Consider the following 102,356-nt stretch of genomic DNA (forward strand, 5'->3'; position numbering starts at 1 on the left):
CAATTCGGTCATTTCGGACCCCCTAAATCGGACGGAAAGTATGCGGAGGATTACATTCCGGTTCTCCTGTCCAAGGTACCCAAGCGGAAGGAAGTCGTCCACTAGGCGTCGCTACCCGATCGAGGAGGCAGTGCGTGGCCTGGTGGCCATGCGAGAATCACCCCGCGCGATTCAGCGGAAGGCGAACGGCATGACGGCAGACCCCGAGACCACCCTGCGGGCGGACGCGCGGCGCAACCGCGACCAGATCCTGGCCGCCGCGAAGAGCATCTTCGCCGTTTCCGGTCCCGAGGTGCCGATGGAGGAGATCGCCCGCGCGGCCGGCGTCGGCGTCGGCACGCTGTACCGGCGCTTCCCGGACCGTGACGCGCTGGTCCGCGCGGTCGCCATGGACAACTTCGAGCGGGTGCTGATCGACGCGCGCGTGATCGCGGCCGAGGAGACGTCGTCGTGGCAGGCGCTGGAGCGGCTGTTGCGGCACTCGGTGGAACTGCAGCTGAGCGTGCAGCTGGCGATGGTGTCGCACCGGGCGCTGGTGATCCTCAAGAGCGACCCGGAGGTCCGCCGGCTGCGCGACGAGATCCTGGCGGTCCTCGACGGCTTCGTCGAGGGCGCCAAGGCCGAGGGCAGGCTCCGCGACGACGTCGGCGCCGGCGACATCGCGATCCTGTTCGCGACGCTGCTCCGCCAGGCGCGCGCGAAGTCGCCGGAGGTGGCCGAGATGGCGGCCCGCCGCTGCGTCGGCATCATGATCGACGGGCTCAGCGCGCGGCCGGGTTCGGCGCTGCCGGGCCGGCCGATCACGTCGCAGGACCTCGATCCCGAGCTCGAGTGATTTCGCTGATTTCCGTGTTAAGGTTCCGCCTCGTTCTGCCGGAATTGCAGCTGCGGGCGGGAAAATGCGACGAAGAACGCTGGCCGTGTTGTTGGCGATTTCCTTTCCGGTGCTCGCCGGGTGCGGCGGCCCGCCCGTCGACGGCGTAGCGGCGGCCGCCGCCCCGGCGTCGCTGCCGGCTCCGGTGCCGTCGTCGTCGGCCGCCGCCTCTTCCGCCACACCGGCCACCTCGGCGCCCCCGACGTCCCGACCTGCGCCTCCATCGACCCCACCGCCGCCGTCGACTGCTCCGGTGCGAAACTGCCGAAGCCCGGAGTTCACGACGAGTGACCCCGACGGCGGCTGGTCGGACGGCGGCTACTACGTCCACAACAACATGTGGAACACCGAGGAAGCGGGCCCGGAAACACTGCGGGCGTGCGCGTACGACAACTGGTACGTCGAATCCACCCAACCCGATTCGACGTCGGTGAAAACCTACCCGAACGTGCACAAGGACATCAACAACCTGAACGGAAAACCGTTCAACGACTATTCGGTGATCAAATCCACCTTCGCCGGCCGCGGCCCGGGCACGGGGATCTACGACGTGGCGTACGACCTGTGGCTGAACGGCGTGGGCAACGGCCCGGGCGTCACCGAGGTGATGGTCTGGACGGAGAACCACAAGCAGGTCCCGGCGGGCGAGAAGCTGACGACGTACACAGCGGCCGGCTTCACGTACGACGTCTGGGCGGACGACGAGGGGTACGTGGCATTCGTGTCCCGCTCGACGCAGTACGCGGGAACGCTGGACCTGAAGGCGATGATCGCCTGGGCGATCGGCAAGGGCCTGATCCCGCCGAACCCCACGGTGAACCAGATCGGCTACGGCATCGAGTTCTGTTCGACGGGTGGGGGCAAGGCGCGCTTCACGCTGTCGGACTTCTCGGTGACGATGAGCTAGACGAGTAATGCGTAACTCGGTCAGTGGTCGTAGGCGGTCAGTGATCGGGTGGTGGGTTGGCTGGTGGCGCGGTTGTGCCAGATGGCGGCGGTGAGGGCCAGAAGGCGTTGGGCGATGCGGACGCCGACGCCTTCGATGGTGCGTCCGCCGTGCTGTTCCAGATCCAGTTGGCCTTTGAGGGTGTCGTTGACCGACTCGATGAGCTGGCGGATGGACTTGAGCAGCGGTTCGCCGGGATGCGGCCGGCGGTTGCGGTAGGACGGCCGGATCAGCCGGACCCCGCGCTCGTCGAGGAAGTTGTCGAGCTCGCGGGAGACGTAGCCTTTGTCGGCGATGATCAGCAGGCCGGGGCGTTCGGTGAGCAGGTGGGGTTCGTGGTCGCAGATGGCCATGAGCACCTGCCGCTCGTCGACCTTCGGATCGGCCAGCGCCCAAGCGATGGGGAGTCCGGCCGGGGTGCAGACCAGGTGCAGTCGCAGGCCCCAGAACCAGCGGGAGTGGGAGCGGCAGTAGCCGTATTGGGCCCAGCCGGCCAGCTCTGAGCGTTTCACTGTGGGCCGGGATCGGCCGCATTCGACCGGGGTGGAGTCGACGATCCAGGTCGTGTCGGTCCACAGGCCGGTATCGGCTGCCAGCCAGCGCATCACCTGCTTGACCAGCGGCAACGCGGCACGCAGCCGGCGGTTGTAGCCGGACTGGCTGGGCAGGTAGCGGAACGCGCCGGGCATCCGGGCCGGCAGGAACCGCAGCCAGCGGGCCTCAGAGGTGAACCCCAGCAAAGCTTGGGCCACGGCCTGGGTCACCAGCTCGGCGTCGGTCAGCTTCGGTGGTCTGCCCGGTCGGCGCCGGCCTGCGAGGTGGTCATTGATCTTGACGTAGAGTGCGGTGAGAAGGGTGTTCAGGTCTGTCGTCACAAACGGATCTTGGACACCCTTCGTCCGTCTCCGGTCACCACCCAGACTTACGCATTACTCGTCTAGGGCCGGCTGTAGCGCTGGCGGGTCTGCGGGGAGGGGCCGCCACCCAGCGGCGGCGGCCCACTCGCGATCCTCAGACGCCCAGCGGGTGCCAGACCGTCTTCGCCTCCAGGTACCGCCGCAGGCGCGTGAGGTCCGGCGCCGTCGTCCAGTCCGGCTCCGCCTCCGGGACCGTCAGTACCCGCTTCACCGTGTTCGCCGCTTCGCGCGCCAACCCCGGGCGGTCCGCCGGGGCGGCTCCCGTCGGGTCCAGGGCGTTGACGTCTCCGTGGGACGCCAGCCATGGGCCCAGTTCCGCGGCTCGCCCGGTGAGGATGTTCGCCACCCCGCCCGGGACGTCGGACGTCGCCAGGACCTCCGACAGCGTGATCGCCGGCAGGGGCCGCTCCGCGCTCGACACCACCACCGCCGTCGAGCCCGTGGCCAGCACCGGGGCGAGGACCTCGACCAGGCCCAGCAACGACGAGCTCTGGGGCGCCAGGACGCCCACCACGCCCGTCGGCTCCGGGACCGTGAACGAGAAGTACGGGCCCGCCACCGGGTTCGCCGCGCCGAGGACCGTGGCGATCTTGTCCGTCCAGCCCGCGTACCAGACCCAGCGGTCGATCGCCGCGTCCACAATGGACTCGGCCTTTTTGCCGCCGAGGCCTTCCGAGGCCGAGACCTCGGCCGCGAACTGGTCGCGGCGGCCCTCCAGGACCTCGGCCACCCGGTAGAGCACCTGGCCGCGGTTGTACGCCGTGGCCGCCGACCAGCCCGGGAACGCCTTGCGCGCGGCCACCACGGCGTCGCGGACGTCCTTGCGCGACGCGTGGGCCGCGTTCGCCAGGAACTTGCCCTTCGCGTCGGTCACCGGGTACACCCGGCCGGACTCCGAGCGCGGGAACTTGCCGCCGATGTACAGCTTGTACGTCTTGGCGACGGAGATGCGGTCAGACATTCAGGTACGCCTCCAGCCCGGTGCGGCCGCCTTCGCGCCCGAAGCCGGATTCCTGGTAGCCGCCGAACGGGGCGGCGGGGTCGAAGCGGTTGAAGGTGTTGGCCCAGACCACGCCCGCGCGCAGCTGGTTCGCCATCCACAGGATCCGGGAGCCCTTTTCGGTCCAGATGCCCGCCGAAAGCCCGTACGGTGTGTTGTTCGCCTTCGCCACGGCCTCGTCCGGCGTGCGGAACGTCAGCACCGACAGCACCGGGCCGAAGATCTCCTCGCGCGCGATCCGCATCGACTGGTGGACGTTCGCGAACACCGTCGGGGCGAAGAAGAACCCGCGGTCCGGGACCGGGCACGGGCTGGTCCAGCGCTGCGCGCCCTCGGCGTCACCCGACTCGACGAGCCCGCGGATCTTGGCCAGCTGCTCGGCCGAGTTGATCGCGCCGATGTCGGTGTTCTTGTCCAGCGGGTCGCCGATGCGCAGCGTCGAGACGCGGTAGCGCAATTTTTCGAGGACCTCTTCGGCGATGGACTCCTGCACCAGCAGGCGCGAGCCCGCGCAGCAGACGTGCCCCTGGTTGAAGAAGATGCCGTTGACGATGCCTTCGACGGCCTGGTCGAGCGGGGCGTCCTCGAACACGATGTTCGCCGCCTTGCCACCCAGTTCGAGGGTCAGCTTCTTCGGCGTGCCCGCGACCTGGCGCTGGATCGCCTTGCCGACCTCGGTCGAGCCGGTGAAGGCGATCTTGTCGATGTCGCCGTGCTCCACAAGGGACGCGCCGATGTCGCCGGCGCCCGGCAGGATGTTCACCACGCCCGGCGGCAGCTCGGCCTGCTGGCAGATCTCCGCGAACACCAGCGCGGTCAGCGGCGTCGTCTCGGCCGGCTTGAGGACGACGGTGTTGCCGGTGGCCAGTGCCGGGGCGATCTTCCAGGCCAGCATCAGCAGCGGGAAGTTCCACGGGATGATCTGCCCCGCGACACCCAGCGGCCGCGGCGAAGGCCCGTAGCCCGCGTACTCCAGCTTGTCGGCCCAGCCCGCGTGGTAGAAGAAGTGCGCGGCCGCCGTCGGGACGTCGGAGTCGCGCGACTCCTTGATCGGCTTGCCGTTGTCGAGGCTTTCCAGCACCGCCAGCTCGCGCGAGCGCTCCTGGATGAGCCGCGCGATGCGGAAGAGGTACTTCGCGCGCTCGGTGCCCGGCATCTTCGACCAGACGCTCGTGTAGGCCTTGCGCGCGGCCTTCACCGCGATGTCCACATCGGACTTCGACGCGGTGCCGACCTCGGCGAGCACCTCTTCGGTGGCCGGGTTGACCGTCTTCAGCGGCTCACCCGAGCCGTCGACGAATTCGCCGTTGACGAACGGCTTGTAGGAGTCCTTGAGGTTCGCGATGGCCCGGGATTCCGGCGCCGGCGCGTATTCGAAAACGGGCATCAGTCCACCGTCACGTAGTCGGGGCCGCTGTAGTGGCCGTCCACCTGGGTGCGGCGCTGCAGCAGCAGGTCGTTGAGCAGGCTGGACGCGCCGAAGCGGAACAGGTCCGGGGTCAGCCACTGCTCGCCGGCGACCTCGTGCACGGCGACCAGGTACTTGATCGCGTCCTTCGTCGTCCGGATGCCGCCCGCGGGCTTGACCCCGCGCAGCTCGCCGGTCAGCCGGTGCCAGTCGTGCACGGCCTGCAGCATGATGTGGGTGACCGGCAGCGTCGCGGCGGGGGAGACCTTGCCGGTGGAGGTCTTGATGAAGTCGCCGCCGGCCAGCAGCGCCAGCCACGACGCGCGCCGCACGTTGTCGTAGGTCGCCAGCTCGCCGGTCTCGAGAATGACCTTCAGGTGGGCATCACCGCAGGCGGCTTTGACGGCCTGGATCTCTTCGAAGACCGCCATGTAGCGGCCTTCGAGGAAGGCACCGCGGTCGATCACCATGTCGACTTCGTGCGCGTCCGCGTCGACGGCGATCTTGGTGTCGGCCAGCTTGATCTCGCGGCTGGTCCGTCCGGCGGGGAAGCCGGTGGCGACGCTCGCGACGTGGACGCCGCTGCCCTTGAGCGCTTCGACGGCGGTGGCGACCAGGTCGGGGTAGACGCAGACGGCGGCGACGCGCGGGGTGTCCTGGCGTTCCGGGTCGGGCCGCACGGCCTTCGCGGCGAGCGCCCGGACCTTGCCCTGGGTGTCGGCGCCCTCCAGGGTGGTCAGGTCGACCATGGAGATGGCGGTGTCGATGGCCCACCGCTTGGCGTCCTTCTTGATGCTGCGCGTGCCGAGCCCCGCCGCGCGCTGCTCGACGCCGACCTGGTCGACACCGGGCAGCCCGAGCAGGAAGCGGCGCAGGCTCGCGTCGTCGCGAGTCGCGTCCACCAGCGGCGCCGGGGTGTCCGGCGCCGCTGACGTGCTGGTCGTGGCTGTCATGCGCCTGAGTCTAGGCGGCGGGTCCGACAGTTCGCGGCGGCCGGAGGCGGGTCACCCGGTGTGACGCCCCAGGCTTCTTGTGTCACCTGCGTCAAGCGCCCCAATGTGGCCTTGGTTGCGTTGAACGCACCGAAGGCCACATTGGGTGCGTTGAACGCACCGAAGGCCACATTGGGGCGCTCGAGGCCGGGCCGGTCCGGGTCAGGCCGGTCAGGACTCGATTTGCGGCGGTTCGGCCCGCTTCGCCGGCTTCCGGTACACGACGACCCCGCCCCAGAACGCCAGGCCGTTGATCTTCACCGTCGGGGCCGTGGGCGGTGCCGGCGGTGCTCCCGACTTGTCCTCCAGCACGAACCCGCCCATCAGGCCCAGGCCCGTCACGTCCACGTTGATGTCGTCCGGGACCGTGATCTGGATGCCGCCCATGATGGCCACCGCGGTGATCGTGCAGTGCCGGTCCGCGAAGCGCGCCTGCCGCAGGTCGATCTCCGTGCCGCCCCAGAACGCGAAGCTGTTGTGCTGCGGGGGCAGGACCCAGCTGCCCTTGCGGACCGCGCCCGACAGCACGCCGATCGACACTGGGCTGCCCGGGTGGCCGCCGACGCGCTGGTCGGGGTAGCCCAGCGCGCGGGTGGTCGCCGGCTCGACGGCCGCCGAGGTGACCGGCAGGTCCGCCGTCACCGGCTTCAGCTCGCCGAGCGTTTTCGCCGCGTAGACCGTCGAGAGCCGCTCTTCCAGCTCGTTCACCGTGATCCGCCCTTCGGAGAGGGCGTTGTGCAGCACCTGGGCGACGCGTTCGCGGTCCGCGTCGGAAGCCCGCATCTGGTCGGGCGTCAGTTCGCTCACCCGGCGTAGCTTATCGGCGAAAACCACCCAGCGTGTCCATCTTCCGTAGGACACTGGGCCCATGGTCGAGTTTCCCGATGGCACCCGCGTACACGGACGCGGGCTGCGGCGCCCCCGCCCCGACGGACCCACGCCCGATTTCGGGCTCTACCTGGGGACGAGCCGGCTGCGGCGCAAGCACGGCGGTGGCATCAGCTGGCCGCACGAGTGGGTCACCTGGCCCGACTTCCTGCTGCCCACCCAGCCTGCCGACGCCCGCGAAAAGATCAAAGCGCTCCACGAACGGGCGAAGACCGAGACCGTCGAAGTCGCCTGCTACGGCGGCGCGGGAAGGACCGGCACCGTGATGGCCTGCCTGGCGGTCCTCTCCGGCGTCCCCGCCGGCCAGGCCGTCGCGTGGACAAGGGAGCACTACCACGAGCGAGCCGTCGAAACGCCCTGGCAGCGCGGCTGGGTGAAGAGCTTCGCGAAACAGCTAGATTGACCCGCATGGATGTGCACGTCGTCGACCACCCCCTCGCGAAGGCCCGGCTCTCCACGATGCGCGACGCGCGCACCGACAGCGCCGCGTTCCGGGCCGCGCTGCACGAGCTCACCGTCATGCTGGTCTACGAAGCCACGCGCGACGTGCCGGTGAAGATCGAGAAGATCCACACGCCGGTGGCGCGCACCGACGGCTACAAGCTCGCCAAGCCGCCGCTGCTGGTCCCGGTGCTGCGCGCCGGGCTGGGCATGGCCGACCAGGCGCACAAGCTGATCCCGGACGCGCAGATGGGCTTCGTCGGCCTGGCGCGCGACGAGGAGACGCTCAAGCCGACGCCGTACCTGGAGTCGCTGCCGGAGTCGCTCGCCGACCGGCCGGTGCTGGTGCTCGACCCGATGCTCGCCACCGGCGGCTCGATGGAGTACACGATCCGCCTGCTCACCGACCGCGGCGCCGACGACGTCACGGCGATCTGCGCGCTGGCGGCCCCGGAGGGCCTGGCCCACCTGGAGAAGACGGGCCTGCCGGTCCGGGTGGTCACGGCGAGCATCGACGAGCGCCTGAACGACTCGGGCTTCATCGTCCCGGGCCTCGGCGACGCGGGTGACCGGCAGTACGGCGCCGTCTGAGCCGGTGCCGGTGCTGAAGTGGCGGTGGATCGCCGTGACCGCCGTCGCGGTCGCGGCGCTCACCGCCGGGCTGCTGTGGCTGTTCCTGACCTGGTCCGGACAGCCGAACGCGCCGGTGCGCATCGACGCGGTCAAGACGGCCTTCGGCGTCGGCGCGGGCGCCGGCGGCGTGTTCGCGCTCTGGCTCGCGACGCGCCGCCAGCGCACGCTCGAGCTGCAGCTGGCCGAGACGACCCGCGTCGCGTCGGTGACCGAGCGCGACCTGGAGGAGCGGCGCGTCACCGAGCTGTACACGAAGGCGGTCGAACAGCTCGGCAACGACAAGGCGCCGGTCCGGCTCGGCGGGCTGTACGCGCTGGAGCGGCTCGGGCAGGACAACCCGAAGCAGCGTCAGACGATCGTGAACGTGCTGTGCGCCTACCTGCGGATGCCCTTCGAAGGCCCGCAAAAGGGCATCCGCGGTGCGGACGCGGTGCAGCAGGAGGAGAAGACGGTCGACTACGACGCGGCCGAGCTGCAGGTCCGCCTCGCCGCGCAGGAACTGCTGAAGACCCACCTCGCGGCGGACCACCCGGCGTTCTGGCCGGGCATGTCCATCGACCTGCAACGCGCGACCCTGGTCGACTTCCGGTTCAGCGGCTGCGAGGTGCAGGCCGCGGACTTCAGTCACGCCCGGTTCGTCGGCGCGGTGCACATGCAGAAGACCACCTTCCACCAGCGCGTGGGTTTCTACGGCACGGAGTTCACCGCGCTGGCGAACTTCGACCGGTCGGACTTCGACGGGGGTGCCTTCTTCTCCTGGGCACAGTTCCGCGGTGTCGCCCGCTTCGCGCGGACGTCCTCGATCGGTGGCCTGCGGTTCCACCACACGACATTCGCCGCGGAGGCGGTGTTCGAGCGGAGCAAGCACGAGTTCGACCTGGAAGGCGCGACGTTCGCGGTCGAGCCGGAGCTTCCTCAGGCCGGCGCCAGGTAGCGCTCCCGCTCCCACGTAGGCGTCGTTCAGCGGCGACCAGGTCGCAGCCAGCCGGAGGCGTTCGCGCGCAGGGCCGCTTCGTACGAGGTCGTGACGTCGAACTCCTCCGGCAGGTTGCCGGTCAGCTCCAGTGACACCAGGCCGTGCACGATCGCCCAGCAGCCGACCGCGACGGTCTCCGGGGGGACGTCGAGGAAGACGCCGTCGGCGATGGCCTTGCGGATGACGTGTTCCAGGGGCTTGAGCGTTTCGCGGGCGAGCTTCTCGGCGTCTTCGTTGGGCTCGAAGCCCGGGATCGACCTGGTGAACATGATCCCGTACAGGTGCGGGTCGGCCAGTGCGCTCGTGCGGTAGGCACTGCCCAGCGCGACGAGGTCCTCGACGGCGTCGCCGGTCAGCGTCGTCCCGGCCATCCGGGCGCCGAAGCGGCGGAAACCCTCGGTGAAGAGGGCGTTCACCAGGTCGGGTTTGCTGCCGAAGAGCGAGTACACGGCGGTGGTCGACGTCCCGGCGTCGGCGGCCAGCTTGCGCAGGGAAAGCGCCTTCGGCCCGTCGGCGGCGATGAGCTCGCCGGCCCGGTCGAGCAGCTTGAGCCGGAGCGCTTCGTCGTGCGTGCGGGGTCGCGCCATGCACAGAGCGTATCGGAACGGTGTTATGGAAAGCGAGCGCCAAGATTTGACCTGGAGTGCACTCCAGGTCGTACTGTCGGGCGCATGAGCTACTCGATAGCGGAAGCCGCGCGACGTAGCGGACTGTCGATCGACACTCTCCGGTACTACGAGCGCATCAAACTGCTCGACCCGCCCGCGCGGGACACCGCGGGCCGCCGGGCCTACTCCGACGAAGACCTCAACTGGCTGGGGTTCCTGACCAAGCTGCGCACCACCGGGATGCCCATCAAGAGCATGCGCGAGTACGCGTCGCTGCGCCGCCACGGCGTCGCGAGCGCGGGCCGCCGCAAGGCCCTGCTGGTGGAGCAGCGGCGGTCGGTCGCCGAGCGGATCGCCGAGCTGCAGGGCTGTCTCGACATCCTCGACTACAAGATCGAGAACTACGACCGGATCGAGCAGAAGGCGCTCGGCATCGAACCCGGCATGGAGGGAATTTCCGCGTGAAGAACAGGAAACTGGGCGGCCTGGAAGTCGGCGCCCAGGGGCTCGGCTGCATGGGGATGAGCCAGGCCTACGGCGTCCGCGACAACGACGACGAGTCGATCGCGACCATCCACCGCGCGCTCGAACTCGGCGTGACGCTGCTGGACACCGCGAACGTCTACGCGAACGGCGTCAACGAAGAACTGGTCGGCCGCGCGATCGCCGGCCGCCGCGACGACGTCGTGCTCGCGACGAAGTTCGGCATCGTGTGGAACGACGGCGCCATGGGCGCCCGCGGTGACGCCGCGTACGTCAAGCAGTCGTGCGACGAGTCGCTGCGCCGGCTCGGCGTCGACCACATCGACCTCTACTACCAGCACCGCGTCGACCCGGACACGCCGATCGAGGAGACCTGGGGTGCGCTGGCTTCCCTCGTCGACGCCGGAAAGATCCGGTACGCCGGGATTTCCGAGGCGAGCGCGGTGACGATCCGGGCCGCCCACGCGGTGCACCCGGTGACGGCGCTGCAGAGCGAGTGGTCGCTGTGGACCCGTGGTATCGAGGGCGAGGTCCTGGACACCTGCCGCGAGCTCGGCATCGGGATCGTCCCGTTTTCCCCGCTGGGCCGCGGGTTCCTGACGGGCGCGGTGACGTCGGTCGCCGACCTGCCGGAAGACGACATGCGCCGCGGCCTGCCGCGGTTCGCCGAGGGCAACTTCGAGCGCAACATGGCGATCGTCGAAGCCCTGCGCGAGCTGGCCTCGGCCAAGGGCGTCACCGCCGGGCAGCTGGCGCTGGCGTGGGTCCAGTCCCAGGGCGAGGACGTCGTCCCGATCCCCGGGACCAAGCGCCGCAAGTACCTCGAGGAGAACGTGGCGGCGGCTTCCCTGGAGCTGACGGCGGACGACCTGGCGGCCATCGAAGCGGCCGCGCCCGCCGAAGCGATCGCGGGAGAGCGCTATCCGGAACGGCTCGCCCGCGCGGCCGGGAGGTAACTTACTTCTGAGGCTTTTCTGAGATCTCCGGAGCAGGCTCGGCGCCGATCACGCGGTCGGTGCCGAGCCTCAGGAGGTCGTCGTGGCGGAGGAAGTGCTCGATTATCTGGTCGTCGGGGCCGGGCCGGCCGGGGTGCAGCTCGCGCAGTTCCTCGGCCGGGCCGGGCGCCGGTACCTCGTGCTGGAGGCCGGTTCCGCGCCCGGGCACTTCTTCGAGACCTTCCCGCGGCACCGGACCCTCATCTCCATCAACAAGAAGCACACCGGGTACACCGACCCGGAGCTGAACCTCCGGATGGACTGGAACTCGATCCTCGCCGACGGCGACGACGACCCGATCCTCTTCACGGACTACAGTGAAAAGCTCTTCCCGGACGCCGAAGACCTCCTTCGCTACCTCGCCGACTACGTGGCGAAGCACCAACTCGACGTCCGCTACGGCACCCGGGTGACGCGCATCCGCCGTGACGGCGAAGCTTTCGTCCTCACCGCCGGCGCAGAAGAATTCCGCGCCACCAGGCTGATCATGGCCACCGGCGTCACCAAGCCGTACATCCCGGACTTTCCCGGCGCCGACCTGATCGACCAGTACGTGGACGTCGACGTCGACCCGGCGAGCTTCACCGACCAGCGCGTTCTCGTGCTCGGCAAGGGGAACTCCGCCTTCGAGACCGCCGACAACCTGATCGAGCGGGCCGCCGTCGTGCACGTCGGCGGGCCGCGGCCGGTGAAGCTGGCCTGGCGCACGCACTTCGTCGGCCACCTGCGCGCCTACAACGCGGGCATCCTCGACATGTACCAGCTCAAGCTCCAGCACGCGATCCTCGACGGCGACGTCCGCGAAGTCCGCAAGGACGCCGACGGCTACCACGTCAAGTTCGCCTTCGCCCGGGCCGACGAAGTCATCAAGGAAATCCGCTACGACCGGGTGATCTGCTGCACCGGCTTCCGCTTCGACGCTGCACTGTTCGACGAGGACTGCCGTCCGGAACTGACCATCGACGACCGCTTCCCCGCGCAGACCCCGGACTGGGAGTCGGTCAACGTGCCCGGCCTCCACTTCGCCGGCACGATCACGCAGGTCCGCGACTTCAAGAAGGCCACCAGCGCGTTCATCCACGGCTTCCGCTACGGCGCCCGCGCGCTGGTGAAGGTGCTGAACGAGCGCTACCACGACGTCCCGTGGCCGCACACCGAGCTGCCCGCCAAGCCGGACGCGCTGACCGGCGCCGTCATCACCCGGATCAACCGGACTTCCGGGCTCTACCAGCAGTTCGGCTTCCTCGGCGACGTCGTGGTCGTGGACGGCGACACCGCCCGCCACCTCGAAGAGGTGCCGGTCGACCGGGTCCTGGCGAACCCGCCGGACGACGCCTACGTCGTCACCCTCGACTACGGCCCGGACCACGACAAGGTCGACCCGTTCGACTTCGTCGCCCGCGCCGCCCAGGACAAGGCGAACGACCACGGCGAAGGCCACTACCTGCACCCGATCGTCCGGCACTACCGCCGCGGCGAGCTGGTCGCGACCCACCACGTCACCGAGAACCTCGAAAACGAGTGGGACAAAGAGGTGCACGTCGAGCCGCTGACCGCGTTCTTCACGCGGGAGCTCTGATGACGACGATCGCGGAGTTCGAAGCCACCGCCCGCGAGCGCCTCGATCCGGCGCACTACGACTACTTCGCGGGCGGCGCGCAGGACGAGATCACCCTGCGGGAGAACGCAACGGCGTTCCAGCGGCTGCGGCTGATCCCGCGCGTGCTGCGCGGCAGCGACAAGCGGGACCTGAGCATCGAGCTGCTCGGGACGCCGTCCTCGATGCCGATCCTCGTCGCGCCCACGGCGTTCCACCGGCTCGCGCATCCCGACGGCGAGCTCGCCACCGCGCGGGCGGCCGCGCGGGCGGGCACGATCATGATCGTCAGCATGGCCTCGAACACGGCGATCGAGGACATCGCCGCGGCCGCCCGCGAGGTCGCGCCGGACCCGGGCCTGTGGTTCCAGCTCTACCTGCAGCCGGACCTGGAGTTCAGTGAGGCGATCGTGCGGCGCGCGGAGAGCGCGGGGGTGAAGGCGTTCGTCGTCACCGTCGACTCACCCGTGCTCGGCCGCCGCGAGCGCGACGACCGCAACGCCTTCCACGACCTGCCGGCCGGGTTGTTCGTCGAGAACCTGCGCGACATCGGCGAAAACCGCAGCGGCGGCAACGCCAGCCACTCCATCCATGCCCCCGCCACCACCCTCAACGGAGGCGCTTCGCGCCGCAGCCATGTTCGTGAGATCGTCATGACGGCCGGGCTGAACTGGGACCACATCGCGTGGCTGCGGAGCAAGACCAAGCTGCCCGTGCTGATCAAGGGCGTGCTGCACGCCGAGGACGCGCGGCTGGCCGTGCACCACGGCGTCGCCGGGATCGTCGTGTCCAACCACGGCGGCCGCCAGCTCGACACCGTGCCCGCCACCATCGACGTGCTGCCCGAGATCGCGGCCGCCGTCGGGGGCGCGGTGCCGGTGCTGCTGGACGGCGGGATCCGCCGCGGCACCGACGTCGTCAAGGCACTGGCCCTGGGCGCGGACGCGGTCGGCGTCGGCCGCCCGGTGGTGTGGGGGCTGGCCGCGGGCGGCCGCGAAGGCGTCTCGGCGGTGCTCGACCTGCTGCGGGCCGACTTCGACCAGGCCCTCGCGCTGTGCGGCGGACGCCACCCGGCCGACCTCACCCCGGACCAGGTGCGGCGGTGACCGGCTGGCTGCCCGGGCGGGTCGTCGCGCTGCGGATGCGGATCTTCGCGCTGGTCAACGGCCAGGAAGCGGTGACGATCCCGGGGCCGAAGGTCGGTGCCGGAGACTTCAAGCGCGTCTACGCCGACCCCGCGGCGAACGGCCGCAGCCGCGGCGCCGCGCTGTCCGACCTGTTCTGGTACTGGCTCTCGCCGGGGCCGCAGGTGCACCAGGAACACCTCGAAGCCGGGCCGCGCTACGACGAGGTCGCCAAGTGCACCCGCCACATCCTCGTCAAGTCCAAAAAGGACACCGAGGAGCTGACCCGGCGGGTGGCCGCGCACGTGCTGGACGGCGTCCGCCCGGGCCTCGTGCGGCTGCGCGACGAGATGATGCCGATCTGGGCCGAGCTGTACTACGAGCTGGTGTTCGGCGAGCCGTGCCCGCCGCAAGCGCGCGACCTCATCGTGGCGCACGCCGACGACGTCGTCTCGGCGCTGAAGTGCGTGCGGCCGCGGAACATGCGCCGCCGGGCACGGCTGACGAAGTACCTCCGGCAGCGCCTCGCCGACGTCCCGCACCCGCTGCCCGAATCCCTGACCGCGGAGGAGTGGGCCTACTACCTGCAGGGCACGTTCTTCACCACCGCCGTCGTGCAGATGTCGGAGGCGATGGCACACCTGCTGATGATCATCGCGCAGGACGACGGACTCCAGCGGCGGCTCGCCGGCCACCCGGAGGACATCGACGGCGTCATCGACGACGGGTTGCGCCAGTACCCGCTCTTCGGCATCGCGCACCGGATCTCCACGGCGGACATCGAGCTGGACCAGCTCACCATCCCGGCCGGCACGGTGCTGTGCTTCAGCTACCCCGATTTCGCCGAGCAGTCCGCCAAGGAGGAGTTCGTCCCGTTCGGCGTCGCGCAGAACCGGGCCTGCCCGGCGCGCGGGCTGGCGCCGCCGACCATGCGGGTGGTGGCGCAGGAGGTACTGCGCCGCTTCAGCCTGGCCTCGACGGCCGCGCATACGCGCTCGATCCCCAACCGCGGTCCGGCGCTGCTCACCCCACGCGGGACCCGGCCCCGGCGCGCACCGCTGGCGTGGCTCGCGGTCCGCGACCGCTGGGAAGACGTCTGGCGCAGCTTCGCCCAGCTCGTGTTCGGCACGTACATGGTCCTCGACGCCCGTCGCCAGGCCCTTTGCTCGACCTACTTCGCCGGAGGCAACCGATGAGCCCGTCCGAAGCGGCACCGGTCTTCTTCCTCGCCGTCGTGGTGATCCTCGTGGTGGTCCGGCTGGTCTGCCTGGCCGCGGTCAAGCTCGGCCAGCCGCCGGTGGTCGGGGAGATGATCGCCGGGGTGCTGCTCGGCCCGTCGCTGTTCGGGCTGCTGCTGCCGGACGCGCAGGCGGCGCTGTTCCCCGACGGCATCCGCTCGCTGCTCTACGTCGGTGGCCAGATCGGCCTGGTCATCTACATGTTCGGCGCCGGCTACGAGTTCAACCTGCGCAGCATCGCGAAGTCGCGGAAGTCGGTCGCGGCCATCTCCTCCGCCGGGACGCTCGTGCCGCTCGCGCTCGGTATCGGGGTCGCGGTCGTGGGCATGTCGTGGGTCGGCATCGGCAAGGACGGTGTCGCACCGGTGACGTCCGCGGCTTTCGTCGGCGTCGCGCTGGCGATCACGGCGTTCCCGATGCTGGCGCGGATCATCACCGAACGCGGGATCGCCGGGACGAAGTTCGGTTCCCTGGCGCTGGCCTGCGGCGCGCTCGACGACGTGCTCGCGTGGCTCCTGCTGGCGGTCGTGCTGGGGATGCACGCCGGGTCGGCCGGGCCGGTGGCGCTCGCGCTGGGTGGCGGCGTCCTGTTCGCCGGGCTGGTGTTCATCGTCGGGCGACGGCTGCTGGCGAAGGCGATGCGCAGCGAACGCATGGGGCTCGACCAGCGGGTGCTCGTCACCGCGATGACATTGTTCGCCGCCGCCTGGTTCACCGACGTGATCGGCCTGTACGCGGTGTTCGGCGCGTTCTGCGTCGGGATCGCGTTCCCCCGCACGCCCGCCGCCGACGCCGTGCTCGCGAAGATCATGCCGATCGGCCGGATCGTGTTCCTGCCGCTGTTCTTCACCTACTCCGGCCTGAACACGCGGTTCGCCCTGCTCGCCGACCCGAAGCTGCTCGCGTTCGCGGTGCTGTGCGTGGTGGTCGCGATCGTCGGCAAGCTGGGCGCGTCCTGGGGCGCGGCCCGGCTGGCGGGGGAGCCACCGTCGATCGCGACGCGCGTCGGCGTGCTCGTCAACGCGCGTGGCCTGATGCAGCTCATCGCGCTCAACATCGGGCTGGCCGCCGGGATCGTCTCGCCGGCGTTGTTCACGGTGCTGGTGCTGGTCGCGCTGGTCACCACGATCATGACCGCGCCGCTGCTGAGCCGGCTCGACCGGCGCGACGCCCGCAAGGGGAGCATCGACGTACTCCTGACGGCCGAACCCGTTCCGGTGACCGGGAAAAGTTGATTCTTCAAGTTCGGAAATAACTGTCAAGATGGATCCGTGCGCGAGGCGGCGGCGAAACCGAGAGTGCTGCTGGTCGAAGACGACCGGGAGCTGGCGGGCATGCTGGGGGAGCTGCTCGCGGACGAAGGCTACGAAACCGAGGCGGCGCACGATGGTCAGCGCGCCCTGCACCTCGGGCTCACCGGGCACTACGACGTGCTGGTCATCGACCGGCGGCTCCCGGTGCTCGACGGGCTCGAGCTGCTCCGGCGGCTGCGGGCCCGGGCGGTGACCACGCGGGTCCTGGTGCTCTCGGCGCTGGGCGAGGTGGCCGACCGCGTGGCGGGGCTCGACGCCGGCGCGGACGACTACCTCGTCAAGCCGTTCGAGGCCGAGGAACTGCTGGCGCGGCTGCGCGCGCTGGGCCGCCGCGACCTCGAAGGCGCCGAGTGCCTGCCGCTCGGCACGGCGGCCCTCGACCTGCAGCGCCACGAAGTCGTGCTGCCGCGCGGCGAGCGGATCACGCTGTCCGGGCGGGAGTTCGAGCTGCTGCGGACGCTGGCGCAGCGGCCCAAGGCGATCCACCCGCGGGCGGCGTTGCGCACGCGCGTGTTCGCCGACTCGACCGGCGAGTCCATTGTGGATACGTACGTGTACTACCTGCGGCGCAAGCTCGGCCGGGACGTGGTGCGGACCGTGCACGGCCTGGGGTACCAGATCGGCGCGGTATGAGCCCCGACCCCGAGGAGCGGGCCCTGCGGCGGGCGCGGTGGGTGATCACCGCGCAGATCTCCGTCGTGGTGTCGCTGCTCGTGGCCGTCGCGGGCGCGATCGCGTACGGCATCATGCTGTCCGGCCAGCACGCCGACGCCGACCGGCTGCTGGCCAGGACGATCCAGCTCGGCCCCGGCGCGACCCCGCCGGGCTGCGTCTGGCTGTTCACACCGAGCGCGCACGCGCCGGCCGGGCCACCGCCGGCGGGCATGCCGATCCCCGAGCTGAACGCGTTCGTGCCGTCGCCCGGCGACGTCCACACCGAACGGCGGGCGATCGACGGGATGACGTACACGTTCCGGGTGGAGAACCGCGGCGGTGTCGTCTCGCAGGCGTTCTTCGAGGAGCGGTACCAGATCCAGGACCGCGCGTCGCTGGTGTCCGGGCTCGGCGTCGCCGAGGTGCTCGCCCTGCTGGCGGCCCTGGGCAGCGGGCGGGTGCTGGCCCGCCGGGCGATCCGGCCGCTGGAGGACGCCCTGCGGCGGCAGCGGACGTTCGTCGCGGACGCGTCCCACGAGCTGCGGGCCCCGCTGACCCGGCTGCACACGCGCGCGCAGCTGCTGGCCCGGCGGGCGTCCGGCCGCGACGCGGCGGAGCTCGACCACCTGGTCCGCGGCACGCGGGAGCTCGGCGAGGTCGTCGAGGACCTGCTGCTGTCGGCGCAGGCGTGCGGCGAACGGCCGTCGCTGGAGCTGGTCGAGCTGGGCGTGCTGGCCGAGGAGGCGGTGGCGGCGGAGGCGGTGCGCGCCTCGGCGGGCCAGGTCAGCTTGGCGGTGACCCGGGAGCGGCGGCCGTACGTCGTCCAGGGCGTCCCGACGGCGTTGCGCCGGGTGCTGTCGGCGTTGCTGGACAACGCGCTCGGGCACACGCCGCCCGGCGGCTCGATCGAGGTCTGGCTCGGCGTCCCGGACGAGCGGCACGTCGAACTGCGGGTCCGCGACACGGGAGCCGGCTTCCCGGCCGCCGACGCGGACCGCATCTTCGAGCGTTTCGCCCGCGGCTCCGACGGCGACGGCCGCCGCTTCGGCATCGGCCTGGCGTTGGTCCGCGAAGTGGTGACGGGCCACGGCGGAACGATCGCGGCCGCGGCCCGCCCCGGAGCCGGAGCCACGTTCACCCTCCGCCTCCTCCGCGCCGACCCCACGTGACCCAGCGGGCATCACCCGTGATCAGGCGGGCATCACGTGTGATTGAAGGGGCATCAGCGCGATGCCTCCCCAATCACGCGTGATGCCCCTCTGATCACGCGTGATGCCTCTCCAGACACACGTGATGCCCGGCTGATCACGGGCGTTGCGGGAGGGCGAAGCGGATTTCGCGGGCCAGGGGTGGGTCGAGGGCCGTGCAGAGCGTGTCGATTTCGGCCGCCAGGGGCGGGGGTGGGGTGGTGTAGGTGGCCGCCGAGTGGGCCAGCCAGGCGTGGATGTCCTGGTGGGCGTCGGGGGCCAGGTCCGGGTCGCGCAGCAGGGTGAGGTCGGTGTGGAGGCGCAGCCAGGTGTCGCGGTCGCGGAGGAGGGCGACGGCCGCGCGTCGCGTGTGGATCGGGTGGCCGGGGGACAGGAGGGCGCGCAGCGTCGGGACGTCGACCAGGGTGGGCTTGCCGCGCAGGAACGTCACCACCTGCCTGACCACCGACGGCGACGGGTCCGTCAGCAACGGCGGTACCGAAGCCGACTCCGGGGCGATCCGGCGCAGGCCGCGGACCGCCGCCCGGCGGATCCGGGGGCGGTCGTCGGCGAGGTGCCCCTCCAGGAACGCAGCGTCGGCGGCGGTCCCCGTTTCGCCGAGCCCGGCGACCGCGCCGAACGAGACCGGCGAACCGCGGTAGTGCGCCGCCGGGTCCGGGACGAGTACCTGGGCCATCGTGCGCACGGCCGACGACCGGTCCGCGAGGTGGGCCACGGCGGCTTCGGGACCGAGCAGCGTCAACGCCCGCACCCGGACCTTCGGTGCCCCGGCCGCCAGCAGCTCCTCGACGCACTCGCCGCGGTCGAGCAGCGCGTTGCCGCAGATCGCACGCACCACGAAGTCGGGGTGCGTGGCAGCGATCTCCAGCAGCCGCTCGCGCGACAGCAGCCCGAGCGCCTCGCGGTGGACCCAGCGACGGCTTTCCCGGTCGTCCGACGCCAAGGCGGAGTCGAGCACACTCGGCAGTGCGTCGCGCAGCAGCGTGGTCATCCAGTCGTCGACCTGACGTCGTCGCAGGACACTGATCAGCGGCAGCATCGCGCGCAGTACCGAATCGTCCAGTTCGGACGGAACAACCGACCGGGCGAGCTCCCGTACCGGCCGCACCCAGTCGACGCACCGGATCAGCAGCAGCGGCAGCGCTTCGGGGTCGGTGCTGACCGCGAGCCGCCGGACCGCCGCCTCGCGCTCGTGACCGTCCGGCGAGCAAGCAGCGATCGCCAGTGCTTCCCGTGCGGTACGGCGCCCGCCGCGGTACCGCCACTCCCGCCGCACGGCGAGGTCGAACTCGACCCACTGCCGCACGTCCTCGAAAACGATCATCGGTCCACCCCCTCCGGGGCCCAGGATGCCCCGGGCCCCGGAGGGGAGGCGAACCGATTTACGCCAGCAGCGCCCGCACCGCCGCGGCGGCGTCGGCGATCGCGACCGGGTTCTGCTCCCGCGTCGCCAGGCTCCGGACCGTCACGTTCCCCGCCGCCCAGTCCTCCTGGCCGACGATCACCACCGCGACCGCGCCCGCCTTGTCCGCACGGGTCAGCTCCTTGCCGAGCTTGCGGTGCTCGATCGGCGTCGACGTCCGCAGCCCGGCGGCCCGCAGCGACGCCGCCACCGAACGAGCCTCGTCCGAGAGGTCCTCGGTCACCGGGATCACCATGACGTCGACCTCGCTGCGCGGGGCCGGCGTCAGGCCGTGCGTGTCGAGGAAGTCGATCAGCGTCACGTCGCCCATGCCGAACCCGATGCCCGGGATCTGCTGCGGCGTGAACATCGACGCGAGGTCGCTGTAGCGGCCGCCGCCGAAGAGGGCGCGGCGGTTCTCCGGCGAGGTGTCGAAGACCTCGAACACGGTCGACGTGTAGTACGCCAGCCCGCGCACGATCATCGGCTCGTACTTCACCAGCGATCCGGCGCTGCTCCGCAGCACGCGGACCAGGTTGGACTGTTCCCGCACCTCGGACGGCAGCTCGTCGAGCAGCGCCTCGCCCGCGTCGAGCGTCTCGGCCAGCTTCTCGAACTGCTTGTCCGACAACCCGATCTCGCCCGCGTTCTCCGCCAGCTTCTCGCGCGGGTACTTCTCCCAGCGGTCGACGAGCGCGAACACCTGGGCCAGGTGGTCGGCCGACACCCCGGCGACGTCGGTGAGCGCCGACGTCAGCAGGTTCCGGTCGTTGACGCGCAGCACGAACATGTCCGGCGTCGCGCCCAGCGCGGCCATCATGTCGTGCACCAGCTCGAAGATCTCGATCTCGCAGTTGGCGCTGTCCGAGCCGAAGATGTCCGCGTTGATCTGCCAGTGCTCGCGCACGCGGCCGCGCTGCGGGGCCTCGTACCGGTGGCAGTTCGGGTGGCTGTACCAGCGGACCGGGAACGACAGCGACTTCGCGCTCCCGGCGATCATCCGCGCCACCGTCGGCGTCATCTCCGGGCGCAGCGCCAGCCGCCGCCCGCTCTTGTCGGTGAGCGTGTACAGCTGCTTGTCCGCGATCTCCTGACCGGACTTCCGCTCGTAGATCTCGGCCGGCTCGAGGATCGGGCCGTCGTAGCGGAGGAAACCGCGGCGCTCGAGGACGTCGTAGAGATGACCGAACACCTGGGTACGCACGGACATTTCGGCGGGCAGGAAGTCCCGGAGCCCCTTGGAGGGCGCGGTCGGCAGGTATTCAGGCACGTCACCAGCTTAACGACCGGCACTCAGGCGAAAGCGACCCCGTACGCCGTGAGCAGCGTGGCCGCGCCCAGGAGCACCGCGCCGGCGGATGTCATGCGCCCGCCGAGTTTGCCTCTGCCGGGGATCAGGTGCAGGAAGAAGCCACCCGACTGGGCGAGGATGCCGAACAGCAGCAGGAAGCAGCCGATCCACAACGTCGTGTCCGGCAGCGTCGTGCGGCTCAGGATCTGCAGCGCGACCAGGGCGAGGATCAGCAGGACGCCGGCGTGCGCGTGGCCGGCGCGGAACATCGCGCGCTGGTGCTCGGTCAGCTTGCGGTCGCGCATCACACCCATCAGCGCGTAGCCGCCGTACATCACGGTCGGCAGCGACACCAGCGCGATCACCGTGAACAGCTGGGTGGGTCCGTGCATCGGGGAGCTCCTTCGAGGTGGGGTGGCGTAACGGTAACACTGTTTTAAAACGCTGTCACCAAACGGGGCATTCCCCGATCGGGGACCTAGGCGGGCCGGCCCTGGGCCAGCACCAGCAGCGGGTTGCGGAGCGCGGCGAGCGACGCGAGCGGGTCGCCTTCGACGACCAGGACGTCCGCCGCGAGCCCGGCTTCGAGCCGTCCGGTGACGGCACCCAGCCCCAGCCCGGCCGCGCTGTCCTCGGTCGCGATCTCCAGGATCCGGCGCCGGGGGAAGCCGAGCCATTCGTAGAGCTCCAGCGCGCCGACCGGGTCGTCGAACACCGAGCCCGGCAGGCCCGCGTCGGTCCCGGCCAGCAGCCGGACGCCGTGCTCTTCCAGCCACGGCAGCCGCCCGTACATCGCCTGCGCGACGTCGTCGCCGAGCTTCTCGACGATCGTCCGCCAGTTGCGGCTGCTCGTCGAGCACGCCGAGATGCCGTCGGCCGCCATCCGCTCGGCCACGTGCGTGCGGCGGTCGAAGGAGCGCGGCCCGGTCAGGAAGCTGCAGTGCTCGACCGTCGACACCCCGGCCTCGACGGCGGCCTCGATCGCGTCGGCGCCGTGGGCGTGCGCGGCCACCGGCAACCCGTGCGACGCCGCGTGCGCGACGATCAGCGACAGCTGCCGCGCGTCGAACTGCGACTCCCACATGTCGGCGCCGCCCTCGGTGATCTGGCCGCCGCTGGCCATCACCTTGATCACGTCCGCGCCCGCGGCCGCGTTTGAGTCGATCAGGGCGCGGATTTCGCCGTCGGACGCCGTTTCGCCGCCGAAAAAGTGACAATGCCCGCCCGGCACGGTGATCGGCGGGCCCGACACGAGCAGCCGCGGTGCCGCGGAACCCTCGAACGAGCGCCGGACGGCCGCGCCGAGGTGCCCGCGGTCGCCGAGGTCCCGCACGGTGGTGACGCCGCTGCGCAGCATCGCCGTCAGCCGCGAGCGCGCGCCGTCCAGCGGGTCGCCGCCTTCGGAGAAGTGGGCCAGCATCTCGCGGGACGCGTCGAACGCCAGGTGCACGTGGACGTTGAAGAGCCCGGCCAGCGCGGTCCCGGTGGGGAAGTCGTGCCGGGTCGCGCCGGGCGCGGCCCGCGCGACGACGTCCGCGCGCGGGCCGGCCGCGACGAGCACGCCGTCGCGCACCAGCACGGCGCCGTCGCGCACCGGCGCGGAAGGCCGCGGCAGCACCCGGCCGGCGGTGATCAGGGTGTCCACGTCACTTCCCGTTCGCCATCGCGGCCGACAGCGCCAGCAGCGGCCGGACGTCGGATTCGATGTCGTCCGCCCCGGCGGGCAGGACCTGCTTGGCGCGGCCGTCGCTGGCCTCGCCGGCCGCGTGCCGCCGCAGCGCCGCCCGCAACACCGCCGCCGCGGCAGCGGGGTCTTCGGCGACGACCGCGCCGAAGTTCGCGTCCAGGTACGGCGACAGCTGCACCAGGCCGTCCCGGATCTCGATCACCCGGCGGTAGCGGACCCGGTTGACGCCACCGCGCCGTCGCGGCGGGGTCCGCAGCACGATGCTGGGGAACGCCTCGACCAGGACCGTCCACAAGGGAGCGAGAGCCGCGTGTTCCCGCCGGTGCTGACGGCGGCGGCGCAGCGCCGAAACCCGCGCCCGCACCCCGGGGTAGGTGACGCCGGCGAGGAAGAGCATCCCGCCGGCGATCACGAACGGGACGCCGAGCAGCAGCAGGATCTTCACGACGGGGCCGAACACCCACGCCACCACGATGTACAGCGCGCGGCAGATGCTGCCGACGGCCGCGCCGGCCAGGCCGATCGCGCTCAGCCGCAGCCCGATCCGCAGATTCCGGTCCGCCACCCGCAGATACCGCAGGATCCAGGCCGCGCAGGCGATGAGGCCGTAGATCAGGTACAGCCCGGCGCCGAGGTAGAAGACCGCGACCCCGCTGTCGTGGATGGTCGACGGCCCCAGCGGCAGCCCGCGCAGCTCCGGCCGCGTCAGGTCCATCGCGACGATCATCAGGGTGATCGCCGCCGCCAGCGGGATCAGCTCGACGACCACCCGGCGGTACCGGCGCGGGCCGATCGCCGAGCCGAGGAAGAAGATCACCAGCGCGCAGAGGCCGCACGCCAGCAGCGCGTTGTTCGCCACCCGGGCCGCGCCCCGGCCCAGCAGTGCGTCGACTTCGTCGGACAACACCGGTTGCTGCAACAGGAACGCCGCCGCGAACCCGGCCACGCACGCGGTGACGGCCCAGTTCGGCACGGTCGGCGCGCGCGTCACCTGGTAGATCCGCCACGCCAAGGCGGCGGCGAACAGCACCATCGCGATCAGGTTGACGGGACTGAAAAGCGTGCTCACAACCACCCTTGGTGATCGCCGAGCGCCCCCTGGATCCGGCGGAGATCCCGGTCCGCGGCGCGCCGGGGGATCGTGTAGTTCAGGACCGACGCCCATTCGAGGATGATCGTCGCGACCGTTTCGGCTTCCCACTCGTGCGCGTCATCGTAGGACGAACGGCGCAGGGCGCGGTGTACGGCATCCGGGTCAAGATCGGGAGCGGGCCCGCGCAGGAAGTCCGACGGCTCGGCGTCGCCGTGCGGGTGGTGATCGGCCAGCATGTGCCCGAGCTCGTGCAGGATGATGTGGTCCTGGTGCGATTTCGTCGTCTCGGCCTGGTAGAAGATGTAGTCCGCGGCCGACGTCGCGATCCAGCAGCCGAACGGCCCCGGCACTTCGAGCGGGTACGCCAGCAGCCGGATCGGCTTCCCGCGCCGCTCGCCCAGCCGCGCGCACAGCACCTCGACGTCCAGCGGCGGCCCGATGTCCAGTTCCTTGAGCAGCTTCCGGCAGCGGCGGCGCAGCTCGCGCTCCTTCATCGCCCGGGTTCCCCCGGGCCCTCCGGACTCCGGCCCTCGCGTTCGGCCCGCTCGTAGCGTTCGACGAGCTCCAGCAGGTCCATCACCTGCCGGCGGCCCCGCGGGGACAGTTCCTGCGCCCGCATCGCCATCAGCTGGGCCTCACCCGCCGGTGCCGCCGCCTCTTCGTCGAAGAAGTACGTCACCGGCACGCCGAACAGCCTCGCCAGCGCCTCGACGTAGTGGATCTTCGGGTTGACCCGCTTGCCGGTGGCGAGCTGCTGCAAGTAGGCGGGCGACATCGCCGGCCCGCCCGCCCGCTCGACGGCGGCCGAGATCTCGCGATAGCTGTGCGGTGCCCGGCCGTCGACGCGGGCAGCCTCGATCAGGGCGCTCAGGCGCTCCGCGAAGGTGCGTTCCCGTGCCATCTCCACCCCCTGGGAATCCAGCCGCGGAAAACTATAGCCACAAGCCACTGTACGCACATGTTGACAGCCGTCGTATGCAGTGGTTTACAGTTGGCTCGCCTCTCGCCTGGCTCTCCGTGCCCTGGGGGTGCACGGAAGGGCTCAGGCGAGAGGTTGTCGCGCCTTCGACTCGTCATGATCGGCCGTCTGTAGTACGCTTCACACGTCAAGGTTGATCGCCCTCGGGCGAACCCTTGACCACGGCCTGTTGCCGGAGGTCGACCCCCAGGGCTTCCGGTGACAGGCCCCCTTATTTCCCCTGCTGGTCAGTTCATCAGCGTCGCGGCCAGCGTGCCGCCCAATTCGGCGCATGCCTCGAAAGTTCTTTTGTCCGGTTCGCCCGTTGTGATGACCGGTTCCGCCGCTTTGGTCCAGGCCAACCCCGTCGTGATGGCCAGCAACTGCCGTTCCGTGCCCGAAGTGTCGCTGTTCCCGTGGATCCAGTACCCGAACGGGCGACCTCGCGTCTCGTCCAGGCACGGGTAGTAGATCGTGTCGAAGAAGTGCTTGAGCGCGCCGCTCATGCTGCCCAGGTTCGCCGGCGTGCCCAGCAGGTAGCCGTCGGCCGCCAGGACGTCGGTGACCGTGGCCGCCAGCGCCGCGCGGCGGACCACCTCCACCCCTTCGATGTCCGGGTGCGTCGCGCCCGCCACCACCGCCTCGAACAGCGCCTGCGTCGACGGCGACGGCGTGTGGTGCACGATCAGCAACCTCGGCATCAGGCCAGCAGCTCCTCGACGTCCGCCCGCAACGCCGTCAGCCGCTCCTGCGCGTCGGCGCGAACACTCGCGACCACCTGCAGGTACGCCTTCAGCTTCGGTTCGGTCCCCGACGGCCGCACGACCACGCGCACCCCCTCACCGGTCAGCCGCACGACGTCGGCGTCCGGCAGCAGGTCCTCGAGGGTGACCTCGACGCCGCCGAGCCGGGCCGGCGGAGTGGTCCGCACCTTCGCCATCAGCTGCCCGCGGACGGCGAGATCGGTGACCCGCAGCGAAACCTGGTCGGTCAGGTGGACGCCGTGTCGCCGCGCCAGCTCGTCGAGCACGTCCAGCGGCGTGCGGCCCTGCGCCTTGAGCTGTGCGGCGAGCCCCGCGGCCAGCGTCGCGGCGGCGACGCCGTCCTTGTCGCGCACGAAGCCCGGGTTCACGCACAGCCCGAGCGCCTCTTCGTAGGCGAACACCAGGCCTTCGCCGGCGCGCACCAGCCACTTGAAGCCGGTCAGCGTCTCGGCGTACCGGGCGCCCTCGGCCTTGGCGATTTCGCCGAGCATCGACGACGACACGATCGTGGTGGCCACCAGCGGGTCCGGCAGCACCGTGCGGTCCACAGTGGACAGGACGTACGAGCCGAGCAGCACGCCGGTCTCGTCGCCGCGCAGCATCCGCCACCGCCCGTCCCGCTCGCGGACGCCGAGCGCGCACCGGTCGGCGTCCGGGTCGAGCGCGATCGCCAGGTCGGCGTCCACATCGGACGCCAGCGCGAGCAGCAGGTCGGTCGCGCCCGGCTCCTCGGGGTTCGGAAAGGACACGGTCGGGAAGTCCGGGTCGGGCGCGGCCTGGGCCTCGACCAGGTGCAGGTCGGTGAACCCGGCTCGCTCGAACGCCGCCCGCAGGGTGGCCGCCCCGACGCCGTGCAACGCCGTGGCGGCCACCCGCACCGCGCGGTCGTGGCCCAGCGGCAGGGTCGCGACCTCGTCGAGGTAGCGGTCCAGCAGGTCGACGACCTCGGCGCCGGGCGCGCGCGGCACCTCCGTCGCCCGCGGCGCGGCCTCGATGGCGCGCTCGATCTCGCCGTCGGACGGCGGGACGATCTGGCCGCCGGTCGCGTCGTAGAGCTTGTACCCGTTGTCCGCCGGGGGATTGTGCGACGCGGTGATCTGGATCCCGGCCACCGCGCCGAGCCGGCCGACGGCGAACGCGAGCACCGGTGTCGGCAGCGGGCGGGCGAACACTTTGACGTCGAAACCGGCCGCCGTCAGCACCTCGGCGGCGGCGGTCGCGAAGGCTTCCGAGCCGTGCCGCGCGTCGCGGCCGACGACGACCAGCGCGCCGGCGTGCCCGTGGGCCTTCAGCCACTCCGCGACCCCGGCCGTCGTGCGGGTGACGACGGCGACGTTCATCCCGTTGGGCCCGGCGCGCACCGGGCCGCGCAGGCCGGCGGTGCCGAACTCCAGGGGCCCGGCCAGCCGGTCGGCCAGGTCCGCCGCGGCCGCGGGGTCGCTCTCCGCCCGGGCCAGGACGGTTTCCAGCTCGGCACGGGTGGCGGGGTCCGGATCGGCGGCGATCCAGCGGGAAGCGGCGTCACGCAGGGTGGAAATCGATGTCACCGCGTCAGCCTACGGGCTATGGTCGGGTAGGTGCGCTTACTCTTCACCTCACTGGGGTCCTTCGGCCACACTTTCCCGCTCGTCCCGCTGGCGGTCGCCGCGCGCGAGGCGGGCCACGACGTCGTCTTCGCCACCTCGGAAGACTTCCTGCCACAGGTGACGAAAGCCGGGCTCGACACCGCGGCCGCCGGGCTCGCCATCAAAGACGCGTTCGGGCAGGCGTTCGCCGAGACGTTCGGCGAAGCGGGCCTGCCCGGCCCGCCGGGGGACATCCCGCGGGAGGTGCTCTTCCCGGTCGTCGCGAAGGTGTTCGGCGAGGTGATGCCCAAGCGGTTCGTCGCCGACCTGCTGCCGCTGTTGGAGCACGTCCGCCCCGACCTGGTGGTCAGCGAGGCGGGCAATTCGGGCGGCGCGTTCGCCGCACTGAAGGCCGGGATCCCGGTGGTGTCGCACGGGTTCGGCCGGGTGTCGACCGACGACCCGTTGACCGGGAAGATCCGGGACGCGATCCGCTCGAACGCCGCTTCGCTGGGCATCGAGATCGACGACGACCTGGCGTTCGGCGGGCCGTTCGTCGACATCTGCCCGGAGTCGGTGCAGGACGCGGGCTTCCTGGCCCGCGCCCGCCGGGTGCCGCTGCGCCCGGTTGGCTGGAGCGAGCCGGGCGAGCTGCCGCCGGGCGTGCTCGGCAAGCGGCGGCCGCTGGTCTACCTGACACTGGGCACGGCGATGGGGCACGCGGGCGTGCTCACCGAGGCGATCGCCGGACTGTCCGGTTTGGACGTCGATGTCCTGGTCGCCACCGGCCCGTCGCTGCCGGACGACGCGCTGGGCGAGGTCCCGGCGAACGTCCGGCTCGAGGCGTGGGTCCCGCAGGCGGCGCTGCTCCCGCACGTCGACCTGGTGGTCCACCACGGCGGCAGCGGCACGACGCTCGGCGCGTTCGGCGAGGCCCTCCCGCAGCTGCTGCTCCCGCAGGGCGCGGACCAGTTCACCAACGCGGAAGCGGTGGTCGCGGCCGGAGTGGGCGACCGCCTGCTCGGCGCCGAGGTCACGGCCGAGGCCGTGGCCACCAAGGCCCGTCACCTCCTCACGGACACGTCGGTCCGCGACGCGGCCCGTGTCCTGGCGGACGAAGTCGCGGCCATGCCGTCCCCGGCCGACGTCGCCGCCCAGCTCCCCACCCTGGCCTGAAGCGCCCCAATGTGGCCTTCGGTGCGTTGAACGCACCGAAGGCCACATTGGGTGCGTTCAACGCAACCAAGGCCCCATTGGGGCGCTCGAACGCAACCAAGGCCACATTGGGGCGCTCGGGTCAGGCGCGGGTGACCAGTTCGCGCAGCAGGGAGCCCATCCTGGTGGCCGCCGCGCGGCCGGCTTCCAGGACTTCCTGGTGGTTCAGCGGCTCGCCGGTCATGCCCGCCGCCAGGTTCGTCACCAGGGACAGGCCGAAGACCTCGACGCCGGCCGCGCGGGCGGCGATCGCCTCCAGCACCGTCGACATGCCGACCAGGTCCGCGCCCAGCGTGCGCAGCATCCGGATCTCGGCCGGCGTCTCGAAGTGCGGCCCGGTCAGGCCCGCGTAGACGCCTTCCTCGAGCGACGGGTCGATCTCCCGCGCGATCTTCCGCAGCCGCGCGGAGTACAGGTCCGTCAGGTCGACGAAGTTCGCGCCGACGATCGGCGAGCGCGCGGTCAGGTTCAGGTGGTCGGCGATCAGCACCGGCTGACCCACCTGGAAGCCCTCGCGCAGGCCACCGGCCGCGTTCGTCAGCAGCACCGTCCGGACGCCGGCCGCCGCCGCGGTGCGCACGTTGTGCACCACCGGGTCGATGCCCTTGCCCTCGTAGAAGTGGGTCCGGCCCAGCATCACCAGGACGTTCTTGTCACCGATCTTCAGCGAGCGGATGGTGCCGCCGTGGCCCACCGCGCCGGGCGTGGTGAAGCCGGGCAGCTCGGCGAACGGGATCTCCGTCTCGCACTCCCCGATGACGTCCGCCGCCGGGCGCCAGCCCGACCCCAGGACCACCGCGATGTCGTGCGCGTCAACGCCGGTGCGCTTGGCGATGGCGCTCGCGGCTTCTTGTTCACTCATGCGAGGGAGCGTATCCGGACGGCCCTCACCACGAGGAACGCCACCAGCCCGAACGGCGAGAGGAAGATCGTCAGCGCCAGGATCGGGCTCACGATCCACGGCGAGATCTCCCGCGCACGCCCCTCGAAGTACATCCACCGCGCGATGAACAGGTCGAACGCGATGAGGTGCGCCCAGACGAGCCCGGCACCCCACGGCGTGGCCAGGAGCGCCTGCAGGACGCCGAGGTCGGGCCGCAGCATTGCCCGCCCCCACTCGCCGAGGTGCGGCAGCACGAGCCCGAAGTAGCACACCAGCGGCAGCAGCGGCACCCACGGCGACGTCATGATCCGCGCGGTCCAGCGCCACTTCGGCGCGAAGATCATCAGCGCCCAGAACGGCGCCGCCAGCGGGAACGCCAGGTCGAAGAGGGTCATCGGACGCGCACCGTAGCCCACGCGCCCAGCCCGGCCGCCGCGACCAGCAGCGCGAAGGCGCCCAGCGTCGTCGCGTCCGGGTGCACGATCGACTGCGCCCGCAGCGCCTGCCAGGTGACCAGCGCGGTCAGGCCCGCGTACCCGGCCGCGCCGATCAGGACGAGCCGCGCGCGGACGACGTCGTCGCGCAGCCGGGCGAACCGCGGGGCGAGGGCCGCCAGCGCGATGGCGAGCAGCGGCAGCACCTGCAGCGCGTGCATCCCGACGAAGTGCGGGATCCGCAGGTCGCCGCCGACCGTGCTCCAGCCGAGGATCGGCAGGCCGGGACCGCCGTCTTCGAGCCCGACCGTGTGCGCGCCGACCATGTCCGGCCGGCCGCCGGTCCGCCACTGCGCGAGCTGCTGCGCGGTCGGCGACGTCATCAGCTGGCCGAGCGTGATCCCCACCAGCGAGAGCGCGGCCCCGGTCCGCACCGCCCAGTACGACGCGCGGTCGGGCACCTTCGTGAACAGCACCAGCACGGTGAGCGCCAGGGTGGCGACCCAGAGCACGGCGATCATCACGGCCATCGCGCCGAAGATGGCGGCGTCCTGCGGGGTCGCGACGTTGAAGTGGCTTGCCCGGCCGCGCGCGGCCTGGAACACCAGCAGGACGTACTCGGCGGCGAAGATGAGGACCAGGAGGTTCGTGAGCAGGCCCGCCGTGCGCCGGAACTTCGGCAGCAGCGAGATGAGCCAGCTCCAGGTGGCGAAGTAGAGCGCCCCGGACACCGCGAACTTGAACGGCTTCGCCCAGATCGGCGCGCCGGCCAAGGTTCGCTGGTCGAGGAGCATGGCCGCGACGCACAGCACCGCCACCACCCCCAGCGTGCCGGCCGCGAGCGCGGACGGCCGGTGCCACGTGTTCGTTCTGCTCCGCAGATCGGCAAGGATGGTCATGGTTCCTCCCAGAACGGATAGTCAAGCTCTCCGTTTTGGAAAGTTAAACTATCCATACTGAGAAGTCTTCAGGGTTGTCCCCGAGAGGGACCCCGGGATCGGAGCGGAAACGCATGCGGATGGCCGAGCTGAGCGCCGAGTCCGGGGTGCCGGTCGCGACCGTCAAGTACTACCTGCGCGAGGGCCTGCTCCCGCCCGGCGAGCGCACCAGCCCGAACCAGGCGCGGTACTCCGCGGCCCACGTCCAGCGGCTGCGGCTGATCAAGGCGCTCACCGAGGTCGGCGGGCTGCCGCTGGCCTCGGTCGGCGTCGTGCTGAGCGCGATCGACGACCACGAGACCCCGCACCGGACGATGGGTGTCGTCCAGCAGGAGCTGGCCGGGACCCCGCCGAAGGTGTCCGACGAGGCCGCCGAGTGGGCGTCCGGGCTGATGGCGGACCTCGTGCGCCGCCGCGGCTGGAAGGAGCACCCGCCGGCGCACCGCACGATCGGGAACCTCGTCGCGGCGCTGGCGACGGCCAAGGAGCTGGGGCAGGAGAAGCTGATCGAACGGCTCGAGGAGTACGCCGAACTGGCGATGCGCGTCGCGGAACTCGACGTCGAGGTGGTGGTCGGCCTGACATCGGTGGACAAGATCATCGAGACCGGGCTGATCGCGAGCGTCCTCGGCGACCGGATCTTCGCCGGCCTGCGCCACCTCGCCCAGGAGCAGGTGTCCCGCGAGGTGCTCGGCCGTTAGTCCGAGACACTCAGCGTGGACGCGACCCGGTCGAAGACGTCCTGGCGGCCCGAGTTCTCCTGCTCGGCCGGCACGGTGACGGAGAGGATCCACAGGCTGGTGCTCGCCCGGACCAGGTTCATGAACGTCACGCGGGTGCCGCCACCGCCGTTGCCCTCGGGGAGGGTGCCGCCCTCGGCCAGGCGGTAGGTCAGCGTCGAGCCCTTGCCGCCCGGCAGCGGCGTCGGCCCGTCGAGCACGAACGCGTTGCCCGGGTAGGACTCCCTCAGCCAGCCGATGTACTCGCTGTCGTCGGGGTACTGGGTGAAGTACTTCGCCAGCCGCTCCACCCGCAGCGACCGGCGCCCGTCGGGGGAGACGTACTGGACCGCCGTGCTCGCCCCGAACTTCGACGTCGTGTGCGGGGCGACGAACTTCTGCCAGCCCTCGGGAACCTGCAGGCCGAACTGCCCGCCGTTGCCGGTCGCGTAGCTCGCGTCGCCGGACTGCTGCACCAGCGACGGCGCCGGCACGTCGGTGACGCCGTTCGACGGGGTGCGCGGGGCCGCGTCCGGCGGCAGCAGCGACTGCCCGCCGACCGCCCTGGCCAGCGCGAACCCGCCACCCGCGGCGAGCAGGAAGAGCAGGATCGCCACCGCGACGAGTACCGCGGTGGCCGTGGAGCTGCGCCGGGCCGGCCGCGGCGGCGCCGGCACGAACACCGTCGGCGGCCCCGAGGACGGCGGCGGGGCAGGCGGGCGCAGGAACGGCAGCGGGCCCGGGTCGGCGGCCAGCTCGCTGCTCGACGCCTCGGCCTTCTTCTCCGGCTTGGCCGTGTCCTTCTCGGGCAGGACGGTCTTGATGATCTGGGTGTCGGTCGCGTCCGGCTGCGCCGACGTCTTCTTGCCGTCGGGCGTGCGGAAAAGCTCGGGCCCGAACAGGTCGAGCGGCGTTTTCGTCTGCAGCGGGTAGAGCCGGTGCCGGACCTCCCGCAGCGTGATCCGCCGGCCCGGCTCCTTCTTCATCAACGCGCCGATGACCTCGGCGAGCGGGCCGGCCTTCGGCTTGGGCACCTTCCCGTTGACGACCTTGCCGACCGTCTCCAGGGGATCGCCGTCGGCGTCGTACGGCGGCGCGCCCTCGACCGCCGCGAACAGCGTCGCGCCGAGGCCCCACAGGTCCGCGGCCGGCGTGACGGCGCCGCCGGAGGCGACTTCCGGCGCGATGTAGGCGGGCGAGCCGAGCATGATCCCGGTGCGGGTCATGGTCGCCTCGGAGACGTTGCGGGCGATGCCGAAGTCGGTCAGCTTGATCCGGCCGTCGCTGGCGACCAGGACGTTGCCCGGCTTGACGTCGCGGTGGGTGATCCCGGCGGCGTGCGCGGCCTCCAGCGCGGACGCCACGGCGATGCCGACCGCGGCGGCCTGCCCGACGGTCAGCGGCCCGTGGTCGCGCAGGATGTGCGCCAGGCTGCGCGAGGGCAGCAGCTCCATCACCACGAACGGCTGGTCGTCCTCGCGGGCGACGTCGTGCAGGATGATCACGTTCGGGTGGGAGAGCACGGCGATCGCGCGGGCCTCGCGCAGCGTGCGCTCCCGCAGCTCGTCCGCCTGCGACGCCGGGATGCCCGGCGGCACCTTCATCTCCTTGACGGCCACCTGCCGGTGCAGGAACTCGTCGTAGGCCGACCAGACGGTGCCCATCGACCCGGAGCCGAGCACCGAACGCAGCCGGTAGCGACCGGCGACCACTCGTGTCTCTTCGCTGGAGGGGGGCACCCGCCAATTGTGGCGTACCCGGGCACCGGCCCCTAACCTGCCCGGCCCGGCCCCAGCGCGACCAGACTCACAGGTCGGAGACGGCGAGTGCCTCTACCATCACAGGTTATGACTGATGTGGCCGGTCCGGAGTCAGTGCCGATCTCCGAACTCGACCTCGCGGCCGAGTTCCCGCAGGCAACGCGCGAGCAGTGGCAGGAGCTGGTCGCGGGCGTGCTGCGCAAGAGCGGGAAGCTGCCGGAGGACTTCGCGGGTGCCCCGGAGAGCAAGCTCGTCACGCGGACCTACGACGGGATCGAGATCCAGCCGCTGTACACGGCCGAGGACGTCCCCGGCGACATCGGCTTCCCCGGCCTGCCGCCGTACGTGCGCGGCGCGCGTCCGGACGGCCAGGTCAGCACGGGCTGGGACGTCCGTTCCCGGTTCACCGGCGACGACGGCCGCGCGGTCAACAAGGCGATCCTCGCCGACCTCGAAGGCGGCGTGACGTCGATCTGGCTCTCGGTGCCGCCGTCCGCCCTGGCCGACGCGCTCAACGAGGTCTACCTGGATCTGGCGCCCGTCGTGCTGGACGCGGGTGCGTCGTACGAAGCCGCGGCGGACGCGCTGTTCGAGCTGTTCTCCGAGCGCGAGATCCCGGCGAGCGAAGCGACCGCCGTGCTGGGTGCCGACCCGATCGGGCTGGCCGCCCGGTCCGGGGCCGCCGTCGCGCTGGAACCGGCCGCCGCGCTCGCGGCGCGTGTCGCCGGGAAGTACCCGAACGTGCGGACGATCGTCGCCGACGGCCTGCCGTTCCACGAAGCGGGCGGATCGGACGCGCAGGAGCTGGGCGCGCTCGTCGCCGCCGGCGTCACCTACCTGCGTTCGCTGACGGACGCGGGGCTCGACGTCGAAGCCGCGGCCGGCCAGCTGGAGTTCCGGCTCGCCGCGACCGCCGACCAGTTCTCCACCATCGCGAAGCTGCGGGCGGCCCGCCGCCTGTGGGCGCGCGTCGCCGAGGTCTGCGGCTTCACCGCGCCCATGCGCCAGCACGCCGTGACGTCGCCGGCCATGCTGACCCGGCGCGACCCGTGGGTGAACATGCTGCGCACGACCGTGGCCTGCTTCGGCGCGGGCGTCGGCGGCGCGGACGCGGTCACCGTGCTGCCGTTCGACGCGGCGATCGGCAAGCCCGACGCGTTCTCCGCGCGGATCGCCCGCAACACCCACGCCGTGCTGCTGGAGGAGTCCAAGCTCGCCGGCGTGGCCGACCCGGCGGGCGGCTCCTGGTACGTCGAGAAGCTCACCGACGACCTCGCGCACGCGGCCTGGGCCGAGTTCACCGCCATCGAAGGCGCGGGTGGCCTGGCCGCCGAGCTGTCCTCCGGTGCCCTCGCCGAGCGGCTCGCCGCGACGTGGGAGAAGCGCTCCAAGCGGATCGCGACGCGGCGCGACCCGCTCACCGGCGTCAGCGAGTTCCCGAACCTGGCCGAGAAGCCGGTGGTCCGGACGCCCTTCGAGGCCACGGTGGAAGGTGGCCTGCCGCGGCACCGGTACGCCGAGGGCTTCGAAGCCCTGCGGGACGCTTCGGACGCGTACCTCGCCTCGCACGGTTCGCGGCCCAAGATCTTCCTGGCCACGCTGGGTCCGGTCGCCGCCCACACCGCACGGGCCGGGTTCGCCGCCAACCTGTTCCAGGCGGGCGGGATCGAAGCCGTCAACCCTGGCGCGACCGACGACCTGCCGGGCGCGTTCCGCGCGTCCGGCGCCCGCATCGCCTGTATCTGCGGCACCGACTCCGCGTATGAAGCACAGGCGGCCGACGTCGCCGCGTCGCTCGGCGCCGAGTACGTCCTGCTGGCGGGGAAGGGCACCTACGACGGCGTCGACGCCAACGTCTTCGCCGGCTGCGACGCCCTCGACGTCCTCAACGGCCTGCACGCCAAGCTGGGAGTTGCGCGATGACCATCCCGAACTTCGCCGGTCTGGACCTCGGCACGCCGGCGCCGGGCGACCGCGACACGTGGGCGCGCGCGGTGGAGAGCGCGACCGGCAAGGGCCCGGACGCCCTGGCCTGGGAGACGCCCGAGGGCATCGGCGTCAAGCCCGTCTACACCGCCGCCGATCTGTCCGATGTGGACTTCCTGGGCACGTACCCCGGCATCGCGCCGTTCCTGCGCGGCCCGTACCCGACGATGTACGTCAACCAGCCGTGGACCATCCGCCAGTACGCCGGGTTCTCCACCGCCGAGGAGTCCAACGCCTTCTACCGGCGCAACCTCGCCGCCGGGCAGAAAGGGCTTTCGGTCGCCTTCGACCTGGCCACCCACCGCGGCTACGACTCCGACCACCCGCGCGTCTCGGGTGACGTCGGCATGGCGGGTGTGGCCATCGACTCCATCTACGACATGCGCCAGCTCTTCGATGGGATTCCCCTCGACAAGATGTCGGTGTCGATGACGATGAACGGCGCGGTGCTGCCGGTGCTCGCGCTGTACGTCGTCGCGGCCGAGGAGCAGGGGGTGAAGCCGGAGCAGCTCGCGGGGACCATCCAGAACGACATCCTCAAGGAGTTCATGGTCCGCAACACCTACATCTACCCGCCGCAGCCGTCGATGCGGATCATCTCCGACATCTTCTCCTTCACTTCGCAGCACATGCCGAAGTACAACTCGATCTCCATCTCCGGCTACCACATGCAGGAAGCCGGCGCGACCGCCGACCTGGAGCTGGCCTACACGCTCGCCGACGGCGTCGAGTACATCCGCTCGGGCGTCGACGCCGGGCTCGGCGTCGACAAGTTCGCGCCACGGCTGTCCTTCTTCTGGGCGATCGGCATGAACTTCTTCATGGAGGTCGCGAAGCTGCGCGCGGCGCGTCTCCTGTGGGCGAAGCTCGTGAAGGGCTTCAACCCGCAGTCGTCGAAGTCGCTGTCGCTGCGGACGCACTCCCAGACGTCGGGCTGGTCGCTGACCGCGCAGGACGTCTACAACAACGTCGTCCGCACCTGCGTCGAGGCGATGGCCGCGACCCAGGGGCACACGCAGTCGCTGCACACGAACGCCCTCGACGAGGCCCTCGCGCTGCCGACGGACTTCTCCGCGCGGATCGCCCGCAACACCCAGCTGCTGCTGCAGCAGGAGTCCGGCACCACGCGCGTGATCGACCCGTGGGGCGGGTCTGCTTTCGTCGAGAAGCTGACCTACGACCTCGCGCGCAAGGCCTGGGGGCACATCACCGAGGTCGAGCAGGCCGGCGGCATGGCGAAGGCGATCGACGCGGGCATCCCCAAGCTGCGCATCGAGGAGGCCGCCGCGCGCACCCAGGCGCGCATCGACTCCGGGCGGCAGCCGGTCATCGGGGTGAACAAGTACCAGGTCACCGACGACGAAGAGATCGACGTCCTCAAGGTCGACAACGCCGGCGTCCGCGCCCAGCAGCTGGAGAAGCTGCGGCGGCTGCGCGCCGAGCGGGACTCCGCGGCCACCGAGGACGCCCTGCGTCGGCTCACCGAGGGCGCTCAACAGGGCGGCAACCTCCTGGAACTGGCCATCGAAGCGGCCCGGGCGAAGGCCACGGTCGGCGAGATCTCGGACGCCTTGGAGAAGATCTGGGGCCGGCACTCCGGCCAGATCCGGACCATCTCGGGGGTGTACCGCGAGGAGGTGGGGAAGACGCAGAACGTCGAGAAGGCCCGTCAGCTGGTCGACGAGTTCGCCGCGGAGGAGGGGCGGCGTCCCCGCATCCTCGTCGCGAAGATGGGCCAGGACGGCCACGACCGCGGCCAGAAGGTGATCGCCACCGGCTTCGCCGACCTCGGCTTCGACGTCGACGTCGGCCCGCTGTTCTCCACCCCGGCCGAGGTGGCGCGGCAGGCGATCGAGGCGGACGTGCACGTCGTCGGCGTCTCGTCGCTGGCCGCCGGGCACCTGTCGCTGGTGCCCGCGCTGCGGCACGAGCTGGCCGAGCTGGGCCGCGAGGACATCATGGTCGTCGTCGGCGGCGTCATCCCGCCGCAGGACTACCCGGCGCTGCGCGAGGCCGGGGCGGCGGCGATCTTCGGCCCCGGCACGGTGCTCGCGGACGCGGCCATCGACCTGCTCGGCCAGCTGTCGGCGCAGGAGTCCTGACCCTTGCCGCGCAAGATCGACGTCACCGCCTACGCCAAGGGGGTGCTCGCGGGTGACCGCGGGACGCTGTCGAAGGCGATCACGCTGGTCGAGTCGCAGCGGGAGGACCACCGGGCGCTGGCGCAGGAGCTGCTGGTCGAGCTGCTGCCGTCGGCCGGTGGCGCCCGGCGCGTCGGCATCACCGGCGTCCCGGGTGTCGGCAAGTCGACATTCATCGACCAGCTGGGCACCGACCTGACCGCGGCCGGGCACCGCGTCGCCGTGCTGGCGGTGGACCCGTCGTCGACGCGGACCGGCGGGTCGATCCTCGGCGACAAGACCCGGATGGCGCGGCTGGCGGTCGACCCGCGGGCCTTCATCCGGCCGTCGCCGACGTCCGGGACCTTGGGCGGGGTCGCGCGGGCCACGCGCGAGACGATCGTGCTGATGGAGGCCGCCGGCTACGACGTCGTGCTGGTCGAGACGGTCGGCGTCGGGCAGTCCGAGGTGACCGTGGCGAACATGGTCGACTGCTTCCTGTTCCTGACCCTCGCCCGCACCGGTGACCAGCTCCAGGGCATCAAGAAGGGCGTGCTGGAGCTCGCCGACGTCATCGCCGTCAACAAGGCCGACGGCGACCACGAGCGGGACGCCCGGCGGGCCGCGCGGGAGCTGGCGGGCGCGCTGCGGATGATCTACGGGCCCGAGGCGTCGTGGACCCCGCCGGTGCTGACGTGCAGCGGCCTGCACAACCTGCGGCTCGACGAGGTCTGGGGCGCGATCGAGCAGCACCGCGAGACGCTGACGGCGTCCGGCGAGCTCGACGCCCGGCGGCGGCAGCAGCAGGTCGACTGGACGTGGGCGATGGTGCGCGAGCAGCTGCTCGGTCGGCTGGCGGTGCATCCGGACGTGCGAACGGTCGTTCCCGACGTCGAGCGGGCGGTGCGGGACGGTGAACTGACAGCTACCCTCGGTGCACAGCGGATCCTCGACGCGTTCGGTGGCTGACGGGCGCCGGGGTTCGCGGGCAGAATGCCTGGTCGTGGCGAAAGGATGACATGGCGAAACTGCGGGGTCTGGTCCTGGTCGGACTGCTGGGCGCGGTGCTGTTCACCGCGTCGCCGGCGCTGGCCGCGCCGGTGCGTCCGGCCGCTGTCACGGTGAGCGTGGCGCACGCAGCTCCCGTTCTGGTCCCGGCGCAGACCCAGCCACCGGGCCCGGTCCTCGACCCGGCCCAGACGGACAAGGCGAACAGCGAGAAGACCCGGAACAAGCTGGTCGCGGGCCTGATCGCGGTCGTCCTGCTCGGCATCGTGATCTGGGGGCGCAAGATCCGTTCGAAGCGGGCCAAGGGGTCCTGAGGCGTTCGGCTTTGCCGAACTGGTGCACGCCGTTCAACGCAGATCCGGTACCGGCCGTCTAGGACGGCCGTTTTCGAGGCGCGGCTTGCCGCCTGCATGGTGCACGATCGTCTGCAAATGCGTACGACAGATCGATCGGCACGACGCGTGACCCCAGCCGCTGCGCGGGTTGCCCGTGTTGCGGGAGGAGGTGCGGCGTGACGGTGCTCGACTCACGACCGGACGTTCCAGGCGACCCCCAAGGGCGCATCATCAACCCCATGGAGGGGTCCGAGGCGCTCATTTCCGAAGCCGGCGTAAGCATGGCTCCCGTGGAGGACCTTGGTGCGGGCCGCGGCCCGTTCTGGCTGGACGACTGGCTCCGCGCCAACGCGACCGACGTGCTCGCCTGGCGGCGGCACATCCACGCCCACCCGGAGCTGTCGCGGCACGAGTTCGCGACCACGGAACTGGTCGTCACGCTGCTGCGCTCGGTCGGGCTCAAGCCGTGGGTGCTGCCCGGCGGCACCGGCGTCGTCTGCGACATCGGCAGTGGTGAGCGGTGCGTGGCGCTGCGCGCGGACATGGACGCGCTGCCGCTGACGGAGGCGACCGGGCTGCCGTACGCGTCGACCGTGGAGGGCGCGGCGCACATGTGCGGCCACGACGCCCACACGGCGATCCTGCTCGGCGCGGCCCGCGCGCTGGCCGGCGCGCCGGAGCTGCCCGGCCGGGTGCGGCTGATCTTCCAGCCGGCCGAGGAGGTCATGCCCGGGGGAGCCCTGGACATGATCGCGGCGGGCGCGCTGGACGGCGTCGAGCGGATCTACGGCCTGCACGTCGACCCGCGGCTCGAGGTGGGCCGCGTCGGCCTGCGCGTCGGCGCGTTGACGTCGGCGGCGGACCTGATCGAGCTGCGCCTGACGTCGCCGGGCGGCCACACGTCCCGCCCCCACCTGACGGCCGACCTGGTGCACGCGCTGGGCACGGTGATCACGTCGCTGCCGGCGCTGCTTTCGCGGCGCGTCGATCCGCGTTCCGGCACGGTCCTGGTCTGGGGAGCGGTCCACGCGGGCCAGGCGGCCAACGCCGTCCCCCAGGACGGCGTCCTGCGCGGCACCCTGCGGACCGCGGACCACGAGGTCTGGACGGCCCTGGAACCGCTGGTCGCCTCGTCGGTGGAGTCCCTGCTGGCCCCCACCGGCGTCGGCTTCCAGCTGGACTACCGCCGTGGCGTGCCCCCAGTGGTCTCGGACCCGGACTCGACGGCGCTGATGCGCGCGGGCACCGAAGCGGCCCTCGGCGAGGGCGCGGTCGCCCCGACGGAGCAGTCCTCGGGCGGCGAGGACTTCGGCTGGTACCTGGAGCACGTCCAGGGAGCCTTCGCCCGCCTCGGCGTCTGGTCCGGCCCGCCCACCCCCCAGTCCGACATCCACCGCCCCACGTTCATCCTCGACGAGCGTGCCCTCCTCTGCGGAGTCCGAACCCTGGTCCACACAGCCCTAACAACCCTCGCGTGAGATGCCCCTCCAATCACGCGTGATGCCCGTCCAGTCACGCGTGATGCCTCTTTCCGCACAGAGTTATCCACAGGCATAGCGAGTTGTCCACAGGTCACGAGTAAGGCCCTTCCCTTCTTCGCAGGAAGGGCCGATTCTCGATTACGTGATCGATTGGGGAGGACCGCACGGCGCGGTTTCACGCGCCGAGGCGGACGGAATTCTGGGCCGCCGAGCGGTGCTCAAGGGGCTGGCGACGGGCGTGCTCGCGCAGCCCTGGCGTGGCGTGCTCATCCATGCTGCCGACTCGCTGAACCTGCCGACGCTGGCCCAAGCGGCGTTGATCCACGTCGGACCGCCTGCGGTGCTGTCGGGCGCGACTTCTCTTGCCCTGCATGGGATTTCGGCGATAACAGACACGGTGATCCACCTCTCGGTGCTCCCTTCCAAACGGGCCCGGTCGAAGCCGGGACTCGTTGTGCACCGGGCCGAATACCAGCCCACCGACGTGCTCCAGCTCGAGGGTCTTCCGGTGTTCTCCCTCGACCTCGCCCTCGCTGACTACCTGTGCTCGGGCGACGAGCGAACGGCGTTCGCCGCGATCGATCAGGCGATGGCGGGACTGCCGGATGACCACCGCCAGACCCTGCGGAAGAACGTCCGAGACCGCCTCATCGACCGCCGGGACCGGCGAGGTATCCACAGGGCGCAGATGCTGCTGGCCCTGGCGACCGGGAAGGCCGAATCGCCCCCGGAGAGCATCCTCCGGCTGATCGTGGTCAAGGCCGGGTTCCCGGTCCCGGAGGCACAGTTCGAGATCACCACTGTCGACGGCCGCCGTCTCTACGTCCTCGACATCGCGTGGCCCGAGTTGCGGATCGCGCTCGAGTACGACGGGTTCGCCGCGCACGAGGAGCGGCACGAGCGCGACGCCGAGCGGGACGAGCGGATGGCCGGACGAGGCTGGGTCACCATCCGGGCGACTGCCGTCGACCTGCGAGAACCGGGACGCGTCCTCGCCGAGCTGCGGGACGCCTTCAAGTTACGTTCGGGGCATCACGCGTGACTGAAGGGGCATCACGCGTGATCAGACGGGCATCACGCGTGTCTGGAGGGGCATCAGCCGGTTATGCCGGAGCAGGGGCGGGTTCTGAGGTCGTCGACGTAGTCGGCGGGGGCGCCGGCCGCCTCGGCGGCGTCGGCCAGGACGCCGAGGTAGCGGGCCGACGGGAGGCCGCCTTCGTAGGCGTCCAGGACGTACAGCCAGGCCAGGACCGAGCCGTCCATCGTCTGGACGCGCAGGCGGATCTTCGAGTGGATGCCCAGCTCGCCGCCTTCCCAGCGGTCCAGGCCCGTCTCGTCCAGCGGCGTCACGTCGTACAACACGACGAAGACCCGGGACCCCGGGTCCTCGACGATCGTGGCCAGGGCACCTTCCCAGCCGAGGTCCTCGCCGCCGAAGGTCAGGCGCCACCCCTCCAGCCAGCCGGTGCCGGCCATCGGCGAGTGCGGCGCGCGCTCCAGCATCTGGGCGGGCTCCATGTTCGATCCGTACGCGGCATACAACGGCACGCCGACAGCGTAGCGACACCTCGCTCACCCGAGTGGACGCACTCGCCGTGTTCGCCCACTTCGGTGTCCGGTCACCTTCGCCGCGTACGGTGAGAGCACCGCACGGACTGCCTTGAGGAGGACCCAGGTGACCAGGATCGTGATCATGGGCGGGGGCCCGGCCGGCTACGAAGCGGCGCTGGTCGCGGCCCAGCACGGGGCCGACGTCACGATCGTCGAGCGTGACGGCCTCGGCGGCGCCTGCGTCCTCTACGACTGCGTCCCGTCGAAGACGTTCATCGCGAGCTCGGGCGCGCTGGCGAAGATGCACGACCTCAGCGAGCTCGGCGTCAACACCGACCTGGCCGACACCAGCATCGACCTGCCGACCGTCCACGGCCGCGTGAAGGGCCTCGCGCTCGCCCAGTCGGCCGACATCCGCGCCCGCGTCCAGCGCGAAGGCGTCCGCGTCATCGCGGGCGAGGCGCGCTTCTGCGACGAAGAGCCCGGCCTCGCGACGCACAAGGTCGCCGTCACCACGAAGGACGGCACCGAGAAGCTGCCCGCCGACGTCGTCCTCATCGCGACCGGCGCCACCCCGCGGGTGCTGCCCGGCGCGGTGCCCGACGGCGAGCGCATCCTCGACTGGCGCCAGCTCTACGAGCTCCAGGAGCTGCCGGAACACCTCGCCGTGATCGGCTCCGGCGTCACCGGCGCCGAGTTCGCCTCCGCCTACACCGAGATGGGCGTCAAGGTCACCGTCGTCTCCAGCCGCGACCGCGTCCTCCCGCACGAGGACGCCGACGCCGCCGCGGTGCTCGAAGAGGTCTTCTCCCAGCGCGGCACGACCGTCGCGAAGCAGGCGCGCGCCGACCGCGTCGAGCGCACCGAAAAGGGCGTCGAGATCCACCTCGCCGACGGCCGCGTGATCGAAGCCAGCCACGCGCTGATGACCGTCGGGTCGGTCCCCAACACCAAGGACATCGGCCTGGAGAAGGTCGGCATCGAGCCCGGCCCCGGCGGATTCATCACCGTCGACCGCGTTTCGCGCACCTCCGTTCCCGGGATCTACGCCGCCGGCGACTGCACCGGCGTGCTCATGCTGGCCTCGGTGGCGAGCATGCAGGGCCGCATCGCGATGTGGCACGCGCTCGGCGAAGGCGTCGCGCCGATCAAGCTCAAGACCGTCGCCGCCAACGTGTTCACCCACCCGGAGATCGCCACCGTCGGCATCAGCCAGCAGGCGATCGACTCCGGCGAGGTGCCTGCGCGCACCATCATGCTGCCCCTGGCCACCAACGCGCGCGCGAAGATGGAGGGCCTCCGCCGAGGCTTCGTGAAGCTGTTCTGCCGCCCCGCCACCGGCGTGGTCGTCGGTGGTGTCGTCGTGGCGCCGCAGGCGAGCGAGCTCATCCTTCCCATCGCGCTCGCCGTCCAGAACCAGCTCACAGTGGACCACCTGGCACTGACATTTTCGGTGTACCCGTCGCTTTCGGGCTCGATCACCGAGGCCGGGCGCCAGCTCATGCGCCACGACGATCTCGACTGACGAAAGCAAGCAACCCCGGCGCACCCCTCGCGTCTTGTCGGTTGTAAGGCTGAAGGACGCGAAGGGTGCGAAAGTGCGCAAGACGGTGGTTTTCGTTGCGGCAGCGGTGATCGGGGCGACGGCGCTGGCGGGACCGGCGATGGCGCAGAGCACCGGTCCGGCACCGAGCACGAGCGCCGCGCCGAAAGCGGGCAGCGTTCAGCTCAACGTGAACACCGCGATCAACACGACGCTGGTGGACAAGTACGTCCGCGACGCGCCGAACGTCGCGCTGGCGAAGTGCGAAGGCGCTTCGCCGGCGTTCTCCTCGCCGGCGCTGACGTTCTCCAACTACACGCCCGGCCCGTTCATGGGCGTCGACGCGAACATCAGCGCCGACGCCGAGCTGAAGCCCGGCACCGCGGCGGGGTCGTACCCGCTGACCGTGACCTGCGGCGGCCAGACCTACACCACGCAGTTCACGGTGCCCGCCGCCCAGGTCGCGAAGGTGCCGTCCGGTGCCGCGAAGGCGGGCGACGGCAGCATGGCCGGCTGAATTCCCGGAACCGCCACGACCGCCCCGGAGCCACGCTCCGGGGCGGTTTTTCGTGCCCCCGAGGCAACCTCTCCGCAGGTGGAGCGTCTTTCGAGGCAGAACTCCCGGGGGAGGGAAAAGGGGTTGGAAATGAAAAAGGTGCTGGCCGTCGCCGCCGTTTCGGGCGGATTGCTGCTCTCGGCTCCGGCGGCCTTCGCGGCCACGCCCGCCGAGCACGCGGGGAACCCGAAGGCCTACCTCCGCGTCATGCCGAACGCGGCCCGCCCGGGCGCGGAGGTGCAGATCCGGCTCGGGTGCGAAGCCGCGAGCACGCGCGACCTGGCGTCCCCGGTCCTGGCTATCGGCGCGCTGCGGCGCGTCGGCCCGCAGAGCGACCCGGCCAAGGCGCCCGCCGCGGCCGCGGCGGCGACCGTGCAGGCCGTGAAACCCGGCGTCTACCGGATGTCGTTCTCCTGCGGCGGCGCGGATCTGACCACGAAGTTCACCGTCCTGGGTGAACGTCGTCAGGTGGCGAAGGTACCGTCGGGGGCACCGCAGACCGGTGGTGGCTCGGCCGGCCACGGCCCGCTCGCCGCCGCGGCCGCCATGGGTGTGCTGGCCGTCGGCGGTGGCGGTCTCGTGCTGGCCCGGCGGTCCTGGCGGCGCTGACCACGGCCCGGCTCAACCGAAGGAACCACCTGGACGTGTGAACTTGCAGGCGCCAGTCAGGGGGAGAGCATGAGCACGAGGAGCACGGGCAGCAGACGGGGTTTCCTGATCGCCCTCATCGTGGCTCTGCTCGCCGCGCTGGTGGTGCTGGTGGCGACCCTCGGCGGCGGCCGCGACCCCGGCACCGCGCAGCCACCGCCCGCCCAGCCGGTCGCGGTGCTCCCGGAGCCGCAGGCGAGCAGCCAGGACGCCGTCGCCGCGTTGCCCAGGTCCGAGCCCGTCTCGATCGACATCCCGAAGATCGGCGCACACTCGTCGCTGGTCCCGCTGGGGCTCAACCCGGACAACACCATCGAGGTGCCGCCGGTGACCACGCCGCTGCAGGCCGGCTGGTACACCTACGCGCCGACGCCGGGCGAGGTCGGCCCGGCCATCGTTCTCGGGCACGTCGACGGCAACCACCAGAAGGGCATCTTCTTCCGGCTCAAGGAGCTGGCCGCCGGCGACCGGGTCTCGATCGCCCGCGAGGACGGCACCACGGCCCTGTTCGAAGTGACGAAGGTGCACCAGGTCCCGAAGAAGGACTTCGAAGGCGAAGGCGTCTACGACGACACGGCCGGCCCCGAGCTCCGGCTGATCACCTGCGGCGGCGTCTTCGACCGGAGCGCGCGCAACTACGTCGACAACATCGTCGTCTACGCCCGGCTGGTCCAGGCCTGATTTCCGGTTTTTGTCGGTGCCCGGTGCCACACTGTGCCGGCCGTCACCAGAGGCGGCGCAGACGAGGGTAGGGAGCCGACATGGTGTTCCGGGACGAAAGATGGCCCGAAGGCACGCCCAGCTGGGTGGACCTGATGGTGTCCGACCAGGAGAAGGCGATGGCCTTCTACAGCGGGCTGTTCGGCTGGACCGTGCATCCGGGCGATGCGGAGTCCGGCTTCTACGGCATGGCGGAGCTGCGAGGACGCTCGGTTGCCGGCATCGGCCGGACCCCACCGGGCCAGGACGTTCCCGCGGTCTGGACGACGTACCTCGCGGTGTCCGATGTGGACCGCACGGCCGCGGCGATCACCGAGGCGGGCGGGCAGATCGTTATGCCGGTGCTCGAGGTGATGAAGGCGGGCTGGATGGCCGTCGCGGCCGATCCGGCGGGCGCGGTCTTCGGGCTCTGGGAGGCCGGCGACCACATCGGTACGCAGGTCACGGCGGCCCCGGGCGCCCTGGCGTGGAACGAGTGCCTGAGCCGCGACTACGCGGTCGCGAAGCCGTTCTACGAGCAGGTCTTCGGTTTCGGCTTCCAGGACATCTCCGGCGACGGCTTCGACTACTCGGTCCTGTTGCTCGACGGGCGTCCGGTCGGCGGGGTCGGCACGCTGCCGGAATCGGCGCCACCACAGGTGCCGTCGTACTGGGCGGCGTACTTCTGGGTGGCGGACGCCGACGCGAGCGCGGCCAAGGTGATCGAACTAGGCGGCACGGTCGACGGAAAGCCCTTCGACACGCCATTCGGGCGGCAAGCGCGGGTCACCGACGACCAGGGCGTGTCGTTCATGATCATCGCCCCGAACGAGCAGTCGGGCGAGCCGGAGGGCTGGGAGGCGTGAACGAGCCGGCGGGCTGGGAAGCGTAACGAGCGGGCGGGCCGGGAGCGCCTGGACGCGGCACCCCCGGCCCTCGCCGGTCAGTCCTCTTCGGAGACCCAGTCGAAGGTCTTGGTGACGGCCTTCTTCCAGTTGCGGTACTCGCGCTCGCGGCGGGAGTCGTCCATGGCCGGGTCCCACTGCTTGTCCTGGGCCCAGTTGGTGCGGATGTCGTCCTCGGACTTCCAGAACCCGACGGCGAGGCCGGCGGCGTACGCGGCACCCAGCGCGGTGGTCTCGTTGACCACCGGGCGGATCACCGGCACGCCGAGGATGTCGGCCTGGAACTGCATGAGCAGCTCGTTGACGACCATGCCGCCGTCGACCTTGAGGGACTTCAGCGGCACTCCGGAGTCGGCGTTCATCGCGTCGATGACCTCGCGCGACTGGAAGGCGGTCGCCTCCAGCACCGCGCGGGCGAGGTGACCCTTGTTGACGAACCGGGTGAGCCCGACGATCGCGCCGCGAGCGTCGGAGCGCCAGTAAGGAGCGAACAGACCCGAGAACGCCGGGACGAAGTACGCGCCGCCGTTGTCCTCGACGCTGCGCGCGTGCTCCTCGATCTCGGCCGCGGTCGTGATCAGGCCGAGGTTGTCGCGCAGCCACTGCACCAGCGAACCGGTGACGGCGACGGACCCTTCCAGCGCGTAGACCGTGTCGTTCGAGCCGATCTTGTAGCAGACCGTGGTGAGCAGCCCGTTCTGCGACATCACCTTCTCGGTGCCGGTGTTGAGCAGCATGAAGTTGCCGGTGCCGTAGGTGTTCTTGGCCTCGCCGGGCGAAAGGCAGGCCTGGCCGAACGTCGCGGCCTGCTGGTCGCCCAGGATGCCCGCGATCGGGACGCCCGCCAGCGCGCCCTTCTCGCGGACCTTGCCGTACTCCTCGGACGAGGAGCGAATCTCCGGCAGCATCGAAAGGGGGATGCCCATCTCGCCGGCGATCTCGGCGTCCCACTGCAGGGTGTCGAGGTCCATCAGCATGGTGCGGGAGGCGTTGGTCGGGTCGGTGACGTGCACGCCGCCGTCCGGGCCGCCGGTCATGTTCCACAGCACCCAGGTGTCCATGTTGCCGAAGATCAGGTCACCGGCCTCGGCCTTCTCGCGCGCGCCCTCGACGTTGTCCAGGATCCACTTGACCTTGGGCCCGGAGAAGTAGGTCGCGAGCGGGAGGCCGACCTTGTCGCGGTAGCGCTCCTGGCCGCCGCCGAGGTTGCCGAGCTCGGTGACGATCTTGTCGGTGCGGGTGTCCTGCCAGACGATCGCGTTGTACACCGGCTTGCCGGTCGTCTTGTCCCAGACGAGCGCGGTCTCGCGCTGGTTGGTGATGCCGACGGCGGCGATGTCCTTGGCGGTCAGGTCGGCCTTGGCCAGCGCGCCGGCGGCGACCCGGCGCGTGTTCTCCCAGATCTCTTCCGCGTTGTGCTCCACCCAGCCGGCGCGGGGGAAGATCTGCTCGTGCTCGCGCTGGTCGACGGAGACCACGCGGCCCTCGTGGTTGAAGATCATGCACCGGGTCGAGGTGGTGCCCTGGTCGATCGCGGCTACGTACGAAGTCATCTGTGCTCCAGGAATCCGAGAGGGAGGGCGATCAGGACAGGTTGTGGACGGCGAGGTAGACCAGCGCGGCGATGGCCCCGCCGACCAGCGGGCCGACGACCGGGATCCACGAGTAGCCCCAGTTCGCGTTCGCCTTGTTGCGGATGGGCAGCAGGAACGCGTAGGCGATGCGCGGGCCGAGGTCGCGGGCCGGGTTGATGGCGTAGCCCGTCGGACCACCGAGCGAGGCGCCGATCACGAGCACCACGAACGACACGCCCGCGTAGCCCAGTGCGGAGTTGCCGAAGTTCGGCGTCCCGCCGTCGCCGGCGGCGTAGACCGGGCTGAGCAGGATCCACGCGACCAGCACGAAGGTGCCGATGATCTCGGTGACGAGGTTCCACGCGGTGTTCTGGATCTGCGGTCCGGTGGAGAAGATGCCGAGCGTGTTCTCGGGCTCCGGGTGGTCGTCGAACTGGAGCTTGTAGGTGGCCCAGCAGAGCACCGCGCCGAGGATGGCGCCTGCCATCTGCCCGATGAAGTAGAACGGCACGTCGGCCCACGACGTCTTGTCGGCGATGGCGAGCCCGAGTGTCACCGCCGGGTTGAGGTGCGCGCCGCTGGGCGCGGCGATGCTGGCGCCGGTGAACACGGCGAAGGCCCAGCCGAGGTTGATGAACAGGAAGCCCGCGTTGTGACCGTTGTTCTTGCGCAGCACGTGGTTGGCCACCACGCCGTTGCCGAGCAGGATCAGCGTCGCTGTTCCCAGTAGTTCCCAGACGATTATTGCCCCAGCACTCACCGCTGCACCTCCACACTGGACACTCTGCGCAGGGTCGATCACGGCGTGCCACGGCACCGTTGCCGACCCACGTCCGCGCGACGTTACCGGGGCGTAGAAGCTACTTCCAAGCACCGGGCAGCCGAATCTTTTCAAGATCGCGGAGGGTTACGCCACAAGTGTCATCCGTGGACGGGCGAATGATCACCAGGTCGTGCGATGCTGGAAGCCTCGCCAGCACGAGGAGGAGTGTCACGTGGCGCAGCACGCAGCGGAGACCAGCCCGGCTCGACTGGGCCCGGTGAAGCGGGAAGAGACCTGGCAGCGGCTCGGCAGCGAAACGTTCGACCTCGTCGTCATCGGCGGCGGTGTGGTCGGGGCGGGCACGGCGCTGGACGCCGCGACGCGCGGGCTGAGGGTCGCGCTCGTCGAGGCCCGCGACCTCGCCTCCGGGACGTCGAGCCGGTCGAGCAAGCTCTTCCACGGCGGCCTGCGCTACCTGGAGCAGCTCGAATTCGGCCTGGTGCGGGAGGCCCTGCGCGAACGCGAGCTGATGCTGACGACCATCGCGCCCCACCTGGTGAAGCCGGTCAGCTTCCTCTACCCGCTGACGCACCGCGTGTGGGAGCGGCCGTACACCGCGGCGGGTCTCCTGATGTACGACACGATGGGCGGCGCCCGAAGCGTCCCGGGGCAGAAGCACCTGACCCGCGCCGGCGCGCTGCGGATGGTGCCGGCGCTCAAGCGGTCGGCGCTGATCGGCGGGATCCGCTACTACGACGCCCAGTCCGACGACGCCCGCCACACGATGACGGTGGCGCGGACGGCGGCGCACTACGGCGCGGTCGTGCGGACGTCGACTCAGGTCGTCGGGTTCCTGCGGGAAGCGGACCGGGTGTCGGGCGTCCGCGTGCGCGACGTCGAGGACGGGCGCGAAACGGAGATTTCGGCGGCCGCGGTGATCAACTGCACCGGCGTGTGGACTGACGAGCTGCAGCGGCTCTCGGGCGGCCGCGGCCGGTTCCGCGTCCGCGCGAGCAAGGGTGTGCACATCGTCGTCCCGCGCGACCGGATCGTCTCGGAGTCGGGGATGATCCTGCGCACGGAGAAGTCGGTGCTGTTCGTGATCCCGTGGCGCAACCACTGGATCGTCGGCACGACGGACACGGACTGGAACCTCGACCTGGCCCACCCGGCGGCGACGAAGCACGACATCGACTACATCCTCGAGCACGTCAACACGGTCTTGGCGACGCCGCTCGGGCACGACGACATCGAAGGCGTGTACGCCGGTCTTCGCCCGCTGCTGGCGGGGGAGAGCGAAGAGACGTCGAAGCTTTCCCGCGAGCACGCGGTGGCGCGGGTGGCCCCGGGCCTGGTGGCGATCGCGGGCGGCAAGTACACGACGTACCGGGTGATGGCGGCGGACGCCGTCGACGCCGCGGCGGTGGACCTGCCGGGCCGTTCCCAGCCGTCGATCACGGACAAGGTCCCCCTGCTGGGCGCGGACGGCTACCACGCGCTGGTCAACCAGGCCGACCACCTGGCCGCCGAGCACGGTCTGCACCCCTACCGGGTACGGCACCTGCTCGACCGCTACGGCTCGCTGGTCCACGAGGTCCTGGCCTCGGCGGAGGGCCGCCCGGAGCTGCTGAAGCCGATCGAGCACGCGCCGGACTACCTGGGCGTCGAGGTGGTGTACGCGGCTTCGCACGAAGGGGCGCTGCACCTGGAGGACGTCCTGGCCCGCCGCACGCGCATCTCGATCGAGTACGCGCACCGGGGCGTGGACTGCGCCGAGCAGGTGGCGACGCTGGTGGGCGAGGTCCTCGGCTGGTCGCCCGAAACGGTGAAGCGCGAGATCGAGGTCTACCGGGCGCGGGTGGAGGCGGAACGCGAGTCCCAGTCCCAGCCCAGCGACGAAGCGGCGGACGCCTTGCGGTCGGCGGCCCCGGAGGCCCGGGCGGGGATCGTCGAGCCGGTGAGCTGAGGACGGCGCCGGGCCGGCACCACGACCGGCCCGGCAGCGGTCAGGACGTGCGGTGCCAGCGGATCAGCCGCTCACCCGTCGGCGCGCGCTCGGCCTCCGGGCCGACCAGGGTGAACCCGCAACGCTCCGCGACCACGGCCGAAGCCGCGTTGCTCTCCTCGTACCGGTAGCTCACTTCGGTCAGCCCCAGCCCGCCGAAGCCGAAGCGCAGGGCCGCGTTCAGGGCCGTCGTCGCGATGCCCTTGCCGCGCTCGGCCGGGTGGACCCAGATCGTCGCCTCCGCGTACGACGCGTCCAGGTGCAGCTCGCGCAGGCCCACCTCGCCCAGGAGCCGGCCCGACGTCGGCTCCGCGATCGCCCACGAACAGCGCTCGTCGCCCGCCCACTGGGCTGCCCGCAACGCCACGTACTCCGTGGCCTCGTCGAGCGTGCGCAAGCGGTAGTTCAGCACGTACTTGCGGTGCGTCGGGTCGGCGAACGCCTCCATCAGCGCCGGGCGGTCGTCGATGTGCCGGTCGGCACGCAGCTGGCGCAGGTAGTACGTGCCCGCGTTGATCTCCACCGGTTCCACTCCGCCCAGCCTAGCCAGGCCGGGAGCACGCCGCCCCCGGCCTGGCGATCAAGGCCGGTTCAGCCCGCCAGGCGCCAGACCACGGGCACGCCGCCCTCGTCGAGCGGACGGTTCGACGCGACACCGGCGAACGTTCCGTCGTCGGTCACCTGGCTCGCCTGGTAGTTCGGATAACTGCCGGGCTGCCGCAGGTCGCCGGCCGGGGTGGTGCCGAACCACGTGGTCGGCTTCCCCCGGAACGAGCCCGGTACCGGGGCCGTCCCGTAAGTCAGCCCCGCGCGGTTCAGCGCAAACGCGTCCTCGCCGCCGGGCAGGACGGTGGGCACCCCCGCGGAGTTCCAGCGCATGGCCCGGGAGCCCGCGACGGTGCCGTCCGAGGCCGAGCCGACGACGACGCCGTTGCGGATCGCCGAGCCGCTCGTGTACCGGAATCCCGGTGCGGTGAGCTTCCGGTAGACGCCGTCCTTCCACAACAGACCCGACCCGTAGGCGGAGAACAGGACGGTCCCGTCGTCGTCGATGTCCATCGGGATCTCGTACTCGTGCGTCGCCGGGATGATCACCGGTGCGCTGCCGTCCGCCGGCCACACGACTGCGCCGTTCCGCGCCGGGTCCTCGTGGAAGACCTGTCCCAGCACGTCGCCGCGGGCGTTGACGGCTCTGGTCTGGGCTTCCCGATAGCCGGCCGGGGTTTCGCGGAGGTGGAAGCCGGCCGCGTCCAGCACGAACGGCCGGCCGCCGGGGCTCGCGTCGTAGTCGATCGCCGTGCCGACGACGGTGCCGGCGCCGTTCTCGTCTTCGGCCATCGCCCATTCGTAGCCGTCCGGAACGCCGCGCAGCACCGGCTTGCCGCCGCGCCAGCTCACGACCTGCAGCTTGCCCCCGACGATGAAGGACCCCGTGTACTCGCCGCGGCCGTTCGAAGCCGTCAGATAACCGCGCCCGGCGGGATCGGCCCCCGCGGGCAACGGCAGCAGCGTCGGCCGCCAGCTCAACTGCGCGGCTTGCGCCGGTCCCGCCGCCAAGGCCGCGACAGCGATCGCCACGGTGGCGAGCACCCCCGAGCGCGCCCACATCTTTCTCATGGATTCCTCCCTTTCCCCCGACCTGCGTGATCACCACGCCTGAACGCGGCAGCAGGTTGCCCGGCAAAAGGAGCAATCAGGAGCAATCAGGAGCGGCGGCGGCGCATCCCCGTGATCGCCGCCACCACCAGCGGCAGCGCCACCGCGATGATCAGCAGCCGGCCCCGCGACAGGATGAACACGACGATCGCCAGCACGATCGCGATCGGCACCGCGCTCCGGGTCAGGAACCTGGTCAGCGGGCTCTCGCCGGACATCACCGGCACCTGGGGTGCGGCCGCGCCGTTGAGCAACGCGCTCGGGCGGGGTGACGGCAGGTCGTCGAACAGCGGGACGAGGTCGCTGACCCGCCTGGCCGCGGTGACCTTCGCGGACCGGGTCCCGTACTCGTCGATGTCCAGCCGCCCGGTGCGGACGTGCTCTTCGAGAACGTCCAGGGCGTCCTGGCGTTCCGCGTCGCTCAAGCGCATGTCGCCCACGGCGGGATCAGTGGCCCAGGTCGCGGCGGTAGGAGTCACGGAGCTCGCGACGACGCTCCCGGTCGCGCAGGTGCCGCTCGTGGCGGCGGCGGTGCTCCGCGTCGTGGTTCCAGCCGTGGCCCCACATCGCCTTGCCGAAGACACCCACGCCGATCGGCACGAAGATGATCGGCCACGCGAGCGTGCCGGTGGCGATCAACGCGATCGCCGCGATGAGGGTCAGCGGGAAGATCGCGGCGAGGAACCGCTGGGGCGGCGACCAGTTCTCGGGAGTCCCCGACGGCCGTGGCTCGGGTGCGGCTGCCGGTTCGGGAGCCGCGACAGCCTGCGGGACGTCCTCGTACCGCGGGTGCGGGGCCGGCAGGTCCGCGAAGATCTCGCCGAGCTCGCCCCGCGTCTTCGCCGCGGTGATCCGGGCCGAGCGTTCGCCGTATTCGTCGATGTCGAGCCGCCCCGCGGTCATGTGCTCGCCGAGAGCGGACAGCGCTGACTCGCGGTTCTGGTCGCTGATCCGCAGCTGCGGAGACGGGACTTCGGTCACGTAGTCGATGGTAGGCCGCCCCGGGGGCGGCCCACCACGACATCTGTAACGAACAGCGCTACTTGATCTCGAGCAGCTGTGTGCCCTGCGTCACGGCGGCGCCGACCTCGACCGAAAGCCCGGTGACGGTGCCCGCTTTGTGCGCGGTGACCGGGTTTTCCATCTTCATCGCCTCGAGGACGACGATCAGCTCACCGGCTTCGACCGTCTGGCCCTCTTCGACGGCCACCTTCACGATGGTGCCCTGCATCGGCGCCGTGACGGCGTCGCCGCTGACCGCGGCCTTGGTGCCGCCGGCGCGCTTGCGCGGCTTCGCCTTGACGGCGGTGCCGCCCCCGCCGCTGCCTTCGAGCGCGAACCCGCCCGGCAGCGACACCTCGAGGCGCCGCCCGCCGACCTCGACCACGACGTTCTGCCGCGGTTCCTCTTCGGCGGCCTCGACGTCCGGCGCCACGAACGGCTCGATCTTGTTGTCGAACTCCGTCTCGATCCAGCGCGTGTGCACGCTGAAGCCGTTCTCGTCGCCGACGAACGCGGGGTCGTTCACGATCACGCGGTCGAACGGCAGCACCGTCGCCATGCCCTCGACGACCATCTCGTCGAGCGCGCGACGGCTGCGCTCCAGCGCGTTGTTGCGGTCCGAGCCGGTGACGATCAGCTTGGCCAGCATCGAGTCGAACTGCCCGCCGATGACGCTGCCGGACTCGACGCCGGAGTCGACGCGCACGCCAGGGCCGCTCGGCGCGACGAACTTCGTCACCGTGCCCGGCGCGGGCAGGAAGCCGCGGCCGGCGTCCTCGCCGTTGATGCGGAACTCGATGGAGTGCCCGCGCGGCTCGGGGTCGGACGTGATCCGCAGCGGCTCGCCGCGCGCGATGCGGAACATCTCGCGGACGAGGTCGAGCCCGGTGGTTTCCTCCGACACCGGGTGCTCGACCTGCAGCCGGGTGTTGACCTCGAGGAAGGAGATCGTGCCGTCGACGGCGACGAGGTACTCGACCGTGCCGGCCCCGTAGTAGCCGGCTTCCTTGCAGATCGCCTTCGCGGACTCGTGGATGCGCTTGCGCTGCTCGTCGCTCAAGAACGGCGCCGGCGCCTCCTCGACGAGCTTCTGGTGCCGCCGCTGCAGCGAGCAGTCACGGGTGCCGACGACGATGGCGTTGCCGTGCATGTCGGCCAGCACCTGCGCCTCGACGTGCCGCGGCTTGTCCAGGTACCGCTCGACGAAGCACTCGCCGCGGCCGAACGCGGCGACCGCCTCGCGGGTGGCCGACTCGAACAGCTCGGGGATCTCTTCGCGGGTGCGGGCGACCTTGAGGCCGCGGCCACCACCGCCGAAAGCGGCCTTGATGGCCACCGGCAGGCCGTGCTCGTCGGCGAACGCGACGATCTCGGCGGCGTCCTTGACCGGCTCCTTCGTGCCCGGCACCAGCGGCGCGCCCGCGCGCATGGCGATGTGCCGCGCGGTGACCTTGTCGCCGAGGTCGCGGATGGCCTGCGGGCTCGGCCCGATCCAGGTGAGCCCGGCGTCGAGGACGGCCTGGGCGAAGTCCGCGTTCTCGGAGAGGAAGCCGTAGCCCGGGTGCACCGAGTCGGCGCCCGACCGCTTGGCGGCGTCGAGGATCTTGTCGAAGTTGAGGTAGCTCTCGGCGGCGGTGGTGCCGCCCAGCGCGAAAGCCTCGTCGGCCAGGCGGACGTGTGGCGCGTCGCGGTCCGGGTCGGCGTACACCGCGACGCTGGCCAGGCCCGCGTCCTTGGCGGCTCTGATGACGCGTACCGCGATTTCGCCACGGTTGGCGACCAGGATCTTGGTCACCGGACCACCCGTGGATTCGCCGACCTGCTCGGCCACCCCGCACCTCCTGCGTCCGACAGCTGCATTGCTGACCGCCCACGCGGCATCAGGGAAGTCTACGGATATGACGTCGCGAGTCTCCTGAGTGAGAGGTGAACCACGCTCAGATGTGGTGACGCAGCTCCTCGGGCAGCGGCGAATCGAGCACGATCACGTCGTAGGGGTTCGCGGAGTGCACCTTCGGCAGGTGCTCGGTGTTCACCAGCACCCACGGCTGGTGCTCGCCGCAGCAGTCGATCAGCCGGTCCAGCGCGGTGAAGGCGACCAGCGCGGTGCGGCCGTCCGGCGTGCGGCGCAGCTCGATCGACGCGCCTTCGGTCTCGGCGCTGACCGGGCCGGTCGGGAGGTACAGGGCGGGCGGGAGGTTCGGGTTCGTCACCCGGACAACATAGACGGACACGTTCTGCTACTCGTGACCCCGTCGGGTTGAACCGGCCACATCGCGACGGGGCGCTGCCGACGGACGGCCGCGAAGCGGCTTACGCTCTGTCTCATGCGGACTACGGCAGCGCGGACGCCCCGGTCGGCGCTGCTCACCGCGGTGCTGGCCGCGGTGGTGACCGTCGGCGCGATCGGCGCGGTGTTCGTGCTGCGGCCGCGACCCGAGGCGGCCCCCGGACTGGCCGAACCGGCCGCCACGCCGGCGTCACCCGTGGTGAGCTGCGGCGGCGGCCCGTGCCGCCAGCTCGCGGCGGTGACGGTCGGGGGAACGCCGGTGGTGCTGCTCACCGACACGGCGGGCGGTTCGGCCCGCCTGCGCGTCGGGCCCGAGCCGGGCACGGTGTTCGAGCTGTCGATCGCCCAGCTGGGCGTGCGGCTGGACCAGAACTCCCTGCGCTGCATCGACGGCCCGGCCCCGGCGTGCCTGGTCCGCGGAGACGTCGGCGACGACGGCACGGCCGCGTACGGCGAACTGCTCGTCAGCAGCGGGGGAGTGTGGCGCGACCCGGGCAAGCCGTTCTACGCCGACGCCGGGACGCTGTCGCTCTACGACGTCACGGCCGACGCCAGCCCCGACGTGATCGTGGTCCGCCACGACTGCCCGGATTCCGCGTCCGGCACCCCGAAGTGCGCGGCGGCGCCGGTGCTCGGCGAGGTGTACGACCTGGCGGGCCGGTCGGTCGGCTGCACCCGCCGGTTCACCTCGCCCTCGGACCTGCGCGGCTGGCCGGACATCCGCCTGACCCGTGCCGACCTCCGCGCCTGCCCCTCCTGAGTCCCAAGCGGTCAGGCGGGGGCGGGTTCGGTGTGGCGGGCTGCCGAGCCGTCGTCGGTGGTCTGCGGGGTGTCGGTGGGGGCGTTCAGGACATCGTCGTCGAGGAGGCCTTCACTGCGCGCCACGATCACCGGCACCGTGATCTGGCCTGCCACGTTCGTCGCCGTGCGCATCATGTCCATGATCGGGTTGACCGAGTAGATCAGCGCCAGGCCCAGCGCCACCTGCTTGGCGTCGAGGCCGATGAATGACGTCGTCAGCGTGAACGCCGTCAGCCAGCCCGTGGTCCCGGCGGTCGCCAGCGCGCCGACCACGGCCACCACCACGATGCCCGCGTACTGCCAGAAGTTCAGCGACACCCCGGCCAGGTTCGCCACGAAGATCGCCGCGATCGCCGGGAACACCGCCGCGCAGCCGTCCATCTTGGTCGCGCTGCCGAGCGGGGTCGCGAAGGCCGCGTACGCCGGCTGGACACCGAGGTTGACCGCGGACTGGCGGGTCAGCGGCAGCGTCGCGGCCGACGACTGCGAAGCGAACGCGAACTGGATCGCCGTGCCCGCCTTCGCGAAGAACTTCAGCGGGCTGACCTTGCCCACGAACCGCAGCAGGATCGGGTAGACGACGAACAGCACGAGCAGGCAGCCGACGTACACCGCGAGCGTGGTGGAGAACAGCGGCCGGAACAGCGCGTCGCCGTAGTTCGACACCGCCGCGCCGATCAGGCCGATGATGCCGATCGGGGCCAGCCGGACGATCCAGCCGAGGTAGCGCTGGATGATCTCGAACACGCTGGTCGTGAAGTCGACGAACGGCTTCGCGCGATCACCCAGGCTGTAGGCGGCGGCGCCGATGACCAGCGCGAGGAACAGCACCTGCAGCGTTTCGCCGTCGGCAAACGCTTTCACGAAGTTCTCCGGCAGCAGCCCCTTGACGAAGGCGTCCCACGAGCCCCAGTGGTCGACGCTCTGCGCGGCGCGGTCGGCGTTCTTGGCGGTCGCTTCGACGCCGCCGAGCCCGCCGGCGCCCGGGTTGAAGATCCGGCCGACCGCGATGCCGATCAGCGACGCGATGAACGACGTGATCGCGAACCACAGCACCGTCTTGCCGCCGAGGCGGGCGGCGGTGCGGCCGCCGCCGAGGCCGCGGAGGCTGTTGATGCCGACCACGATCGCCGTGAAGACCAGCGGGATCACCGCGATCTGCAGCAGCGTCGTGAAGATGGTGCCGATCTGGTCGAGGAGATCGGTCAGCCAGCCGGCCTCGGTCTGCCGCGCGACGACACCGACCAGGGCGCCGACGACGAGCGAGCCGAGAACCGCGGCCGCGAACACCCGCGGCTTGGTGTACGTCCGGACGAAAGACACGGGGCGACTCCGGTGCTCGAAAGTTTCTGGTCTTGCCGGGTGAAGAGAACGTTAGGCAAGAGCGGACTCTTCCGGATCACCCGAAGGTGTGGTCCCTTTCTCAGGATGCGGGAGGCTGCCAGAGGTCCACGACACTCACGCCGACTTCGGCGAGGAGCCGTCGCGTCAGCGGCAGGCTGATGCCGATGACGCTCGTGTGGCCGCCGTCGAGCCCTTCGACGAACCAGCCGCCCAGGCCGTCGATCGTGAAGCCGCCGGCGACGTTGAGCGGCTCGCCGCTGGCGACGTAGGCGTCGATCTCCTCGGGGGTCGGCGTGCCGAACCGGACGGTGGTCGCTTCCCAGCCGGACGTCTCCTTCGCGCGCGTCCCGCCGTCGAGCCGGACGACCGCGTGGCCGGTGAGGAGTTCACCGGATGTCCCGGCCATCGCGGCCCAGCGCTGCCGCGCGACGTCCGGCGAACCCGGCTTCCCGACCATCTGACCGTGGATCGAAAGCATCGAATCGCAGGCGACGACGACGGCGTCCGGGTGGGCCGCGGCGACCTGGTCGACGACCGCTTCGGCCTTGGCCGCGGCGAGGGCCATGACCAGCTCGGACGGCGTCGGATCGGGGAGCGACGCGGCGACGGCGTCCTCGTCGACGCCGGAGACGAACACGGCGGGATCGAGGCCCGCGGAACGCAGGAGGGCGAGCCGGGCGGGGGACTGGGAGGCGAGGACGAACTGCACGCCTGAAACTTACTTGACCAGGGGGACGTGACCGAATTGTGACCGGCGTCACGACGCGGGCGCGTTAATTTGTTTTGGCTCGCAACTTATGGATCGACGGATTGTCACGGAGAGAACCAATGCCGCTCCTCCGCACCACGAGATCATTGCGAACCGCAGTTCTGGCCGGCCTGCTCCTCGCGGGAACGGCCGTCGTCCCGATGGCGTCCGCCACCGCGACACCGCTGTACAAGAACTCGAGCGCCTCGGTCGCCGACCGCGTCACGGACCTGATGGCGCGGATGACCCTCGACGACAAGGTCGGGCAGATGACCCAGGGCGAGCGGGGCTCCGCGACGCCCGCCCAGGCCGTCGCCGCCCGGCTCGGCTCCATCCTCTCCGGTGGCGGTTCGACGCCGACGCCGAACACCCCGCAGGCGTGGGCGGACATGATCGACGCCTACCAGCGGGCGGCGACGTCGACCGGTCTCGGCATCCCGATCATCTACGGCTCGGACGCCGTGCACGGCCACAACAACGTCCACGGCGCCACGGTCTTCCCGCACAACATCGGCCTGGGCGCGGCGAACGACCCGCGGCTGGTCGAGCAGATCGGCGCGATCACCGCCCGGGAAACCGCGGCCACCGGCGTCAAGTGGGCGTTCGCGCCCTGTCTGTGCGTCGCCCGCGACGACCGCTGGGGCCGCACGTACGAGTCCTTCGGCGAGGTCCCCGCCAACGCCGTCGCGAATTCCGTGGTCATCAAGGGCCTGCAGGGAAGCGCGCTCGGCGACACGACGTCCGTGCTGGCCTCCGCCAAGCACTTCATCGGCGACGGCGGCACCACCGGCGGCGTCGACCAGGGCAACACCCAGATCACCCTGGACGAGCTGCGGCGCGTCCACCTGCCGCCGTTCCAGGCCGCGATCGCCCACGGCACCGGCACGGTGATGATCAGCTTCAACAGCTGGAACGGCGTCAAGGACCACGGCAACAAGTTCCTGATCACCGACCTGCTCAAGGGCGAGCTGGGCTACTCCGGGTTCGTGGTCTCGGACTGGAACGGCATCGACCAGATCGACGGCCAGACCGGGTTCACCGCCGCCGAGGTCAAGCAGGCCGTCAACGCCGGGATCGACATGGTCATGGTCCCGTACGACTACCAGAAGTTCGTCGGCACGCTGAAGGCCGAAGTCCTGAACGGGAACATCCCGATGTCGCGCATCGACGACGCGAACCGGCGGATCCTCACGAAGAAGTTCGAACTCGGCCTGTTCGAGCGCCCCTACACCGACCGCTCACTGCAGCAGGACTTCGGCAGCGCGGCGCACCACGCCGTCGCGCGGCAGGCGGTGCGCGAGTCGCAGGTACTGCTGAAGAACGACGGCGTGCTGCCGCTGGCCAAGCAGGACAACAAGATCTTCGTGGCCGGGAAGAACGCCAACGACATGGGCAACCAGGCGGGTGGCTGGACGCTGACCTGGCAGGGCCAGAGCGGCGCGCGGGTCATCCCCGGCACGACGATCCTCGACGGCATCAGGTCCGGTGCCGGGAAAGGCACGGTGGTGACCTATGACCGTGCGGGTGGCGGAATCGACCGCAGCTACAAGGTCGCGGTCGCCGTGGTGGGCGAAACGCCGTACGCCGAAGGACAGGGAGACCGGCCGGGCGGAGTCGTCCTCGACGCCGAAGACGTCGCCCTCATCGGCAAGCTGAGGGCCTCGGGCGTCCCGCTGGTCGTGGTGACGGTTTCCGGGCGGCCGGTGGATCTCACCGCGCAGCTGCCGTCGATCCGCGGCCTGGTCGCGGCGTGGCTGCCCGGCTCCGAGGGCGCGGGCGTCGCGGACGTCCTCTACGGCGACTACAACCCGACCGGGAAGCTGAGCTTCACCTGGCCGAGGAGCACTTCCCAGCAGCCGATCAACGCCGGTGACGGCAAGCAGGGCCTGTTCCCGTACGGGTACGGCCTGTCCTACCGCTAGACCACCGCTCCCGCGGTCCGGGCGAGCCTCCGGTTCCCGACACCGGAGGCTCGCCCGGTTTTCAGACCGCGGCGGCCTCGGGCGCCGGGGTTTCCCAGCGCGGCTTGACCCGCCGCAGGACCGCCGCGGAAATCACCCCGAGCAGGAGCACGCCCATCGGCAGCAGCATCGTCACGCGGGCCGCGTCGGTCAGTCCACTGTGGACCGCCTCGGTCGCCAGCTTCCCCGCCTGCGCGGCGATCTCCGGGGGCAGCCCGGGCAGCGGCGCCGGGCCGCCCGCCGAGCCGAACTCCCCGGTGCTCGCCGCCGCGTGCGCGATCCCCTCGGCGAACGGGGCCCGGTACTGCGCCGGCAGCTGAGCCGCCGCCTTCGTCGCTTCGTCCGCGATGGACGCGCTGATCCGCGCCTGCAGCAGCACGCCGATCGCCGCGCTGCCGAGCACGCCGCCGACCTGGCGCGCGGTGTTGAAGATGCCGGACGCCGTCCCGGCCAGCCGCGGCTCGACCGACCCCATCGTCAGGTTGCTCATCGGCGAGAAGATGCAGCCGATGCCGAGGCCGCACACCAGCAGTGCCGGGACGAGCGCCCACGGGTTGGTGTCCGGTGTCGCCTGCCACGCGATGATCCCGAGCCCGGCCGCGAGCGCCGCCAGGCCGAACATCACCAGGTACTTGCCGTTGAACTTGTCCGACGCGCGCCCGACGAACGGCGCGATGATCCCCGACAGCAGCGACATCGGCGCGGTGAGCAGGCCGCCCATGGTCGGGGTCAGCCCGAGCACCGACTGGATGTAGATGACCAGCGGCAGGAACATGCCGGTCATCGCGAAGCCGACGGTGGTCGCGGTGAGCGTCCCGGCCGAGAAGTTCCGGTTCGAGAACACCTGCAGCGGCAGCAGCGGCTCCCGCTTGTTGACGCGCTGCCACACGAGGAAGGCGACCATCAGCACCACGCCGGCCCCGATGATCTCGAACACCGTGATCCCGCCGAAGACCGTGCCCCAGTCGTACTGCTGGCCGTTCTGCACGCCGAAGACGATGCAGAGCAGCGCCGCGCTCGAGAGCACGATCCCCAGCAGGTCGAACGAGTGCGAGTGCTTCGGCTGCCAGTCCGGGACCAGCAGCACCGCCAGCACGATGGCGATCACGCCGATCGGCACGTTGACGAAGAAGATCCACTCCCAGCCGAAGTGGTCGACCAGCACGCCGCCGAGCAGCGGCCCGGCGATGGTCGCCAGCCCGGCGACCCCGCCCCACATGCCCATGGCCGGGCCGCGCTTGGCCGGCGGGAACAGGTGCGTGATGAACGCCAGCGTCTGCGGGGTCATCAGCGCGGCGCCGAGCCCCTGCACGGCCCGCGCGGCGATGAGCATCTCGGCGTTGCCGGACAGGCCGCACCACAGCGACGCGCCGGTGAACACGACGAGCCCGGCGAGGAACACGCGCTTCGGGCCGAAGCGGTCGCCGAGCCGGCTGGTGAACAGCATCGGCACGGCGTAGGTGAGCAGGTAGACGCTGATCACCCAGACGATCGAGTTCAGCCCGGCGTCCAGTTCCCGCAGCATGGTCGGGATCGCGATCGACACGATCGTCGTGTCGAGCAGGATCATGAAGAAGCCGAGGCACAGCGCGCCCAGCGCGGCCCACGGGTTAGCTTGTCTTGCGTTCATCGTCGTCTTCCCTGGTGATGAGCGTGAGCTTGGGTTGTCCGTCGTCCACGAAGGGGATCCGCCCGGAGCGCAGGTCGTCGAGGAGCCGTTCGGTCCACTCGAGCTCGAACTTCCGGTGGTCGCACTGGTAGCGCCAGTCGAGCCAGTAGATCTCCGGCACCTTGTCCTCGGTGAGGCGCTGCAGCACGGCCTGGTCGGCGGCCACCGAGGCACGCAGCCGCATGAGCCGGGTTTCGAGCTCGTTCAGGGCCGCTTCGCGCCCCAGTTCGTCGATCACGGCGAGCCCCGACAGGTAGGCGGGGAACTCCGTGGCGACGTCCCCCAGGAGTTCGCGGCCGCGCCGGTTGAACTCGTCCAGCCCCGCCTGTGTCATGCCGTAGACGGTCCGTTCGGGCCGCCTGCCGTCGCGCTGGGTGTCGACGACCTCGATGAAACCGCTGCGGTGCAGGCGTTCCACGGTGTGGTAAAGGGAGCCTGCCTTCACGTTGACCCGGGTGTCGACGTACCGCTCGCGCATGAGCGTGGCCATCTCGTACGGGTGCAGGGGCTTCTCGTGCAGCAGCTCCAGCACGGCGATGCCGAGCGGGGTCAGCTTGGGCGAGGCCATGACCAGGTTCCTCCATGTCGTTTATTCCACGTGGACTATACGGCGAGGACTACTGCTCGGTCCATAGTCATTCCCGTGACGGTCCGTACACAGCGTGAAGGCCCCCATGATGTCGTCATGAGGGCCTTCACGGCGTCTTCGCCGGCGTCTCTCAGAAGGGCCAGTCGGCGTTCCGGCCGCGTTCGAGCAGCGGGATCATCCGGAAAGCCTGGTCGGTGAGGCCGCCGAACGTGTGCCGGTGCGCCCCGCCGGACGGCGCGTGGCCGGCCCGGTACCCCGCCAGGTTCCAGGTGTACAGCGGCACGTGCGCGGGCAGCGCCCGGCCGACGTCGCCGTACGCGGCCTGCTCGTCGGTGAGGATCACGACGCGGTCGTGGTTCGCGAAGTGCTTCTTCACCGCGCCCGCCGTGTCGGTGCCGCCGCCGATGAAGTACCCGCCGGACTTCCAGCGCTCGACGTCACCGAGCAGTGAGCCACCTCGGCGCAGCTTGAACACCTTGGTGCCCTGGCCGCGGTCCCAGTAGCCGTCGGAGAACGAGACGACGTCGGCCTTCGCGCACCGCCGGCCGAGCGCGAGGCCGAACACCGCGGCGGCGTCCCAGCGCATCAGGCTGCCGTCCCTGCTGAACCGGTCGTTCATCGACGCCGACGTGTCGACGAGGACGAGCGTCCGGCCGCCCAGCGCGGGCACGTTCACCAGCGCGTGCGCGATCGCCCGCTCGAGCGCCCAGCCCCACCGCAGCGACGGCGCCGCGCGGTACGCGGCCAGGAACCGCATCGGCAGCTGCCGCGACTTCGCCACCTGCACCGGGCTGGCGAGCCGCTCGGCGACCCGCTGCGCGACGGCGTCCGAGACGCCGGCCTCGTCGAAGTTGCGGAGGTTCCGCAAGAGCGCCATGTAGCCCATCGCCGGGATCAGCGCCTCCCAGACGCGCGCGTCCAGCGGACCCTGCAGCCACCCGGCGACGGACTCCCACGTCATGCCCGCGGCCCACAGCACGTCCGCGGCGTCCGGCCGCCCGAACAGCTCGCGCCGGCGGCCGGTGTCCCAGGACAGCAGCTCGGCGCGTGCCTTGAGTGTCCGCAGGGAGCCGGGAATCGCGTTGCCGCGGCCGTGCCGCTCGTCGAGGATGTGCCGGAACAGCTCACCCCCGCCTGCCGGGTGGGTCAGCTCGAGGACGTCGGCGAACCGGAACGCCCGCGCGGCGGAGTCCCACTTGACGAAGGACCGTTCGTCGTAGAGCCGCACGGCGGCGTCGGCGACCCCGCGCTTGACCGGCTTCGGCACGGCGCGGCCGTGCACGGACATCCAGTAGGCGAGCAGCTCACCGGGCTCGTCGGCCCGCTGCAGCACATCGGCGACGACCTGGCGGCTCAGCCCGTCGAGGCCGGCGTCCCGCCGCGCCTTGGCGAACTCGGCCGCGCCGACGAGCGCCGCCGTCCGCAGGTGCGCGCCGGAGCGCAGCCAGCGCAGGAACCGCGCGGTCCACTGTGGATCGTCCAACGTGGACTGCCGGATCAGCTCGGCGTACCGGGTGTCGCGCGTGTCCGCGGACTCGTAGAAGGTGTACTCGCCGACCATGTTCGTGACGGCGAGCAGGAAGAGCGCGGACTTGGTGTCGCGCGCGTACCCGGCACCACCCTGATGGGTGACGGTGGACGGCGTGGCCTCGCCGCGGACCGGAGAGGTCGCGGCGGGCGCTCGTGCGGTGTTGAACTTGCTCATTTCTCCCCCTCGCGGGGAGCCGCGGCCACAGCGATGCCCGAGATCGAAGTCGGTGAAGGTACGTTGCTGCTCTGCCACTGAGCTACCGGACCGTGTTGTGGTCCGGGAGGGAATCGAACCCCCGACCTGCCCATGAGGAGTGGAAGTAACCCTCGCCTGCGCACCGGGCATCGGTGAAGCCGCGGCTCCCCTGACGAAGTCCACGGTAGCAAGCGATCGGCGGCGGTTCGAACAGTTTTCTTGTAACAGCCGGTCGCGTCCGATCGACTCTGGATTCTGTGACGATCGGTGGAGTCGACCTCTCCCAGCAGTTGCTGCCGTTCGGCCTCGTCGTGCTCGTTGCCGCGGTCGTGGTCGCCTGGGTGTCGAAGCAGTTCTTCGGCGAGTATTTCAAGAAGTCGGGCGCGAAGGCGTTCGACCGGTCGGCGGCCTTGTTCTCCCGGAAGACGAAGCTGCGGAAGCGCCTGATCCGCCGCTACGCCGAAGTGGTGTCGCGGGACTATTCACAACACGCGGTCGGGTTCGTGACCGACCGCGCGATCGACATCGGCAGCGTCTACGTCCCCCTCCAGTACGAGCGGGAGGGGTGCCGGGAGGACATCTACGAGAAGATCCGCGAGCAGCCTCGGTCGGTCATCATCGGCCCGGCCGGTGCGGGCAAGTCACTGTTGCTGAAGAACTCGATGCTGATGTGGGTACGCCGCGTCCGCGCCGGGGCGGCGGAGCGGATGCCCGTCCTCATCGAGCTGCACCGGTGCAACGACGGCTCGGCGTCGCTGGTCGACCTCGTCGTGTCCGAGCTGGCCAGGGCGTACCCCGCCCGGTCCCGCCACCGGGACGCGGCGCGAGAGATGACGGCTCTGGCGTTGCGGGAGGGGCGGCTGACGTTGCTGTTCGACGGTCTCGACGAAGTCGGCCGCGCCCAGCAGAACCGCGTGTTCGGGACGCTTCGCGACTTCGCGCGGGACTACCCGGACTGCCAGGTCATCGTGACCTGCCGGGACGTCGTCTACCAGGGCCAGCCGCTCGGCTCCGAGTTCACCCACGTCGTCCGGGTGGCGGAGTTCGACGACGCGGCCATCATCCGGTTCCTGGGCAAGTGGGAAGGACTCGCCGGCACCTCGGCGGCGGCCGAAGTTTTCGCCGGTCTGCAGAAGAACCCCGCGTTGATGCGGCTCGCGCGCAGCCCGCTGTTGCTGACGATGATCGCGTACCTGCAGACCGAGGTGTTCGCCAAGACCGGCCGTCGGCTGCCGACCTCGCGGCCGGCCTTCTACCAGGAGGCGATCACCCATCTGCTGGGCCGGGACACGGACCTGGGCCGGGCCGATTCGCTGACGGTGTACGAGGTCGGCGAGAAGCTGGCGGTGCTGCAGCGCGTCGCCCTGGTCACCATGGAAAGCGCGACCGAGGTCGACGACCGCCTGACCATCACGAAGAAGCTCCTGGAGTCGACGGCTCGGGAGCTGCTGCCCGACCTGAACCTCGACCAGACGCACATCAAGCCGTTGCTCGACGAGATCATCGACCGGAGCCAGCTCTTGGTCTCGATCACGAAGAATCGGACCGACTTCGTCTTCCGCCACCTCACGCTGCAGGAGTACCTGGCGGCGACCGAACTGGCGGACGACCCGGCCGGCCTGCTGCGGCGGTACCGGGCGGACCCGCTGGCGTGGCGGGAGACCGTGAAGCTGTGGTGCGGCGCGAGCAACCGGGACAGCACCAACGTGATCTACCGGATCTTCGGTTCGCCGGAGATGCACCACAAGATCCTCGCCCTGGAGTGCCTGGCCGAGGCGAAACGGGTCGACAGCGCGTTCGCCCGGACGGTCGTCGACTACTTCCTCGGCCGGCTGGGCAAGCCGGGCCTGGATCGGCCGGCGATCGTCGCCGCGGTCGGTTCGGTGGCCGCGGACAGCCGGCCGCGGGGGCAGGAAGTCCTGCGCCGGTTGATCGCCATCGTCAATGCCGACGGTGACGCCAAAGTGGACGCGATGCAGGCGCTGTCGGCATCCGGACGGGTGGAGGCCGCGGAAGCACTGGTGCCACGAACCGCCGCAGACGAAGATCGCCGAGCGGCGTTGCGCGGCATGGGCGAGCTGGCGTTGCCGGTCCTCAGCGCGCGGGCGGCCAAGGGTTTTCGGTGGGCGGTGGACGATCTGGCCATCGTGGGCACTCCAGCCGCGGCGGCGGCCCTCGCACGGCTCATCTGGGACGACACCAGGGCTGCCCGCCGGTCCGCATGGCGCCTCGCGGTGATGCTCAGTGATCCCAACGTGGAGGAAGAACTGAAACGTCAGCCGGAGCCGCCGGAGGCGGTGCCGATCGATCGGTGGATCTGGCAACCCTTCGTCGAGGCGTCGGACGGCCCGCTGGGTGTGATCATCGGCCGCATCGGCCGGTTGCTCGGGAGTTCGCGCGATGTCGACGTCCCGGACGACATCGACAGCATCGATTCTCGTCTGGGTATCCCGCTGGCGCTAGGGCAACTGAAGAGTGTCTATCTCCCCGACACCGCGCTCAACGGTCCGATCAAAGCGCTGCTCGGGATGGGCAGAGGAGTGACGTCGGCTGGCGTGCGGTTGCAGCTCAAGAACTACTTCCACGATGCCGGCAGGCAATCGGCACCCACCGCGGACGACGAGGAGCTGATCGCGGTGATCTCGGCCGAGACGGAGCTGAAACCGTTCACCCGCCGGCTGATCGGGCTCTTGAGCTGGCCGGTGCGCGCGGTGATCTACGGCGTTGTCATCCCCGAATGGGCGTTGAGCCCGATTCGCGGCGACGATTGGCCGACGGTCTTGAGGCCGCGTCGGAACACCCATGCTCTTTGGGTGACTTTCGGTGCGGTCCTGGGGGTGGTGGGCGGAGGTGTCTTGTTGGCCGGGATCATCCGATCGATCCTCGTGCTGACCGGCACCTGGCCGCTCGGACCGATCTGGCTGAGCTGGGTGCTCCAGCTCTTGATCCCGCTGGTCATCGTCTTCGTCGTCTTCATCGATGACGACGTCGCGGGCGCGATCGCGATAGCGCTGATCGCGATCCTCGCGACCCTGCTGGTCTTCGGCGTCCTCACCCTCGGCTCGTGGCTCACCTGGTACACCGTGGGCGTGCTGGTGCCGATCGTGCTGGCAGCCGGCGCCTGTGGCCGGCGGGCGCATCGCCTCGACCGGATCAACGACAACCCCTTCCGTCGTTGCCTGGAGGCCGACGCCGTCCGGGTCGACGACCGAACCTCCGTGATCGCCAGTTAGTTCGTACCAAGAACTACCTGTGCTATGTTCGTAGTGCGAACTAACTGGGAGGAATTCATGGTGCACTTCGGTATCGGCGTCTCGACAGCGGTCTCCGCCACGGCCGGCACCGTCCGGCGGGCCGTCCAGGCCGACCGCGGCGGGCTCGACCTCATCACCGTCTCCGATCACCCCTACCACGCCGACCGGCTCGACGCGTACGCCGAAATCGGCGTCCTACTGGGGAAGACCGAACGGGTCTCCGGGCTGGTCAGCGTCACGAACCTGCCGACGCGCCCGGCGGCGATGCTCGCTCGCACCGTCACCTCGCTCTCCGCGCTGACCGGCGGCCGGATCGTGCTCGGCATGGGGGTCGGCGGGCTGTGGGACGACATCGCGCGGCTCGGCTTCCCCAAGCTCACGCCCGGGCAGGCCGTGCGCGCCTTCGAGGAAGGCATCCGGCTCGTCAAGATGCTCGGCGGGGGCGGCGACCCCGTCACCTTCGACGGCGAGTTCCACCAGGTCACGGACCTCGCGCCCGCCGAGGAAGCCGTGCCGCCCGTGTGGACCGGGTCCGTCGGGCCGAAATCCCTGGCCGTCACCGGGCGGGTGGCCGACGGGTGGCTGCCCGGGCACGCCGCCGACTGGCTCAGCGAGCGCTACCGCAGTTCGCGACCGCTGATCGACAAGGCCGCCGTCGACGCCGGCCGCGATCCCGCCGAGATCGCCACCGTCTACAACTTCCCGGGCCGCATCACGGCCGAGCCGCTGGCCAGGACCCGCACCGACGACGGACGCTGGATCGGTGGCTCACCCGCCCAGTGGATCGAGGAACTGACCGGCGCGGTGCTGGAGCACGACGCCGCCGGGTTCGTGCTCTTCGGCCCCGGCGGCAGCGCGCCCGACGAGGTCGCCGTCGCGCGCTGGGCCGGGGAAATCGTGCCCGCCGTGCGCGAGGCCGTCGCGAAGTAGGCTGGCGGGATGGGGAAGAGCGGGGTGGACCTCGGTGTGGTGGCCGGGCTCGTGCGGGCGTCGTTCCTGGTGAACGCCGTCTACGCCGAGTCCGCGCGCGAGTACGGCCTCACCGTGCAGCAGGGGCAGCTGCTGTGCGTGCTGATGGGCCGGCCGTACGGCATGGGCGACCTGGGCGCGACACTCGGCCTCGAAAAGTCGAGCCTCACCGGCCTGGTCGACCGCGCGGTCCGGCGCGGGCTCGTCCGCCGCGAACCCGACCCCGGCGACCGCCGGGCCGTCCAGGTCCTGCTCACCGCGGAAGGCCACGAGCTCGCCGAGGACTTCTTCGCGGCGACGTGCCGCAGGGTCGACGAGCTGGCCGCACACCTGAGCAGCCAGGACCGCGACCGGCTCGCGGCCCTGCTCGGCACGATCGTGCGGGAGAACGAAGCCCCGACGGTCTTCCTCGACGCCTATCAGCCCTGAGGCAAAGCCGAAGCGCGCCAAGCACCTTCGTCGGGGTGAAGCGGCCGACGCAGCGAAACAGCGTGATCGCCCCACCACGACGTACGCGGCTTCGGCTTCTCCGGCGCCTTCGCGGCCGACGCCGCGGCGACGACCGCCGTCAGCGCCGCCAGCTCGGCGTCGCTCGGGTTTCCGCGGACCACCCTCAGCAGGGGACGGCTCTCCTCGCTCACAGCGGGATGTTCCCATGTTTCTTGGGCGGCAGCGACTCTCGCTTGTTCCGCAGCAGGGACAACGCCCGCGCGACGTGCCCGCGGGTGTGCGCCGGCACGATCACCGAGTCGACGTAGCCGCGCTCGGCCGCCGCGTACGGGTTCAGCAGCGTGTCCTCGTACTCCTGGATCAGGTCGGCGCGGAGGGCGTCGACGTCCTGTCCTTCGGACGCTGCCTTCGCGAGGGTCTTGCGGTGGACGATGTTCGCGGCGCCCTGGGCACCCATCACCGCGACCTGCGCGGTCGGCCAGGCCAGGTTGATGTCGGCGCCGAGGTGCTTCGACCCCATGACGTCGTACGCGCCGCCGTAGGCCTTGCGGGTGATCACCGTGACCAGCGGGACCGTGGCTTCGGCGTAGGCGTAGATGAGCTTCGCGCCGCGGCGGATGATGCCGTTCCACTCCTGGTCGGTGCCCGGCAGGAAGCCCGGGACGTCGACGAAGGTGAGCACCGGGATGTTGAACGCGTCGCAGGTGCGGACGAACCGCGCGGCCTTCTCGGACGCGTCGATGTCGAGGCAGCCGGCGAACTGCGTCGGCTGGTTGGCCACCACGCCGACGCTGTGGCCGTCGACGCGGCCGAAGCCGACGATGATGTTCGGCGCGAACAGCTCGTGGACCTCGAGGAAGTCGCCGTCGTCGACGACGCGGGTGATCACCTCGTGCATGTCGTACGGGGTGTTCGGCGAGTCCGGGATGATCGTGTCGAGCTCGCGGTCGGCGTCGGTGACGTCGTCGAAGAACCCGGGCCGGTCAGCCGGTGGCTCGAACACCGGCGCGTCGGACAGGTTGTTCTGCGGCAGGTAGGAGAGCAGTTCCTTGACGTAGGCGATGGCGTCCTCGTCGTCGGAGCCGAGGTAGTGCGCGACGCCGGACTTCGTGTTGTGGGTGCGGCCGCCGCCGAGTTCTTCGAAGGTGACGTCCTCGCCGGTGACCGTCTTGACGACGTCCGGGCCGGTGATGAACATCTGCGACGTCTCGTCGACCATCACGACGAAGTCGGTCAGCGCGGGGGAGTAGACGTGGCCGCCCGCGTTCGCGCCCATGATCAGCGAGATCTGCGGGATGACGCCGGACGCCTTGACGTTCCGGTTGAAGATCTCGCCGTACAGGCCGAGCGAGACGACGCCCTCCTGGATGCGCGCGCCGCCGCCTTCGTTGATGCCGATGATCGGGCGGCCGGTCTTGATCGCCAGGTCCATGACCTTGACGATCTTCTCGCCGTAGACCTCGCCGAGGCTGCCGCCGAAGACGGTGACGTCCTGGCTGAACACGCACACCGGCCGGCCGTCGACGGTGCCGTAGCCGGTGACGACCCCGTCGCCGTAGGGGCGGTTCTTCTCCTGGCCGAAGTTGGTCGAGCGGTGCCGGGCCAGCTCGTCGAGTTCGACGAAGGAGTTCTCGTCCAGGAGCAGTTCGATGCGCTCGCGTGCGGTTTTCTTGCCCTTGGCGTGCTGTTTCTCCACCGCGCGGGCCGAGCCCGCGTGCACGGCCTCGTCGTACCGGCGGTACAGGTCGGCCAGCTTGCCGGCCGTGGTGTGGATGTCCGGTTCGTCCTCGGGCGGCGTCCCGAGCGGCTCCGTCGCACTGCTCATGCCACGGGAGCTTAGCTACTTGCGGGTCACTTCGCGTGTGGCGTAGGCAACGTCTCCCCGGTCGCCGCGTCCAGGTACGTCACCCGCAGGTAGGTGATCTTCGAGCCCGGGATGACCACCCGGCGCCACTCCTCGCCGATGACCTTCGTCTCCTCGTCCTTCTCGCAGGTCAGGGCCTCGCCCTCCAGGACCAGCTCGCGTTCGGCCAACGGGCCCGATGGGGTGTACGACCGTACGTAGCCATAGAACGATGTGCCGTTCTCCAGCTCGGCGTGGGCCCATGCCCGGCTTCCCGGTGGCCGGTCCGCTCGCAGTGCCTGGGCCCATGCCGACCGCTGCTGGACCGTTGCCGCCTCTCCGCGGCGGCGGGCCAGGACCGCTTCCCACCCGGTTGCCAGTGCGCAGGCCAGTGCCAGCTCGACCGCGATACTCACCACGATCAGCGTCAAATGCTCGCGCGCGTACGCCTCGCCGCGGGTCAGCCACGCCGCCGGGCTCACGAACAAGCGCGCGCCCGCCGCCTGCACCGCCGTCATGAGCAGCACTGCCGTCAGCGTGAAGACCAAGCTGCCCAGGGCTACGCGGGAGGCTTCGCGGAACGCCGTCTCCTGGTGGCGGCCTCGGCGGCGTTCGCGGCGCAACTCGAACACGATTCCCGGCGCCACCAGGGCCAGGAAGCCGGCCAGAGCGCCCAGGGTCTGGGGGATCACCTCGCGTCAGCCGGTCGGGCCGCCGCGGCGGGGTGGGGGGCCGTCCTCGGAGTCGAGGTCCGGGAGCGGGTTGCCCGGGGCCGGGCGGTGCTTCGGCGGGATCGGGCTCCCGGCACCGGAGCCCCAGTCGTCCTCCTCGGGGCGGGGTTCCGGCTCCGGCGGGTACTCGGGATGTTCGGTGCTCATCAGGCTCCCCCTGCGATCGGCCGCCTCACCCTACTCACGACATTGTCGGGCGGACCAGCCCGGACTCGTACGCCGCGATCACCAGCTGGGCCCGGTCGCGGGCCGCCAGCTTGTGCAGCAACCGGCCGATGTGGGTCTTCACCGTGGCTATGCCCAGGTGCAGCCGTGCCGCGATCTCGTCGTTCGACAACCCCCTCGCGATCAGCGTCAGGACCTCTTGTTCTCTCGCCGTCACGCCGTCCAGGCGCGTTACCGGGCCCGTCGGCAGCCGGGCGAACTCCGCCACCAGGCGGCGCGTCACCGAGGGAGCCAACAGGGCGTCGCCGGCCGCCACCACCTCGATCGCCGACAGGAGGTCGGCCGGGCGGGTGTCCTTCAGGAGGAAGCCGCTCGCTCCCGCGCGCAGGGCCGAATAGACGTACTCGTCGAGGTCGAACGTGGTCAGCATCAGCACCCGGACGTCGGTCTCCGCGCAGATCCTGCGGGTTGCCTCGATGCCGTCCATCTCCGGCATGCGGACGTCCATGAGCACGACGTCCGGCCGCTCGACGCGGGTCAGGGCCACCGCCTCGGCGCCGTCGGACGCCTCGGCCACCACCTCGAGACCCGGTGCGCTGTCGACCAGCACCCGGAAGCTTCCGCGCAGCAGCGCCTGGTCGTCCGCGATCAGGACGCGGGTCATCGGACCACCGCCGTTTCTTCGTAGGGGAGCCGCGCGAAGACGCGGAAGCCGGTTTCGGTGGGCGCCGCGGAGAATTCGCCGTCGTAGACCGCGACGCGCTCGCGCATGCCGATCAGCCCGTGGCCGGGGACGGCCTCGCCGCCGCGGCCGTCGTCGAGGACCTCGATCGTCACCTCGCCGCTGCCGCCGGTGACGCTGATCCGGCACGTTGTGGCGCTCGCGTGCTTGACCACATTGGTCAGTGCCTCCTGCACGATCCGGTACACCGACTGGCCGACGCCGCCCGGCAGCTCGGTGAGGCCCTCGATGACGAGGTCGACCGCGGGACCCGCCTGCTGCGCGCGCTCGGCGAGGGCCCGCAGCTCGTCGAGCGACGGGGCGGGTGCCAGCGCCGGGACGCCGGTGCCGTCGCGCAGCACGCCGAGCATGCGCCGCAGCTCCGCCAGCGTCTCGCGGCTGGTGTCTTCGATGACGCGCAGCGCGTCGCGGGCCTGGTCGGGTTGTTCGAGGGCCACGTGGTTGCCGACCGCCGCCTTCACCGCGATCAGGCTCATGCTGTGCGCGACGACGTCGTGCATCTCCCGCGCGATCCGCAGCCGCTCCGCCGAAACCGCTTGCTGGGCATGGGTTTCCCGCTCGATCGCGGCGTGTTCGCGGCGGCCGTGGACGGCGATGCCGAGCGCGAACCCGACGATCAGCGCCGACGCACCGAAGTTCACCGTGGTCGCCGTGCTCGGGTTCGGCACCGCGATGGCGAGCACGCCGATGCCGACCAGCCCGGCCGCGAAGCCGATGCGGGCGGCCCGGCTGCCCCGGTCGACCACGAAGCTGTACACCGCGCAGCCCGCCGCCACGACGGCGATCGCCAGCACCGGCCCGCCGATCGGCACCGCCGCCGCCACCAGCACCAGCGACAGGATGTAGGCGGGGCGCGGCCGCCAGCGCCGGAGCACGATCGGCACGACGCTCAGCACGAGAATGACCCAGCCGAGCCAGGTGGGCAGCCACGGCGGCAACGACCAGGCGCCGGCGGCGAGGTTACCGCCGGCCCCCAGGGCCAGCACCAGGACGGCCAGGACGTCCAAGACGACGCGAATGCGCATGAACCGAACGTAACGCCGAACCGGCGGCCGCGCGTCAGCCTTCGGTCGGACCCGCGGCGTAATGCTTCCGCACGGCTTCGACGCGCTCGGGCGTCCACTCGGGCAGGTCGAGGCCGTGGGTGGCGGCGAACAGCTTGTCGAGCTGCTCGTGCCGCCGGGCCAGCTGCGCCGGCACGTCGTCCCCGGCCGCTTCGGTGAACTCCACGCGGGTGCCTTCGAGGGGGTCGTGGACCAGGTCCCAGCCGGGCTCGTCCGGCAGCAGCGGCCGGATCTCCGCCAGGGGTTTCCAGCCGAGGTCACGGCGGAAGCGGATCCTGCCGCCGGGGAGGAGCTCGCCCTCGTCCAGGCCGAATTCCTCCACATAGGACGCCATCCGCTCGTGCCACCCTTGCGGCTCCTCGAAGTCCGCCCCGGCCAAGCGCGCGGCGAGGGCGTCGAGGCAGACGTCCCAGCCGGCGGCGGTGCGGCCCGCGGCGAGCTTCGCGATCGCGGGATCGCCGCGGCCGAAGGTGTGGGTGAACTCCAGGATGCTGCCGTCGCCGTCGGGGGAGATCAGCCAGCGCAGCGTGTCGTCGTGCCAGACGAAGGTGAACTCGCGCGGCGGATCGGCGGTGACGACCTGGCCGGTCGTCGAGCTGTCCTCGCCGGGGAAGGTGAACCGGATCGCGCCACCGGCCCGCAGTTCGACGTCGACCTTCGCGGGGAACCAGTGGGCGAGCTCGGCCGGGTCCGTGATCGCCCGCCAGACCCGCTCGGGCGCGTGCTTCAGGCGGCGTTCCAACCGGAGCGCCGGGCGTTCGCCGGCGGTCTGCAGCTTCGCTCGTCCGGACACGCGTCCTCCCGTGGGTTGCCTGTGCCCGTATATAACCACTGAGGAATATGCGGGTCAAGCGCCGCGGACGGCGGAGACCGCGGCGGCGAGCTCCGGATCGCTCGCGGCCTTGTCGAGCGCGGTCCGCAGCACCGCGCAGTACGTCGGCTCGGTTTCGGCGTAGCGCTTGCGGCCGGCGTCGGTGATCACCGAGTAGACGCCGCGGCGGTCGTCTTCGCACAGGTCGCGGATGGTCAGCCCGGCGTCTTCGAGGCGGGCGCACATCCGGCTGACCGAGCTCTGGTTGAGGCCGATCGCGTCGGCGAGCTCCTGCATCCGCAGGCCGCCGCGCGGGCCCGCGACCAGCTTGCCGAGCGCGCGGTACTCGGACAGGCCGAGCCCGTGCCGCCGCTGCAGGGCCTTGGCGAGTTCCTGCTCGATCCGGGCGTGCAGCACGAGCACGCGGCCCCAGGCCTGTTCGTCGACGGTCATCTTCCGGCCTCCTCTTGACGCCAGGATAGTCCAGGGACAGTATTTATATGTACATGCAAGTACATCGAGAGGGTGGACATGAGCGATCGCAGCTTCCTGTTCCTGGTGGGCGCCGCGCGGGCCGGGGGCAACACCGAAATGCTGGCCCGGCGGGCGGCGAAGGAGCTGCCGCGAGACGTCGAGCAGCGGTGGATCCGGCTGCCGGAGGTGCCGCTGCCGCCGTTCGAAGACCGCCGGCACGGCGCCGGTGAGCACCCGCCGCCGGGAGCGAACGAACAGCTGCTGATGGACGCGACCTTCGCCGCGACCGACATCGTGGTCGTGTCGCCGGTGTACTGGTACTCGGTGGCGGCGAGCGTGAAGCTCTACCTCGACTACTGGTCGGGCTGGATGCGGCTGCCGGTGGAGTTCAAGCCGCGGATGCGCGGCAAGACGCTGTGGGGCGTGAGCGTGCTGAGCGAGACGGCACGGGAAGCCCAGCCGCTGATCGGCACGCTGGAACTCTGCGCCGAGTACCTGGGCATGAACTGGGGCGGGGTGCTGCTCGGCAACGGCAGCCGCCCCGGCGACGTGCTCCTGGACGCCGACGCGATGTCCGCCGCGCAGACGTTCTTCGCCGGCGCGGACCTGGTCACCGCCTGAGGGAGGCGGGCGGTACGGGCACCGGCGGCGCTCAGCCGGCGTTCTCTTCGGGGGCGCCGAGCAGCCGGCCGCCGGTGCCCACCTCCGCCCCGTCCGGCCGCCAGGTCGCCGCACCACCGGACGCCGACCTCGTAGCCGACGCCGCGGGTGCCGTAGGAGCCCAGGCTTTTCGCTTCGCCGGGAGCCGGGCCGGTCACCGAGATACTGCCCCCCACGAGCTCCACCGGCGTCTCGTGGTCGTTCTTCAGGATGAACCGCACTTCTCCGACCGTACGCAATCCGCCTCAGGCCGAGGTGGCGTGCGGCGGCGCCGGCGTGACGCCGCGGCGCTTCGCGATGCCGGCCATGTTCTCGTCGCCCCAGTCGCCCAGCGGCAGCAACGCCGTGTTCAGCCGCTGACCGAGTCCGGTCAGCGAGTACTCGACCTTCGGCGGGATCTCGTGGAACACCTCGCGGTGCACGATCTCGTCCGCCTCCAGCTCCCGCAGGGCCTGGATCAGCATCTTTTCGCTGATCCCCGCGACCTTCCGCTTCAGCTCGCCGAACCGCAGCGGCTCGGCGTGCAGTGCCCAGAGGATGAGGGCCTTCCAGCGGCCACCGATCACGTCGACGGCGGCGTCCAATCCGCAGCGGTACGTTCGAGGCAGCATGCAGGATCCTTACGTTTTGGTGGGTACCTGACTTATTAGTCGGTACTTGTCCAGCATAAAGCGGACATCCAGCATGGAACCCATGGGAGAAAGCAAAAAACACGTGGGCGTGCTCGGCCTGGGCCGGATGGGTGCCGCCCTCGCCGGGACGCTCCTGGGGGCGGGACACGACGTCTCGGTGTGGAACCGGTCGCCGCTCAAGGCGGGACCGTTGCTCGACCGCGGCGCCCGGCTCGCGGCCACGCCGGCGGAAGCGGCTTCGGCGGACGTCGTCCTCAGTTGTCTGTCCACATACGACACTCAGCAGCCGGTGCTGGAAGCGGCCGCGCTGCCCGGCCGGACGCTGGTCAACCTCACGTCCGGGACGCCGGAGCAGGCCCGCGCCGCCGCGAAGTGGGCTGTTTCGGAAGGTGTCGACTACGTGGACGGCGTGATCATGGCCGTGCCGCAGGGCATCGGGACGCCGGCCGCGCAGATTCTCTACGGCGGCTCCGAAACGGCGTTCGCGGCGCAGCGCGAAGTGCTGGAAGTGCTGGGAAAGCCGATATTCCTCGGCGAGGACGCCGGGCTCGCGGCGCTGTACGACCTGGCGCTGCTCGGCATCATGTGGTCGACCATGGCCGGGTACCTGCACGCGCTCGCGCTGGTCGGGACCGAGGGCGTCACGCCGGAACAGTTCACGCCGATGGCGTTGGCGTGGCACTCGGCCGTCGGCGGGCTCCTGCCGGGCATCGGCGAGCAGGTCGCCAGCGGCGACTACGCCACGGACGTGTCCGCTTTGGACATCAACGCGGCCGGGCTCGCCATGCTGGTCGAGACGAGCCGCGAGCAGGGGATCGGCACGGCGGTGCCCGCGGTGCTGCGGGAGTTGTTCGACCGAGCGGTCGCCGCGGGCCACGGCTCGCACGCGATCGCCAGCGTCATCGAGGAGATCCGGTGAAGTACCTGGGGAAGAAGGCCGTCGTCACCGGCGGCACGCACGGCATGGGCCTGGCGGTGGTCCGCGCCCTGCTCGACGGCGGCGCGGAGGTCCTGCTGACCGGCCGCGACGTGTCACCGCTGGAAGGGACGTTGCCGGGCAAGGCGCACCTGCTGTCCTCGGACGCGGCCCGCCTGGACGACGTCGCCGAGCTGGGCGCGGTCGCCGCGGACACGCTCGGCGAGCTGGACCTGGTGTTCGTCAACGTCGGATTCTCGACGCTGACACCGTACGAGGACGCGACACCCGAGCTCTACGACCGCACGTTCGACGTCAACACCAAGGGCGCGTACTTCACGGCCCGGCGGCTGGCCCCGCTGGTTCGCGCCGGCGGGTCGTTCGTGTTCACGACGTCGGTCGCGGCCGAGGCGGGGATAGCCGGGATGGGCCTGTATTCGGCGGCGAAGGCGGCGGTGCGTTCGTTCGCCCGCACATACGCGGCCGAGCTGGCACCGCGCGGAATCCGGGTGAACGTGGTCAGCCCGGGCTACACCGACACGCCGACGATGGGTGTGTCGGGCGTGCCGGAGTCCGTACTGGCGGAGTTCAAGGCAATCGGCGACGAGATCACGCCGCTGAAGCGCCACGCAACGGCCGAGGAGGTCGCGGCGGCGGTGTTGTTCCTGGCCTTCGAGGCGACCTTCACCACCGGCGCGGACCTGCCGGTGGACGGCGGTCTGGGGCAGCGGCTCACGTTGCCCGCGTGAGGTGAGCTGCCAGGCCGGTGGTGCCGGGGGCGCGGTCGGGGTGCAGGACGAGGTCGTCGTCGTAGTCGCCGCCGTTCTGGGTGCGGAACGGGATCGGCTCGTCCGTCTCGAGCGTCCGGAGGCGTTCGCGCAGCAGGTCTCGCGCTTCGGTGAACTCCTCGTCCGGCACGCGGTCGGCGCCGTAGACCGCTACCGGTGGCAGGACCGACATCCCGGCGTAGAAGAGCGTCCCGTGGTGCAGCGGGAACAGGACGTCGTCCAGCGCTCCGTTCACTCCGCGCGGTCCCATGGACGGCTCGCGGGCACCCGCGGTGAGCACCACCATCGCGCGCTTGCCCGCGAGCCGTCCTTCGCCGTAGCGCAGGGTGCGGCCGTCTTCGGCCTGGACGCCGTAGCCGAAACCCTTCACGAACACGCGGTCGAACCAGCCCTTGAGGATGGCCGGCGGGCTGTACCACCACAGCGGGAACTGCACGACGACCGCGTCCGCCCAGTCCAGTTTTTCCTGCTCCGCCACGATGTCCGCGCTCAGCTCGCCGCGCGCGTGCGCCCGGGCCGACGTCGCCCCGACGACCAGCCGCCCGTCTCCGGCTTCGGCGCCGAAGTCGGCGGCGTCGACCACCGGGTTCCACTTCATGGCGTACAGATCCGACTCCCGGACGTCGTGCCCGAGCGCGCGGAGCGTCCGGAGCCCGTCGTCGCGGAGGGCCCCGCTCAGCGAGCGCGGCTCGGGATGCGCGAAAACCCACAACACGTTCATGTCCTCGATGATCACGCGGCCGGCCGGCTCGATCGAGTGGCCTGATAGCCATCATGTGCAAGAATCGAGCCATGGCCGCATTCGCGCACCCGAACCGTCACCACGTCGCCGTCCTCGTCCGCCACGGCATGCTGGTGATGGAACTCGGCATCGTCCACCGGCTGTTCGGCCAGGCGCGGTCGGCAGCCGGCGAGCCGCTGTACGAGGTCGTGACCTGCACGCTCGAGCCCGGCCCGGTGCGCACCGACGCGGACGTCACCATCCCGGTCGACCGCGGCCCCGAGGTGCTGGCCGAGGCCGACACGGTGATCGTCCCGGCGTCCCTGGCCGAGTACGAGCCGATGGCGCGCGTGCTGACCCCGCCGCTCAAGGCCGCGCTCGACCGCATCCCCGCGGACGCGCGCATCGCGTCGATCTGCACCGGCGCGTTCGTGCTCGCCGCGGCCGGCCTGCTCGACGGCCGTCCGGCCACCACCCACTGGCGCTCCGCCGAGGAGCTGCAGGACCGCTTCCCCGAGGTCGACGTCGATCCGTGCGTGCTCTACACCGACGACGGCGACGTGCTGACCTCGGCGGGCGTCGCCGCCGGGATCGATCTGGTGCTGCACATGATCCGCCGTGACCACGGCGCGGCGGTGGCCAACGAAGTCGCCCGCGGGACGGTCGTGTCCCCGCACCGCGAAGGCGGCCAAGCCCAGTTCGTCCGCCGGCCGGTACCCGAGCCCCGCACGTCGTCGACCAAGGCGGCCCGGGCCTGGGCGCTGGAGAACCTGCACCGGCCGCTGAGCTTGCGCGAGCTCGCCGCCCGCGAGGCGATGAGCACGCGGACGTTCACCCGCCGCTTCCGGGAGGAGGTCGGCATTTCGGCGCTGCAGTGGCTGACCCAGCAACGGGTCGAGCGCGCCCGCCAGCTCCTCGAGGAGACGGACCTGCCGGTAGACCGCGTCGCCACGGAAGCCGGGTTCGGCACGGCAGCCTCCCTGCGCCAGCACTTCCAGGCGGCGCTCGGGGTGTCGCCGAGCGCGTACCGGTCGACGTTCCGCGGGGAACTGGCTGTTCAATCGGCCTAAAATTCCGCTAGCTTCCCGGCATGGACGACTTTTTCGTCAGCCACAGCCGCTTCAGCGACCCGGGCCCGCACGCGGACTGGCTCGACGCCACCCCGAACGACCTCGCGGCGCTTCGCGAGGCAGCGTCCCAGCTCGTGTTCCACTACTGGGGTTCCGGCCCCATCACGGACCACGGGTTCCCCGCGGGGCGCAACGACGAGATCACCCTGCGGTACGCCGCAGACATGTGGGCCCGCCTGCGCGAGCTGAACCCGGCACCACCCGGCGCGCCACGGCCGCCGCTGCACCGGATCGTCGGCTGCTGCCGCGATTTCACCCTCCTGTTCGTCTCGATGGCGCGCCACCATGGCATCCCGGCCCGCGCCCGCGTCGGCTTCGCGAGCTACCTGGTACCCGGCTGGTACCTCGATCACGTCGTCGCCGAGGTCCGCACCGCCGACGGCTGGCGCCTGGTCGAGGCGCAAATGGCACCCGGCTTCCGCGACCCGGTCGACGACGTCGAATTCGACCTCCTCGACGTCCCCCGCGATCGCTTCCTGACCGGCCCGGACGCGTGGATCGCGGCCCGCGCGGGCGAAATCGACCCGGCCCGCGTGGTCGTCAACCCGGACCTCGACGTGCCGTTCCTGCGTGGGTTCCCGTACGCGTGGCACAACGTCGTGCTCGACCTCGCCGCGCTCAACAAGCACGAGATGCTCCTGTGGGACATCTGGGGCGCGCTCGACGACACCGTGGACCTCGCCCCGGCCACCCTGGCCCGCGCCGACGAGCTGGCCGAGCTGATGACCGGCGCCGACGTCGAGCAGTTGCGGGCCGCCTTCGAGGCCGACGACGTCCGGGTGCCGCCGGTGATCCGCACGGTCACCCCGCCGGGACAGCTCCTTGCTGAGGTAGTGCTCCGCTGACCTCGGTGGCGGTCCGCACGAACTGCGCGATCCGCGGATCCCGCGCCCCGGCCGGCCAGGCGAGGGCCAGCGAGTACGGCGTCGCGTCCACGACCGGCCGGTAGACGACGTCGTCCCGCGCCCGCAGCTCGGCGACCGACGCCGGCAGCAGCGCGACCGCCTGTCCGAGCGCGACGGTCTCCAGCAGTTGGGCGCTGTCGTGCACGATCGGCCCCGGCGTCACCGGGCCGCCCGTCACGTCCTGCCCGGACCAGTACGCCCGGTCCGCGGCCGAGGAGAGCGGCCAGCACGGCGTCGGCCGCCCGGCGAAGTCGGCACAGGTCAGCACGGCCCGGCCGGCGAGCTCGTGCCCCGAAGGCAGCGCGGCCACCCGCGGCTCGCTGAACAGCACTTCGACGTCCAGGCCGTGGTGACTGCTGCCCTGGCACCCGAGCACCGCCACGTCGGCCCGGCCGTCCCGCAGCATTTCCGCCTGTTCGCCGAACCCGCTGACCCGGACATCGACCAGGTCCGGGTGCGCATCGGCGATCCGCCGCAGCAGATCGGTGGCGACGCCGGGTTTCGCGGTGACGACGAGCGCCGGCGTCCGCTGCGCCGCCCGCCGCGTGCGCCGCACCGCCGCGGTGACGGCGTCCAGTGCCTTCGCCGACTCCGCGAGCAGGACGGCTCCGGCCGGTGTCAGCGAGACGTGCCGGCTGGTGCGTTCGAAGAGCTGCACGCCGAGCCGCCGCTCCAGCAGCCGGATCGCGCGGGACAGCGGTGGCTGCGCCATCCCGAGCCGCTCGGCGGCGCGGGAGAAGTTCAGCTCTTCGGCGACCGCGCGGAAATACCGCAGCTCACGGACCTCGACATCGTCCATACCGGGAGAGTATCGCGGCAGAGTCCACAGGTCTTTCCCTTTCTCTTTCGCGGATGGTGGGCTTGGTGTCGATAACTCCACAAAGGACGGACACCGGGTGTGGCCGCGGAGGTGGTGCGGGTGCGGGATGGCCGGATTGTCGAGTGCGGGGATGCGGTGCTGAGTTCCGGGAGCGACGGTGAGTGGAATCCGATGGTCTAGGCCGCCGGGACCTCACGCCTCGGTGGCCTGGCCCGGCTCGTCTGGTGATGGTTCGGGGTCCGTCGGGGCGATGCCGTGCAGGGCGACGCTGACGATCGAGTTCACCGGTGGCGGATCCAGGGGGGCCGTGTGCGGGAAGACCACCGCCATCACCGAGGCGTGGCAGTAACCGACCAGCAGGGCCGCCGTTGCGTCCACTTCGGACTCCACGCGCAGGCGACCCAGTGCTCGCTCCGCTTCGAGGTAGGCCACCAGCTGATCGCGCCAGTGGCCGGACCGCTCGCTGATCTCCGCGAACCGCTCCAGCACCCTCGGCTGCCCGGCCAGGCCGCTGAACACCGGCACCAGCGCCTTGTGCAGGGCCAGGCCGAACTCCAGGTGGCGGCGGAGGTTTCCGACCAGGTTGCCTTCGCCGGCCACCGGCAGCTCGCCCAGCTCCGCCTCCGTCGTGCGCACGTGCTCCAGGAGGGCCCGGGCCACCAGCTCCTCCTTGTCGGAGAAGTGGTTGTAGAGCACGCCGTCGGCGACGCCGGCCATGCGCGCTATCTCGCGCACGGTCATCCCGCTCGTGCCGTGGGTGGCGATCATCTTCTGCGCGGTCTCGACCAGCAGATCGTGCAGTGACTGCCCGTCACGCTGGGCGGCGGCTTTCCTCGGTGACATCACCGCCATCGTACGGCGCCCTCCGCTACGACCTCCTTCCCGTGACCAGCCACGCCGTGCCGCGCAGGCTGACCGCCTCCGGGCCCGCGAACGGCTCGAGCGCCGCCGCGAGGGCTTCGGTCGCCTTGGTCGCCGTCGCGGTGTCGACCATGCCCAGGTGGTGCCGGACCGGGCCCCAGTCCGCGATGAACCGGGCGGCGTCGGGGACGTCCCGGCCCCAGATCTGATCGGCCTCGACGTGGGTGCACGCCACGTCCTCGAAGCCGGCTTCGGTCAGCACCGCCCTGGTGCGCTCCGGGTCCGCGAACGACGTCGGGCCGCTGCCGTCCGGCCCGGTCGGTTGTGGCAGGTAGTCGGCCATCGCCCCGAACACCCGGCCGAGGTCGGTGCCGGCGAGGGCCGTCATGCAGAGGAACGCGAGCCGCCCGCCGGGACGCAGAGCGCGCCGGACATTGCCGAAGGCCGCCACGGGGTCGGCGAAGAACATCACCCCGAACCGGCTGACCGCCAGGTCGAACCCGCCCTCGGGGAACGGGTGGACCTGGACGTCACCCTGCTCGAACGCCACGTTCGGCACCTCCGCCGCCCGGGCCCGCGCGGTCGCCAGCATCGGCCCGGACAGGTCGACGCCGAGCGCGAACCGGGCCCGCGCCGCGGCGAGCCGGGTCAGCTGGCCGTTGCCGCAGCCGATGTCGAGCACCCTGTCGTCCGAGCCGACCTGCGCGAGCAGGTGTTCGTTGAAGCCGCTGTTCACGGCGTCGTAGCGGTCGGCGTGCGCTGCCCAGTGCTCGCCCTCGTAGCCGTTCCACGCCTCGGCCTGTGCGGTGTTGACGATCCCGGTCATTGTCATCCCCTCGGTGGTGAACACGCGTTCATGAACACGTGTTCATGCTGCCGCCGCTGCCGGGTGCTGTCAAGGCATCGGCCACCCGGCGCCGGATGTCGGCCAGGTGGCAGATCTTCCGGCCGGGCGCACGCGGAAGACTTCTCGTCAGTCCGGCAAACCGCCGCTGACCAGCACAAAGGAGTTCGAAATGGCCGACGTCATCGCCAACATGTCCATGTCCCTCGACGGCTTCGTGGCCGACCCGGAAGACCGCATCGATCACCTGTTCGAGTGGTTCGGCAACGGTGACGTCGAGGTCCCCACCGCCGTCGACTGGGCCACCTTCAAGACCTCCGAAGCCAGCGCGAAGATGCTGCGCGCCGCGATGGAGAACGTCGGCGCGCTGGTCACCGGCCGCCGCCTGTTCACCCTCACCCAGGGCTGGGGCGGCGCGCACCCGATGGGCGTCCCGGTCTTCGTCGTCACCCACGAAGCGCCCGCGGACTGGCCGCACCCGGACGCGCCGTTCACCTTCGTCACCGACGGTCTCGAAAGCGCCGTCGAGCAGGCCAAGAAGACCGCCGGCGACAAGAACGTCGCGGTCGCCAGCACGACGATCGCCCAGCAGTGCCTCAACCTCGGCCTGCTCGACGGCATCCAGGTCGACCTGATTCCGGTGCTGCTCGGCTCCGGCGTCCGCTTCTTCGACAACCTCGACGCCACCACGAAGCTCGGCGACCCCGAGGTCATCGAGGGCACCGGCGTGACGCACCTGTCCTACCGGATCAAGCGCTGAGGAGCGTGACGTGCAGCGCGGCGAGGCGGGCGGGGTCGGCGATCACCTCGTACGCCGCCACCCGCTCGCCCTCGACGGTCACGGCCAGGGCGAGCACCAGCCGCCCGTGCGGCGCGACGACGACGCCGACCGCGCCGTCGACCAGGGCCGCTTCGGCGAATCGGGCCCGCTTCCCGAACACCTGCGTCTCCTCGGCCACCGCGCGGGCCCCGCGGGTCTCGAGCGCGACGCCGGCGGGAAGCGCGGCCGCGTCGGCGCGGCGGACGACGTCCGGGGCCAGCACGTCGAGCAGCGATTCGAGGTCGCCGCCGCGGGCCGCGGCCAGGAACGCGTCGACCACCCGGCGGTGCCGGGCCAGGTCGGCCGGGGGCAGCGGGGTGGTGCCCCGGACCCGCTGCCGCGCCCGGCTCGCCAGCTTCTTCGCCGCGACCGGCGTGCGGTCCAGCACCGGGGCGATCCGGTCGAACGGCACCGCGAACAGGTCGTGCAGCACGAACGCGATCCGTTCGGCCGGGCCGAGCGCGTCCAGCACGACGAGCAGCGCACGGCCCACCGAGTCGCCGAGCGCGGCTTCGCCCGCCGGATCGGCGTCGGCCACCGGTTCCGGGACCGCCTCGAACGGCTCCTCGCGGCGGGCTTTCCGCGAACGCAGGACGTCGAGGCAGACGCGGGAGACGACAGTGGTGAGCCACGCCGCCAGGTTGTCGACCGATTCCACGCGGTTCAGCCGCAACCAGGCTTCCTGCACGGCGTCGTCCGCTTCGGCCGCCGAGCCGAGCATCCGGTAGGCCAGCCCGCGCAGCCGGCCGCGTTCGGCCTCGAATCGTGCCGCCAGGTCGTCCATCGGTCACCTTTCGCTCGTGTCCACCGTCGCCTCCTCGACGTATCCCCGCGACCGGAGGTGACCGGATGAGCTTGCTGACTCCTGCCGACCTGGACGGCTGGTACCTGCCGAACCGGGTCGTCGTGGCGCCGACGACCCGGGCGCGCGTCCCCGGCGGAGTGCCCGGCGAACTTCAGGCCGCGTACTACGCGCAGCGCGCCTCAGCCGGGCTCGTCGTCACCGAAGGCACCTGGGTGAGCGAAAAAGCCGTCGGCTTCTCGGCCGTTCCCGGGGTGTACACCGACGCCCAGGTCGACGGCTGGCGGCGGGTCACGGACGTCGTGCACGCGCTCGGCGGCCGGATCGTGCTGCAGCTCTGGCACACCGGCGCCGTCTCGCACCCGGACTTCTTCGGCGGGCGGCCGGCGGGACCGTCTTCGGTGAACCCGGACGAGCCGGTGCACCTGCCGTCCGGGCGCTGTCCGACGGGCACACCGCGCGAGCTGGGCGTGGCCGAGATCCGGGCGACGGTCGCGGACTACGGCACGGCGGCGGAGAACGCGCGCCGCGCCGGGTTCGACGGCGTCGAGATCGCGGCCAACGGCGTGTACCTGCTCGCGCAGTTCCTGCACCCGCGGCTGAACCGGCGCACCGACGCCTACGGCGGCTCCCCGGCCAACAGGCGCCGGTTGCTCACCGAGGTCGTCGAAGCGGCCGCCGCGCACGGGCGCGTCGGCGTCCGGCTTTCGCCGTGGTGGACCGGTGGGCTGTTCACTGTGGACGAAGCACTCCGCGCCGAGTACGACGAACTGGTCGCCGGGCTCGCCGCGGACTACCTGCACCTCCGGGGACCCGACACCGGGCCGGACTTCGCGGCTTTCGCTCGTTATCGGGAACTGTTCGACGGCCTCCTGATCGTCAACAACGGCTTCGATCGTGAAACGGGCGACGCGGTGATCGACGCCGGCATCGCCGATGCGGTGTCGTACGCGCGGCACTTCGTCGCCAACCCGGACCTGGTGACGCGGTTCGCGCTCGACCTGCCGATCGCGCCGGCCGATCCCGCGACGTTCTACGGGGGCGGGGCCGCCGGTTATGTCGAGCAGGCGGCCGCCGTTGGCTGCTAGCCCTCCGGGGTCCACACCGCCAGCTCGCTCCCGCCTGGTTCGCGGAAGTGGAAGCGGCTGCCGCCCGGGAAGGCGAACGGTTCCCTCGTCACCACGCCGCCCGCGGCCTCCACCGCCTTGCGGGTGGTGGCCAGGTCGTCCGTGCGGATCGTCACCAGCGGGGCGCTCGTCCGCTCGGCCGTGTTCGATTGGAAGCCCAACGTGAGACCGTCGGCCCGGACGTCGGTGTAGTCCGGGCCGTACGGTGTCACCGCCCAGCCGAACGCGCTCTCGAAGAACCGCGCGGACGCCGCGGCGGACGTGGACGGGAACTCGGCGAAGTCGATTTCGTACATGCCCCGAAGCTAGCGGCGACCACCGACAAAACCGCGCGAGCGAGCCGTCGCCAGCCCGCCGAGGACGAGCGCCGCCGCGCCGATCACCAGGTCGGCGTAGCCGCCGACGATTCCGTAGCCGGTGCCGGGCCCGCCCTTCGCCGCGGTCACCACCCACCCGCCGATCACGACGGCGACCAGGCCGCCGGCCAGCGCCACGACGGTGCCCCGGCCGCGCTTCAGGGCCAGCACGCCCGCGACGACCCCCACCAGCCCGGGCGCGACGGCGATCAAGGACCAGAGCCGTCCCGGCGTCAGGTCGTAGGCACTGGCGGCGGCGAGGACGTTCATGAGGTGCTCCTTCAGGTTCCGGATCGGACGCCGGAAGCATGTCCGCCGGGCCCCTTCCCCGTCGTTGTGCGCGAGCAGACACTTCGCGCTGCCGCGGGTGCCGCAGGAACCGGGGGACTACCGCGGGCGCGGTAGCCCGGAAATGCTCTCCGCGCGGGACTTCGCCGCGCGGGCAGCCGGTTAGGGTTCAGGGGTGAGGCGTGCGCAGGTCGTGGACGGGGTGATCGCCGTCGGGGTGGCGGCGGCCCTGGTGGTCGCCGGGCTGTCCGGCCCGCACCGGAGCCCCGGCCTCGACGTCCTGGGGTACGCGGCGCTGGCCGCCGGCGGGCTGGCGCTGGTCGCGCGCCGCCGGATGCCGGTCGCCGTGCTGGCCGCGACCGCCGTGGCCGCGCTCGCGTACCAGGTCGCCGGCTTCGAAGTGCCGGTCGTCGCCTACCTCTTCGCCGTGTACGCCGCCGTGCGGGCGGGACACCGGATCGCCGCGGTCGTCGCGTCGGTGCTCATGCTGGTCGCGGTTCCGCTGGCGCTGCTGGCTTCCGGCGTGCACGACACCGGCGCGGCGTTCACCCAGTCGCGGGACGTCCTCCAGCTGGCGTGGCTGATCGCCGCCGGGGCGGCGGGGGAGGCGCTGCGCCAGGCCGAGCGCCGGGCCGACGAAGCCGAGCGCACCCGCGAGGAAACCGCGCGGCGGCGTGCCGACGAGGAGCGGCTGCACATCGCGCGCGAGCTGCACGATTCGCTCACCCACCAGATCTCCGTCATCAAGGTGCAGGCCGAAGTCGCCGTGCACCTGGCCCGCAAGCGCGGCGAAGAAGTGCCCGAAGCGCTGCTGGCGATCCGCGAAGCCGGCCGCGAGGCGACCCGGGAGCTGCGGGCGACGCTGGAGGCGCTGCGCGACGACGACAAGGACCCGCCGCGCGGGCTCGCCGACGTCCCCGGCCTCGTGCGGCAGGCCCGGACCGCCGGCCTCGACGCGCGGCTGACGGTCGAAGGCCGGTGCGACGCCGTGCCGGCCGCGGTCGACCGGACCGCCTACCGGATCGTCCAGGAGTCCCTGACCAACGTCGCCCGGCACGCCGCCGCGGCCAGCGCGTCGGTCCGGATCGACCACCGGCCCGGCGCGCTCGTCATCCGGGTGGACGACGACGGACAGGCCACTGTGGACAGTGCGCCCGGCGTCGGCCTCACCGGGATGCGCGAGCGCGTCACGGCGTTGGGTGGCCGGCTCCAGGCCGGACCTCGCCGCGAAGGCGGGTTCCGCGTCCAGGCCGAGCTTCCGGTGGACCCGGCGTGATCCGCGTCCTGCTGGCCGACGACCAGCCGCTCATCCGCCGCGGGTTCCGCGCGCTCCTCGACGCCGAGGACGACATCGAGGTGGTCGCCGAAGCCGGCGACGGCGGCGAAGCGGTGCGGCTCGCGCTGGCGCACCGGCCGGACATCGCGCTGGTCGACATCCAGATGCCGGCGGTCGACGGCATCGAGGCGACCCGGCGCATCGCCGCGGACCCGGCACTGGCCGCGCTGCACGTCGTCATCCTGACCAACTACGGCCTGGACGAATACGTCTTCGAGGCGCTGCGCGCGGGCGCGGCCGGGTTCCTGGTGAAGGACATCGAGCCGGAGGACTTCCTGCACGCGGTGCGCGTCGCGGCTCGCGGGGACGCCCTGCTCGCGCCGTCGATCACCCGCAAGCTGATCGACCGGTTCGTGACGCAGCCGCTCGTCCCCGGCGCGGGGCTGGCGGAGCTGACGAACCGGGAGCGGGAGGCCGTCACGCTCGTGGCGCGGGGGTTGTCGAACGAGGAGATCGCCGAACGGATGGTGATCAGCCCGCTCACCGCGAAGACGCACGTCAACCGGGCCATGATGAAGCTGCACGCGCGCGACCGGGCGCAGCTGGTGGTGTTCGCCTACGAATCGGGGCTGGTGGTGCCGCAGTGAGCGGAGTGGCCGAAATCATGGCCGAGCTGGCCGCGCTCGAAGACCCCCGGATCCGCGCGGTGAACGAGAAGCACGGCGACGACCACGGGGTGAACCTCGGCAAGCTGCGCGCGCTGGCGAAGCGGGTGAAGACGCAGCAGGAGCTCGCGCGCGAGCTCTGGGCGACCGGCGACACCGCCGCGCGGCTCCTGGCGACCCTGATCTGCCGCCCGAAGGTGTTCGAGCGTGACGAGCTGGACGCCATGCTGCGCGAGGCCCGCACGCCGAAGGTGCACGACTGGCTCGTGAACTACGTGGTGAAGAAGAGCCCGCACGCCGAAGCGCTGCGTCTGGCGTGGTCGGCCGACCCGGACCCGGTGGTCGCGAGCGCCGGCTGGACGCTGACCGCCGAACGCGTGGCCAAGCGGCCCGGCGGCCTCGACCTCGACGGCCTGCTCGACGTCATCGAAGCCGAGCTGAAGGGCGCCCCCGACCGGCTGCAGTGGGCGATGAACAGCTGCCTGGCGCAGATCGGGATCGAGCACGCCGGGCACCGGGCCCGGGCCGTCGCCATCGGGGAACGCCTCGAGGTGCTCAAGGACTACCCGACGCCGCCGGGCTGCACTTCGCCGTTCGCGCCCGCTTGGATCGCCGAGATGGTGCGCCGTCAGGCCGGGCGGCCCGCGCCCGTGTAGTCGTCGCCCTTCGAGTGGTACGTGTGGATCTGGATCGCCTGGCCCTGGGTCGGGGCGTTGATCATCAGGCCGTTGCCGAGGTAGAGCCCCACGTGGTGGATGCGGGTCGCCGGGTTTCCGTAGAACACCAGGTCGCCGAGGCGGGGCTCCTGCGTGGCCGGTACCGGCGGGAGTGCGCGGAACTGGCTGTCCGCCGTGCGCGGCAGGCTGACGCCCGCGCTGTCGTACGACGCCTTCGTCAGGCCGGAGCAGTCGAAGCCCGCCGCGCCCGCGTCCGGGCCGTTGCCGCCCCAGACGTAGGGGAGGCCGAGCTGGCCGAGCGCGAAGCGGGTCGCGCGGACCCGCGGGGAGTCCGCCGCCGCCGGGTCCAGCGACAGCGTCGCGTACAGCTGGGCCATGCCGAGCACGCGCTGGCGGAACAGTTCCGCCTCGCTGCCCGGGTGGTACGCCGCGATCGCCTTCCACCAGCCCGGGCCGGCGCCGAGGTCGGTGCCGCCCGCGCACAGTGCCCGGCCGGCCGCCACCGGCGCGTCGGAACCGTACTTCTTGGCCTGCGCCGCCGTCAGCCCCAGCAGGTTGCCGCCGCCCCGGCCGTGGTTCGACGCCGCCGAGCCGACGCCCGCCAGCGTCACCCACGAGAGGTGGCACGACGGGGCTTCGCTGCGCAGCGCGAGTTCGCCGTTCGCGTAGCCGATCAGCGCCTCCGCCGGGATGTCGAGGGGCCCGGCGAGCTGGTCGGCCCACTGCTGCAACGGGCTCTTGCCGCCCTGGCCGGACGCGCCCTGGCCCGGCTCCTGCGCCTTCACCGGTGCGCTGACTTCGAGGACCGACGGGCCCGACACCGCGTCACGCACCACCGGCGGGGGTGCCGGGGCGGCCGCGGGTTCCGGCGCGCGGTCGGCCAGCAGCCAGCCCGCCGTGACGAGCCCGGCGACGAGCGGCAGCGCCACCAGACCGCGCAGCGCCGCGCCGCGGGCCCAGGAGGTCTGCTTGGTCGTCACAGGTTCCAACTTAGAAGAGCGCACCTGTTAGTGAACGAGTGAGTAGCTTGCACGTTAGGGTGACTCCCATATTGTGGGCACATGCCTGAGATCGACGCTGTCCGGCTGACTGCGGCGCTGCAAGATCGTTACGCGAAGATCGACGTCGTCGAGCGCACCGGGTCCACCAACGCCGACCTGCGGAAAGCGCTCGAAGAAGGCGCCGCCGACCGGACCGTGCTGCTCGCCGAAGAGCAGACCGCGGGAGTCGGCAGGCGGGCTCGGTCGTGGAGCTCGCCGAAGGGCGCCGGGCTGTACCTGAGCGTCGCCCTCCGGCCGGGTGTCCCCTTCGCGGTGCTCGGCTCACTGTCCGTCGTCGCCGGGCTCGCCGTCCGGGCGGCCGCGGCGTCCGTCGGGGTTGACGCCGTCCTCAAGTGGCCCAACGACGTCCTCGTCGACGGCGCCAAGTGCGCCGGCATCCTCGCCGAAGCGGTCGCCGGGGACGACCCGTCCATCGTGCTCGGGATCGGCCTCAACGTCCTGCCGCTCGGCGACGTCCACCCGGGCCCGGGCGGGCTGCCCGCGACGTCGCTGGCCGAGCAGGGCGCCACGAACACCGACCGCACCGACGTCGCCATCGCGCTGCTCACCGGGTTCGCCGACCTCGAGCGGCGCTGGCGCCTCGCCGGCGGCGATCTCACCGAGGCCGGGCTGCTCGGCGACTACCGCGCCCACTGCGCCACCCTCGGCCAGGACGTCGAGGTCCAGCTGCCCGACGGGACGTCGCTGACCGGCCGCGCGGCCGACATCGACGCCGCCGGCCAGCTGCAGGTCGACGTGGCGGGCGGGCAGCGGCACACCGTCTTCGCGGGTGACGTGGTCCACGTGCGTCCGGCCTGATTTGTCGGGGCGTTGCGCCCCCGGCTCGTCGCGTCGCCGGTACGGTGAGACGACACCGCAGCACCGACCTTGGGAGCGTCCGCCGTGGCTTATCCGGACGATTTGCTCAGCGAGCAAGAGCACGTCGTGGTGCACAGTCACCCGCACTTCAAGATGCTGATCTTCCCGACGCTCGCGCTGCTGGTCACCGTGGGTGCGGGCACCTGGCTCGCCATCCTGGCGAAGGACGCGGCCGCGCCGTGGAACTCGGTCGGGCTGATCGCCATCGGGGTCGTGGCGCTGGTGCTGGTCGTGTGGCTGTTCCTGGCGCCGCTGGTGCGCTGGCGGACCACCCACTTCATCGTGACGACCGACCGGCTGATCGCCCGCGAAGGCGTCCTCAAGCGCACCGGCATCGACATCCCGATGGGCCGGATCAACAGCGTCCAGTTCGAGCACGGCCTGCTCGACCGGATCTTCGGCTGCGGCACGCTCATCATCGAGTCGGCGTCGGACGAGCCGCTGCGCTTCGAGGACATCCCGCACGTCGAAAAGGTGCACACGGTCATCTACCGCGAGGTCAACGACAACCCGCACGACGACTACCGGCCGGGCGCCCAGCAGACCACGCCCCTGCCGCCCCAAGGCGGGCACCCGCCGCGCGGCGAGAGACGCCGCTGATGGGCACGCGCGAACTGGGCCTGCCCGAGCGCGTCCCCTCGGCGGGCGAGCTGCCGGAGTCGGTCACCATCTGGGAGGTCGGCCCCCGCGACGGGCTGCAGAACGAGAAGGCCGTCGTCCCGGTCGAGGTGAAGCTCGAGTTCCTCGACCGGCTCGCCGGCGCCGGGCTCACGACGCTGGAGGCCACCAGCTTCGTCCACCCGAAGTGGGTGCCGCAGCTGGCCGACGCCGAACAGCTGCTCGCCCGGCTCGACCGCCGCGAAGGCGTCCGGTACCCGGTTTTGGTGCCCAACGAGAAGGGCCTGAACCGGGCCCTCGACGCCGGTGTCGAGCACATCGCGATCTTCGCCAGCGCGACCGAGACGTTCGCGCGCAGGAACCTCAACTCGTCGCTCGACGAACAGTTCGCGATGTTCGAGCCGGTCGTCACGCGGGCCAGGGAAGCGGGCCTGGACGTCCGCGGGTACCTCTCGATGTGCTTCGGCGACCCCTGGGAAGGCGTCGTGCCGGCGAAGCAGGTCGCCGCCGCCGGCCGCCGCCTGCTCGACATGGGGTGCTCGCAGCTGTCGCTGGGCGACACCATCGGCGTCGCGACGGCCGGGCAGGTCGAAAACCTCATCGGGTTGTTCGGCGACGTCGGTACTTTGGCCGTGCACTTCCACGACACCTACGGTCAGGCTCTCGCCAACACGCTGGCGGCGCTCCGATGTGGAGTGTCGACTGTGGACTCTTCGGCGGGTGGGCTCGGCGGCTGCCCATACGCCGAATCGGCCACCGGCAACCTGGCGACCGAAGACCTGGTGTGGATGCTGGAGGGCCTCGGGGTGGCCACCGGTGTCGACTTGGACGCGCTGGTGGGGGCCAGCGTGTGGATGGCGGGACAGCTCGGCCGCCCGAGCCCGTCCCGCGTGGTCGCCGCACTGTGCCCACCGGGGCTTCGCCCCGGGCCGGGGGCTCCGCCACCCGGAGCCCCCGAAAAGAAGCACTGAGCTGACCTCGTTGACACCCTTGGGGGAGGGGTGCGGTATCAAGGAGGACCGGCAGCGCCGCGGCCGCGTCGAACAGCGTGTGCCCCCGGGCACCGACCGAGCCGGAGGATGGGTGTGACCGAGCCTTCCGAGGCGGGCTCCGAACCGGTCGAGGCCGACCTCGACACCGGGCCGGTGCAGCTGCCCGGGTACGGCCTGGCGGATTCGGGCGCCTTCGAAGAGGCGCCGACTCCGCCCTCGGGCAACCCCGCGGCGTGGCCGCACGCGGTGTCGCCGCTGCTGCCGCCGTTCCCGCTGCCCCCGGCACCCCCGGCCCCGCCGACGCCGGCTCCGGCACCCCTGCCGCCGCCGGTCGCCGGGCCGCCGCCGGTGGCGGGCCCGCCGCCGAACCCGGGTTCGCCCGCGCCGCTGCCGCCGCTCGGTTCGCCGCGCACGGAACGGGAAAGCATCGTGGCGCTGTTCCTGGTGCACATGTTCCCGATCGGGCACCTGCCGGTCGCGATGGACAAGCCGGCGCGCCAGCTCCCGCTGCCCGACGAGCCCGACGGCTTCCCGCCGAACGACCACCCGGACGCCCGGCTGATCTTCGACGACCAGGCCCTGACCAACGTCACCGCCGGCTTCCGCCGCTCGCCGACCGCGCCGTCGCGGCCCGTCCCCCGGCACCTGACCGAGGGGTACGTGCCCTACGCGCGCGCGACGCAGGCGGTGTGGATCCGCCGGTTCGTCGTCGGGCACAGCGAACTCGGTCCGGAGTACGCGTGGCCACCGGGCGAGCAGTTCCCCGAGAGCAGCGTGGACTGGCCCGAGCCGGTGATGGTGCCGGTCGACACGGTCCTCGACCGCTTCGGCCCGGCCTACGGGCGAGTGCTCTACGAGGACGGCACGCCGTTCGCGGAACGCTCGCTGCCGCCCGCGTTCCTGGACGCCGAGTACCGCCGGTACGTCGTGGTGCGCAAGGTGCCGATGTGGCGCTCGGAGACGGCGAACTGGTTCGGCCAGGTCGGCGGCGGCACCCGGTACCGTGCCCTGCTGGCGGCCGACGAACTGGTGACCCTCGGCTACCTCGCCGAGGCCAAGGGGGAAGAGGACTGATGAACACCCAGTCGATCCAGCGGTGGCTCGGCGTGCTGGGCGTGCCGCCGGAGGTCGTCTCGCTCGGCGCCGAGGTCGACAACGCCTGGTGCCTGATGCAGGGCGAGGACGAGGCGTGGGAGGTGTTCTGGCGCGAGCAGGGCAACCGCTACGACTGGGCGCGGTTCACCAGCGAACAGGTCGCCTGCCACTACCTGTTCGGCCGGCTGGCCTGGGCGCAGGTCGCCCGCGGCGCGGTCGGCCTGCTGCCGGGCTCCTGACCCAAGGAAGCTCAGCGCTTCAGGATGGCCAGTGCCTCGTCGTGGAGGTGGCCGTTCGTCGACAACGCGCTCCCGTTGTCGTACCGCCCGACGCCGTCGAGGTCGCTGAACCGGCCGCCCGCCTCCGTCACGATCACCTGCGCGGCCGCGACGTCCCACGGGTTGACGACGCACTCCGCCGCTACGTCCAGTGCGCCCTCGGCCACCAGCACGTGGTGCCAGAAGTCGCCGAACGCGCGGGTCTCCCAGCACGCGTCCACCAGATCGAGGTACTTCGATCGCGAGTGGTACTCCGTCCACGAGTTCAGGTCCGTTGTGGACAGGTAAGCGTCCGAAAGGGACGAAACCTTCGAAACGGACAGCCGCCGCGTGCCGGCGCTGTCGGAAGAGAACGCCCCCGAACCCGAAGCCGCCCACCAGCGGCGGCCCAGCAGGGGCGCGCTGATCAGGCCGACCACCGGGTCGCCGTCCGAGACCAGCGCGATGAGGGTCGCCCAGACGGGTACACCTCGGAGGAAGTTCTTGGTGCCGTCGATCGGGTCGAGCACCCACGCCCGGCCGGTCGCCGCCGAGCCGCCGCGCTCTTCGCCGAGCACGGCGTCGCCGGGACGCTCCGCGGCCAGCAGGGCGCGGATCGCGTCCTCCACCGCGGTGTCGGCGTCGGTCACCGGTGTGCGGTCGGGTTTGCGCTCCACCGCGAGGTCCAGTGCGCGGAACCGCGCCGTCGTGATCGCGTCGGCGGCATCGGCCAGCCGGGTGGCGAGAGCCAGATCATTTTCGTAGCCAGGCACGGTCACGATGTTTTCACGCCCGCGAGCCGTAGAGTTGGCCAGGTGAGCATGGTCCTACTTGCCGAAGACGATCCGGCCATCGCCGAACCGCTCTCCCGCGCCCTCGAACGCGAGGGATACGAGATCCACGTCGTCACCGACGGCCCCTCGGTGCTCGACGCCACCGCCGCCCAGCGCGTCGACCTGCTCGTGCTGGACCTCGGTCTGCCGGGGATGGACGGTCTGGAGGTCTGCCGCCGGCTGCGCGCGGCCGGCACCGAGCTGCCCGTCCTGATGCTCACCGCGCGCACCGACGAGGTCGACTTCGTCGTCGGCCTCGACGCGGGCGCCGACGACTACGTCGCCAAGCCGTTCCGGCTCGCCGAGCTGCTCGCCCGGATCCGCGCGCTGCTGCGTCGCCGCGCCCCCGAGGTCCTGGAGGCCGGCGGGGTGCGGATGGACCTCGGCGCCCGGCTGGTCACCGTGGACAACCACGAGGTCCAGCTGGCCAACAAGGAGTTCGAGCTGCTGCGCGTGCTGATGACCCGCGCCGGGCAGGTCGTCAGCCGCGACGAGATCCTCGCCGAGGTCTGGAACGACCTCGAGTCGAAGACGTCCAAGACGCTCGACATGCACATGTCGTGGCTGCGGCGGAAGCTCGCCATCGCCGCCGACGAGGCCGCCGGCCGGACCACCAAGGCCCACGACGGCGAGCGGCGCATCGCGACCGTCCGCGGCGTCGGCTTCCGCTTCAACGCCGAATAAGCCGTGCGCCGCCGCATCCTGCTGGCCATCCTGCTGGCCGTCGCCGTCACCGCGGCGGTCCTCGGCACCCCGCTGGGCATCGTGGCGAGCTGGCAGATCGAGTCGAGCTACCGCGAGACGCTCGCCGAGAACGCCCGGGCGGCCGCGGCGATCCTGGACACCGAGATCGCCAACGGCCAGGAGATCGACCTCGACCAGGTGCGCGCGGCGGTCCCGGCGAACGGGTTGCTCACCGTCCGGGCCAGCGGCCAGACCGAGAAGCGCTACGGCAGCAGTCCCGGTCCCGACACCGTCTCCGAGACGGCCGACCTGGCCCGGGACGGCAAGGTCGAGATCGCCGTCCCGGCCGGCCCGATGCACGACCGCCAGACGACGGTGACGCTGGTCGTCATCCTGCTGGTGCTGCTGTCGATCGGCACCGGCGCGGTGGTGGCGATCGCGACGGCCCGGCGGCTCGCGAAGCCGCTGCGGCACGTGGCCGAACGCGCGGCCCGGCTCGGCGGCGGCGACTTCCGGCCCGACCCGAGCCGCTACGGCGTCGGCGAGCTCGACATGGTCGCCGAAGCGCTGGACGCGTCCGGCACCGCGCTGGCCCAGCTCGTGCAGCGGGAGCGCCAGCTCGTCGGGGACGTCTCGCACCAGCTCCGCAGCCGGCTGACGGCGTTGCAGCTGCGCCTCGAACCGCTCACGGTGCACGCGGACGACGAGGTGGCCGACGAGTCGAAGGCGGCCCAGGAGCAGGCCGACCGGCTCGCCGAGGCGCTCGACGAGCTGCTGGCGGCGGCGCGTGCGGCGCGCGAGGTCGGCGCGGAACCGGTGGACCTGCCGAACCAGCTGCCGGAAATGGCGCAGGAGTGGCGCGAGCTGCTCCGCGCCGAGGGGCGCAACCTGCGGACGCGCGTGGCCGACGGCCTGATGGCGCGGGCGACGCCGGGACGTCTCCGCGAGGTCGTCGGCGTCCTCCTGGACAACGCCCTGCGCCACGGCGCCGGCACGGTGACCATCACCGCCCGCCGCGGCGACGCCGAGGGCACCGTGGTGATCGAAGTGAGCGACACGGGCCCCGGTGTCCCGGACGAGCTGGCTCCGCACGTCTTCGAGCGCGGTTTCTCCGGCGGCGGTTCGACGGGCGTGGGCCTGGCGCTGGCCCGCGCCCTGGTCGAGGCCGACGGCGGCCGCCTCGAACTGTCGAACCGCCGTCCGGCGGTGTTCAGCCTCTTCCTCAAGGTGCCTCGGCCGAGCGACGTCCCCGAGGTGCGCTGGCCGGCCGAGCGCGTCCCGCGTTAGATCAGCCCCTCCCGCAACGCGTAGGCGACCGCGTGCGACCGGTTCCGCAGCTGGAACCGGTTGGTCACGTCGTGGAGGATGCTCTTCACCGTGCGCTGCGAGTAGCACAGCTCGTCGGCGATCTCCTGCGTCGAGTACCCCGCCGCGACGAGCCGGAGCACGTCGGTCTCCCGGTCGCTCATGCCGCCCAGGCGCAGCCCCCGCGGCTCCAGTACCTGGCGTTGCAGGCGCGAAACCCGGTTCAGCAACCGGCCGAGCAGGTCGGGCGGCAGCGCGCCCTCCCCGGCCGCGGCGGCCTTGATCAGGCGGACGAGGACATCGGGCCCGGCGTCGGCGCGGCGGGCGACCGCGCAGACCCCGTGTTCGACCGCGTTGAGGATTTCGTTGTCGTCGACTTCGCCCGCGACCAGCACGATGCGGGTGAAGCCCTGGTGGTGCAGCGCGGACAGCAGCTGGGTCATCGTCTCGTCGAGCCGGTCGGCGACCAGCAGGGCGACCAGGGCCGGGTCGCCCTCGTCGCCGTCGACCACCCGGACGTCGTCGCGCGAACGCAGCGCCATGCAGACGCCGTTGTGCAGGATCGGATCGGTGGCGCGGACCACCACCGGGGTCCGGTCGGTTTCGAACATCGTTCCCCATTCCCCTCGAACGGTGCAGGCTGCCCAGCCTGCCCGCAAGGGTGTCCCGGGCGCATGGGACCGGCGTCCCGATTTGCCCGGACGCGCTGCCCTTCAGGACCGGCCGAGACCCGCGTCCCTGGCCCGGACGATCGCTTCGGCCCGGTCGGCCACGTGGAGCTTGGCGAAGACGTTCGAGATGTGGTTGCGCACGGTCTTGGGGCTCAGGCACAGCCTGCTCGCGATGACGCTGTTGCTGTGCCCGGCCGCGATCAGCGCGAGCACCTCGCGTTCGCGCCCGGTCAGCTCCGGGAACACCGGCTCGCTGGCCGGCGGCTGGTTGAAGAAGGCGAGCACGCGGTTCGCGATGTCCGGGCCGAAGATCGCCTCCCGCCGGGCGACCGCCTGGACGGCGCGGATGATCTCGTCCGGCTCGGCGTCCTTGAGCAGGTAGCCGCGGGCACCGGCGCGCATCGCCGCGAAGACCGACTCGCTTTCGTCGGCCATCGTCAGCATCAGCACGCCGGTGCCCGGGTTCGCCGCCACGATGTGCCGGGTCGCCTGGATGCCGGACAGGTCGGGCAGGTGCAGGTCCATCACCACGACGTCCGGCTGGAGGGCGGCGGCGGAGGCGACCGCGTCGGCGCCGCTCGCGGCCTCGCCGACGACCGCGATCCCGGGTTCGGCGGCGAGCAGCGTGCCCACGCCGATCCGGAACAGGGGATGGTCGTCCACGACGAGGACGCGCAGGTCACCCACGCCACTCACCTCCGCATCGTCACTCCTCGTGATGGTACGCGGACGCGTTCTCCCGTGCCCAGGCCGCGAAGGTGCGCGGAGGACGGCCGAGCAGCCGCTCGACGGTGTCGAAGACGACGCGCTCGTGCGGGGCGGATTCGCGCTTGAGGGCGAAGAGGCCGTCGATGGCCTTCGCGGGCCAGCCGTACATCCGGATCAGGCGCTCCTTCGCGGCGCTTTCGGTCTCTTCGACGTACTTCAGCGGACGGCCGATCGCCTCGGCCAGGATGGCGACCTGCTGCTCGGCGGTGAGGGCTTCGCCGCCGGTGAGGCCGTAGGTCGCGCCTTCGTGACCGGACGTCGTCAGCGCGAGAGCCGCGACCTCGGCGATGTCGCGGACGTGTACCAGCGCGGACGGCGGATCGGTTTCCGGCACGTACACGGCGTTTTCCGCGCGGATCGAGCCGACCCAGGCGAACCGGTTGTCCATGAAGGCACCGGGCCGCAGGATCGTCCACGCCGGCCCGGCTTCGCGGATCGCCTGCTCGGCTTCCGCGTGGGCGCGGGTGATCGCGTCCTTCTGTCCGAAGTGGACACCGGTGGTGGACAGCTTGACGAGGTGGGTGACACCGACCCGGGCGGCCGCCCGCGCGACCGCCGCTTCGCGGTCGGCGTTGTGCCCCTGGGTCAGCACGAACACGCGGTCCGCGCCGTCCAGCAGGGCGGGCAGGTCCGAGGTGTCGAGGTCACCGCGGACCACTTCGGCACGCGGGTCGATCCGGGCCTTCGCCGGGTCGCGGGTCAGCGCGCGGACGGGCGCGCCGGCGTCGAGCAGGGCGGGGACGAGGTGGCGGCCGACCTTGCCGGTGGCGCCGAGGACGAAGATCATCGTGGTTCTCCTATCGGGAAAGCGGGACGTGGGGGAGCGCGAACGCCGTGACGAGGCCGAGGGCCAGCACGGGCAGCAGCGCGAGGAACACGCCGTGGGTCCCGGCGTGGTAGGCGAAGCCGAGCGCGACCGGCCCGAGGGCCGAGCCGAGCGCGCGGGCGAGGTTGACGCCGGCGGCGACCGCGCCGCGGTCCGCGTCCGGGGCGGTGTTCTGCGTGGCCATGGCGAGCACCTGCAGGTTGAGCCCGGCCGCGAAGCCGAAGACGACCAGGCAGCCGAGGACCGCCGGCAGGCCGTCCAGGGCGAGCAGGCCGAGCACCGCGAGCAGGCCGAGCGCCATGCTCGACCGCGGCGCCCAGCGATAGGCGCCGGTGCGGGCGATGACCTTGCTCGCGACGGCCGAGGCGACCGCGACGGCGATCGTCATCGGCACCAGCCGTAGCCCGCCTTCGGCCGGACCGGCGTCGGCCTGCAGGAAGACCGCGATGTAGTTGACCGAGCCGAGGAACGCGAACCCGGCGAGCACGCTGAGCAGCACCGACACGGTGAACGTGCGGTCGCGGAACAACCGCGGCGGCAGCACGGGTGCCTCGGCACGCCGTTCGACGACCACGAACACCAGCCCGGTAGCTGCGCCGAGGGCGATCGACCACGGCGTGAGCAGGGTGAACCCGGTGATCGTGACGCCGAGCAGCACCACCCCGGCGAAGTCGAACGGCGCTTCCCGTCGCCGTCTCGACAGGTCGAGCGTCTTGAGGCAGGCGAGGGCGACGAGCCCGAGCGGCAGGTTGACCAGGAAGATCGACCGCCACCCGGCGAGCCCGGTGAGCAGGCCGCCGACGACCGGACCGGCGAGCGAAGCGACGGCGAAGCAGATCGAGAACCAGCCGAAGTACTTCGCACCTTCGCGGGGCGAGAACATCTCGCCGAGCGAAGCGCCGACGGTGACGAAGAGGCCGCCGGAGCCGGCGCCCTGCAGCACCCGCCCCGCGATCAGCGTCCCGGCCGACGGGGCGAGCCCGCAGGCGAGCGAGCCGAGCAGGAAGAGAGCGAGCGCGCCCAGGAGCACGCGTTTGCGGCCGAAGACGTCACCGAGCTTGCCGTACAGCGGCGCGGTGGCGCTGCCGGCGAGCAGGTAGGCGGTGGTGACCCAGGCGTAGGCGCCGGTGCCGCCGAACTCGGCGGCGATCCGGGGGAGTGCGGTGGCGACGACCTGGGCGTCGAGCATCGCGAGGAAAACGGACAGGAACAGGCCCGTGAGGGCAGGTTTCAGGGCGCGCGGAGGCGCGATCGTGCTCAAGAAGAATCCTTGGTTCGTCAGAAGGGACGAGAGATACCGGCGGCGCGCGAAAACGCGCCGACGTCGAGTCGGGAAAAGGCTCCATCGTCATCCGCGGACGGATGCGACCTCTTCGCGCTCGGAAACCACCTCGAATCGTCCCGCTCGCCCGGCCGAACCCGGACGGCGTCACTTCACGCAGGAACCACTGACGAAGATGACAGTAGACAACTACATGTCAAAGTGCAAGTACTTTGCTCAGGGGATACGGGTGACCTGGTCGTTGTCCCGCCGCCGCTGGCCCAGCTCGTCCGGGAAGACCCACTTCTTGAAGCCCCAGAAGCGGAAGAACATGGCCAGCAGCATGCCGATGATCGAGCCGCTCGCGAAGTCCGCGACCTCCTGCACCAGGAACGTCACGTGCGGGACCTCGAGGTCGAGCACGTACCGCGAGATGATCAGGGGGACCAGGTTGACGCCCACCGCGATGCCGCTGATGACGAAGAACAGCGCCGCTTCGTGGTGGCGTTCGCGTCCGCCGCGGGTCCGGAAGGACCACTCGCGGTTGAGGATGTAGGACACGATGGTCGCGACGATGATCGCGATCGCCTTCGCCGTCGTCGGTTTCGGCTCCAGCACCGTGAGCTTGAGCGCGTACCAGACGCCGTTGTCGACCAGGAACGTCGTGCCGCCCACGATCGCGAACTTCAGCAGCTCCCGGTGCTTGATCAGCACCGAACGCAGTGGCTCCGGCGTGCGCTTGAGCACGGTTTCCACAACGGTCACACCACGCAGTCTAGGGACACGCGGCGTTGACCTGTGGTTCAGGCGGCCTTGCTGTCGGGAATGTCCGCATCTCCGGAGGCCTCGGCGGGCACCGCGCGCGGCCGGCCGCCGGCCTCCGGGAACACCCATTTCTTGAAGGCCCACCACCGGAAGAGCGTGCCCAGCAGCGTGCCGATGACGATGCCGCTGACGAAGTCGGCCACCTCGACACCGAACGGCGACAGCCGCGGTGCCTGCAGGTCCAGGACGTATCGCGAGACCCACTGCGGCAGCGCGTTCAGGCCCAGCGCGATGCCGCTGAACAGGAAGAACAGCGCTGCCTCGTGCGCCCGCTCCCGGCCGCCGCGGGTGCGGAACGACCACTCGCGGTTGGCGACGTAGGAGAAGATCGTCGCGACGAGGACGCCGACGATCAGCGCGGTCACCGGGTGGGTCCGCAGCACGGTGAACTTCAGGCCGTAGTTGACGGACATCGTGATCACGAAGCTGATCCCGCCGACGACGGCGAAGCGGAGGAGCTCGCGATGCTTCTTCAGCAGCTCGCGCACCGCGCGGACGCTACCCGGTCAGCCAGCGCAAACCGATTTCGGGGCTGACCGTCGGCGGCTTGGCTCCGGGGTGCCCGCCCGACCACGGCGGCGCGCTCGTCGTGGTCGTGGACACCGGCGGCGTGCTCGACGACTCCTCCGTCGTCGTCACCGGTGGTTTCGGCGTCGGCTTGGTCGGCGTCGGCTTCGAGGGCTTCGTCGGCTTCGGGACCGACGGTGTCGTCGGTGGCGTCGGCGTGGGCACCGGGTCCTGGCCGCACCAGTGGCGCCAGCAGCCGAAGTCCACGGTCACCGGCGGAGCCGTCGCCCGGCCCAGCTGCGCGGTGATCGTCACGCGCCCCTCGTTCGGACGGCCCTGCAGCCGCACCCACAGGTTGACGTGCTGGCCCGGCGCCACCGCGCTCTTCGTCGTGCAGGTCGCGCCTTCGGCCGTCGTCGCGCAGGGGAAGCCGCGCAGGCTCCACCACCGCTTGAGCGGCTGGTCGAAGGTGACCGTGACCGGCTTGGTCGTCTCGCCGGTGTTGCGAACCCGCACGTAGAGCAGCGGGTGGTGGTTCCAGGGGAACCCGGAGAGCCCGTCGCCCTGCGCCTCCAGGACCACGCCGTCCGGCGGGACCTTCACGGTGACCTTGACGTCCACCTTGACGGGGACCAGCACGCCGGCCGTGACCGACGCTTCCACCGTGCCGCCTTCGGCGTCTTCCCCGGCCTCCAGCCGGAAGGTCAGCGTCGCGCTCTGGCCGGGCTGCAGGCCGGCGCCGGTCCTGCAGGTGACCGTGCCCTCGCCGCCGGGGCAGTTCACCGAGATCGGGCCGGGGGCCTGCGCGCGGGCCGCCGCGCCGCCGCCACCGCCGGTGCCGACCGCGCGCACCCCGCGCGGCAGGGTCAGCGCGACCGCCACCGGCTCGGACGTGCTGCCGCCGTCGTTGCGCACGGTGATGGGCAGGTTCGCCGCGGTGCCGGGGCTGAGCTCGACGCCCTCCGGCGGGGTCGTCGCGGACACCGACGGCCCGGCCGGTGCGGGCGGCGCCGGCGCGGGCGGCGGTGCCGGGGCGGGCG

106 protein-coding genes and 2 pseudogenes (1 of these 108 cut by a window edge) are annotated in these 102,356 nt (G+C 71.3%); 49 read left to right on the forward strand and 59 right to left on the reverse strand.

Annotated features, from left to right (window positions below):
* Window positions 1-12, reverse strand: the beginning of a protein-coding gene (locus I4Q55_RS13520) for a cytochrome P450 (RefSeq protein WP_206787941.1). The gene continues 1,212 nt to the left of window position 1, outside the view; 12 of the gene's 1,224 nt are visible here — the first part of the coding sequence; it begins with the start codon at window positions 10-12; its stop codon lies beyond the left edge, outside the window.
* Window positions 13-190: 178 nt separating this feature from the next.
* Between I4Q55_RS13520 and I4Q55_RS13525 the strand changes: the two genes are divergently transcribed.
* On the forward strand, window positions 191-835 hold the full coding sequence (locus tag I4Q55_RS13525; RefSeq protein WP_206787943.1) for a TetR/AcrR family transcriptional regulator: 645 nt from the start codon (window positions 191-193) through the stop codon (window positions 833-835).
* 292 nt (window positions 836-1,127) lie between these two features.
* Window positions 1,128-1,781 (forward strand): hypothetical protein, encoded by a 654-nt coding sequence (locus I4Q55_RS50155; protein WP_307793201.1) that lies wholly within the window; start codon window positions 1,128-1,130, stop codon window positions 1,779-1,781.
* Window positions 1,782-1,801: 20 nt separating this feature from the next.
* Here the strand turns inward: I4Q55_RS50155 and I4Q55_RS13535 are convergent, their stop codons facing one another.
* From I4Q55_RS13535 to I4Q55_RS13555, 5 genes are all read right to left on the reverse strand, one after another.
* Window positions 1,802-2,695, reverse strand: a complete 894-nt coding sequence (locus tag I4Q55_RS13535) for an IS982 family transposase (protein WP_206787947.1) — start codon at window positions 2,693-2,695, stop codon at window positions 1,802-1,804.
* A gap of 136 nt (window positions 2,696-2,831) precedes the next feature.
* A complete protein-coding gene (locus I4Q55_RS13540) occupies window positions 2,832-3,698 on the reverse strand; it encodes an aldehyde dehydrogenase family protein (protein ID WP_206787950.1) in 867 nt (288 codons plus the stop codon).
* Window positions 3,691-5,124 (reverse strand): aldehyde dehydrogenase family protein, encoded by a 1,434-nt coding sequence (locus I4Q55_RS13545; RefSeq protein WP_206787952.1) that lies wholly within the window; start codon window positions 5,122-5,124, stop codon window positions 3,691-3,693. The genes I4Q55_RS13540 and I4Q55_RS13545 overlap by 8 nt, the downstream gene beginning before the upstream one ends.
* Window positions 5,124-6,098 (reverse strand): deoxyribose-phosphate aldolase, encoded by a 975-nt coding sequence (deoC, locus tag I4Q55_RS13550; RefSeq protein ID WP_206787954.1) that lies wholly within the window; start codon window positions 6,096-6,098, stop codon window positions 5,124-5,126. The genes I4Q55_RS13545 and deoC overlap by 1 nt, the downstream gene beginning before the upstream one ends.
* Before the next feature lie 210 nt (window positions 6,099-6,308).
* Window positions 6,309-6,920: a DUF1707 domain-containing protein gene (locus I4Q55_RS13555; RefSeq protein WP_206788105.1), complete on the reverse strand. Its 612-nt coding sequence runs from the start codon at window positions 6,918-6,920 to the stop codon at window positions 6,309-6,311.
* A gap of 85 nt (window positions 6,921-7,005) precedes the next feature.
* Here I4Q55_RS13555 and I4Q55_RS13560 point away from each other — a divergent pair, with 85 nt between their 5' ends.
* The 3 genes from I4Q55_RS13560 to I4Q55_RS13570 are packed head-to-tail and all read left to right on the forward strand — an operon-like array spanning window position 7,006 to window position 9,033.
* Window positions 7,006-7,428, forward strand: coding sequence for a protein-tyrosine phosphatase family protein (locus I4Q55_RS13560; protein WP_206787955.1), 423 nt, complete (start codon window positions 7,006-7,008; stop codon window positions 7,426-7,428).
* 5 nt (window positions 7,429-7,433) lie between these two features.
* Window positions 7,434-8,057: a uracil phosphoribosyltransferase gene (upp, locus tag I4Q55_RS13565; protein ID WP_091304537.1), complete on the forward strand. Its 624-nt coding sequence runs from the start codon at window positions 7,434-7,436 to the stop codon at window positions 8,055-8,057.
* Window positions 8,058-8,091: 34 nt separating this feature from the next.
* Window positions 8,092-9,033, forward strand: a complete 942-nt coding sequence (locus I4Q55_RS13570) for a pentapeptide repeat-containing protein (RefSeq protein ID WP_206787958.1) — start codon at window positions 8,092-8,094, stop codon at window positions 9,031-9,033.
* 26 nt (window positions 9,034-9,059) lie between these two features.
* Here the strand turns inward: I4Q55_RS13570 and I4Q55_RS13575 are convergent, their stop codons facing one another.
* Window positions 9,060-9,662 carry a TetR/AcrR family transcriptional regulator gene (locus I4Q55_RS13575; RefSeq protein WP_206787960.1) on the reverse strand — a complete coding sequence of 201 codons (603 nt, stop codon included), beginning with the start codon at window positions 9,660-9,662 and terminating at the stop codon, window positions 9,060-9,062.
* A gap of 84 nt (window positions 9,663-9,746) precedes the next feature.
* Here I4Q55_RS13575 and I4Q55_RS13580 point away from each other — a divergent pair, with 84 nt between their 5' ends.
* The 8 genes from I4Q55_RS13580 (at window position 9,747) to I4Q55_RS13615 (ending at window position 18,256) form a co-directional block, all read left to right on the forward strand.
* Complete coding sequence (locus tag I4Q55_RS13580; protein WP_206787962.1) at window positions 9,747-10,148, forward strand: MerR family transcriptional regulator; 402 nt, start codon at window positions 9,747-9,749, stop codon at window positions 10,146-10,148.
* 50 nt (window positions 10,149-10,198) lie between these two features.
* On the forward strand, window positions 10,199-11,122 hold the full coding sequence (locus I4Q55_RS13585) for an aldo/keto reductase (RefSeq protein ID WP_242545949.1): 924 nt from the start codon (window positions 10,199-10,201) through the stop codon (window positions 11,120-11,122).
* Window positions 11,123-11,204: 82 nt separating this feature from the next.
* The gene (locus I4Q55_RS13590) at window positions 11,205-12,740 is read left to right on the forward strand and encodes an NAD(P)-binding domain-containing protein (RefSeq protein ID WP_206787966.1); all 1,536 of its coding nucleotides are present in this window, start codon (window positions 11,205-11,207) and stop codon (window positions 12,738-12,740) included.
* Window positions 12,740-13,864 carry an alpha-hydroxy acid oxidase gene (locus I4Q55_RS13595; RefSeq protein ID WP_206787967.1) on the forward strand — a complete coding sequence of 375 codons (1,125 nt, stop codon included), beginning with the start codon at window positions 12,740-12,742 and terminating at the stop codon, window positions 13,862-13,864. The genes I4Q55_RS13590 and I4Q55_RS13595 overlap by 1 nt, the downstream gene beginning before the upstream one ends.
* 35 nt (window positions 13,865-13,899) lie before the next feature.
* A complete protein-coding gene (locus I4Q55_RS13600) occupies window positions 13,900-15,078 on the forward strand; it encodes a cytochrome P450 (protein WP_242545951.1) in 1,179 nt (392 codons plus the stop codon).
* A complete protein-coding gene (locus I4Q55_RS13605) occupies window positions 15,075-16,355 on the forward strand; it encodes a cation:proton antiporter (RefSeq protein WP_206787969.1) in 1,281 nt (426 codons plus the stop codon). The genes I4Q55_RS13600 and I4Q55_RS13605 overlap by 4 nt, the downstream gene beginning before the upstream one ends.
* Window positions 16,356-16,418: 63 nt before the next feature.
* Window positions 16,419-17,066: a response regulator transcription factor gene (locus I4Q55_RS13610; protein ID WP_206788108.1), complete on the forward strand. Its 648-nt coding sequence runs from the start codon at window positions 16,419-16,421 to the stop codon at window positions 17,064-17,066.
* Window positions 17,063-18,256, forward strand: a complete 1,194-nt coding sequence (locus tag I4Q55_RS13615; protein WP_206787970.1) for a sensor histidine kinase KdpD — start codon at window positions 17,063-17,065, stop codon at window positions 18,254-18,256. Before I4Q55_RS13610 ends, I4Q55_RS13615 begins: the two co-directional genes overlap by 4 nt.
* 136 nt (window positions 18,257-18,392) lie before the next feature.
* Here I4Q55_RS13615 and I4Q55_RS13620 read toward each other — a convergent pair whose 3' ends face one another.
* From I4Q55_RS13620 to I4Q55_RS13660, 9 genes are all read right to left on the reverse strand, one after another.
* Window positions 18,393-19,619 carry a hypothetical protein gene (locus I4Q55_RS13620; RefSeq protein WP_206787971.1) on the reverse strand — a complete coding sequence of 409 codons (1,227 nt, stop codon included), beginning with the start codon at window positions 19,617-19,619 and terminating at the stop codon, window positions 18,393-18,395.
* A 58-nt stretch (window positions 19,620-19,677) separates the two neighbouring features.
* Complete coding sequence (hisS, locus tag I4Q55_RS13625; protein ID WP_206787972.1) at window positions 19,678-20,967, reverse strand: histidine--tRNA ligase; 1,290 nt, start codon at window positions 20,965-20,967, stop codon at window positions 19,678-19,680.
* Between the two features lie 23 nt (window positions 20,968-20,990).
* A complete protein-coding gene (locus I4Q55_RS13630) occupies window positions 20,991-21,380 on the reverse strand; it encodes a hypothetical protein (protein WP_206787973.1) in 390 nt (129 codons plus the stop codon).
* An 86-nt stretch (window positions 21,381-21,466) separates the two neighbouring features.
* Window positions 21,467-22,633, reverse strand: a complete 1,167-nt coding sequence (locus tag I4Q55_RS13635; RefSeq protein WP_206787977.1) for an amidohydrolase family protein — start codon at window positions 22,631-22,633, stop codon at window positions 21,467-21,469.
* Window position 22,634: 1 nt separating this feature from the next.
* A complete protein-coding gene (locus I4Q55_RS13640) occupies window positions 22,635-23,744 on the reverse strand; it encodes an MAB_1171c family putative transporter (RefSeq protein ID WP_206787979.1) in 1,110 nt (369 codons plus the stop codon).
* Window positions 23,741-24,262, reverse strand: coding sequence for a hypothetical protein (locus tag I4Q55_RS13645; protein WP_206787980.1), 522 nt, complete (start codon window positions 24,260-24,262; stop codon window positions 23,741-23,743). The genes I4Q55_RS13640 and I4Q55_RS13645 overlap by 4 nt, the downstream gene beginning before the upstream one ends.
* Window positions 24,259-24,669 carry an XRE family transcriptional regulator gene (locus tag I4Q55_RS13650; RefSeq protein WP_206787981.1) on the reverse strand — a complete coding sequence of 137 codons (411 nt, stop codon included), beginning with the start codon at window positions 24,667-24,669 and terminating at the stop codon, window positions 24,259-24,261. The genes I4Q55_RS13645 and I4Q55_RS13650 overlap by 4 nt, the downstream gene beginning before the upstream one ends.
* 305 nt (window positions 24,670-24,974) lie before the next feature.
* A complete protein-coding gene (locus tag I4Q55_RS13655) occupies window positions 24,975-25,427 on the reverse strand; it encodes a flavodoxin family protein (protein ID WP_206787982.1) in 453 nt (150 codons plus the stop codon).
* The gene (locus I4Q55_RS13660) at window positions 25,427-27,037 is read right to left on the reverse strand and encodes a phospho-sugar mutase (RefSeq protein ID WP_206787983.1); all 1,611 of its coding nucleotides are present in this window, start codon (window positions 27,035-27,037) and stop codon (window positions 25,427-25,429) included. The genes I4Q55_RS13655 and I4Q55_RS13660 overlap by 1 nt, the downstream gene beginning before the upstream one ends.
* A 30-nt stretch (window positions 27,038-27,067) precedes the next feature.
* Here I4Q55_RS13660 and I4Q55_RS13665 point away from each other — a divergent pair, with 30 nt between their 5' ends.
* Window positions 27,068-28,231: a glycosyltransferase gene (locus I4Q55_RS13665; RefSeq protein WP_206787984.1), complete on the forward strand. Its 1,164-nt coding sequence runs from the start codon at window positions 27,068-27,070 to the stop codon at window positions 28,229-28,231.
* 121 nt (window positions 28,232-28,352) lie between these two features.
* On the opposite strand, the gene I4Q55_RS13670 is transcribed toward I4Q55_RS13665, so the two are convergent.
* The 3 genes from I4Q55_RS13670 to I4Q55_RS13680 are packed head-to-tail and all read right to left on the reverse strand — an operon-like array spanning window position 28,353 to window position 30,486.
* Entirely contained in the window at window positions 28,353-29,132 is a 780-nt protein-coding gene (locus I4Q55_RS13670; protein ID WP_206787985.1) for a purine-nucleoside phosphorylase, read from the reverse strand.
* Entirely contained in the window at window positions 29,129-29,548 is a 420-nt protein-coding gene (locus I4Q55_RS13675) for an ABA4-like family protein (RefSeq protein WP_206787986.1), read from the reverse strand. The genes I4Q55_RS13670 and I4Q55_RS13675 overlap by 4 nt, the downstream gene beginning before the upstream one ends.
* The gene (locus I4Q55_RS13680) at window positions 29,545-30,486 is read right to left on the reverse strand and encodes a hypothetical protein (protein WP_206787989.1); all 942 of its coding nucleotides are present in this window, start codon (window positions 30,484-30,486) and stop codon (window positions 29,545-29,547) included. Before I4Q55_RS13680 ends, I4Q55_RS13675 begins: the two co-directional genes overlap by 4 nt.
* Window positions 30,487-30,605: 119 nt before the next feature.
* On the opposite strand from I4Q55_RS13680, the gene I4Q55_RS13685 reads away from it, so the two are divergent.
* Complete coding sequence (locus tag I4Q55_RS13685; protein WP_374194468.1) at window positions 30,606-31,226, forward strand: MerR family transcriptional regulator; 621 nt, start codon at window positions 30,606-30,608, stop codon at window positions 31,224-31,226.
* Here the strand turns inward: I4Q55_RS13685 and I4Q55_RS13690 are convergent.
* Window positions 31,223-32,956, reverse strand: coding sequence for a serine/threonine-protein kinase (locus tag I4Q55_RS13690; protein WP_206788110.1), 1,734 nt, complete (start codon window positions 32,954-32,956; stop codon window positions 31,223-31,225). The two genes, I4Q55_RS13685 and I4Q55_RS13690, sit on opposite strands and share 4 nt — an antisense overlap.
* A gap of 135 nt (window positions 32,957-33,091) precedes the next feature.
* On the opposite strand from I4Q55_RS13690, the gene I4Q55_RS13695 reads away from it, so the two are divergent.
* From I4Q55_RS13695 to I4Q55_RS13720, 6 genes are all read left to right on the forward strand, one after another.
* Entirely contained in the window at window positions 33,092-34,927 is a 1,836-nt protein-coding gene (locus tag I4Q55_RS13695) for a methylmalonyl-CoA mutase family protein (RefSeq protein ID WP_206787992.1), read from the forward strand.
* Window positions 34,924-37,092 (forward strand): methylmalonyl-CoA mutase, encoded by a 2,169-nt coding sequence (gene scpA / locus I4Q55_RS13700; protein WP_206787993.1) that lies wholly within the window; start codon window positions 34,924-34,926, stop codon window positions 37,090-37,092. Before I4Q55_RS13695 ends, scpA begins: the two co-directional genes overlap by 4 nt.
* A 3-nt stretch (window positions 37,093-37,095) precedes the next feature.
* The gene (gene meaB, locus I4Q55_RS13705) at window positions 37,096-38,079 is read left to right on the forward strand and encodes a methylmalonyl Co-A mutase-associated GTPase MeaB (RefSeq protein WP_191312118.1); all 984 of its coding nucleotides are present in this window, start codon (window positions 37,096-37,098) and stop codon (window positions 38,077-38,079) included.
* 50 nt (window positions 38,080-38,129) lie between these two features.
* A complete protein-coding gene (locus I4Q55_RS13710) occupies window positions 38,130-38,432 on the forward strand; it encodes a hypothetical protein (RefSeq protein ID WP_206787994.1) in 303 nt (100 codons plus the stop codon).
* 197 nt (window positions 38,433-38,629) lie between these two features.
* On the forward strand, window positions 38,630-39,931 hold the full coding sequence (locus I4Q55_RS13715) for an amidohydrolase (protein WP_206787995.1): 1,302 nt from the start codon (window positions 38,630-38,632) through the stop codon (window positions 39,929-39,931).
* 202 nt (window positions 39,932-40,133) lie between these two features.
* Entirely contained in the window at window positions 40,134-40,976 is an 843-nt protein-coding gene (locus I4Q55_RS13720; RefSeq protein ID WP_206788112.1) for an endonuclease domain-containing protein, read from the forward strand.
* A 53-nt stretch (window positions 40,977-41,029) separates the two neighbouring features.
* Here I4Q55_RS13720 and I4Q55_RS13725 read toward each other — a convergent pair whose 3' ends face one another.
* A complete protein-coding gene (locus I4Q55_RS13725; protein WP_187324689.1) occupies window positions 41,030-41,482 on the reverse strand; it encodes a gamma-glutamylcyclotransferase in 453 nt (150 codons plus the stop codon).
* A 127-nt stretch (window positions 41,483-41,609) separates the two neighbouring features.
* On the opposite strand from I4Q55_RS13725, the gene I4Q55_RS13730 reads away from it, so the two are divergent.
* The 5 genes from I4Q55_RS13730 (at window position 41,610) to I4Q55_RS13750 (ending at window position 45,797) form a co-directional block, all read left to right on the forward strand.
* Window positions 41,610-43,010 carry an NAD(P)H-quinone dehydrogenase gene (locus tag I4Q55_RS13730; RefSeq protein WP_206787996.1) on the forward strand — a complete coding sequence of 467 codons (1,401 nt, stop codon included), beginning with the start codon at window positions 41,610-41,612 and terminating at the stop codon, window positions 43,008-43,010.
* Window positions 43,011-43,083: 73 nt separating this feature from the next.
* Window positions 43,084-43,545, forward strand: a complete 462-nt coding sequence (locus I4Q55_RS13735) for a hypothetical protein (protein WP_206787997.1) — start codon at window positions 43,084-43,086, stop codon at window positions 43,543-43,545.
* A 129-nt stretch (window positions 43,546-43,674) separates the two neighbouring features.
* The gene (locus tag I4Q55_RS13740; protein ID WP_206787998.1) at window positions 43,675-44,193 is read left to right on the forward strand and encodes a hypothetical protein; all 519 of its coding nucleotides are present in this window, start codon (window positions 43,675-43,677) and stop codon (window positions 44,191-44,193) included.
* A gap of 69 nt (window positions 44,194-44,262) precedes the next feature.
* Window positions 44,263-44,913 (forward strand): class F sortase, encoded by a 651-nt coding sequence (locus I4Q55_RS13745; RefSeq protein ID WP_206788000.1) that lies wholly within the window; start codon window positions 44,263-44,265, stop codon window positions 44,911-44,913.
* A gap of 80 nt (window positions 44,914-44,993) precedes the next feature.
* Window positions 44,994-45,797, forward strand: a complete 804-nt coding sequence (locus I4Q55_RS13750) for a VOC family protein (protein WP_206788001.1) — start codon at window positions 44,994-44,996, stop codon at window positions 45,795-45,797.
* A 77-nt stretch (window positions 45,798-45,874) separates the two neighbouring features.
* Here I4Q55_RS13750 and glpK read toward each other — a convergent pair whose 3' ends face one another.
* Together glpK and I4Q55_RS13760 are read right to left on the reverse strand one after the other, a co-directional pair.
* Complete coding sequence (gene glpK, locus I4Q55_RS13755; RefSeq protein ID WP_206788002.1) at window positions 45,875-47,389, reverse strand: glycerol kinase GlpK; 1,515 nt, start codon at window positions 47,387-47,389, stop codon at window positions 45,875-45,877.
* 31 nt (window positions 47,390-47,420) lie between these two features.
* Window positions 47,421-48,170 carry an MIP/aquaporin family protein gene (locus I4Q55_RS13760; RefSeq protein ID WP_206788003.1) on the reverse strand — a complete coding sequence of 250 codons (750 nt, stop codon included), beginning with the start codon at window positions 48,168-48,170 and terminating at the stop codon, window positions 47,421-47,423.
* A gap of 235 nt (window positions 48,171-48,405) precedes the next feature.
* Here I4Q55_RS13760 and I4Q55_RS13765 point away from each other — a divergent pair, with 235 nt between their 5' ends.
* Complete coding sequence (locus I4Q55_RS13765; RefSeq protein ID WP_206788004.1) at window positions 48,406-50,139, forward strand: glycerol-3-phosphate dehydrogenase/oxidase; 1,734 nt, start codon at window positions 48,406-48,408, stop codon at window positions 50,137-50,139.
* A gap of 40 nt (window positions 50,140-50,179) precedes the next feature.
* On the opposite strand, the gene I4Q55_RS13770 is transcribed toward I4Q55_RS13765, so the two are convergent.
* The 6 genes from I4Q55_RS13770 to I4Q55_RS13795 all read right to left on the reverse strand — a co-directional run bounded on the left by I4Q55_RS13770 (window position 50,180) and on the right by I4Q55_RS13795 (window position 55,049).
* The gene (locus I4Q55_RS13770) at window positions 50,180-50,710 is read right to left on the reverse strand and encodes a GNAT family N-acetyltransferase (protein WP_206788005.1); all 531 of its coding nucleotides are present in this window, start codon (window positions 50,708-50,710) and stop codon (window positions 50,180-50,182) included.
* A 59-nt stretch (window positions 50,711-50,769) separates the two neighbouring features.
* Window positions 50,770-51,795, reverse strand: a complete 1,026-nt coding sequence (locus I4Q55_RS13775) for a hypothetical protein (protein WP_242545890.1) — start codon at window positions 51,793-51,795, stop codon at window positions 50,770-50,772.
* 86 nt (window positions 51,796-51,881) lie between these two features.
* Window positions 51,882-52,274, reverse strand: coding sequence for a DUF1707 domain-containing protein (locus I4Q55_RS13780; protein ID WP_206788006.1), 393 nt, complete (start codon window positions 52,272-52,274; stop codon window positions 51,882-51,884).
* Window positions 52,275-52,281: 7 nt separating this feature from the next.
* Complete coding sequence (locus I4Q55_RS13785) at window positions 52,282-52,815, reverse strand: DUF1707 domain-containing protein (protein ID WP_206788007.1); 534 nt, start codon at window positions 52,813-52,815, stop codon at window positions 52,282-52,284.
* A 58-nt stretch (window positions 52,816-52,873) separates the two neighbouring features.
* On the reverse strand, window positions 52,874-54,667 hold the full coding sequence (locus I4Q55_RS13790; RefSeq protein ID WP_206788008.1) for an acetyl/propionyl/methylcrotonyl-CoA carboxylase subunit alpha: 1,794 nt from the start codon (window positions 54,665-54,667) through the stop codon (window positions 52,874-52,876).
* 106 nt (window positions 54,668-54,773) lie between these two features.
* A complete protein-coding gene (locus tag I4Q55_RS13795; protein WP_206788009.1) occupies window positions 54,774-55,049 on the reverse strand; it encodes an SAV_915 family protein in 276 nt (91 codons plus the stop codon).
* Window positions 55,050-55,163: 114 nt separating this feature from the next.
* Between I4Q55_RS13795 and I4Q55_RS13800 the strand changes: the two genes are divergently transcribed.
* Entirely contained in the window at window positions 55,164-55,886 is a 723-nt protein-coding gene (locus I4Q55_RS13800; RefSeq protein WP_206788010.1) for a hypothetical protein, read from the forward strand.
* Between the two features lie 11 nt (window positions 55,887-55,897).
* On the opposite strand, the gene I4Q55_RS13805 is transcribed toward I4Q55_RS13800, so the two are convergent.
* Together I4Q55_RS13805 and I4Q55_RS13810 are read right to left on the reverse strand one after the other, a co-directional pair.
* Window positions 55,898-57,250 carry a dicarboxylate/amino acid:cation symporter gene (locus I4Q55_RS13805; RefSeq protein WP_206788012.1) on the reverse strand — a complete coding sequence of 451 codons (1,353 nt, stop codon included), beginning with the start codon at window positions 57,248-57,250 and terminating at the stop codon, window positions 55,898-55,900.
* A 100-nt stretch (window positions 57,251-57,350) separates the two neighbouring features.
* Entirely contained in the window at window positions 57,351-57,980 is a 630-nt protein-coding gene (locus tag I4Q55_RS13810) for a nucleoside triphosphate pyrophosphatase (protein ID WP_206788014.1), read from the reverse strand.
* A 119-nt stretch (window positions 57,981-58,099) separates the two neighbouring features.
* Here I4Q55_RS13810 and I4Q55_RS13815 point away from each other — a divergent pair, with 119 nt between their 5' ends.
* Window positions 58,100-59,941, forward strand: a complete 1,842-nt coding sequence (locus I4Q55_RS13815) for a glycoside hydrolase family 3 protein (protein ID WP_206788016.1) — start codon at window positions 58,100-58,102, stop codon at window positions 59,939-59,941.
* Between the two features lie 61 nt (window positions 59,942-60,002).
* Here I4Q55_RS13815 and I4Q55_RS13820 read toward each other — a convergent pair whose 3' ends face one another.
* From I4Q55_RS13820 to I4Q55_RS13830, 3 genes are all read right to left on the reverse strand, one after another.
* Window positions 60,003-61,610: a DHA2 family efflux MFS transporter permease subunit gene (locus I4Q55_RS13820; protein ID WP_206788018.1), complete on the reverse strand. Its 1,608-nt coding sequence runs from the start codon at window positions 61,608-61,610 to the stop codon at window positions 60,003-60,005.
* A complete protein-coding gene (locus tag I4Q55_RS13825; RefSeq protein WP_206788020.1) occupies window positions 61,591-62,217 on the reverse strand; it encodes a PadR family transcriptional regulator in 627 nt (208 codons plus the stop codon). The genes I4Q55_RS13820 and I4Q55_RS13825 overlap by 20 nt, the downstream gene beginning before the upstream one ends.
* A 151-nt stretch (window positions 62,218-62,368) precedes the next feature.
* The gene (locus I4Q55_RS13830) at window positions 62,369-63,943 is read right to left on the reverse strand and encodes a TROVE domain-containing protein (protein WP_206788021.1); all 1,575 of its coding nucleotides are present in this window, start codon (window positions 63,941-63,943) and stop codon (window positions 62,369-62,371) included.
* Between the two features lie 524 nt (window positions 63,944-64,467).
* On the opposite strand from I4Q55_RS13830, the pseudogene I4Q55_RS50965 reads away from it, so the two are divergent.
* The 3 genes and pseudogenes from I4Q55_RS50965 to I4Q55_RS13845 all read left to right on the forward strand — a co-directional run.
* Window positions 64,468-65,034: pseudogene (locus I4Q55_RS50965) on the forward strand (NACHT domain-containing NTPase); the annotation flags it as partial.
* 2,220 nt (window positions 65,035-67,254) lie between these two features.
* Window positions 67,255-68,148 carry an LLM class flavin-dependent oxidoreductase gene (locus I4Q55_RS13840; protein WP_206788025.1) on the forward strand — a complete coding sequence of 298 codons (894 nt, stop codon included), beginning with the start codon at window positions 67,255-67,257 and terminating at the stop codon, window positions 68,146-68,148.
* 9 nt (window positions 68,149-68,157) lie between these two features.
* Entirely contained in the window at window positions 68,158-68,616 is a 459-nt protein-coding gene (locus I4Q55_RS13845) for a MarR family winged helix-turn-helix transcriptional regulator (protein ID WP_206788027.1), read from the forward strand.
* Here I4Q55_RS13845 and I4Q55_RS13850 read toward each other — a convergent pair.
* The 8 genes from I4Q55_RS13850 to I4Q55_RS13885 are packed head-to-tail and all read right to left on the reverse strand — an operon-like array spanning window position 68,607 to window position 74,446.
* On the reverse strand, window positions 68,607-68,828 hold the full coding sequence (locus I4Q55_RS13850; protein WP_206788030.1) for an acyl-CoA carboxylase subunit epsilon: 222 nt from the start codon (window positions 68,826-68,828) through the stop codon (window positions 68,607-68,609). The genes I4Q55_RS13845 and I4Q55_RS13850 overlap by 10 nt on opposite strands.
* Complete coding sequence (locus tag I4Q55_RS13855; protein ID WP_206788031.1) at window positions 68,825-70,462, reverse strand: acyl-CoA carboxylase subunit beta; 1,638 nt, start codon at window positions 70,460-70,462, stop codon at window positions 68,825-68,827. Before I4Q55_RS13855 ends, I4Q55_RS13850 begins: the two co-directional genes overlap by 4 nt.
* Window positions 70,463-70,488: 26 nt before the next feature.
* A complete protein-coding gene (locus I4Q55_RS13860; protein WP_206788032.1) occupies window positions 70,489-71,172 on the reverse strand; it encodes a DUF6338 family protein in 684 nt (227 codons plus the stop codon).
* A gap of 6 nt (window positions 71,173-71,178) precedes the next feature.
* Window positions 71,179-71,358 (reverse strand): hypothetical protein, encoded by a 180-nt coding sequence (locus I4Q55_RS13865; protein WP_206788033.1) that lies wholly within the window; start codon window positions 71,356-71,358, stop codon window positions 71,179-71,181.
* Between the two features lie 34 nt (window positions 71,359-71,392).
* Entirely contained in the window at window positions 71,393-72,040 is a 648-nt protein-coding gene (locus I4Q55_RS13870) for a response regulator transcription factor (RefSeq protein WP_206788034.1), read from the reverse strand.
* Window positions 72,037-73,143: a sensor histidine kinase gene (locus tag I4Q55_RS13875; RefSeq protein ID WP_206788035.1), complete on the reverse strand. Its 1,107-nt coding sequence runs from the start codon at window positions 73,141-73,143 to the stop codon at window positions 72,037-72,039. Before I4Q55_RS13875 ends, I4Q55_RS13870 begins: the two co-directional genes overlap by 4 nt.
* A gap of 34 nt (window positions 73,144-73,177) precedes the next feature.
* Window positions 73,178-73,975, reverse strand: a complete 798-nt coding sequence (locus I4Q55_RS13880; RefSeq protein WP_206788036.1) for an SRPBCC family protein — start codon at window positions 73,973-73,975, stop codon at window positions 73,178-73,180.
* 54 nt (window positions 73,976-74,029) lie between these two features.
* On the reverse strand, window positions 74,030-74,446 hold the full coding sequence (locus tag I4Q55_RS13885) for a MarR family winged helix-turn-helix transcriptional regulator (RefSeq protein ID WP_091304477.1): 417 nt from the start codon (window positions 74,444-74,446) through the stop codon (window positions 74,030-74,032).
* A gap of 78 nt (window positions 74,447-74,524) precedes the next feature.
* On the opposite strand from I4Q55_RS13885, the gene I4Q55_RS13890 reads away from it, so the two are divergent.
* Entirely contained in the window at window positions 74,525-75,088 is a 564-nt protein-coding gene (locus I4Q55_RS13890) for a flavodoxin family protein (protein ID WP_206788037.1), read from the forward strand.
* A 284-nt stretch (window positions 75,089-75,372) separates the two neighbouring features.
* Here I4Q55_RS13890 and I4Q55_RS13895 read toward each other — a convergent pair whose 3' ends face one another.
* Window positions 75,373-75,738, reverse strand: coding sequence for a helix-turn-helix domain-containing protein (locus tag I4Q55_RS13895; protein ID WP_206788039.1), 366 nt, complete (start codon window positions 75,736-75,738; stop codon window positions 75,373-75,375).
* An 82-nt stretch (window positions 75,739-75,820) separates the two neighbouring features.
* On the opposite strand from I4Q55_RS13895, the gene I4Q55_RS13900 reads away from it, so the two are divergent.
* Window positions 75,821-76,678 (forward strand): NAD(P)-dependent oxidoreductase, encoded by an 858-nt coding sequence (locus I4Q55_RS13900; protein ID WP_242545892.1) that lies wholly within the window; start codon window positions 75,821-75,823, stop codon window positions 76,676-76,678.
* Window positions 76,675-77,424: an SDR family oxidoreductase gene (locus I4Q55_RS13905; RefSeq protein WP_206788041.1), complete on the forward strand. Its 750-nt coding sequence runs from the start codon at window positions 76,675-76,677 to the stop codon at window positions 77,422-77,424. Before I4Q55_RS13900 ends, I4Q55_RS13905 begins: the two co-directional genes overlap by 4 nt.
* On the opposite strand, the gene I4Q55_RS13910 is transcribed toward I4Q55_RS13905, so the two are convergent.
* Window positions 77,408-78,184 (reverse strand): NAD(P)H-dependent oxidoreductase, encoded by a 777-nt coding sequence (locus tag I4Q55_RS13910; RefSeq protein WP_206788042.1) that lies wholly within the window; start codon window positions 78,182-78,184, stop codon window positions 77,408-77,410. The two genes, I4Q55_RS13905 and I4Q55_RS13910, sit on opposite strands and share 17 nt — an antisense overlap.
* A gap of 71 nt (window positions 78,185-78,255) precedes the next feature.
* Between I4Q55_RS13910 and I4Q55_RS13915 the strand changes: the two genes are divergently transcribed.
* Together I4Q55_RS13915 and I4Q55_RS13920 are read left to right on the forward strand one after the other, a co-directional pair.
* Window positions 78,256-79,254, forward strand: coding sequence for a GlxA family transcriptional regulator (locus I4Q55_RS13915; RefSeq protein WP_206788043.1), 999 nt, complete (start codon window positions 78,256-78,258; stop codon window positions 79,252-79,254).
* A 20-nt stretch (window positions 79,255-79,274) separates the two neighbouring features.
* Entirely contained in the window at window positions 79,275-80,159 is an 885-nt protein-coding gene (locus tag I4Q55_RS13920; protein WP_206788044.1) for a transglutaminase domain-containing protein, read from the forward strand.
* Here the strand turns inward: I4Q55_RS13920 and I4Q55_RS13925 are convergent.
* From I4Q55_RS13925 to I4Q55_RS13935, 3 genes are all read right to left on the reverse strand, one after another.
* On the reverse strand, window positions 80,116-81,018 hold the full coding sequence (locus tag I4Q55_RS13925) for a LysR family transcriptional regulator (protein WP_206788045.1): 903 nt from the start codon (window positions 81,016-81,018) through the stop codon (window positions 80,116-80,118). The two genes, I4Q55_RS13920 and I4Q55_RS13925, sit on opposite strands and share 44 nt — an antisense overlap.
* Window positions 81,019-81,231: 213 nt before the next feature.
* The gene (locus I4Q55_RS13930) at window positions 81,232-81,891 is read right to left on the reverse strand and encodes a TetR/AcrR family transcriptional regulator (RefSeq protein ID WP_206788046.1); all 660 of its coding nucleotides are present in this window, start codon (window positions 81,889-81,891) and stop codon (window positions 81,232-81,234) included.
* 16 nt (window positions 81,892-81,907) lie between these two features.
* Window positions 81,908-82,726 (reverse strand): class I SAM-dependent methyltransferase, encoded by an 819-nt coding sequence (locus tag I4Q55_RS13935; protein ID WP_206788047.1) that lies wholly within the window; start codon window positions 82,724-82,726, stop codon window positions 81,908-81,910.
* Window positions 82,727-82,916: 190 nt separating this feature from the next.
* On the opposite strand from I4Q55_RS13935, the gene I4Q55_RS13940 reads away from it, so the two are divergent.
* A complete protein-coding gene (locus I4Q55_RS13940) occupies window positions 82,917-83,504 on the forward strand; it encodes a dihydrofolate reductase family protein (protein ID WP_206788048.1) in 588 nt (195 codons plus the stop codon).
* Here the strand turns inward: I4Q55_RS13940 and I4Q55_RS13945 are convergent.
* On the reverse strand, window positions 83,494-84,348 hold the full coding sequence (locus I4Q55_RS13945) for a sigma-70 family RNA polymerase sigma factor (protein WP_206788049.1): 855 nt from the start codon (window positions 84,346-84,348) through the stop codon (window positions 83,494-83,496). The genes I4Q55_RS13940 and I4Q55_RS13945 overlap by 11 nt on opposite strands.
* 65 nt (window positions 84,349-84,413) lie before the next feature.
* On the opposite strand from I4Q55_RS13945, the gene I4Q55_RS13950 reads away from it, so the two are divergent.
* A complete protein-coding gene (locus I4Q55_RS13950; RefSeq protein WP_206788050.1) occupies window positions 84,414-85,454 on the forward strand; it encodes an alkene reductase in 1,041 nt (346 codons plus the stop codon).
* Here the strand turns inward: I4Q55_RS13950 and I4Q55_RS13955 are convergent.
* Together I4Q55_RS13955 and I4Q55_RS13960 are read right to left on the reverse strand one after the other, a co-directional pair.
* On the reverse strand, window positions 85,451-85,789 hold the full coding sequence (locus I4Q55_RS13955; RefSeq protein ID WP_206788052.1) for a VOC family protein: 339 nt from the start codon (window positions 85,787-85,789) through the stop codon (window positions 85,451-85,453). The two genes, I4Q55_RS13950 and I4Q55_RS13955, sit on opposite strands and share 4 nt — an antisense overlap.
* Window positions 85,790-85,798: 9 nt before the next feature.
* The gene (locus tag I4Q55_RS13960; protein ID WP_206788054.1) at window positions 85,799-86,119 is read right to left on the reverse strand and encodes a DUF6223 family protein; all 321 of its coding nucleotides are present in this window, start codon (window positions 86,117-86,119) and stop codon (window positions 85,799-85,801) included.
* Between the two features lie 193 nt (window positions 86,120-86,312).
* Here I4Q55_RS13960 and I4Q55_RS13965 point away from each other — a divergent pair, with 193 nt between their 5' ends.
* Genes I4Q55_RS13965 through I4Q55_RS13975 form a run of 3 tightly spaced genes read left to right on the forward strand, consistent with a single transcriptional unit; the run spans window position 86,313 to window position 88,734 of the window.
* Window positions 86,313-87,413 carry a sensor histidine kinase gene (locus tag I4Q55_RS13965; RefSeq protein WP_206788056.1) on the forward strand — a complete coding sequence of 367 codons (1,101 nt, stop codon included), beginning with the start codon at window positions 86,313-86,315 and terminating at the stop codon, window positions 87,411-87,413.
* Window positions 87,410-88,060, forward strand: a complete 651-nt coding sequence (locus I4Q55_RS13970) for a response regulator transcription factor (RefSeq protein ID WP_206788058.1) — start codon at window positions 87,410-87,412, stop codon at window positions 88,058-88,060. The genes I4Q55_RS13965 and I4Q55_RS13970 overlap by 4 nt, the downstream gene beginning before the upstream one ends.
* A 17-nt stretch (window positions 88,061-88,077) precedes the next feature.
* Window positions 88,078-88,734, forward strand: a complete 657-nt coding sequence (locus tag I4Q55_RS13975) for a DNA alkylation repair protein (RefSeq protein ID WP_206788118.1) — start codon at window positions 88,078-88,080, stop codon at window positions 88,732-88,734.
* Here the strand turns inward: I4Q55_RS13975 and I4Q55_RS13980 are convergent.
* The gene (locus I4Q55_RS13980; RefSeq protein WP_206788060.1) at window positions 88,707-89,735 is read right to left on the reverse strand and encodes a C40 family peptidase; all 1,029 of its coding nucleotides are present in this window, start codon (window positions 89,733-89,735) and stop codon (window positions 88,707-88,709) included. The two genes, I4Q55_RS13975 and I4Q55_RS13980, sit on opposite strands and share 28 nt — an antisense overlap.
* 81 nt (window positions 89,736-89,816) lie before the next feature.
* Here I4Q55_RS13980 and I4Q55_RS13985 point away from each other — a divergent pair, with 81 nt between their 5' ends.
* The 5 genes from I4Q55_RS13985 to I4Q55_RS14005 all read left to right on the forward strand — a co-directional run bounded on the left by I4Q55_RS13985 (window position 89,817) and on the right by I4Q55_RS14005 (window position 93,618).
* Window positions 89,817-90,614 (forward strand): biotin--[acetyl-CoA-carboxylase] ligase, encoded by a 798-nt coding sequence (locus I4Q55_RS13985; protein WP_206788062.1) that lies wholly within the window; start codon window positions 89,817-89,819, stop codon window positions 90,612-90,614.
* A gap of 84 nt (window positions 90,615-90,698) precedes the next feature.
* A complete protein-coding gene (locus I4Q55_RS13990) occupies window positions 90,699-91,274 on the forward strand; it encodes a PH domain-containing protein (protein ID WP_206788064.1) in 576 nt (191 codons plus the stop codon).
* Window positions 91,274-92,263: a hydroxymethylglutaryl-CoA lyase gene (locus I4Q55_RS13995; RefSeq protein WP_242545895.1), complete on the forward strand. Its 990-nt coding sequence runs from the start codon at window positions 91,274-91,276 to the stop codon at window positions 92,261-92,263. Before I4Q55_RS13990 ends, I4Q55_RS13995 begins: the two co-directional genes overlap by 1 nt.
* A gap of 108 nt (window positions 92,264-92,371) precedes the next feature.
* Window positions 92,372-93,358 carry a TNT domain-containing protein gene (locus tag I4Q55_RS14000; RefSeq protein ID WP_242545896.1) on the forward strand — a complete coding sequence of 329 codons (987 nt, stop codon included), beginning with the start codon at window positions 92,372-92,374 and terminating at the stop codon, window positions 93,356-93,358.
* Window positions 93,358-93,618, forward strand: a complete 261-nt coding sequence (locus I4Q55_RS14005) for a hypothetical protein (RefSeq protein WP_003105220.1) — start codon at window positions 93,358-93,360, stop codon at window positions 93,616-93,618. Before I4Q55_RS14000 ends, I4Q55_RS14005 begins: the two co-directional genes overlap by 1 nt.
* A gap of 11 nt (window positions 93,619-93,629) precedes the next feature.
* On the opposite strand, the gene hisN is transcribed toward I4Q55_RS14005, so the two are convergent.
* Window positions 93,630-94,415 carry a histidinol-phosphatase gene (hisN, locus tag I4Q55_RS14010; protein ID WP_206788067.1) on the reverse strand — a complete coding sequence of 262 codons (786 nt, stop codon included), beginning with the start codon at window positions 94,413-94,415 and terminating at the stop codon, window positions 93,630-93,632.
* Window positions 94,416-94,457: 42 nt separating this feature from the next.
* On the opposite strand from hisN, the gene I4Q55_RS14015 reads away from it, so the two are divergent.
* Window positions 94,458-95,153: a response regulator transcription factor gene (locus I4Q55_RS14015; RefSeq protein WP_206788120.1), complete on the forward strand. Its 696-nt coding sequence runs from the start codon at window positions 94,458-94,460 to the stop codon at window positions 95,151-95,153.
* A gap of 3 nt (window positions 95,154-95,156) precedes the next feature.
* Window positions 95,157-96,440, forward strand: a complete 1,284-nt coding sequence (locus tag I4Q55_RS14020; protein ID WP_206788068.1) for an ATP-binding protein — start codon at window positions 95,157-95,159, stop codon at window positions 96,438-96,440.
* Here the strand turns inward: I4Q55_RS14020 and I4Q55_RS14025 are convergent.
* From I4Q55_RS14025 to I4Q55_RS14055, 7 genes and pseudogenes are all read right to left on the reverse strand, one after another.
* Window positions 96,437-97,069: a response regulator transcription factor gene (locus tag I4Q55_RS14025; protein ID WP_206788070.1), complete on the reverse strand. Its 633-nt coding sequence runs from the start codon at window positions 97,067-97,069 to the stop codon at window positions 96,437-96,439. The genes I4Q55_RS14020 and I4Q55_RS14025 overlap by 4 nt on opposite strands.
* Window positions 97,070-97,171: 102 nt before the next feature.
* Window positions 97,172-97,816: a response regulator transcription factor gene (locus I4Q55_RS14030; protein WP_206788072.1), complete on the reverse strand. Its 645-nt coding sequence runs from the start codon at window positions 97,814-97,816 to the stop codon at window positions 97,172-97,174.
* 19 nt (window positions 97,817-97,835) lie between these two features.
* Window positions 97,836-98,684 carry an NAD(P)H-binding protein gene (locus I4Q55_RS14035; RefSeq protein ID WP_206788074.1) on the reverse strand — a complete coding sequence of 283 codons (849 nt, stop codon included), beginning with the start codon at window positions 98,682-98,684 and terminating at the stop codon, window positions 97,836-97,838.
* Between the two features lie 10 nt (window positions 98,685-98,694).
* On the reverse strand, window positions 98,695-99,984 hold the full coding sequence (locus I4Q55_RS14040; protein WP_206788076.1) for an MFS transporter: 1,290 nt from the start codon (window positions 99,982-99,984) through the stop codon (window positions 98,695-98,697).
* 237 nt (window positions 99,985-100,221) lie between these two features.
* Window positions 100,222-100,749, reverse strand: coding sequence for a GtrA family protein (locus tag I4Q55_RS14045; protein ID WP_206788078.1), 528 nt, complete (start codon window positions 100,747-100,749; stop codon window positions 100,222-100,224).
* A gap of 38 nt (window positions 100,750-100,787) precedes the next feature.
* Window positions 100,788-101,297: a GtrA family protein gene (locus I4Q55_RS14050; protein ID WP_206788079.1), complete on the reverse strand. Its 510-nt coding sequence runs from the start codon at window positions 101,295-101,297 to the stop codon at window positions 100,788-100,790.
* Between the two features lie 10 nt (window positions 101,298-101,307).
* Window positions 101,308-102,356: pseudogene (locus I4Q55_RS14055) on the reverse strand (RNA polymerase subunit sigma); the annotation flags it as partial.

Origin of the sequence: Amycolatopsis sp. MtRt-6, assembly GCF_017308975.1 — a bacterium.
Lineage (GTDB): Bacteria > Actinomycetota > Actinomycetes > Mycobacteriales > Pseudonocardiaceae > Amycolatopsis.

What these genes read in the sequence shown, in the direction of transcription:
- I4Q55_RS13525 (WP_206787943.1), top strand. Translation starts at nt 191, where the DNA reads ATGACGGCAGACCCCGAGACCACCCTGCGGGCGGACGCGCGGCGCAAC.
- I4Q55_RS13540 (WP_206787950.1), bottom strand. Translation starts at nt 3,698, where the DNA reads ATGTCTGACCGCATCTCCGTCGCCAAGACGTACAAGCTGTACATCGGC.
- I4Q55_RS13545 (WP_206787952.1), bottom strand. Translation starts at nt 5,124, where the DNA reads ATGCCCGTTTTCGAATACGCGCCGGCGCCGGAATCCCGGGCCATCGCG.
- deoC (WP_206787954.1), bottom strand. Translation starts at nt 6,098, where the DNA reads ATGACAGCCACGACCAGCACGTCAGCGGCGCCGGACACCCCGGCGCCG.
- I4Q55_RS13555 (WP_206788105.1), bottom strand. Translation starts at nt 6,920, where the DNA reads ATGCGGGCTTCCGACGCGGACCGCGAACGCGTCGCCCAGGTGCTGCAC.
- I4Q55_RS13560 (WP_206787955.1), top strand. Translation starts at nt 7,006, where the DNA reads ATGGTCGAGTTTCCCGATGGCACCCGCGTACACGGACGCGGGCTGCGG.
- upp (WP_091304537.1), top strand. Translation starts at nt 7,434, where the DNA reads ATGGATGTGCACGTCGTCGACCACCCCCTCGCGAAGGCCCGGCTCTCC.
- I4Q55_RS13575 (WP_206787960.1), bottom strand. Translation starts at nt 9,662, where the DNA reads ATGGCGCGACCCCGCACGCACGACGAAGCGCTCCGGCTCAAGCTGCTC.
- I4Q55_RS13580 (WP_206787962.1), top strand. Translation starts at nt 9,747, where the DNA reads ATGAGCTACTCGATAGCGGAAGCCGCGCGACGTAGCGGACTGTCGATC.
- I4Q55_RS13585 (WP_242545949.1), top strand. Translation starts at nt 10,199, where the DNA reads ATGGGGATGAGCCAGGCCTACGGCGTCCGCGACAACGACGACGAGTCG.
- I4Q55_RS13595 (WP_206787967.1), top strand. Translation starts at nt 12,740, where the DNA reads ATGACGACGATCGCGGAGTTCGAAGCCACCGCCCGCGAGCGCCTCGAT.
- I4Q55_RS13600 (WP_242545951.1), top strand. Translation starts at nt 13,900, where the DNA reads ATGCGGATCTTCGCGCTGGTCAACGGCCAGGAAGCGGTGACGATCCCG.
- I4Q55_RS13605 (WP_206787969.1), top strand. Translation starts at nt 15,075, where the DNA reads ATGAGCCCGTCCGAAGCGGCACCGGTCTTCTTCCTCGCCGTCGTGGTG.
- I4Q55_RS13615 (WP_206787970.1), top strand. Translation starts at nt 17,063, where the DNA reads ATGAGCCCCGACCCCGAGGAGCGGGCCCTGCGGCGGGCGCGGTGGGTG.
- I4Q55_RS13620 (WP_206787971.1), bottom strand. Translation starts at nt 19,619, where the DNA reads ATGATCGTTTTCGAGGACGTGCGGCAGTGGGTCGAGTTCGACCTCGCC.
- I4Q55_RS13630 (WP_206787973.1), bottom strand. Translation starts at nt 21,380, where the DNA reads ATGCACGGACCCACCCAGCTGTTCACGGTGATCGCGCTGGTGTCGCTG.
- I4Q55_RS13645 (WP_206787980.1), bottom strand. Translation starts at nt 24,262, where the DNA reads ATGAAGGAGCGCGAGCTGCGCCGCCGCTGCCGGAAGCTGCTCAAGGAA.
- I4Q55_RS13650 (WP_206787981.1), bottom strand. Translation starts at nt 24,669, where the DNA reads ATGGCACGGGAACGCACCTTCGCGGAGCGCCTGAGCGCCCTGATCGAG.
- I4Q55_RS13655 (WP_206787982.1), bottom strand. Translation starts at nt 25,427, where the DNA reads ATGCCGAGGTTGCTGATCGTGCACCACACGCCGTCGCCGTCGACGCAG.
- I4Q55_RS13670 (WP_206787985.1), bottom strand. Translation starts at nt 29,132, where the DNA reads ATGAGTGAACAAGAAGCCGCGAGCGCCATCGCCAAGCGCACCGGCGTT.
- I4Q55_RS13675 (WP_206787986.1), bottom strand. Translation starts at nt 29,548, where the DNA reads ATGACCCTCTTCGACCTGGCGTTCCCGCTGGCGGCGCCGTTCTGGGCG.
- I4Q55_RS13680 (WP_206787989.1), bottom strand. Translation starts at nt 30,486, where the DNA reads ATGACCATCCTTGCCGATCTGCGGAGCAGAACGAACACGTGGCACCGG.
- I4Q55_RS13685 (WP_374194468.1), top strand. Translation starts at nt 30,606, where the DNA reads ATGGCCGAGCTGAGCGCCGAGTCCGGGGTGCCGGTCGCGACCGTCAAG.
- I4Q55_RS13695 (WP_206787992.1), top strand. Translation starts at nt 33,092, where the DNA reads ATGACTGATGTGGCCGGTCCGGAGTCAGTGCCGATCTCCGAACTCGAC.
- scpA (WP_206787993.1), top strand. Translation starts at nt 34,924, where the DNA reads ATGACCATCCCGAACTTCGCCGGTCTGGACCTCGGCACGCCGGCGCCG.
- I4Q55_RS13710 (WP_206787994.1), top strand. Translation starts at nt 38,130, where the DNA reads ATGGCGAAACTGCGGGGTCTGGTCCTGGTCGGACTGCTGGGCGCGGTG.
- I4Q55_RS13740 (WP_206787998.1), top strand. Translation starts at nt 43,675, where the DNA reads ATGAAAAAGGTGCTGGCCGTCGCCGCCGTTTCGGGCGGATTGCTGCTC.
- I4Q55_RS13745 (WP_206788000.1), top strand. Translation starts at nt 44,263, where the DNA reads ATGAGCACGAGGAGCACGGGCAGCAGACGGGGTTTCCTGATCGCCCTC.
- I4Q55_RS13750 (WP_206788001.1), top strand. Translation starts at nt 44,994, where the DNA reads ATGGTGTTCCGGGACGAAAGATGGCCCGAAGGCACGCCCAGCTGGGTG.
- glpK (WP_206788002.1), bottom strand. Translation starts at nt 47,389, where the DNA reads ATGACTTCGTACGTAGCCGCGATCGACCAGGGCACCACCTCGACCCGG.
- I4Q55_RS13775 (WP_242545890.1), bottom strand. Translation starts at nt 51,795, where the DNA reads ATGAGAAAGATGTGGGCGCGCTCGGGGGTGCTCGCCACCGTGGCGATC.
- I4Q55_RS13800 (WP_206788010.1), top strand. Translation starts at nt 55,164, where the DNA reads ATGCGGACTACGGCAGCGCGGACGCCCCGGTCGGCGCTGCTCACCGCG.
- I4Q55_RS13815 (WP_206788016.1), top strand. Translation starts at nt 58,100, where the DNA reads ATGCCGCTCCTCCGCACCACGAGATCATTGCGAACCGCAGTTCTGGCC.
- I4Q55_RS13820 (WP_206788018.1), bottom strand. Translation starts at nt 61,610, where the DNA reads ATGAACGCAAGACAAGCTAACCCGTGGGCCGCGCTGGGCGCGCTGTGC.
- I4Q55_RS13825 (WP_206788020.1), bottom strand. Translation starts at nt 62,217, where the DNA reads ATGGCCTCGCCCAAGCTGACCCCGCTCGGCATCGCCGTGCTGGAGCTG.
- I4Q55_RS13830 (WP_206788021.1), bottom strand. Translation starts at nt 63,943, where the DNA reads ATGAGCAAGTTCAACACCGCACGAGCGCCCGCCGCGACCTCTCCGGTC.
- I4Q55_RS13840 (WP_206788025.1), top strand. Translation starts at nt 67,255, where the DNA reads ATGGTGCACTTCGGTATCGGCGTCTCGACAGCGGTCTCCGCCACGGCC.
- I4Q55_RS13845 (WP_206788027.1), top strand. Translation starts at nt 68,158, where the DNA reads ATGGGGAAGAGCGGGGTGGACCTCGGTGTGGTGGCCGGGCTCGTGCGG.
- I4Q55_RS13855 (WP_206788031.1), bottom strand. Translation starts at nt 70,462, where the DNA reads ATGAGCAGTGCGACGGAGCCGCTCGGGACGCCGCCCGAGGACGAACCG.
- I4Q55_RS13865 (WP_206788033.1), bottom strand. Translation starts at nt 71,358, where the DNA reads ATGAGCACCGAACATCCCGAGTACCCGCCGGAGCCGGAACCCCGCCCC.
- I4Q55_RS13870 (WP_206788034.1), bottom strand. Translation starts at nt 72,040, where the DNA reads ATGACCCGCGTCCTGATCGCGGACGACCAGGCGCTGCTGCGCGGAAGC.
- I4Q55_RS13875 (WP_206788035.1), bottom strand. Translation starts at nt 73,143, where the DNA reads ATGCGCATTCGCGTCGTCTTGGACGTCCTGGCCGTCCTGGTGCTGGCC.
- I4Q55_RS13885 (WP_091304477.1), bottom strand. Translation starts at nt 74,446, where the DNA reads ATGACCGTCGACGAACAGGCCTGGGGCCGCGTGCTCGTGCTGCACGCC.
- I4Q55_RS13890 (WP_206788037.1), top strand. Translation starts at nt 74,525, where the DNA reads ATGAGCGATCGCAGCTTCCTGTTCCTGGTGGGCGCCGCGCGGGCCGGG.
- I4Q55_RS13895 (WP_206788039.1), bottom strand. Translation starts at nt 75,738, where the DNA reads ATGCTGCCTCGAACGTACCGCTGCGGATTGGACGCCGCCGTCGACGTG.
- I4Q55_RS13900 (WP_242545892.1), top strand. Translation starts at nt 75,821, where the DNA reads ATGGGAGAAAGCAAAAAACACGTGGGCGTGCTCGGCCTGGGCCGGATG.
- I4Q55_RS13910 (WP_206788042.1), bottom strand. Translation starts at nt 78,184, where the DNA reads ATGAACGTGTTGTGGGTTTTCGCGCATCCCGAGCCGCGCTCGCTGAGC.
- I4Q55_RS13915 (WP_206788043.1), top strand. Translation starts at nt 78,256, where the DNA reads ATGGCCGCATTCGCGCACCCGAACCGTCACCACGTCGCCGTCCTCGTC.
- I4Q55_RS13920 (WP_206788044.1), top strand. Translation starts at nt 79,275, where the DNA reads ATGGACGACTTTTTCGTCAGCCACAGCCGCTTCAGCGACCCGGGCCCG.
- I4Q55_RS13925 (WP_206788045.1), bottom strand. Translation starts at nt 81,018, where the DNA reads ATGGACGATGTCGAGGTCCGTGAGCTGCGGTATTTCCGCGCGGTCGCC.
- I4Q55_RS13930 (WP_206788046.1), bottom strand. Translation starts at nt 81,891, where the DNA reads ATGGCGGTGATGTCACCGAGGAAAGCCGCCGCCCAGCGTGACGGGCAG.
- I4Q55_RS13935 (WP_206788047.1), bottom strand. Translation starts at nt 82,726, where the DNA reads ATGACCGGGATCGTCAACACCGCACAGGCCGAGGCGTGGAACGGCTAC.
- I4Q55_RS13940 (WP_206788048.1), top strand. Translation starts at nt 82,917, where the DNA reads ATGGCCGACGTCATCGCCAACATGTCCATGTCCCTCGACGGCTTCGTG.
- I4Q55_RS13945 (WP_206788049.1), bottom strand. Translation starts at nt 84,348, where the DNA reads ATGGACGACCTGGCGGCACGATTCGAGGCCGAACGCGGCCGGCTGCGC.
- I4Q55_RS13950 (WP_206788050.1), top strand. Translation starts at nt 84,414, where the DNA reads ATGAGCTTGCTGACTCCTGCCGACCTGGACGGCTGGTACCTGCCGAAC.
- I4Q55_RS13955 (WP_206788052.1), bottom strand. Translation starts at nt 85,789, where the DNA reads ATGTACGAAATCGACTTCGCCGAGTTCCCGTCCACGTCCGCCGCGGCG.
- I4Q55_RS13960 (WP_206788054.1), bottom strand. Translation starts at nt 86,119, where the DNA reads ATGAACGTCCTCGCCGCCGCCAGTGCCTACGACCTGACGCCGGGACGG.
- I4Q55_RS13975 (WP_206788118.1), top strand. Translation starts at nt 88,078, where the DNA reads ATGGCCGAGCTGGCCGCGCTCGAAGACCCCCGGATCCGCGCGGTGAAC.
- I4Q55_RS13985 (WP_206788062.1), top strand. Translation starts at nt 89,817, where the DNA reads ATGCCTGAGATCGACGCTGTCCGGCTGACTGCGGCGCTGCAAGATCGT.
- I4Q55_RS13995 (WP_242545895.1), top strand. Translation starts at nt 91,274, where the DNA reads ATGGGCACGCGCGAACTGGGCCTGCCCGAGCGCGTCCCCTCGGCGGGC.
- I4Q55_RS14000 (WP_242545896.1), top strand. Translation starts at nt 92,372, where the DNA reads ATGGGTGTGACCGAGCCTTCCGAGGCGGGCTCCGAACCGGTCGAGGCC.
- I4Q55_RS14005 (WP_003105220.1), top strand. Translation starts at nt 93,358, where the DNA reads ATGAACACCCAGTCGATCCAGCGGTGGCTCGGCGTGCTGGGCGTGCCG.
- I4Q55_RS14015 (WP_206788120.1), top strand. Translation starts at nt 94,458, where the DNA reads ATGGTCCTACTTGCCGAAGACGATCCGGCCATCGCCGAACCGCTCTCC.
- I4Q55_RS14025 (WP_206788070.1), bottom strand. Translation starts at nt 97,069, where the DNA reads ATGTTCGAAACCGACCGGACCCCGGTGGTGGTCCGCGCCACCGATCCG.
- I4Q55_RS14035 (WP_206788074.1), bottom strand. Translation starts at nt 98,684, where the DNA reads ATGATCTTCGTCCTCGGCGCCACCGGCAAGGTCGGCCGCCACCTCGTC.